The following is a 115,343-nucleotide window of genomic DNA, read 5'->3' as shown; positions in this document are numbered from 1 at the left end:
TCTCGGCGCCGATGTGGCTCTACCAGATCTGGGCTTTCATCATGCCCGGGCTGAAGAAGCGCGAGAAGCGCTATGCGCTGAGCTTCCTGGCCGTCTCCGTGCCGCTGTTCCTGGGCGGCATCTGGCTGGCCTATGTGGTGCTGCCGCGGGCCATCCGCTTCTTCTTCACGCTGAACCCCGAGGGCACGTCGAACATCATCGCCCCGGACGTGTACTTCACCTTCGTCATCCACCTCTTCCTGGCCTTCGGCGTGGCGATGATCCTCCCGGTCGTGCTGGTCGGGGTGAACATGATGGGCCTGGTCAGCGGCAAGCGGGTGCTGCAGAGCTGGCGCGGCACGGTGATGCTCATCGCGCTGATGTCGGCGCTGGCCGCGCCCGGCGGCGACGCGGTGTCGATGTTCTTCATCGCCGGGCCGCTGGTGGTCCTCTTCGCCGTGGCCATCGTGCTCTGCCTGATCAACGACAAGCGCCGGGCGCGTCGCGACCAGGAGCGGGAGCAGGCCAACGAGGCACTCATCGACGACCCCGGCGAGGTCTGACCTGACCCGCCGACACCGGGGATGACTCCGCGGCTCGGGTGGGAATATGACCGCATTCCCACCCGAGCCGCGGAGTCATCCGTGCGGCGGGCTCAGCTGCGGGCGGCCTGCTGCGCGCGCAGCCCGCGCAGCAGGTGGTCCTGCTCCTCGCGCAGGATGCGGCGCAGCGCCGCCGGGGCCTGCGGATGCTCCGCCAGCCAGGCCGCGACCTGCCGGGCCGTGGGATGCTCCTCGGGCTGCTGGCCCTCGGCCAGATCCCGGGCTCCGGGGAAGAGCCCGGAGACCACCCGGGTGGCCTGGCCCTGGCTCATCCGCCGCCAGACGTCCTCCAGCGCGGCGAAGTACGTCGCGTCGTGGACCTCGATCAGCGACGGCGGGCCGCAGCAGAAGCCGTCGACAGTGGCGGTGAGGTGGTCGTTGGACAGCTCCTCGCCGTCCTCGTCGATCCCGCTGATAGCCTGCTCCAGCGCGTTCTCCTTGACCACTGCGTGCGGGCGGGCGGACAGCGCCAGTCGGTGGGCGACGCGGCCGCGAGCCGTGGTGCGGGACTCCAGCTCGGCGTCCAGCTGCGCGGCCTCGGTGCGCCCGTGGACCGTCAGCGCCTGCAGGAAGGCCCAGCGCAGCTCCTCGTCGACCTCCAGGCCCTCGATCCCGCGGCCGACGGCGTCGCCGTCGAGCAGCGCGGCCAGCAGGTCCAGCTGCGCGTCCGTCCGCCGGGAGACCGTCGCCAGCGTGCGCGCGGCGGCGCGCTGGCGGTCGCCCCCGGCCTCCTCGGCCAGATGGCCGGCGAGCCGGTCGGCGAAGCGGGCCTGCAGAGCCTCGCGCTCCTCGGCCGGGACATAGGCCTGCAGTGCCCGGTCGGCCTGACGCAGCAGGCTCTGGACCACGCCGACCTCGGTGATCTGCAGGCCGAGCTCCATGACCGCCTCGACGAAGCGGCGGGCGGGCAGCTCGCCGTCGCGGACCATCGACCACAGTGCCGCCCACACCGTCGCCCGGGCCAGCGGGTCGGCCACCGGGTGGGTGAGCACGGCGGCGGTGGACTCGGCGTCGAGCCGCAGCTTCGCGTAGGTCAGGTCGTCCTCGTTGGGCAGCAGCAGCCGCGGGGTGCCCTCGGCCGGCAGCTGCAGATCCTCGACGACGACGCGCCCGGCCGGGTCCTCGGGGGACAGCCGGACGTCGGCGACGTCGGCGCGGCGCAGCTCTCCGGAGTCCGCATCGAGGGCATGGACGGCGCAGCGGATGCGGTGCGGCCGGGAGACCGGCCGCTCAGTGGCCGGATCGAGGCCGGTCTGGGTCACCAGCACGTGCCGCTGCGGCGTGCCGGAGCCTTCGACGTCGGCGGCCAGCTCCGGCACGCCGGCGGTCTGCAGCCAGGCCTGCGCCCACCGGCCCATGTCCTCGCCCGAGACTTCCTCGAGCACCGCCAGGAAGTCCTGCAGCGTGGCGTTGCCGAAGGCATGCCGCGAGAAGTACCGGCGGGCGGCGGTGCGGAAGGCCTCGCGGCCGACGGTGGCGGCCAGCTGCTTGAGCACGCTGGCGCCCTTGGCGTAGGTGATGCCGTCGAAGTTCTGGTCGGCGGCCTCCAGATCGGCGATGTCGGCGACGATCGGATGGGTGGTCGGCAGCTGGTCCTGCACGTAGGCCCAGGCCTTCCGGCCGTTGGCGAAGGAGATCCATGAGGTGGTGAAGCCGGTGGCCTCGTCGACCGCCAGCGCGCCCATGTAGTCGGCGAAGGACTCCTTGAGCCAGAGGTCGTCCCACCACTGCGGGGTGACCAGGTCGCCGAACCACATGTGGGCCATCTCGTGCATCAGCGTGTTCGCCCGCGTCTCGTGCTGGGCGTCGGTGGCGGCGGTGTCGAAGACATGCTTCTCGGTGAAGGTCACCAGGCCCGGATTCTCCATGGCGCCGAGGTTGTACTCGGGGACGAAGGCCTGGTCATAGGCGCCCCAGGGGTAGGGGTGGGCGAACTCGGCGTGGAAGAAGTCCAGACCGCGGCGGGTGAGGTCGAAGAGCTCCTCGGCGTCGAGGTGCTCGGCCAGCGAGGCCCGGCAGAGCAGCGCCAGGGGGATGTCGAACTCCTCGCCGTCGGCGACGCCGCCGCGCCAGGTCGACTCGACGCAGTGGTACGGGCCGGCCAGCAGCGCGGTGATGTAGCTGGACATCACCGGGGTCTCGGCGAACTCGACGCGGACCAGCCCGGCGTCGAGGCCTCGTGCGGCGCCCTCGACCGGGGTGCGCGAGACGGCGGCGCCGTTGGAGCGCAGCTGCCAGGTGTCCGGGCCGGTGATGCTGATCCGGAAGCGGGTCTTCAGATCCGGCTGCTCGAAGACCGGGAAGACGCGGCGGGAGTCGGCCGGCTCGTACTGGGTGTAGAGGTAGACCTGCCCGTCGGTCGGGTCGACGAAGCGGTGCAGCCCCTCGCCGGAGCGCGAGTAGACCGAGGTGGTGTGCAGTTCGACCTCGTTCTGCTCCTGCAGCCGCGGCAGGCGGATGCGGGCGGCGCCGGCGTGCTCGGCGACGTCGAGCGTCTCGCCGTTGAGCACCACCGACTCGACCGAGGACCCCAGGTAGTCCAGGAAGGTCTCGGCGCCGGGCGTCGAGGAGGTGAAGGAGATCCGGGTGCGCACCGGGTAGGTGGTCTGCCCCGCGGCGGCGGCGTCGCGCAGGTCGACGTCGACGGTGCAGGAGGTGACCTGCAGGTGTCCGGCACGGGCGGCGGCCTCCTCGCGGGTGAGGTTCTCGACGTCGGACCGGTCGACGGCCGGCGCCGGCGCCGGAGAGGACGAGGGGACGGGGTATGCGGACGATGTCATGGGCATGCCTCTCATTCAAGCCCTCCGCCGGCCCGCCCGCAACGCGGAAGCCGTCAGTCGCAGGTGTCGCAGAGTCCGGAGAGCGGCAGCTCGATGAAGCAGCTCGGGCACAGCCCGTGCCGCAGGCGGGAGCTCTGTCCGGCCGGCGCGGCGCTCGGGGCCGCCGGCTCGGGGGAGGGCCCCTCGACGTGTCCGGCATGCTCGGCGGACGGCGGCGCGGCGTCGACCGCCTCGGAGGGGGCCGCGGAGCCCAGGCCTGCGACGGCGTCATGGGCCGGGCGGCTCCGCGACGTCGGGGGCGAGGACGTCGTCGGGGAGGGCGGGTCGTCGGCAGTCGGGTCGATCGTCGGGTCGGGAGACTGGGGCTCTTCGTCTCGCATCGGGCTCTCACCACCGGGGAACGTTCGTCGTCCTCGTCCTCAGGATAGGACCGGGGTCCCGCCGCGGACCAGGAGTCCGGGCCGGCGGCGGGCCCCCGCCCCGGGGAGCCGGCCGCCGGCCGCGACTCGGCCGGTCAGCGCCGACGCAGCGTCTTCTCGTCGACCGGAGCGTCCCCGGAGGCGCGCCGGCGGCGGTGGTACTCGGCCGCCTCGGCCTGCCGCTCGGCCTCGGCGCCGGAGGCGACCTCCATGCGCAGGTGGTCGGCGGTGTAGCCGAAGGACTCGGCGATCTGCCGCGCGTAGGGGCGCACCCGCGCCAGCAGCCGGTTGAGATACGGCGTCAGCGTCCGCGCCCGCTGGGCGGAGATCCGCCCGTGGAGCAGATGCCAGTCCAGGTGCTGCTCGATCGTCGACAGCGCATGGATGTCGCGCAGCCAGGTCAGCACCGTCCGGGTGTCCTCGTGCTCGACAGTCTCCAGCACCTCGGTGAAGGACTCCCAGAGCAGCAGGTCGGCGTGCGCGGACGCGGCGGCGATGATCTCGTGCTGGTGCTCGTTGAACGCCTCGGCCTTCTCCGCCGGTCCGAGCTTGGCGGTGCTGCGCAGCGCGGAGGCGACGTCGGCGACCATCTGCCGCACTCGGTCGGAGAGCAGGCTGCGCTGCACCTCGGTCTGCTTGAACCAGTTGGCGCTGCGCCGCTCGTCGCCGGTGTCCTGCACGTTCTGCAGCGCCCGGCGCAGACCGAAGCGGTGCAGCACCGTCGACTGCGCCTGGGAGACCACATAGCGCGAGAGGGCCCCGACGTCGGCCTGGCGGAACTCGGCGGCGTAGTCGCTGAGCAGCCGTTTGGCCACCAGCTGCAGCAGCACATTGTTGTCGCCCTCGAAGGTCGCATAGACGTCGAGGTCGGCGCGCAGCGTCGCGAAGCGGTTCTCGGCCATGAAACCGGCGCCGCCGCAGGCCTCGCGGGCCTCCTGCAGAGTGTCCAGCGCGTGCCAGGTCGCCGTCGGCTTCAGCGCGGCGGCCAGCGTCTCCAGCTCCTGGCGGTTCTCGTCGGAGTCGTCGGCGCCGGAGAAGACGTCGTCGAGCTTGGTCAGCAGCTTCTCATGGGCGAACCCGGCGGCCACTGTGGTGGCCAGCTTCGGGATCAGCCGCCGCTGATGCAGCTGGTAGTCCATCAGCACCTCCTCCTCCGTGGTGGAGGAGGCGTGGAACTGCCGCCGCTGCTCGCCGTAGGTGATCGCGCCCTGCAGCGCGATCTTCGAGGCGGCGATGGAGGCGCCGGTCAGCGAGACACGGCCCTGCACCAGCGTGCCCAGCATGGTGAAGAAGCGCCGGCCCGGACTCTCGATGGGGGAGCTGTAGGTGCCGTCGGCGGCGACGGCGCCGTAGCGGTCCAGCAGGTCGACGCGCGGCACCCGGACGCGGTCGAAGCTCAGCCGGCCGTTGTCGACGCCGTTCAGCCCGCCCTTCTCGCCGTCGTCGGAGATGGTGACCCCCTCGCGCGCCGAGCCGTCGTCCTCGCGGATCCGACAGTAGAAGCAGTGCACCCCGTGGTTCACGCCGTTCGTGATCAGCTGCGCGAAGACCACCGCGTCGCGGCCGTGGACGGCGGCGTTGCCCAGGTATCGCTTGGTGGCGCCGGTGAACGGCGTGTGCAGGACGAACTCCTCGGACTCCGGGTCGTACTCGGCGGTGGTGCCGATGGAGGCGACGTCGGAGCCGTGGCCGATCTCGGTCATCGCGAAGGCCCCAGGGACCCGCAGGTCGACGATGGGCGGCAGCAGGCGCCGGTGGTGCTCCTCGGTGCCCAGGTGCATCACTGCCGCGCCGAAGAGCCCCCACTGCACCCCGGCCTTGATCTGCAGCGAGGGATCGGCGACGACGAGCTCCTCGAAGGCGGCGATGTTCGCCCCGTGGGCGTCCTGGCCGCCGTACTCGCGCGGGAAGGCACGCTGGACCGCACCCTCCTCGACGAGTCCGGCGAGCTGGGCGAAGACGCGCTCGCGGTGCTCGGCGGTGGACAGCCCCCCGACGCGGTGGAACCGCGGGTCGGCGGCGACGGCGCGGGCCTCGCGGCGGGTCTCGGCCCAGCGTCCCAGCAGCAGCTCCTGCAGCACGGCGCCGTCCGGAGCGGGGCGGCTTCCGGCGTCGTCGGCGGTGTCGGCGGTGCGTGCGGCGCCTGCAGCGCCGGCAGTGCCTGCGGCGGCATCGCGGGCGGCGGTCGGGCGGGCGGTCTGGCTCATGGTGCGCTCCTCTGATGTGCTGATCCGGCGGGCCGGTCCTCGGCCTGGTCCACGCCCCGTGCGGCCGATCGCCGGAGGGGCTGACCAGGGCGGGCGACGGCGTCCTGCCCGCGCCCCGGGCCGCGGGCGGTCGACGCCGGCGGGTGTCCGGGTGACAGTGACAGTCACCACAGGTAGTCTAAGATACTGATCAGTAATAAATCCATGTCCCGACTGCTCGCCACCCCCCCCCGAGCCAGAGGAGAGTGCCGCATGCACACCGTCGACGCCCCCCGAGACGCCGTGATCATCGGGGGCAATCGGATCCCCTTCGCCCGCGCCCATAAGGCGTATGCGGGCGCGTCCACCCAGGACATGCTGACCTCGGCGCTGAACGGGCTCGTCGCCCGCTTCGCCCTGCAGGGCGAGCAGCTCGGCGCCGTCGCCGGCGGGGCGGTGCTGAAGCACCCGAAGAACTTCAACCTCGTCCGCGAGTCGCTGCTGGGCACCCCGCTGGATCCGCGGACCCCCGCCCACGACGTGCAGATGGCCTGCGCCACCGGCATGGAGGCCATCGGATCGCTGGCCGACAAGATCCGGCTGGGCCGCATAGACTCGGCCGTCGGCGGGGGAGTGGACTCGATCTCCGACGCGCCGCTGGTGGTCAGCGACGCGCTGCGCGGCATCCTGATGGAGGCCAACCGGGCCAAGACCGCCGGCCAGCGGCTCAAGGCGCTGGCGAGGATCCGTCCGGGCCACCTCGCCCCGCAGGCGCCGGGCGTGGACGAGCCGCGCACCGGCATGTCGATGGGCGAGCACATGGCCGTCACCGCCCACCAGTGGGGGATCACCCGGACCGAGCAGGACGAGCTGGCCCTGGCCAGCCACCAGAACCTGGCCGCCGCCTGGGACCGCGGATTCTTCGACGACCTCGTCACCCCGTTCCGTCGCGTCGCGAAGGACGACAATCTGCGCCCCGACTCGACGCTGGAGAAGCTCGCGACGCTCTCGCCGGTCTTCGGCAGGGACCTCGGCGAGGAGGCGACGATGACGGCGGCGAACTCCACCGCGCTGACCGACGGCGCGGCGACGGTGCTGCTGGGCAGCGAGGAGTTCGCCGAGTCCCGCGACCTGCCGCAGCTGGCGACCTTCGTCGACCACGAGCTCGCCGCCACCGACTTCGTCGACGGCGCCGAGGGGCTGCTCATGGCGCCCACGCGGGCGGCCGCGCGGATGCTCACCCGCCACGGGCTGACCTTCGACGACTTCGAGTACGTCGAGATCCACGAGGCCTTCGCCTCCACAGTGCTGGCCCAGATGAAGGCCTGGGAGGACGCGGAGTACTGCCGCGAGCACCTCGGCCTCGACGGCGCGCTGGGCCGCATCGACCGCAGCCGGCTCAACGTCGACGGCTCGTCGCTGGCCGCCGGCCACCCGTTCGCGGCCACCGGCGGGCGCATCGTGGCCTCGCTGGCCAAGCGGCTGCACGGCAAGCCGGGGAAGCTGGGCTTCATCTCGGTCTGCGCCGCCGGCGGCCAGGGCATCACCGCGATCCTGGAAGGACGGTGAGCCGACGATGATCCAGCGGAGCCCGCAGTCTCGGCCGGCGGCGCAGCCGCGGCCGACCGACACCTACACCGCCCTGGTCAACACGGAGCTCGGCCGGCGCATCGGCCGCGCGCTGGGCCTGCCGCGTCCGGCGCCGCTGCGCCGGCACACGCCGGGGGCGGCGCTCGCCGACGGCCCGGTGCTGGTGCTCGGCGAGACCTCCGGCGCCGAGGACATCGCCCAGCTGCTGCTGCGCTGGGGGCTGGACGTGCGCCGGCACATCGGCGACGAGGAGCGGCTGTCCGGCGTCGTGGCCTGCTTCGACGCCGTCTCGGCGCCGGGGGACCTGCAGGAGACGGTGCTGCGCCTGGCCGACGTCCAGCGGCAGATCGCTCCGTCGGGCCGGGTGATCACCGTGCTGCGCGATCCCCAGGACGCGCGCGACCCCTCGGTGCGCGCGGCCCGCCGCGCCGTCGAAGGACTGACCCGCTCGCTCGGCCGCGAGATGCGCGCCGGAGCCACGGCCAACGGCGTGGTGCTGCAGGAGTCGCTGGACGCGGCGGCGCCGGGCGTGGCCGGAGTGCTGCGCTTCCTGCTCTCCGGGCGCTCGGCCTTCGTCTCCGGGCAGTTCCTCTCCGTGGACAGCGTCAACGGCACGCTGCCCGAGGACTGGGACCGCCCGCTGGCCGGCCAGGTCGCCGTCGTCACCGGCGCGGCCCGGGGGATCGGGGCGGCCATCGCCCGCACCCTGCGCCGCGACGGCGCACAGGTGATCGCCGTCGACGTCCCGGCCGCCGGCGAGGCTCTGGCGGCCGTGGCGAACGAGGTCGGCGGCACGGCGCTGCAGCTGGACATCACCGCCGAGGACGCCGGCGACCGGATCCTCGAGCATGCCGAGCAGCGGCACGGCCGGCTCGACGTCGTGATCCACAACGCCGGCATCACTCGGGACAAGCTGCTGGCCCACATGGACGCCTCGCGGTGGAGCTCGGTGATCGCGGTGAACCTCGAGGCCCAGCTGCGCATCAATCGTCGCCTGCTGGCCTCCGAGCTGTTCTCGCACGCGCCGCGGATCGTCTCGCTGGCCTCGACCTCGGGGATCGCGGGCAATCGAGGGCAGACCAACTATGCGGCCTCGAAGGCCGGCGTGATGGGCATGGTCGCCGCCTCGGCGCCCGAGCTCGAGTCCCGGCACGGCACGATCAACGCGGTGGCCCCGGGCTTCATCGAGACCGAGATGACCGCGAAGATGCCGATGGTCGCCCGCGAAGTCGCCCGTCGGCTGAATTCGCTCAGCCAGGGCGGGCTGCCCGAGGACGTCGCAGAGACGGTGGCCTTCCTGGCCTCGCCGGCCGCCGGCGGCACCAGCGGGATGACGCTGCGCGTCTGCGGCCAGAACCTGATCGGCGCCTGAGGAGGTCCCCGATGTCCGAGACGTTCTCACCGGCACCCGTCGTCGCCGACCTCCGCCGGATCGAGATGCCGTCGCTGGCCGGCCTCTATGCCCGCGCCGCCGCCGACGCCGCCGGCCGGGCGGTGCGCGGCTCCGGCGAAGTGGGTGCACTGCCCGACCAGGCGCTCGCGGCCCGCTCCGCCGGGGCGACGACGGCGACGACGGAGGCCTACCGGCGGCTCGTCGGCGGCGAGGCCTTCGACGGCGTGCACCGCTGGTCGCTGCCCTCGGCGCTGGTCCACGTGCTGGGCTTCCCGGTGCAGGTGGCGCTGATGGCCGACCGTCGGTTCCCGCTGCCGCTGATGGGGCTGGTCCACCTGTCCAACGCCGTCGAGCATCGGCGGCCGATCGGCGTCGAGCAGCCGCTGCAGATCCGTGCACGGGCGGAGAATCTGCGCGAGCACCGACGGGGTGTGCAGGTCGACATCGTCACCGAGGTGCTGCGGGAGCAGGCCGATCCCGCGGCTCCGGCGGAGCAGGACGTGCTCTGGACCGGGACCTCGACCTACCTCGCCCGCGGGCTGCGGCTGCCGGACGAGCCGGCGGCCGGATCGTCCGAGGAATCGGGCCGGCGGGACGGCGACGCCGTCGCCCTGCCGCCGCGGACGGCGTCGTGGAGGTTCGGCGCCGATGCCGGGCGCTCCTGGGCGGCCGTCTCGGGGGACTGCAATCCGATCCATCTCTCGGCGCTCACCGCGAAGGCGCTGGGCATGCCGAGCGCCATCGCCCACGGGATGCACGCCGCCGCGAAGATGCTCGAGGGGCGCGAGCCGCAGGAGGCCGGGCACCGCTGGCGCATCACCTTCGAGGCGCCGATCCGGCTGCCGGCGCAGGTCGCCGTCGCCGCCGAGGACCTGGGCGCCGGGCGGACGCGGATCACCGGCTGGGACGCGCGCCGCCGTCGTCGGCACTTCCACGGCGAGCTGCAGCTGCCCGAGCACGACTGACGCCCGCGCTCCGCAGCCCGCGGCTTGCGGCGTGTGCCGTGTGCCGTGTGCCGGAGCGATGACTCGGCGGAAAGTGCGGGAACGCCGATGCATTCCCACAGTTGCCGCCGAGTCATCGCCGCGGGGGAGGGCGGCAGGACCGGCGCGGGAGGTTCCTCGTAGGATGGGGAGCATGGCAGCAGCGCAGCGCGGGTCCTCCCGCCGATCCTCCGGCTCCGCCGGCGTCGACTTCCGCACCGTCGAGCCGGCGCCGCTGATGCTGCTCAAGGGGCCCGAGGACTACGCGGCGACCCGGGCGACGGACCGCGTCAAGGAGCAGCTGCGCGTCCAGCACCCGGATCTGGAGTACACCCGGCTGGACGTCAGCTCCGCGGCCTCCGGCGCGCTGGCCACGCTGGCCTCGCCCTCGCTGTTCGGCGAGGCCCGCCTCATCCTCGCCGAGGATCTGGCCCAGACCTCGGACGCCTTTCTGCAGGAGGCGCTGTCCTACCTCGACGAGGTCGCCGACGACGTCACGCTGGTCTTCCGCCACACCGGTGGAAACCGGGGCAAGAAGCTCCTGGATGTCCTGGCGAAGCGCGCCGTCGTCGTCGACTGCTCGGCGGCGAAGACCGACGCCGACAAGCTGGACTTCCTGCGCCGCGAGTTCCGCGCCGCCGGACGGGAGATCCAGCCCGACGCCGCCCGCGCGCTGGTCGCCGCGGCCGGCTCCTCGCTCTCCGATCTCGGCGGGGCGTGCCGTCAGCTCATCCGGGACATCGACGGCGAGGTCACCGAGGAGCACGTCGACCGGTACCACGGCGGGCGCGTCGAGGCCACGGCCTTCAAAGTCGCCGACGCCGCCTTCGAGGGACGCGGCGCCGACGCCGTGCGCCTCTACCGCCACGCCATCTCCACCGGCGTCTCGCCCATCGCGGTCACCGCCGCGCTGGCCCGCAAGGGGCGGCAGATCGCCGCGCTGGTCGACCATCGCGGCAGCCCCGACGCGCTGGCCTCCACGCTGGGCGCCGCGCCCTGGCAGCTGCGCCAGGCGCAGGACACCGCGCGCCGCTGGCAGTCCGCACGGGCCGGAGCGGCGGTGGAGGCGATCGCCCGGGCCGACGCCGAGGCGAAGGGGGCCTCGCGCACTCCGGAGTATGCCGTCGAGCATGCGCTGGCCGTCGTCGCCGCCGGCGTGGGGCGCTGACTCGGAGCGCCTCCCCGCCGCCCGCCGGGTCCTACCGTCCGGTCTCTGGTAACATGGCGACGCAGTGCTCACGGCCCGTCATGGGCCGGCACCCCCTGCGGCAGAGATCCCTCTGCGCGGTTCGAGGTCCCTCTGCCTGACGAGCCGCGTGATCGCCATGGCCCCCCACGCCACTCAGTCTGTCTTCTGCCGCCACGCAGGGATGCAGCCCTCACGTACGCAGTGAACCCCAGACAGGAAGACATCACGTGGCTAACATCAAGTCTCAGAAGAAGCGCGTCCTCACCAACGAGAAGGCCCGCCAGCGCAACCAGGCCGTCAAGTCGGACCTGAAGACCTCGATCAAGAAGGTCCGGAAGGCCGTCTCCGCCGGCGACAAGGACACGGCGCTCGCCGCGCAGCGCGTCGCGGCCCGCAAGCTGGACAAGGCCGCCTCCAAGCGCGTCATCCACAAGAACCAGGCCGCCAACCGCAAGGCCGGCCTGGCCGCGAAGGTGAACTCCCTCTGATCGGTCCGCACTGACCGCGGGCCCGCCGCGGCGCGATGCGAACCTCCGCCCGCCGCCCGACGGCGGGCCACCCGAAGGCCCCCGCGCAGCTCGTTGCGCCGGGGCCTTCGGCATACCCGCGCGCGGATCCATGGAAGAATGGATCCGTCCGCCCGCCCCGACGCCCAGAGAAGGATGTCCGACACGTGTCACCGAAGGCCCGCACCCCGCAGGTGCCCGCTGCGACGGATCCGAGCCTCATCCGGAACTTCTGCATCATCGCGCACATCGACCACGGCAAGTCCACGCTGGCCGACCGCATGCTCCAGCTCACCGGCGTCGTCCAGCCGCGGGAGATGAAGGACCAGTACCTGGATCGGATGGACATCGAGCGGGAGCGCGGCATCACGATCAAGTCCCAGGCGGTGCGGATGCCCTGGGAGTTCGAGGACGAGACCTTCGCCTTCCACATGATCGACACGCCCGGGCACGTGGACTTCTCCTACGAGGTCTCCCGCTCGCTGGACGCCTGTGAGGGCGCGGTGCTGCTCGTCGACGCCGCCCAGGGCATCGAGGCGCAGACGCTGGCCAACCTCTACCTGGCCATGGAGCACGACCTGGTGATCATCCCGGTGCTCAACAAGATCGACCTGCCCGCGGCGGAGCCGGACAAGTACGCCGAGGAGATCGCGCATCTGATCGGCGGCGACCCCGACGATGTGCTGCGCGTCTCCGGCAAGACCGGCGCGGGCGTCGAGGAGCTGCTGGACCGGCTGGTCGTCGAGGTCCCGGCGCCCACCGGCGACGCCGACGCGCCGGCCCGGGCGATGATCTTCGACTCCGTCTACGACACCTACCGCGGCGTGGTGACCTTCGTCCGCGTCGTCGACGGCCATCTGTCCCGGCGGGAGCAGATCCGGATGATGTCCACCGACGCGACCCACTCGCTGCTGGAGATCGGCGTCTCGCAGCCGGAGCCGCAGGCCACCGAAGGGCTCGGCGTCGGCGAAGTCGGCTACCTGATCACCGGAGTGAAGGACGTCCGCCAGTCCAAGGTCGGCGACACCGTCACCGCCCGGGATCGCCCGGCCGCCGAGCGGATCGGCGGCTACCAGGAGCCGCGGCCGATGGTCTTCTCCGGGCTCTTCCCGATCGACGGCTCCGAGTTCCCGGTGCTGCGCGAGGCGCTGGAGAAGCTGCAGCTCAACGACGCCGCGCTGAGCTTCGAGCCGGAGACTTCGGCGGCGCTGGGCTTCGGCTTCCGCGTCGGCTTCCTCGGCCTGCTCCACCTGGAGATCACCCGGCAGCGCCTCGAGGCCGAATACGACCTGGACCTGATCTCCACCGCGCCGAACGTGATCTACCACGTCACCACCGAGGACGGCGAGCTCCACGAGGTCACCAACCCCAGCGAGTTCCCCGACGGCAAGCCGACCGAGATCCGCGAGCCCATCGTCGACGCCACCGTCATCGTCCCCGCCGAGTACGTCGGCCCGGTCATGGAGCTCTGCCAGTCGCGGCGCGGCACCATGCAGGGGATGGACTACCTCTCCGAGGAGCGGGTCGAGCTGCGCTACACGCTGCCGCTGGCGGAGATCGTCTTCGACTTCTTCGACCAGCTGAAGTCGCGCACCAAGGGCTATGCCTCGCTCAACTGGCAGGGGACCGGCGACCAGGCGGCCGACCTGGTCAAGGTCGACATCCTGCTGCAGGGCGACAAGGTCGACGCGTTCTCGGCGATCACCCACCGCGACCACGCCTACTCCTACGGCGTGAAGATGGCCAAGCGGCTCAAAGACCTGATCCCGCGCCAGCAGTTCGAGGTCCCGGTCCAGGCCGCCGTCGGCTCGCGCATCATCGCCCGCGAGACCATCCGTGCGATCCGCAAGGACGTGCTCTCGAAGTGCTACGGCGGCGACATCTCGCGCAAGCGCAAGCTGCTGGAGAAGCAGAAGGAGGGCAAGAAGCGGATGAAGACCGTCGGCACCGTCGACGTCCCGCAGGAGGCCTTCATCGCCGCGCTGTCCTCCGACGAGGACGGCGAGGGCAAGGACTGACCCGGTGCCGGCCGCCCTGCCGCCCGGCGACCCCGTCCCGAGCGACGGATCCCCGCCGCCCGCCGTCCGCGCGGCCCTGCCCGCCCGCGCCGACCGACCGCTGGGACTCTACGTCCACATCCCGTTCTGCTCGGTCCGCTGCGGGTACTGCGACTTCAACACCTACACCGCCGCGGATCTCGGCGAGGGCGCCTCGCGGGAGAGCTACCCGGACACGCTGATCGCCGAGCTGGAGTTCGCCGCCGGCGTCCTCGACGCCGCCGCGGCGCCCGCCCGCCGGCTGTCGACGGTGTTCTTCGGCGGCGGCACCCCGACGCTGCTGCCCGCCGAGGAGCTCGCCCGCATCCTGACCCGCGCCCGGGAGCTCTTCGGCTTCGTCGAGGGTGCGGAGGTCACCACGGAGGCCAACCCGGACACGCTCGACGACGCCGCGGCGGCCACGCTGGCCGCGGCCGGCTTCACCCGGGTGAGCATCGGGATGCAGTCGGCGGTGCCGCATGTGCTGGCCACGCTGGACCGCACCCATGACCCGGCCAACGTCTCGCGCGCGGTCGCGGCGGTCCGCGGCGCCGGCATGGAGGTCAGCCTGGACCTCATCTACGGCACTCCCGGCGAGAGCCTCGCCGACTGGGAGACGAGCCTGCGCGAGGCCGTGGCGATGGATCCCGACCACCTCTCGGCGTACTCGCTGATCATCGAAGAAGGCACCGCCATGGCCGCGCAGATCCGGCGCGGGCGGCTCGCCGACGTCGACGGCGACGACCACGCCGACAAGTACCTGCTGGCCGACCGGATCCTCGCCGAGGCGGGCTACTCCTGGTACGAGGTGTCGAACTTCTCCCGCGGGCCGGGGATGCGGTCGCGGCACAATCTGCACTATTGGCAGGACACCGACTGGTGGGGCGCCGGCCCCGGAGCGCATTCGCATCTGGCCGGCCTGCGCTGGTGGAACGTGAAGCATCCCGCGGCCTACGCGCAGCGGCTGGCCGCCGGCATCAGCCCGGGCCACGGCCGTGAAGTGCTCGACGCCGAGGCGGTCGCCCTGGAGCATCTGATGCTCCGGCTGCGCATCGCCGAGGGGCTGGATCTCGCCGCGCACGCCGCGCTGGAGGCCGCCGAGCCGATCACCGCGGAGACCACCTCCCGGCTCGTCGCCGAGGGGCTGGTGGAGGAGGAGCCGCTGGTGCCGGATGCGGAGCATCCCGCCGGCCGGCTGGTGCTGACCCTGCAGGGCCGGCTGCTGGCCGACGCGGTCACTCGCCGGCTGGCGGACTGATCGCGGCGGATCAGTGCACCAGGCGCAGGTTCAGCCGATAGCGGTAGGGACGGCCCTTGTTGCACTCGATGCCGGCGATGAGTCCGGCCAGCGTCATCACGACCCAGAGCAGCACCGCCGCCAGTCCGAAGATCCAGCCGATCAGCGGCAGCAGCGCCAGCATGTAGGCGGCCAGCAGAAGCACGGTCAGCGGCAGCGTGAAGTTCAGCGCCTCCTTCGACTCCTGGGCCACGAACGGCCCGCGGTCGCGGAAGACCAGATAGATCACCAGCGACGGCAGGCAGCCCATCAGCCCGCCGAAGTGCGCGAGCGTCGCCCAGCGCCGGTCCTCGGCGGGGGTCAGCGGCAGGGCGGCCGGCGAGGAGCCCTGCAGATGCTCGGAGGCGCGGGAGCGCTCGGGACGCTCGGCGGAACTGTCCGGCTGTGACACGGCACCTCAGCTCTCTTCACGTGCACTCGGGTCGGCGGTCTGTCGCGGGCGCGTCGCCGCCGCGGAGACGGACGGCGAACAGTGCCCTGGCGCGCATTCTAGCCGCCGCGCCTGGATGCGCGCCGACATCCGCGGCGCCGCGTCGAGGCGTGTCGGCTCCGGCCGGACGGTCTCAGGCGGTCTGGGGCAGTCACAGGCAGCCGCGGGACGGGCCGTTCAGCCCTGCGGCTCGGCGGTGACGAAGTCGATGAGCTCCTCCACCCGTCCGAGCAGCGCGGGCTCCAGGTCGGTGTAGCTGCCCACAGTGCCGAGGATGCGCTTCCAGCCGTGGGCGACGTCGCGCTGGGAGGCGTGCGGCCAGCCCAGCGCGCGCAGCGTGCCGATCTTGATGTCGACGTCGCGCGGGATGTCCGGCCAGCGATCCAGCCCGAGCAGCTGCGGCTTCACCGCCTGCCAGACGTCGACGTACGGATGGCCGAGGACCAGCACGTTGTCGCGCGCGCCGGAGAGCGCCATGGCCTCGGCGGCGATCCGCGTCTCCTTCGATCCGGAGACCAGGTGGTCCAGCAGCACGCCCACGCGGCGACCGGGGCCGGGGGCGAACTCGCGCAGCGCGCCGACCAGGTCGTCGGCGCCGTGCAGCGGCTCGACGACGACGCCCTCCAGGCGGAGGTCCTCGCCCCAGACCTTCTCGACCAGCTCGGCGTCATGCGTGCCCTCGACCCAGATGCGCGAGGCGCGGGCGACGCGGGCGGCGGCGCCGTCGACGGCCACTGAGCCCGAAGCGGTCCGCCGGGGGGCGGCCGGGGCGCTCGTCCGCGGCGTCGGGGCGACCAGCCGCACCGGTTCGCCGTCGACCAGGAAGCCGTGGCCCAGCGGGAAGGCCCGGGCGCGTCCGCGCCGGTCCTCGAGACTCACCACCTGCACGCCGCCGGCGGCCTCGACGCCGACGACGGCGCCGACCCAGCCGCTCTCGGCCTCCTCGACCACTGTTCCCGGGTCCGCCGGCACGTCGTCGATCTCGCGCTGCTGGGCGCGGCGGCGGGCGGCGAGGTCCGTGGGGCCCCAGGCGGACCAGTCGGCGGAGAATCCAGCGGATGTCACAGTCTGCAGACCTTAGCAAGGCCGCGTTCGCCCAGGGAGGAGGCGCGCTGTGGGGAGGCGAACAGCCGGGGCGAGACGATAGAATCAGCACCTGCCCGCGGAGAGTGCCAGCCGTCGGGCGCCCGAGGCGCGCCCCGCCCGCGCACGGAGAGTGCCCGAGACCGCACCGGCCACGCCCCGGCCCGCCGGGGCATCCCGGACCACCCAGCCCCGCCCACGAGGAGGACCGAGCAGCAATGTCGGACACGCGACGACTGCAGGTGCTGCGCGCCATCGTGGAGGACTATGTCCACAGCCACGAGCCCGTCGGCTCCAAGGCCCTGGTGGACCGGCACAATCTGGAGGTCTCGCCGGCGACGATCCGCAACGACATGGCGCATCTGGAGGCCGACGGGCTCATCGAGGCCCCGCACACCTCCGCCGGCCGCATCCCCACCGACCGGGGCTATCGGCTCTTCGTCGACCGGATCTCCGAGATCCGGCCGCTCAGTCCCGCCGAGCAGCGGGCGATGGACGCCCTGGTCGAGGCCGCCGACGACTACGAGGCCATGCTGGAGCAGACGGTGCGCCTGCTGGCGATGCTGACCAATCAGGTCGCGGTGCTGCAGCATCCGCAGCACAGCACCGCGCGGATCCGCCATGTCGAGGTGCTCTCCATGGGCCGGCAGAAGGTGCTGGTCGTGGTGATCCTCTCCTCCGGCAAGGTCGAGCAGCGGATGGTCACGCTGGCCGAGGGCCTCGAGGAGGAGTCGCTGCACGTCATCGGACGTCGGCTCGTCTCGCAGCTGCACAACCGATCGGCGACGGCGCTGCCGCTGCCGGTGGACCGGCTCATCGGCTCGGTGGAGCCGTTGCTGCAGCCGGCCATGGCGGTGGTCGCGCAGACAGTGGCCGCGATCCTGGAGTCCGGACGGGTGGATCGCATCATCATGGCGGGCACTGCTAACCTCGCCAGGTCCGACCAGGACCTCGGGCCCTCGCTCGGACCGGTCCTGGAGGCCCTCGAGGAGCAGGTGGTGCTGCTGCGCCTGCTGGAGGAGATGAAGCAGGACGAGCGCGGTCTCTCGGTGCGCATCGGCCACGAGACCAGCCACGACTCGCTCGCCGGAACTGCGGTGGTCGCCGCGGAATACGGCGCCGACGACGGCGCCCAGCTGGGCGTCGTCGGACCCACGCGCATGGACTACGGCTCGACGATGTCGGCGGTGCGCGCGATGGCACGCTATCTTTCCCGAATCCTGTCTGAAGGGTGAACAGTGACTGACTACTACGAGGCGCTCGGCGTCGACCGCGACGCGTCGACGGAGGAGATCAAGAAGGCGTACCGGAAGCAGGCCCGCAAGCTGCATCCGGACGTGAACCCCTCGGAGGAGGCTGCGGAGAAGTTCAAGGTCCTCGGCCGCGCCTACGAGGTGCTCTCCGACGAGGAGAGGCGGCGGAACTACGACGCCACCGGCGACGAGAACGGCCGCGGCGGCCCGTCCTTCGGCGGGGGAGGCTTCGGCGGCGGCTTCGGCGGCTTCGGCGACATCTTCGAGACCTTCTTCGGCGGCGGGGGAGGCGGCCCGGCCTCGCGCACCCGGCGCGGCCAGGATTCGCTGATCCGCGTGCGCATCGACCTGCAGGACGCGGCCTTCGGCACGACCAAGGAGGTCGAGGTCGAGACGGCGGTGACCTGCTCAGTCTGCGACGGCACCTGCACGCGCGAGGGCTCGACGCCGACCACCTGCTCCGACTGCGGCGGCCACGGCCAGATCCAGCGGCCGATGCGCTCGATCCTGGGCACTGTGCTGCAGACTGAGACCTGCGCCCGCTGCTCCGGCTTCGGCTCGATCATCGAGGACCCCTGCCAGGAGTGCGACGGCCAGGGCCGGGTGCGCGAGCGGCGCACGCTGAAGGTCAAGATCCCCGCCGGCGTGGACAAGGGCAACCGGATCCACCTGGCCGGCGAGGGCGAGGCCGGTCTGGCCGGGGGCCCCTCCGGCGACCTCTACATCGAGGTCGACGTGCGCGCGCACGAGGTCTTCACCCGCCGCGGCAACGATCTGCACGCCACCGTCACCGTGCCGATGACCGCCGCGGCGCTGGGCACCACGGTCAGCCTGGACACCTTCGACGGCGAGGAGCAGATCGAGGTGAAGCCGGGCACGCAGTCCGGCGAGGTCTTCACCCTCCGCGACCGCGGCGTGCAGCACCTGCGCGGCGGCGGACGCGGGGCGCTGAAGGTCCACCTGAAGGTCGAGACCCCGCAGAAGCTCAGCGACCGGCAGAAGGAGCTGCTCCGCGAGCTCGCCGAGGAGCGCGACGAGGAGGCCGGCGAGTCCACCACCGAGCACCGCGGCGTCTTCACCAAGCTCCGCGAGGCCTGGGACAGTCTGTGACCGCTCCGCTGTTCCACCTGGCCCCGGGGGCGCTGGACGCCGTCGAGGTCGGGGCCCGGGTGCTGGTCGACGGCGCCGAGGGCCACCACGCGGCCACCGTGATGCGACTGGCTCCGGGGGAGGAGATCGTCCTCTCGGACACCCGCGACCGCCGGGCCGCGGGCGTGGTGGCCGCGACCGGCTCGGGCGAGCTGACTGTGGAGGTCCGCCGCGTCGACGTCGAGCCGCGTCCGGTCCCGCAGCTGGTGCTGGTCCAGGCGCTGGCCAAGGACCGGCGCGACGTGCAGGCGATCGAGTCGGCCACCGAGCTCGGCGTCGAGCGGATCGTGCCGTGGAGCGCCGAGCGTTCGGTGGCCCGCTGGAAGCCCGGCCGCGAGGCGAAGAAGCATGCTGAGTGGGTCTCCACCGTGCGCACGGCGGCCAAGCAGACCCGCCGGACCGCGATCCCGGAGGTCGAGGCGCTGCACTCCACCGCCCAGCTCGCCGAGCGCATCGCATCCTCGGCGGACCTCGCCGCCGTGGTGCTCCACGAGACCGAGGAGCACACGCTCGCCGAGGCGCTGGCCTCCCTCGGGCTGCCGCCGGCGGGCGCCGCCGGGGGCACGGCGGGCGGGTACGGCGCGGACGGCACGACGCCGCAGACGCTGCTGCTGCTCGTGGGACCGGAGGGCGGCATCTCGGAGGCCGAGATCTCCCGGCTGGCCGAGGCCGGGGCCGGGCCGGCGCGCCTGGGCCCGACGGTGCTGCGCTCGTCGACCGCCGGGCCGGCCGCGCTGACGGCGGTGCAGGTGCTGCTGGGACGCTGGGACCGCCCCGGCGCCGACGGCCAGTAGACTGGCGGCGATGACAGAGACACCGCAGACTCCGCCCGAGGCGACCTCCGGGCTGGCCAAGGGGGCCGCCTCGGCCCCGGTGGGCAGCATCGAGCGCACTGTGCACTTCGCCGACCCCGACATCATGTTCCGCGCGCTGGGCCCGCAGGACCTGGCGGTGCGCATCCTGCAGGGCATCAGCCCGGCCAGCTCGATCGGCGTGCGCGACCAGCGGCTGACCGCCGCCGGTCCGGCGCGCGAGGTCGAGCAGATCGTCGAGATCCTGACGCAGCTCAAGACGCTGGCGGTCTCGGGGACGACGGCCACCGAGGAGCTCATCGAGCGGGTGGCCACCATGGTCCGGGCCGACCAGGCCGCCGACTCCGCGCGGATGGTCAGCACCGATGTGCTCTCCCACCGCGGTCGGACCATCCGCCCCAAGACCGCCAACCAGCAGGCCTACGTGGAGGACATCGACACCTCCACCGTGGTCTTCGGCATCGGGCCGGCCGGCACCGGCAAGACCTATCTGGCCATGGCCAAGGCCGTCCGGGCCCTGCAGGCCGGGGAGATCAATCGGATCATCCTGACCCGCCCGGCCGTCGAGGCCGGCGAGCGGCTGGGCTTCCTCCCGGGCAGCCTCAACGACAAGATCGATCCGTACCTGCGTCCGCTCTACGACGCGCTGCACGACATGCTCGACGCCGAGTCGATCCCGCATCTGATGGAGTCGGGGATCATTGAGGTCGCTCCGCTGGCCTATATGCGCGGTCGTACGCTCAACGATTCTTTCATCATCCTCGACGAGGCGCAGAACACCACCGCCGAGCAGATGAAGATGTTCCTGACCCGGCTGGGCTTCAACTCCAAGATCGTGGTCACCGGCGATATCACCCAGGTCGACCTGCCCGGAGGCACCGACTCCGGGCTGCGCACGGTGCTGGACATCCTCGCCGACGTCGAGGATGTGACGATCACCCGGCTGACCTCCGACGACGTCGTCCGCCACCAGCTGGTCGGGCGCATCGTCGACGCTTACGAGGCGCATCAGGACCGGCAGCAGCGCCGCTCCGCCGGGGCGGGGGAGTCGCGATGACCGACGCCGCCGAGACTTCCGGCGTCGTCGTGGAGGACGTCTCCGGCTCCGACCGCGTCGCGGCCGGGTCCCCGGAGATGCTCCGCCGGCTCGCCGCCCACGTGCTGGAGCGCCTCCACCTGGGCGCCGCCGTCGAGGTCGTGATCACGCTGATCGACGACGAGCAGATGACCGCCCTGCACGAGGACTGGCTGGATCTGCCCGGCACCACCGACGTGATGAGCTTCCCGATGGACGAGCTGCGCGCCGGCACGGTGGAGGAGCCCGTCGTCGCAGGGACGCTCGGCGACGTGGTGATCAGCCCCGAGGTCGCCACGCGTCAGGCCGCCGAGGCCGGCCACGGCACCGACGACGAGCTCGCTCTGCTGGCCGTGCACGGGATGCTGCATCTGCTCGGCCACGACCACGCCGAGGAGGAGGAGCGGCGGCGGATGTTCGCCCTGCAGACCGAGCTTCTGAGCGGCTTCCTCGGCCGCCCGGCCCCGACGCCGACCACCGGAACTCACGCATGAGCGAGGGATCCCTGGGCGACGGGCCGATGCTGCCGATGGGGCTGCTGGTGCTCGCCGCGCTCTGCGCGCTGGCCGCCGTCGTGCTGTCCACGGCGGAGTCCGCGTTCATGCGGCTGAGCCGCCGCGAGGCCGAGGAGGCCGCGCAGAAGCACGGCTCGAGCGCGGTGGCCCGCATCCTGGACGACCCGGTCCCGCACACTGTCGCGCTGCAGCTCTGGCGCTGGCTCGGGGCGGCGGTCGCCGTGCTGCTGGTGACTCTGGCGGCCGTACGGCTCGCCGGCGGACTGCTGGCCGGAGGCCTCGCCGCGGCCGGCCTGCTGGTGCTGGGCGGGATCGGGCTCGCCACGCTCTCGCCGCGCCGGGTGGGCCGACAGCACCACCTGCTGGTCGCCGCGCACACCGCGCGGCTGGTGCGCGGGCTGCGCACGGTGCTGGGCCCCGTCCCGAGGCTGCTCATCGCCGGGGGCACGCGACTGGTGCCCGGCACCGGCGGCCCGGACCAGGGCTTCTTCGACGACGAGGAGCTGCGCGATGCCGTGGTGCGCGCGTCGGAGGGCGACGTCATCGAGGACGCCGAGGCCGAGCTGATCCAGTCGGTCTTCGACCTCTCGGAGACCCGGGTGCGCGCGGTGATGGTCCCGCGCCCCGACATCGTCTCGGTCTCCGCGACGGCGACGCTGGGGGAGGTGATGTCGATCTTCCTGCGTTCCGGCTGCTCCCGGGCGCCCGTCATCGAGGGCTCGGCGGATGCGGTGACCGGCATGATCTATCTGAAGGACGTCGCCTTCCTGGAGCACCGGCTGCACGCCGGGGAGCCGCCGGCGGCCTTCGCCGAGCGGGACCCCGCGGGCATCGTCGCCGCCGAGGTCCAGCGCGAGGCGCGCTTCGTGCCCGAGTCCCAGCGCGTCTCGGCGCTGCTGCCCGAGCTGCAGCGCGAGTCCACGCATGTCGCCGTGGTCGCCGACGAGTACGGCGGGACCGCCGGGCTGGTGACGCTGGAGGACCTCATCGAGGAGATCGTCGGCGACATCGTCGACGAGTACGACGTCGAGACCGCCGACGTCGAGGAGCTCGGCGACGGGCGGCGCCGGCTCTCGGCCCGGATGAGCGTCGACGACTTCGCCGCGCTCCACGGGATCGACCTCGACGACGAGGAGGACGTCGACACTGTCGGCGGTCTGCTCGCCAAGGCGCTGGGGCAGGTGCCGATCGTCGGCTCCGAGGCCGAGATCCGCGGCGTGCTGGTGCGCGCCGACGGACTCTCCGGCCGGCGGAACCGCATCAGCCATGTGCTCGCCGTCCCGGCCCCCTCCGGAGAGAAGCGTGAGACCATGGAGCGTCCGTCCGATGCCGACGCCGACGGCCGCAGCACCGACGAGCCCCGCACCGACGAGCAGCAGGAGCAGCAGTGAGCGATCCCCAGAGCGATCCCCGGACCGTGCGCTTCGCCGAGCACGATGAGAACCATCGTGCCGGCTTCGCCAGCTTCGTCGGGCGGCCGAACGCCGGCAAGTCCACGCTGACCAACGCGCTGGTCGGCGAGAAGGTCGCGATCACCTCGTCGAAGCCGCAGACGACCCGCCACACCGTCCGCGGGATCGTCCATCGCGAGGACTCCCAGCTGGTGCTGGTCGACACCCCGGGGCTGCACCGCCCGCGGACGCTGCTCGGCCAGCGGCTCAACGATCTGGTGATCGAGACCCTCTCCGAAGTCGACGTCATCGGCTTCTGCCTGCCGGCGGACGAGGCGATCGGCCCCGGCGACCGGTTCATCGCCGAGCAGCTGACCAAGGTGCCGCACCAGCCGGTGGTGGCCCTGGTCACCAAGACCGACCGGGTGGCCCGCGATGCGCTGGCCGAGCAGCTGATGGCCGTCGAGGCGCTGGGCCGCGAGCGGCTGGCCGGGCGGGGCCGTCAGGACGACGGCTTCGACGCGATCATCCCGGTCTCCGCGACGGCCGACGACCAGGTCGAGGTGGTCGCCGACGAGCTGGTCGGACGGCTGCCGCTCTCGCCGCCGCTGTACCCGGAGGGCGATCTGACCGACGAGCCCGAGGCGGTCATGGTCGCCGAACTCGTCCGCGAGGCGGCGCTGGAGGACGTGCGCGACGAGCTCCCGCACTCCATCGCCGTCGTCGTCGACGAGATGGCCCCGCGCGAGGGCCGGCCGGAGGACCGGCCGCTGGTCGACGTCCACGCCAGCATCCACGTCGAGCGCGACTCGCAGAAGGCGATCATCATCGGCCGCGGCGGGCGCCGGCTGCAGGCGATCGGCACCGAGGCCCGCGAATCCATCGCGAAGCTGCTGGGCACCCCGGTCTACCTGGACCTGCATGTCAAAGTCACCAAGGATTGGCAGCGCGACGCGAAGAAGCTCGGCAAGCTGGGCTTCTGAACGATCCGAGGCGTCGGCCGATCGTCGCACGCGGTCCACACTCTGGACGCGTCGGCCGGCATGTGCCGCCGCCGTCGAGGGCATGCTACGTTGTGTGCCGTGCAGCACTTCAGCGTTCCGACGCCTCGACTAGAGCTTCTCCGCCGCAGCGGGGAAGAGCTGTCGCGCGCACCGCTCCCGGCGGTCGTCGCGGCATCCTGAGGCCGGTCCCCGTTGCGGAGTCCCCGCGCCGCCGGTGAGGCGGCGCGCCCCGGCTCAGTCCGACGACCCGCACCCGACGACCCGAGGACGTGATCCCGTGCGCCAGCTCCAGAAACCCTCTCCCATGCCGTTCCACCGGTACCTGCCCTTCGAGGAGCAGATCACCGTCGAGCTGCCCGACCGCACCTGGCCGGGCCGGACCATCACCCGGGCCCCGCGCTGGTGCGCCGTCGACCTGCGCGACGGCAACCAGGCGCTCATCGACCCGATGTCCGCGGAGCGCAAGCACCGGATGTTCGACCTGCTGGTCGAGATGGGCTACAAGGAGATCGAGGTCGGCTTCCCGGCGGCCTCGCAGACCGACTTCGACTTCGTCCGCCAGCTCATCGAGGGCGACAAGATCCCCGACGACGTCTACATCCAAGTGCTCACGCAGGCCCGCGAGCACCTCATCGAGCGTACCTTCGCCGCGCTGCAGGGCGCGCCGCGGGCGATCGTGCATCTGTACAACTCCACCTCGGTGCTGCAGCGCGAGGTCGTCTTCGGCCTCGACCAGGACGGCATCGCCGACATCGCCGCCCAGGGCGCCCGGCTCTGCCTGAAGCATCAGGAGCAGATGCTGGCCGGCTCCGCCGTCGACACCGAGATCGTCTACCAGTACTCGCCGGAGTCCTTCACCGGCACCGAGCTGGACTTCGCCGCCCGCATCTCCGACGAGGTGGTCGACATCCTGGGCGGCACTCCGGAGCAGAAGGTCATCGTCAACCTGCCGGCGACGGTGGAGATGGCCACGCCCGACGTCTACGCGGACTCCATCGAGTGGATGCACCGGAACCTGCGCAACCGGGAGTCGATCATCCTCTCGCTGCATCCGCACAACGACCGCGGCACCGGCGTCGCCGCCGCCGAGCTGGGCTACATGGCCGGTGCAGACCGCATCGAGGGCTGCCTCTTCGGCAACGGAGAGCGTACCGGCAACGTCGACCTGATCACCCTCGGGATGAACCTGTTCAGCCAGGGCGTGGACCCGCAGATCGACTTCCGCGACATGGCCCGCATCCGGCGGATCGCCGAGCACTGCAACCAGATGCCGGTGGAGGAGCGGTCGCCCTACGCCGGCGATCTCGTCTTCACCGCCTTCTCCGGCTCCCACCAGGACGCCATCAAGAAGGGCTTCGACCACCTCGAGCGTCGTGCGGCGGAGCAGGGCGTCGCCGTCGCCGACACCACCTGGGCGGTGCCGTATCTGCCGATCGACCCGAAGGACATCGGGCGCAGCTATGAGGCCGTCATCCGGGTCAACTCGCAGTCGGGCAAGGGCGGCGTGGCCTACCTGCTCAACAGCGACCACGGCATCGACCTGCCCCGCCGGGCGCAGGTGGAGTTCTCCGCCGTGGTCCAGCATCGCGCCGACGACGGCGGCGGCGAGGTCTCCGGCGACGAGATCTGGCAGATCTTCCGCGACGAGTACCTGCCGGTGGACAGCGCCTCGCATCAGTGGGGCTACTACCGGCTGGGCCAGGTGCAGACGGCCTCCACCGCCGACGGCGGCTTCTCCATGGAGGTCGAGCTCGAGGCCGGCGGGTCCCGGACGACGGAGCATGCCGAGGGCAACGGTCCGGTGGCCTCGCTGCTGGCGATCCTGGCCCGCGACGGCGTCGACGTCCGCGTGCTGGACTACAGCGAGCACGCGATGAGCCAGGGCGGCGACGCCCAGGCGGCGGCCTTCGTCGAATGCGCCATCGGCGAGCGGGTGCTCTGGGGCGTGGGCATCGACCACAACACCACCACCGCCTCGCTGAAGGCCGTGGTCTCGGCGGTCAATCGCGCCGTCCGCAGCATCGAGCACCCGGAGGACGCCGCCGGCTGAGCCCTTCCGCCCCGCGCGCTCCGTCGTCCCGGAGGCCGCGCCGGCCGCAGCGCGGCCTCCGGGACGGGGAGCGGGGCGAGGGAGGCGGGCGGATGCGGGCGGAGTCGGGAGTAGACTGGGGCGGTGTCCGGATCGACCTTCGCCTCGCGCAGCTATCGGGACGCCGCCGTCGTGCTGCGCACCCAGCAGCTCGGCGAGGCAGACCGCATCATCACCCTGCTCACCCGCGGCAACGGGCTGGTGCGCGCCGTCGCCAAGGGTGTGCGGCGGACGTCGTCGAAGTTCGGCGCCACCCTCGAACCCTTCATGGTCGCCGACGTGCAGCTCGTCCACGGCCGGAGCCTGGACCTGATCACCCAGGCCGTCTCGCGCGGGACCTACGGCTCGCAGATCGTCGCCGACTACGACAAGTACCGGGCGGCGGCCATCATGGCCGAGGCGGCCGAGCGACTCACCGACGCCGACGCCGACGGCACCGCAGCGCAGTTCGCCCTGCTCCACGGGGCTCTCTCGGCGCTGGCCCGCTCGGTGCATCCGCCGGACCTGGTGCTGCACTCCCATCTGCTGCGGGCGATGGGCCTGGCCGGATGGGGGATCTCCTGGGAGGCCTGCGCCTCCTGCGGGCGTCCCGGCCCGCAGGAGAGCTTCCACCCGGCGTGGGGCGGCCCGCTGTGCGGCGACTGCCGCGCCCCGGGGGCGCTGAGCACCTCCCGGACCGTCGTCGAGCTGCTGGCGGCGCTGCAGGCCGGCGACTGGGAGAGCACCCGGGCCGTCGACGCGACGAGCCGCCACGACGCCGGCGAGGTCGTCGTCGCCCATCTGCAGCACCATCTGGAGCGCCGGCTCGTCTCGCTGGGCTGAACACCTCGCTGGGCTGAACACCTCGCTGAGCTGAAGATCTCTGCGGGCTCGGGCCTCGCCGGGCTGACGCGTCGCTGTGCCCGCCGGCCGCGGACACGCGCCATAATGGTCGCCATGGCATCATCCTCGACCGTCCGCAGCTATGCGGACCCGTGGCCGCACGCCGACGGCGCGACGCCGCCGCGGCTCCCCGCCGAGCTGATCCCCGGCCACGTCGCGATCGTCATGGACGGCAACGGCCGCTGGGCAAACCAGCGCGGACTGCCGCGGACCGAGGGCCACCGGGCCGGCGAGCAGGCGCTGATGGAGGTGATCGCCGGCGCTGTGGAGGCCGGTGTGTCGCATGTCAGCGTCTTCGGCTTCTCCACCGAGAACTGGAAGCGCTCTCCGCAGGAGGTCCGCTTCCTGATGGGCTATTCGCGGGACGTGATCCGGCACCAGGCCCAGGTGCTGCACTCCTGGGGAGTGCGCGTGCGCTGGAACGGCCGGCGCCCGCGGCTGTGGAAGTCGGTGATCCGCGAGCTCGAGGCGGCCGAGGAGCTGACCAAGGACAACGACCGCTGCACGCTGACGATGTGCGTCAACTACGGCGGCCGGGCCGAGATCACCGACGCGGCCCGGGAGATCGCCCGCAAGGCCGCCGACGGCCGGCTGGACCCCGAGCGGATCCGCGAGTCCACGCTGGCCGCGCATCTCGACGAGCCCGACCTGCCCGACGTCGACCTCTTCCTGCGCAGCTCTGGCGAGCAGCGGATCTCCAACTTCCTGCTCTGGCAGTCGGCCTACGCCGAGATGGTCTTCCTCGACGTGCTCTGGCCGGACGTCGATCGCACCACGCTGTGGCGCGCGCTGGACATCTACGCCCGCCGCGACCGCCGCTACGGCGGCGCCGTGGATCAGGTGCCCGGGGCCTCCTCGCCGCAGGAGGGGGAGTCGACACAGGGGACGTCGGCGTCCTCCGGCGGCGCCGCTGGCGCCGGCGCCTCCGGGCCGTAGGCGCTCAGCCAGCGCAGCATCGCGTCCAGCGCCGTCCGGCGGACCGGCGCCCGCGAGGCGAAGACGTCGTGCAGCGCCCCCTCGATCCGCGTCACGGTGACCTGCGGACCGAGCCGGACGGCGCGGCGGGCCAGCACCTCGACGTCGAGCACGGCGTCGGAGGTGGTCAGCTCCTCGCTCCAGCGTCGCTGGTAGCGGGTCTTCTCGGAGAGCAGGACCAGCACCGGCACGGTGATGTCCAGGCCCGCGGCCACCGCCCGGTGTCCGGCGACGACGGCGCGCATCCACCCCGGCGCCATCGGGAACGACTTCCGCGGGCGCCAGCGCGGATGCAGCCGCCATTCGCCGCGCGCCTCGACGGAGAGCGAGCGCCAATAGTGGTCCAGCCGGGGGAGCGAGAGCGGCCGGTCGGGATCCAGACGGGTCAGCGGGGCCGCCAGCGCCTCGACCGCGGTGCGCGCCGGGGCGTCGCCGGGCATCTCCAGCCAGGGGCTGTTGAGCACCAGGGCCGAGGTGCGGCCGGGGTGCCGGTGGCTCCACAGTGCGACGACGAGCCCGCCGGTGGAGTGCGCGTGGATCACCGGTGTCGGAGCCCCGGGGTTCTCCTCGGCGATGATCGCCAGCGCCGCGTCGAGCTCCTCGTCGTACCGGGCCAGGTCGTCGACGTAACCCGGGGTCTGCCAGGGGCGCAGGCTGCGGCCGTAGCGCCGCAGGTCCAGGGCGTAGAAGCGCCGTCCCGCCGCACTGAGCCGGCGGGCCAGGGGCAGGTTGTAGAAGTAGTCCGACCAGCCGTGCACGTGCAGCACCGGGGCGGCGGCCACGGCGGCGGCGTCGTGCCGGGAACCCGGAGCGCGGCCCGGCTCCTCGTCCAGCCGCACCAGCGTGGCCGCGGCCGGACCGGCGCCGTCGTCGGCCAGCGGCAGCGTCCGGCGGGAGCAGCCGTCCAGCACGTCGGAGACCCACGCGCCCGGCGGGGTGTCGTCGAGCAGGGCGTCGTCGAGCGCGGAGGCCGCGGCGCGGCGGCAGGGGTCGTCGGCGGAGACGTCCATGACGGCATGCTATCGGGCCGCCCGTCGGAGGATGCCGGACGACGCGGGGGCGGTGTCGACGGCCCCGGCACTGCGGACGCTTAGGATGGTGCCATGCCGACAGCGCGCCCCACCTCCTCCCGCGCGGACGCCCGCTCCGCGGCTCCGCTCTATTCGCGGCTCTTCCGCACCGTCCTGTCCCGGATGGATCCCGAGGACGCCCACCGGCTGGTGGTCGCCGGGCTGCGGCTGGCGGACCGTCTCGGCGCCTCGGCCGCCCTCGCGCGGCTCACCCGGCCCGCGCCGAGTCTGCGGACCCGGGCGCTGGGCCGCGAATGGCCCTCTCCCTTCGGCCTGGCCGCCGGCTTCGACAAGGGGGCCGCGGCGGTGCTCCCGCTGGCGGCGCTGGGCTTCGGCCACATCGAGATCGGCACGGTCACGGCCCAGGCCCAGCCGGGGAACCCGCGACCGCGGTTGGCGCGGCTGGTCGCCGATCGCGCGCTGATCAACCGCATGGGCTTCAACAACGACGGCGCGGTCGAGGTGCGGAGCCGGCTGCAGGCGATGCGCCGGCGCGCCGAGCGGCTGCGCGCGGCCGGACGCCATGTGCCGGTCATCGGAGTGAACATCGGCAAGACCAAGGCCACGCCGCTGGAGGAGGCGGTGGAGGACTACCGATTCTCCGCGCGCCAGCTCGCGCCCTGGGCGGACTACCTGGTCGTCAACGTCTCCTCGCCCAACACCCCGGGTCTGCGGCAGCTGCAGGACATCGAGTCGCTGCGGCCGCTGCTGCAGGCGGTGCGCGAGGCCGCCGACGCGGCAACGGAGGAAGCGGCCGGGGCCCGGGCGCCGCTGCTGGTGAAGATCGCCCCCGACCTCGCCGACGCCGACGTCGACGCCGTGGCGGATCTGGTCGCGGACCTGGGGCTCGACGGCGTGATCGCCACCAACACCACGATCTCCCGCGACGGGCTGCACACCTCCGCCGCGCAGGTGGAGGACGCCGGCGCAGGCGGGCTGAGCGGTCCGGTGCTGGCCGCCCGCGCCGAGGAGGTGCTGGTCCGCCTGCGTCGGCGGCTGCCGGCGCAGGCCGCCGTGATCTCCGTCGGCGGCGTGGTCGACGCCGCCGACGTCGACCGTCGTCTGCAGCTGGGCGCAGACCTGGTGCAGGGCTACAGCGCCTTCATCTACGAGGGGCCGCTGTGGGTCCGGAGGATCAACCGCGGGCTGGCCGCCCGGCGCGTCAGCTCGGGTGCTCGCCGCGCTTGACCTGCGGCTTCGGCAGGCGCAGCCGGCGGATCTGCAGCGTGCGCATGATCGCGTAGAAGCGGATGCCGCGCTCGGGCTCCCCGAACTTCTCCGCCACGCGGCGGCGTGCGGCGCGGGCGACGAAGAAGGCCTCGACGAGGACCACCAGCACCATCGCCCAGAGCACGCCGGACATCAGCATGCGCAGCTGCTCGGCGACGATCAGCGAGATGAACAGGAAGACGATCACCACGACGAGCATCCACTCGGCGATGCCGGTGCGCGCGTCGACCCAGTCGCGCACGAAGCGGCGCTGGGCCCCGCGGTCGCGCTCGGGCAGATAGCGCTCGTCGCCGGTCTCCATCGCCTCGCGCTGCTTGGCGCGCAGCTCGCGCATCTTCTCGCGCTGGGCCTGCTTGGCCGCCTGCTTCTCCGCGCGGCTGCCGGCGACGAGCGGCTGCTTCCGCGCCGCCACCTGGTCGCGGCGCTTCGGGGTCGGGTGGCCCTTGGGTTGGGGCTTCCGGGGCGCGTCGGCGCCGTCGTCGGCCGGCGCGGCGTCGTGACCGGCGGCGTCGGCGTCGCGGTCCCGGGCATGCTGGTCGGTCTGCGTCTTCTGTCGTCTGAACACCCCGCCAGTGTAGCGGGAATGAACCGGGGCGCCGTCGGGTTGGTACGGTGAAGAGGACGGGCATGCGAGGTGTCCGACGCCTCGGGCGGTCCGGCCTCTCCCGGTCGATCCGTCCGTCCGCATCGTCCGGACCAGCACTGACCAGTGCTGCGCCGATCGCCGGGCTCCGGCGAGGGCCGGGGCCGATCGGCATGACCAGCACTGACGTTCCTCACGAGAGAGGTGCACGCGATGAGCACGCCCACCCAGGAAGTTGCAGAGACCCCCGGCGCGGTCGAGGGCCGCCCCGTCCACCAGGTCGAGCTGACCGACGCGGCCGCCGAGAAGGTCGGCTCGCTGCTGGAGCAGGAGGGCCGCCAGGACCTGCGCCTGCGCGTCGCCGTGCAGCCCGGCGGCTGCTCGGGCCTGATCTACCAGCTGTACTTCGACGAGCGGGTGCTCGACGGCGACGCGCTGCGTTCCTTCCAGGGGGTGGAGGTCATCGTCGACAAGATGAGCACCCCCTACCTCGAGGGCGCGACCATCGACTTCGAGGACTCGATCTCCAAGCAGGGCTTCACGATCGACAACCCCAACGCCGGAGGCTCCTGCGCCTGCGGCGATTCGTTCCACTGATCATCCGCTGATCTGCGGAGGGAGCGGGCGGGAGATCCTTCCCACATCCGCACGCTGCTGAGGCTCCGTCCGACCGGCCGTCACCGAGGTGGCGCGCCGGACGGGCGGAGCCTCAGTGCGTCCGGCCCCTGTCCCGCCGCGCCGCGGCGCGGCGGTCGGGTGACGTCGGCGCCCGAGGCGGCCGCCGTCGATCCAGGTCACCCGGGCTCCTCCGCGGATCACACCGTGTCACAGCGGACCGCCGGGGGCGGCGAACTACTACAGTTGGTAGTAATCTTGTGGTCGAAGCGTCCAAGGTCGTTCCGTGCCGCGGCTCGCCGGGTGCTGCCGAGCACCCGCCCGGGTCGACGGCCCTGCCCCGCCGAGGCGGGGGAGGGGCGGCCCCATCACGTGTCGAGCACGTTCGCACACCGAGGAAGAGGAAGGGCCGTCTGTGAGTTCGGAGAGACGAACCGGCAGCCGAGGCCAGCGCGCAGTGAAGGGCATCGCACTGGCCAGCGCGGCGGCACTGGTGCTGACGGGCTGTTCGGAGCAGGTCCAGCGCGGCTGGCTGCCCGGAAGCCGGGAGACCACCAGCAATACTGCTGAACTGACTGATCTGTGGGTCAACTCCTGGATTGCCGCTCTGGCGGTGGGTCTGCTGACCTGGGGCCTCATGCTGTGGTGCATGGTGGCCTATCGTCGCCGCAAGGGCGATTCCGGCTACCCCCGCCAGCTGGCGTACAACATCCCGCTGGAGATCATGTACACGATCGTGCCGCTGGTCATGGTCGGGGTGCTCTTCTTCTACACCGACCAGGTGCAGCGCTCGGTCGACTCGGACGAGGAGGAGCCCTCGCTCGTCGTCGACGTCCGCGGCAAGCAGTGGTCCTGGGACTTCAACTATGAGTACGACGGCGAGCAGCGCTACTCGGTCGGCGTCCAGGGCCAGCTCGACGGCGAGTCGGGCGCGCAGGAGGACCTGCCCACGCTCTACCTGCCGGTCGACGAGCCGGTGGAGTTCCAGCTGAACTCCCGCGACGTCGTCCACTCGTTCTGGATCCCGGCGTTCCTGCAGAAGCGGGACATGGTGCCCGGCCGCACCAATGAGATCCACCTGACCCCGCAGGAGGTCGGCAGCTTCGACGGCAAGTGCGCCGAGCTCTGCGGCGAGTACCACTCGGAGATGCTGTTCAACGTGGAGGTCGTCGAGGAGGACGAGTTCCGCGAGTACCTCGAGACCCTGCCCGAGGGCCACCTCGGCGACGAGTACGATCGCAACACCAACCGTCACGACGACGTGACCGCGACCGAGGGGGACTGAGCGTGGCGACCTACGAATACAGCGCCGACGACGCGCGCGAGATCGCGCCGGTCGTCCCGCGCTCCAAGGGTCAGATCGTCGTCAGCTGGCTGTCGACGACGGACCACAAGATCATCGGGTACATGTACCTGATCGCCTCCTTCCTCTTCTTCTGCATCGGCGGCGTCATGGCGCTGCTGATCCGCGCCGAGCTCTTCGAGCCGGGCATGCAGCTGCTGGAGACGAAGGAGCAGTACAACCAGCTGTTCACCATGCACGGCACGGTGATGCTGCTGATGTTCGCGACGCCGCTGTTCGCCGGCTTCGCCAATGTGGTGATGCCGCTGCAGATCGGCGCCCCCGACGTCTCCTTCCCGCGGCTGAACGCGCTGGCCTTCTGGTTCTTCCTGTTCGGCTCGCTGATCGCCGTCGCGGGCTTCCTGACCCCGCAGGGCGCGGCGTCCTTCGGCTGGTTCGCCTATGCGCCGCTGGCCGACACCACGTATTCGCCGGGAGTGGGCGGAGACCTGTGGGTCTTCGGCCTGGCGCTCTCCGGCTTCGGGACGATCATGGGCGGCGTCAACTTCATCACCACGATCATCTCGATGCGTGCGCCGGGCATGACCATGTGGCGCATGCCGATCTTCACCTGGAACACGCTGATCACCGCGATCCTGATCCTGATGGCCTTCCCGCCGCTGGCCGCGGCGCTGTTCGGCCTGGGCCTGGACCGGCGCTTCGGCGGCCACATCTTCGACCCGGAGTCCGGCGGGGCCATCCTGTGGCAGCACCTCTTCTGGTTCTTCGGACACCCTGAGGTCTACATCATCGCGCTGCCGTTCTTCGGCATCATCTCCGAGATCCTGCCGGTGTTCAGCCGCAAGCCGATCTTCGGCTACAAGGGTCTGGTCTACGCGACCATCAGCATCGCCGCCCTCTCGGTGACGGTGTGGGCCCACCACATGTACGTCACCGGTGCGGTCATGCTGCCCTTCTTCGCCCTGATGACGATGCTCATCGCCGTGCCGACCGGCGTGAAGTTCTTCAACTGGATCGGCACCATGTGGCGCGGCTCGATCACCTTCGAGACGCCGATGCTGTGGAGCCTCGGCTTCCTGGTGACCTTCCTGTTCGGCGGACTGACCGGTATCATCCTCGCCGCCCCGCCGCTGGACTTCCACCTCTCGGACAGCTACTTCGTCGTCGCCCACTTCCACTACGTGGTCTTCGGCACCGTGGTCTTCGCGATGTTCGCCGGCTTCTACTTCTGGTGGCCGAAGTGGACGGGCAAGATGCTCAACGAGCGGCTCGGCAAGATCAACTTCTGGATGCTCTTCGTCGGCTTCCACGGCACCTTCATGATCCAGCACTGGCTCGGCGTGATGGGCATGCCGCGGCGCTACGCCGACTACATGCCCGAGGACGGGTTCACCGCGATGAATCAGTTCTCCTCGGTCTTCGCCATGATCCTGGGCGCCTCGCTGATCCCGTTCTTCTGGAACGTCTGGGTCACGCACCGGAAGGGCAAGAAGGTCCTCGTCGACGACCCCTGGGGCTTCGGCGCCTCGCTCGAGTGGGCGACCTCCTGCCCGCCGCCGCGCCACAACTTCTACTCGCTGCCGCGCATCCGCTCGGAGCGCCCGGCCCTGGACCTGCACCACCCGGAGCTCTCCGACCGGCACAGTGAGCGGTCCCCGGCCGGCGCGGTGTTCGGCCCGGCCGATCAGAAAGACAAGGAAGGCATCTGATGAAGATCAACGCGACTCTCTTCGGCTCGCTGGGCGTCTTCGTCCTGGTGATCGCCTTCATCTACGGCTTCGTGACCGGCTTCGAGGAGCTGGCGGGATTCCCGCTGCTGCTGCTCACCGCCGGGCTGGGCTTCATGCTGTGGTTCTACCTGCGGCTGACGGCCAAGCACCACCACGTGATGGACGGCGACAACCCCGAGGGCGAGATCCACGAGCAGGCCGGGGTCTACGGAGACTTCGCCCCGTGGAGCTGGTGGCCGCTGGGGCTGGGCTTCTCCAGCGCCATGGTGTTCTTCGGCATGGCCATCGGCTGGTGGTTCTTCTTCCTCGGCTCCATCCCGGCGCTGTTCTTCGTCACCGGCTGGGTGATGGAGTACAACCGCAAGCGCTACGCGCACTGAGCCGCGGCGCGGCACGCGTCCGGCAGGACGCATCTCACACGACGGCGGGCCCGTCGCGGACACGCTCCGCGGCGGGCCCGCCGTCGTGTGCACGCTAGAATCGTGCCCATGAGCATCCGCCCCATCACCATCCACGGCGAGCCGGTGCTGCATCGTCGTGCCGCCGAGGTCAGCGTCGTCGACGAGGAGATCCGCACCCTCGTCGAGGACATGTACGAGACCATGGACGCCGCCCACGGCGTGGGCCTGGCCGCCCCGCAGGTGGGGGTGGGGCTGCGTCTCTTCACCTACACGTATCCGCCGGCCGGCCCCGGGCTGCCCGCCCGCGGGGTGTTCATCAATCCGCGGCTGCGGCTGATCGGCCGCGTCTCGCAGGAGGAGCCCGACCGCGACGAGGAGAGCGAGGGCTGCCTCTCGGTCCCCAGCTACGGCTTCCCGCTGAAGCGCAGCCACCACGTGGAGATCAGCGGGCTGGACGCCGACGGCGAGCCGGTGGCCTTTGAGGCCACCGGCTGGTTCGCGCGGATCCTGCAGCACGAGTACGACCACCTCGACGGCCGGCTCTACGTCGACCGGCTGAACTCCCGCTGGTCGCGGCGCTGGAAGAAGGCGCTGAAGCGCGAGGGATGGACAGTTCCGGGCCACACCTGGACGCCGGGCGTCGACCGGGATCCCTTCGGCCACGACGACCCTGATGAGGCCGACGAGGCCGAGGACGCGCCCCGCGGCGCCGTCGTCGGCCCGCGCGAGGCCGACTGACGCGCCGGCGATCTCCAGGCGGCGTCAGGGCCGTCTCGGGCGCAGGGTCAGGCGCGGCCGGAGGTCGTGTAGTCCACCCAGCGGCGCAGGACCTCGGCGGCGGCGCCGTCGTCGATCGCGGCGGCCGCCCGGGCCATGTTGGTCTGTATCCGCTCGGGCAGCGGGGCGGCGTGGTCCTCGTCGAGGGCGGTGAGACCCGCGGCGGCGTTGAGCAGCACCGCCTCGCGCACCGGGCCGGGCTCGCCGGCTAGGACCGAGCGCACCAGTGCGGCGTTCTGCGCGCCGTCGCCGCCGGCCAGCGCCTCCACCGGCCGCCGGGCCAGCCCGAACTGCTCCGGAACGATCTCGTGGTGGGTCACCTCGCCGTCGCGGACCTCCCACAGGTCGGTGGCCGTGGAGGTGGTGATCTTGTCGCGTCCGTCGCGGCCGCGGAAGACCATCCCGCGGGTGCCGCGGGCGGCCAGCACCTCGGCCATCCGCGGGGCGAGGCGTTCGTGGGCGCAGCCCAGCGCCTGGGCCGTGACCCGGGCGGGATTGGTCAGCGGTCCGAGGAAGTTGAAGATGGTGCGCACGCCCAGCTGGCGACGCACCGGGCCGACATGGCGCATGGCCGGGTGGACCGATCCGGCGAAGAGGAACGTGATGCCGACCTCGTCGACGGCGCCGGCGATGGTCTCGGCGGCGGGGGAGAGGTCGACGCCCAGCGCCTCGATCACGTCGGCGGCGCCGGCGGTGGTCGACGCTCCTCGATTGCCGTGCTTGACCACCCGTGCTCCGGCCCCGACGGCCACCAGCGAGGACATCGTCGAGATGTTCACCGTGCCGAGGCGGTCGCCGCCGGTGCCCACGATGTCCAGCGTCGGACTGGGCACCGGCACCGGAACGGCCTTGTCGAGCATCGTGGCGCTGAGGCCCACGAGCTCCTCTGCGGTCTCGCCCTTGGCGCGCATGGCGATGAGGAAGGCCGCGACCTCGCTGTCGGCGAGCTCGCCGCTCATCAGGCGATCCATCGCCCAGGCGGCCGTCGCGGTGCTGAGGTCGCGGTCGGCGAGCAGCGTCTCGAGCAGCTCGGGCCAGCCGCCCGGCAGTCGGGCGGGACTCGAGGCGGACGACTCGTCGGGGCGCGGGGTGGTCTCGGCTGCGTCACTCACGACGCCAGGATATCCCGCAGCGGCGCGGCCGGCTCTCCCCGTGTCGCCGCCGGGCGGGGTGCTGCTCCCGGGCGGGACCCGTCGCGGACCCCCGCGGAGGCCCCGTCCGGGCCCTCCGCCCGCCCCGTTGTTCGACACATCGTAGAAATTTCGGTCACATTCGCGACGCCGGTCGATGCCGCGCTCCGCGATGCTGGCGGGGGATCGGCCTGCTGACGTGGAATCGAAGGCCCGCCACGCGCCGGCGAGAGATGGCGAATACCGCCGCATTCAGGCCATAATGTCTTCGTGACGACTGCAACCCAAGCCCCCAATGTCCCGGCGCGCACTCTGCCCAACCGGCCGAACATGGTCTCTGTGGGCACCATCGTCTGGCTCACCAGCGAGCTGATGTTCTTCGCCGGCCTGTTCGCGATGTTCTTCACGCTTCGGTCCTCGCAGGCCGAGATGTGGTCCGAGTACAGCGCGCAGCTCGACCTGCGGCTCGCGACGCTGATCACCGTGATCCTGGTGGCCAGCTCGGTGACCGCGCAGTTCGGCGTGTTCGCCGCCGAGCGCCATCAGCCCCGCCGCACCGGGTCGCTGCTGAACGTCAAGGGCTGGGGGATGGTCGAGTGGTACATCCTGTCGTTCCTCATGGGCGCGGTCTTCATCGCCGGTCAGACCTTCGAGTTCGCCGAGCTGGTCCACCACGGGGTGACGATCCAGACGAACTCCTTCGGCTCCGCCTTCTACATCACCACCGGCTTCCACGGTCTGCACGTGATCGGCGGGCTTGTCGCGTTCTGCTATGTGATCGCCCGGGCCTACTTCAGCGTGAAGTTCACCCATAAGGAGGCCAGCGCGGCGGTCGTCATCTCGTACTACTGGCACTTCGTCGACGTCGTGTGGATCGCCCTGTTCGGCGTCGTCTACATCCTGCCGACCGTCATCTAGCACGCACCCGCAGCGACGGCGCCGGCAGGCGACCGACACCCGTCCACTCGACTCGCGCTCCGCGGGCGGAGCGCAGGTCCCGCACCGAGAAGTTAGGACACGGCACGTGAAGGCACTCTCACAGAAGCGTCGCCACCCGTTCGCCGGCGTGGCACTGCTCCTCCTGGGTCTGTTGATGACCGGAGGCCTGTATGCCGCCGCCACCACGATCAACGAGGCGCAGGCCAGCAGCGAGGCGCAGGAGTACTCGGCCTCGGACATCGACGAGGGGGAGAAGCTCTTCGCGGCCAACTGCGCGAGCTGCCACGGGATCAACGCCGAGGGGACCGAGGACGCTCCCTCGTTGATCGGCGTTGGCGCGGCCTCGGTGGACTTCCAGGTCGGCACCGGCCGCATGCCCATGCAGATGCAGGGCCCGCAGGCGCAGCGCAAGCCGGCCCAGTTCAACGACGAGCAGACCCAGCAGCTGGCCGCCTATGTGGCCTCGCTGGGCGCCGGCCCGTCGGTGCCCGGGGAGGACCTCCTCGACGCCGAGGAGGGCGACGCCACCCGGGGCGGCGAGCTGTTCCGCATCAACTGCGCGATGTGCCACAACGCTGCGGCGGCCGGCGGTGCGCTCACCGAGGGGAAGTTCGCCCCCTCGCTGCACGGCGTCGAGGAGAAGCACATCTACGAGGCCATGCTCGTCGGCCCGCAGAACATGCCGGTCTTCAACGACGCCAACATCCCGCCGGAGGACAAGCAGGACATCATCGCCTTCCTGAAGACCTACGAGTCGCAGGGCACGCCCGGCGGCTTCGCGCTCGGCTCGCTCGGGCCGGTGTCGGAGGGGCTGTTCGTCTGGAGCGGCGGCCTGGCGCTGCTCATCGGCGCCATGGTCTGGCTGACCTCCCGGTCGTCCTGATCCCCGCCCGGCGGTGAGCATCAGCACCGCGCACACGCACCGAAGCACACGATCACTCAAGCAAAGGACGAGAACCATATGGGCGAGCACGGTAACGGCGACCCGAGGGAATCGGGCGCCGTCATCAATGCCGGTGACGGGGAGTCGGGGCAGTACGCCATCGACGACCCCGGACTGCCCCCGCACCGCCCGCGGCTGGCAGACGAGGACGAGAACACCGCCAAGCGCTCCGAGCGCCAGGTCGCGGTGCTCTTCCTCGTCTCGATCATCGGCACCGTGATCTTCTTCATCGGCTACTTCGTCGTCGGCCACACCGCCGATCTCCACGAGGTGCGGCTGCAGAACACGCTGCTCGGCGTCGGCGTGGCCTTCGCCATGCTCGGCATCGGGCTCGGCGTGGTGCACTGGGCGAAGACGCTGATGCCCGACCACGAGCTGGTCGAGGCCCGCAAGCCGCTGCGCACCGAGGACCAGCGGCAGGAGGCCGAGCAGATCGTCGGGGACGTGCTGGAGGAGTCCGGGATCAAGCGTCGTCCGCTGATCCGCAACACCCTCATCGGCGCGGCCGTGCTGGCCCCGCTGCCCGCCGTCGTGCTCTTCCGCGACCTCGACCTCTCCGAGGACTTCGGCCCGGAGCGCATGCGTCACACCATCTGGGACGAGGGCGTCCGTCTGGTCCGCGACCCCACCGGCACTCCGGTGCGCGCGGCCGATCTGACGGTGGGCTCGGCGATGCACATCGTGCCGGAGACGCTGCTGGACATCACCGACCACGGGGAGAAGCTCGCCGAGAAGGCCAAGTCCGTGGTGCTGCTGATCCGCATGGACCCCGAGGAGATCGAGACGGTCTCGGAGGGCCGTGAGGACTGGACCTACGAGGGCATCATCGCCGCCTCGAAGGTCTGCACCCACGTCGGCTGCCCGGTGGCGCTCTACGAGCGGCACACCCACCATCTGCTGTGCCCCTGCCACCAGTCGACCTTCGACGCCGCCAACGAGTTCGAGGTGATCTTCGGCCCCGCGGGCCGTCCGCTGCCGCAGCTGCCGATCGCCGTCGACGACGAGGGCTTCCTCGTGGCGCGCAGCGACTTCACCGAACCCGTCGGCCCGAGCTACTGGGAGCGTGGCAACGCATGAGCACACAGGCATCCGACTCCACGGCGGCCGGACCGGCGGCCTTCCAGCCGGAGACCCGCACGGGTCGCATCGCCGACTACGTCGACCAGCGCGTGGGCGGCACGAACATGGTCCGTGAGTTCGGGCGGAAGATCTTCCCGGACCACTGGACGTTCATGTTCGGCGAGGTGGCGCTGTACAGCTTCGTCATCCTGATCATCTCCGGCATCTTCCTGACCTTCTGGTTCGACCCGTCCATGGCGACGGTCGAGTACGAGGGCAAGTACGCTCCGATGAACGGCATGGAGATGTCGGCGGCCTACGCGTCGTCGCTGGACCTCTCCTTCGATGTGCGCGGCGGGCTGTTCATGCGCCAGATCCATCACTGGGCCGCGCTGGTCTTCGTGATGGCGATGTCGGTGCACATGCTCCGGGTGTTCTTCACCGGCGCCTTCCGCAAGCCGCGCGAGCTCAACTGGGTCGTCGGCTGCGCGCTGCTGCTCCTGGGCCTGGGGGCCGGCTTCACTGGCTACTCGCTGCCCGACGAGGTGCTCTCCGGCAACGGTCTGCGCATCATCGACGGCATCCTGAAGGCCCTGCCGGTGGTCGGCACCTACATGTCCTTCTTCCTCTTCGGCGGCGAGTTCCCCGGCGAGGCGGTCATCCCGCGGCTCTACGTGCTGCACATCCTGATCATCCCCGGGATCATCCTGGCCCTGGTGGTCGTCCACCTGTTCATGGTCGTGCTGCACAAGCACACGCAGTACCCCGGCCCGGGCCGCACCGAGCGCAACGTGGTGGGCTACCCGGTCGGCCCGGTCTATGCGGCCAAGGCCGGCGGCTTCTTCTTCATCGTCTTCGGCATCCTGGCGCTGATCGCGGGCACCTTCCAGATCAACGCGCTGTGGAACTACGGGCCGTACGATCCCTCGCCGGTGCAGGCCGGCGCGCAGCCGGACTGGTACATCGGTCCCTTCGAGGGCGTGCTGCGCATGATGCCCGGGTGGATCGGGGACATCCCGCTGGAGTTCGTGATCCCGACGCCGTGGGGCGGCAACACCGTCGCCACCCCGGTGCTGGTCCCGCTGATCCCGGTCGGCATCCTGTTCGCCGGGATGTTCGTCTGGCCCTGGATCGAGGCCTGGATCAGCGGCGACAAGCGCGATCACCACATCCTAGACCGTCCGCGCAACGCCCCGGCCCGGACCGCCTTCGGCACGGCGACGGTGACCTTCTACTGCATCCTGTGGGGGATGGGCGCGAACGACCTCATCGCCACGCATTTCGACCTCTCGCTGAACGACATCACCTACTGGTCGCGGGTGCTGATCTTCGTCGGTCCGGTGTTCGCGTTCATCGTCACCAAGCGGATCTGCCTGGCGCTGCAGCGCAAGGACCGCGAGACGGTGCTCCACGGCCACGAGGCCGGCGTCATCGAGATGAAGCCGCACGGCGAGTTCACCGAGCGACACCGGCGGCCGGACGACTACGAGCTCTACACGCTGGTGGCCTTCGAGTCGCCGGAGCCCTCGGGCCCGGTGCCGAATGCGAAGGGCCGGATCACCCGCCTCGAGAAGCTGCGGGCGGGGCTGAACCGCTGGTTCTACGAGGACCGGGTGGCCCCGGTGTCCCGCCAGGAGTACCTGGAAGCGCTGGAGCACGACCACCACGACGGTCATGACGACGGCGGTCTCGAGGCTCGCGAGCAGCAGCAGATCGGCTCCGGCCACCACTGATCGACCGGTGCTGATCCGCCGCCGGCGGATGCACGAACGGGCCCGGTCCCTCCACGGAGGGGCCGGGCCCGTTCGTCGTCTGTGTCCGGGGAGCGGGCGGGGAACGGCCGCCGGGGCCGGTCAGCGTCGACGCCTCCGGGCGCTCAGCGCTGTCCGCGCACGATCGCTCGCAGCCGCTCCAGCCGCTCGGCGACGGCGCGTTCCTGGCCGTTGCCGCTGGGCTGGTAATAGTCGACGCCGACGAGCTCGTCGGGCGGGTACTGCTGCGGCACCACATGGTGCGGCCCGTCATGGGCGTAGGAGTACTCCGCCCCGTGCCCCATGCGTGCCGCGCCGGCGTAGTGGGCGTCGCGCAGGTGGGGCGGCACGGCGCCGGTCCGTCCGGCCTTCACATCGGCGATGGCGGCGTCGAGCGCCTGATAGGAGGCGTTGGACTTCGGCGCGGTGGCGATGTGCACCGTCGCCTCGGCGAGCAGGATGCGCGCCTCGGGCATGCCGATGAGCTGCACGGACTGGGCGGCGGCCACGGCCGTCTGCAGGGCCGTGGGGTCGGCCATCCCGACCTCCTCGCCGGCGGCGATCACCAGGCGCCGGGCGAGGAAGCGGGGGTCCTCGCCGGCGACGATCATCCGCGCCAGCCAGTGCAGCGCGGCATCGGGATCGGAGCCGCGCAGCGACTTGATGAATGCCGAGATGATGTCATAGTGCTGATCGCCGTCGCGGTCATAGCGCTGCACGGCATGGTCCATCGCCTGCTCGGCGTCGGCGGCGGTGATCACCCCGGCGCCCTCGGCGTCGTCCTGGCGACCTGCGGCGACGGCGGCGGCGGCCTCCAGCGTGGTGAGCACCCGCCGGGCGTCGCCGCCGGACATCCGCAGGATGTGGCCGCGGGCGTCGTCGTCGAGCGTCAGCGTGCGGTCCAGCCCGCGCGGCTCGGTCAGCGCACGGTCGAGGAGTCCGCCGAGGTCCTGCTCGGTCAGCGGCTGCAGGGTGAGCATCAGCGAGCGGGAGAGCAGCGGGGAGATGATCGAGAAGGACGGATTCTCCGTGGTCGCGGCGACCAGGATGATCCAGCCGTTCTCCACTCCGGGCAGCAGGGCGTCCTGCTGGGCCTTGTTGAAGCGGTGGATCTCGTCGAGGAAGAGCACTGTGGTCACCCCGCGCAGGTCCCGGTCCTCCAGAGCCTGGTCCATGACCTTGCGGACGTCCCTCACGCCGGCGCGGATCGCCGAGAGCTCGACGAAGCGCCGTGTGTCGCCGCGGGCGATGACGTGGGCGATAGTGGTCTTGCCGGTGCCGGGCGGGCCGTAGAGGATGACTGACGCCGGGCCCGCCGGGCCTCGCGAACCCTCGGCGAGCACGCGCAGCGGCGAACCGGCGTCGAGCAGATGCTGCTGGCCGACGATCTCGTCCAGCGACCGGGGCCGCATGCGCACGGCCAGCGGCGTGTGACGTCCGGTGCCGGAGGCCCCGCCCCCGCCGTCGTCGGACTGTGCGCTGGAGAACAGGTCCCCGCCGAGCTGATCGGTCACCGTCGCCTCCTCGCCGCCGTCGTCGTCCGGATCCGCCCCGACTCTATCGCGCCGGAACCGGCCGCCGCGCCTCGGGGCGGCGCCGAACAGCGCTGAGCGGCACTGCGCAGCACTGGGCAGCACTGGGCGACACCGGGCGACACCGGGCGACACCGGGCGGCCCTCGGCGGGACGTGCCAGACTAGGGGCATGCGTGCTGTCATCCAACGCGTCTCCCGCGCCCACGTCCGGCTGACCGGCGACGACGACCCCGGGGCGACGGCGAGCGGCTTCGACGGCGAGGGCTTGGTCGTGCTGCTCGGCGTCACCCATCAGGACACCGCCGAAGAGGCCGAGCTGCTGGCCGACAAGATCGTCGGGCTGCGGATCCTGGCGGGGGAGCGCTCCTGCGCCCAGGCCGCGGCTCCGCTGCTGGTGGTCAGCCAGTTCACCCTGCACGCCGACGTCCGCCGGGGTCGTCGGCCCTCGTGGAGCCGGGCGGCCCCGGGGCCGGTCAGCGAGCCGCTCTACGAGTCCTTCGTCTCCGCGCTGCGGCGGCTCGGCGCACGGGTGCACACCGGCAACTTCGGCGCGGACATGGAGGTCGAGCTGGTCAACGACGGGCCGGTGACGCTCGTCGTCGACACCGACGAGCTGAGCGGCCCGCGGCGGGGCGGCGCCTGACGGCGTTCCGCCGCCGGGCGCCGCCGCGCCTCAGGACTCGTCGACCGGCTGCTTCGCCGCGCCCTGGGTGCCCTCGCCCGGTGCCGGCTCGGGCGTCGCGTCCACGCCGGCCTCCTGGCGCTGCTGGGTCGTGATCGGCGCCGGAGCGGCGGTCAGCGGGTCGAAGCCGCCGCCGGACTTGGGGAAGGCGATGACCTCGCGGATCGACTCCTCGCCGGCCAGCAGGGCGACCACGCGGTCCCAGCCGAAGGCGATGCCGCCGTGCGGCGGGGCGCCGAACTGGAAGGCGTCGAGCAGGAAGCCGAACTTCTCGCGGGCCTCCTCCTCGCCGATGCCCATGACCTCGAAGATCCGCTCCTGCACGTCCTGCCGGTGCACACGCAGCGAGCCGCCGGCGATCTCGTTGCCGTTGCAGACCAGGTCGTAGGCGTTCGCCAGCGCGGCGCCGGGGTCGACGTCGAAGGAGTCGGCGAACTCCGGCTTCGGCGCGGTGAAGGCGTGGTGGACGGCAGTCCAGGCGCCCGAGCCCACGGCGACGTCGCCGGCGGCGGTGGCCTCGTCGGCCGGCTCGAACATCGGCGCGTCGACCACCCAGACGAAGGACCAGGCGGCGTGGTCGATCAGCCCGACCGTCTCGGCGATCTCCACGCGGGCCGCGCCCAGCAGCCCGCGGGAGGCGGTGACCTCGCCGGCGCCGAAGAAGATGCAGTCGCCGGGGTTCGCGCCCACGGCCTCGGCGAGGCCGGCCTTCTCGGACTCGGAGATGTTCTTCGCCACCGGGCCGGAGAGCTCGCCGTCCTCGCCGACGAGCACATAGGCCAGGCCCTTGGCTCCGCGCTGCTTGGCCCACTCCTGCCAGGCGTCCAGCGTCCGCCGCGGCTGGGAGGCTCCGCCGGGCATGACCACCGCACCCACGTAGGGGGACTGGAAGACCCGGAACGGGGTCTCGGCGAAGTACTCGGTCAGCTCGGTGAGCTCCAGCCCGAAGCGCAGGTCCGGCTTGTCGGTGCCGTAGCGCGCCATCGCCTCGCGATAGGTGATGTGCGGGATGGGCGTGTCGATCTCCACGTCGATCAGCGCCCAGAGCCGACGGATCAGCTCCTCGGACCAGCCGATGACGTCCTCCTGGTCGACGAAGCTGGCCTCGATGTCCAGCTGGGTGAACTCCGGCTGCCGGTCGGCGCGGAAGTCCTCGTCGCGGTAGCAGCGCGCGATCTGGTAGTAGCGCTCGAAGCCGCCGACCTGCAGCAGCTGCTTGAACAGCTGCGGCGACTGCGGCAGCGCGTACCAGGAGCCCGGCGCCAGGCGGGCCGGCACCAGGAAGTCGCGGGCGCCCTCCGGCGTCGAGCGGGTCAGCGTCGGCGTCTCGATCTCGGTGAACCGCTCGGCGTGCAGCAGCTCGCGGGCGACCCGGTTCGCCTCCGAGCGCAGCCGCAGCGCCTTCTGCGGGCCCTCGCGGCGCAGGTCCAGGTAGCGGTGGCGCAGCCGCGCCTCCTCGCCGACCTCCTGGTGGGCGTCCATCTGGAAGGGCAGCGGGTCGGCGGCGTTCAGCACCGTCACCGTGGAGGCGATGACCTCGACCTCGCCGGAGGCCAGCGCGGGGTTCTCATTGCCCGCGGGTCGGCGCTCGACGGTGCCGGTGACCTGCAGGACGAACTCGTTGCGCAGCGCGGCGAAGTCCTCCTCCTCGCGGACGACGACCTGCACCACGCCGGAGGCGTCGCGCAGATCGAGGAAGGCCACGCCGCCGTGGTCGCGGCGACGGGCCACCCAGCCCACCAGGGTCACGGTCTCGGAGATGTGTGCGGCGTTCACGTCGCCGTTGTGCAGTGTGCGGAGCACGTCGTCCTTCCTTCAGGCCCTCCGTCGGTCGCGGAGCGGGCCGGTCGCATCGGCTGGTCGGAGCCCGGATCGGCTCAGCTCTCCCGGGGGAGCGGTCGTCCGGATGATTCTGTCACTGGCGGGCCGGCGGGAGCGCGGGCGGCCGCCCGCGGCGCCGCGGAGGGCGACTCCGCGGTCACTCAGCGGTCACTCGACCGGCACCACGCGCGGGGCGGCGGCCTCGAGCGGCGGAGCCCAGGTCTGCGGGTCGGCGGGAGCCTGCTCGCCGGAGCGGATGTCCTTGACCTCGTGGTTCCCCTCGGCGTCGGTGAACCAGACGAAGGGGATGCCGCGTCGGTCGGCGTGGCGGATCTGTTTGCCGAACTTCTCCGCGGTCAGCGCGACCTCGACGGCGATGCCGCGGGCGCGCAGCTGATCGGCCACGTCCTGGGCCGCACCCCAGTCCTCGTCGGTGCGCAGGGTCATGTAGACCGCGCTTGGCACCGAGCGGGTGGCGGTGACGTCCTTCAGGATCTGCGAGACCAGCCGGGTGACCCCGATGGAGAGGCCGACGCCGGGGAAGGTCCGCTTCCCCGTCGAAGCCAGCGACTCGTAGCGCCCGCCCGAGCAGATCGAGCCCAGCCCCTCGCGGCCGACCAGCACCGTCTCGCAGACCGTGCCGGTGTAGTAGTCCAGTCCGCGCGCGATGGACAGATCGGCGACGACGCGGCCGGGGACCCGGCGCTCCAGCTCGCCGACGACCTCGGTCAGCTCGGTCAGGCCCTCTTCCAGCAGCTCGTGCTCGCCGCCCAGTGCGCGGACCTGCTCGACGAAGGAGGTGTCCTCGGTGCGGATCTGGGCGAGCTTCAGCGCCTTGGCGGCCTGCTCCTCGGTGGCGCCGGCGGTCTCGGCGAGCTCGGCGGCGACCTTCTCCGGGCCGATCTTCTCCAGCTTGTCGATCGCCCGCAGCACGGCGGCGGTGTCCTCCAGGCCGATGGAGCGGTAGAAGCCCTCGGAGAGCTTGCGGTTGTTCAGCCGCAGCCGGAAGTCGCCGAGGGGCAGACGCTCCAGGGCGCGGGCCATGACGACGACCATCTCGACGTCGCTGCGGAAGGGCAGCGCGCCGTCGCCGACGATGTCGATGTCGGCCTGGGTGAATTCGCGGTAGCGGCCCTCCTGCGGCCGCTCGCCGCGCCAGACCTTCTGCATCTGGTACCGGCGGAAGGGGAAGGCCAGGTGTCCGGCGTTCTCCACCACGTAGCGGGCGAAGGGCACGGTCAGGTCGAAGTGGAGCGCCAGCCGGGCGTCTCCGGCAGAGGCTTCGTCGTCCTGCAGCCGGGAGATCCCGTAGATCTCCTTGTCGATCTCGCCCTTCTGCAGCAGCGTGTCGATGGTCTCGACCGCGCGCGCCTCCACGGAGGCGAACCCATGGGCCTCGAAGACCTCCCGCAGCGTGTCGAGCACATGCAGCTCCACGAGGCGCTCGTCGGGAAGCCACTCGGTGAAGCCGGAGAGGGAGGTCGAACGTGCCATGGAGGGTGCGCGCTCCTCGTGATCGTGGGGTGATGCGGGCAGTGCGGCGCGGCGTCGGCGCGGCGCCGGGACGAGCCCGGACCGCGGGTCCGGGGCCGCAGGACATCATACCGGCCGTCGGCGGCGTGCGGTGAGCCGGACGCCGGCCTGCCCCGGCCGGGCCGATGCGGCTGAGGCGCAGCTCACCGTCGACGAGTCCGGGCCGGTAGGCTGGTGGACATGAGTCCCGCAGTGAAACCCGGTCACCACGAGACGTCGGCGGAGCAGGCGCGTCAGCTCGCCCGCGTCGACGACGAAGGACACGTCTACGCCCTCGCCGCCGGACAGCCCCAGCGACGGTCGGACGAGGCGGCAGGCCCCGCGGCCGACGCCGAGCGGACGGCCGACGGCGACGGAGACGGCGCGCCCGACTCCTCAGCCGCCTCGTCGTCCGAGAGCTCCGCGAGCTCTCCGGACTATGTGGGGCAGTACCCCGAGGCGACCGCCGACGAGGCGCTGCTGTACTTCGCCCGGAAGTTCGACGACCTCTACGACCGGGCGCTGCTGCTGAAGGCCCGGGTGGAGTCCGCCGCCGACGGCGCCAGACCGCTGCGCGAGAGCATGCAGGCGCTGCGCCGCGAGCTCGAGTCGGGGCCGTGGGTCGGCGACGTCGCCGCACTGGGCGGCGTGCTCGACGAGATCGCCGCCGGCGTGGACGGGCTCGCCGCGCAGGAGACGGCCGAGGCCGAGGCCGCAGTGGACGCCCACCTGGCCGTGCGCGAGGAGATCGTCGCCGAGGCCGAGCGGCTGGCCGCCGCCGACCCGGACCAGCAGCACTGGAAGACCGCCCAGCAGCGCATGCAGGAGCTCTTCGACGCCTGGAAGGCCGAACAGAAGAAGCCGCCGCGGGTCACCAAGGCCCAGGAGGACCCCTACTGGAAGCGGTTCCGCGCGGCCCGCAGCACGTTCGACAAGAACCGTCGGGCCTTCTTCAGCCGACGCGACCAGCACCACGCCGAGGTCAAGCAGACCAAGGAGGAGCTGATCGCCCGGGCCGAGGAGCTGCAGCACAGCACCGACTTCGGCCCCACGACGAAGGCCTTCCACCGGCTCATGGATGACTGGAAGGCGGTCGGCCGCGGGGCGCGGAAGACCGACGACGCCCAGTGGGCGCGGTTCCGCGCGGCGCAGGACGTCTTCTTCGCCGCCCGCGAGCAGGCCAACGCCGAGACCGATGCGCAGTACGCGCAGAACCTGGCGGCCAAGGAGCAGATCCTCGCCGAGCTCGAGGAACTGATGCCCTTCACCAAGCCCGACCAGGTCCGGGAGCAGTACCACGCGCTGCTCGAGCGGTGGGACGAGGCCGGCCGCGTGCCGCGCGGCGACGTCAAGCGCATGGAAGGTGCGGTGAAGCGGATCCAGGATGCCTTCCGCGAGGCCGAGGATGCGCAGTGGCGGCAGGCGGACCCGGAGACCCGGGCACGGCAGGACTCGATGCTCGCGCAGCTCGATGAGACCATCGGCGAGCTCGAGGAGTCGCTGGCGGCGGCTCGCGAGCACGGCGAGGAACGACGCATCAAGGAGGCCGAGGAGGCGCTCGAGGCCCGGCGCAGCTGGCGGCGGATGCTCGCCGGCGAGTGAGGCCGTCCGCCGGCGGGCGCGCCGTCGTCGGCTCCGGGCCCGGTCGTCGACTCCGGACGCCGAGCGCGGCGACACGCCCGCCGCACGTCCCGAAGCGGTCCGCGCCCCGCTGATCACGGATGGATTACGATAGGCGACGAGCATTCCGGCCGGACCGGCCGGCGGGTGCGCGGGCCACGTTCCGGACCGCCCGTGCGGCGACTCCGTCGCGACGCGGCACCGGCGTCCGACGACGGACCGGCGCCCGCCAGCCCTTCGACGACCAGTGAGGACCCCCGCGTGAGCGATGACCAGCCGCCCGAGCACGGGTCGCGGCGGCGGCGAGCCGAGCAGAGCCCGCCGCCCCCGGGCAGCGACGCATCGGACGGGGGCGAACCGGACTCGGCGGAGTCGCTCGCCCAGTCCGCCGAGACTCCCGCGGAGGTGCCCATCGGCACGGCGGCCGCCGGCCCGCCGTCGCCCGCGACGGCGGGCACCGTCTCGCTGGACGCCGTGCTCTCTCAGGACCCGGCGGAGCCCGCGAGCGATCCCGAGCGCGGGCCGGAGGGCGAGACGGACGACGACGCCGGCCCCGGGGCCTCGGAGGATCCGCAGGACCGGGACCCCTCCGAGGCCCCGCTCGACGCCCGGCTGCTGGGAGCCGACGAGCACATCGAGCACGATGCCGAGGGCACTCCGGTGCTCATCAGCTCGTCCGACTACGGCCGCGGCTACCAGACGGTGACCCCGCTGGCCGGCGCGCCGGGGCGCCGCATCCTCGACAAGCGGCGCCAGCGTCGTCGGCGGCGCAACATCACGCTGGTCTCGGTGCTGGCCGGACTGGTGGCGCTGATGGTGGTCCTGGCTGTGGTCTTCCGGACCGTCTTCGGCGGCGTCTTCAGCGAGCCCGAGGACTACGACGCCGTCGCCGGCGGACCCGTGACCTTCACCGTCGAGCGCGGCGACGGCTGGGGAGCGGTGGCCCACGAGCTGGCCTCCGAGGGCATCGTCGCCAGCGCCGAGGCCTTCGACCAGGCGCTGCAGGACGCCGAGGAGATCGGCACGCTGCAGGTGGGCGACTATGAGATGAACGAGCAGATGCCAGCCGAGGACGCCGTCGGCGTGCTCTCGGCCGAGCAGGAGAGCCAGCTCTACGTGGCGCTGAGCTCCGGCACCCGCCTCGACGCCGCCTACGACGCGATCGCCGAGGCCACCGAGTACTCCGCCGACGAGCTCCGGGACGCCGCCGAGGACCCGACGGAGTTCGGACTGCCCGAGCAGGCCGAGAGCCTGGAGGGCTATCTGGCCGCCGGCGAGCATCGATTCCCCGTCGACGCCGGTGCGGCCGAGATCCTGCAGCAGATGGTCGACGAGACGCTGGGCAGGCTCGAAGACGCGGGCGTGACGGATCCGGCCGAGCAGTACGAGGCGGTGACCAAGGCCTCGCTGCTCACCGCCGAGGCGCAGCCGGACGACTACCGCACCGTCGCCGGGATCATCGAGAACCGGCTGCAGCCGGACAACTCGGAGACCGACGGATACCTGCAGATCGACTCGACGGCGAACTACGGGCTCGAGCAGCGCGATCTGCATCTGAGTCGCGATGAGCTGGACGACCCGGAGAACGAGTACAGCACCCACGCCCACCGCGGCCTGCCGCCCGGACCGATCGAGGCGGTCACGAAGGACGCGATCGAGGCGGTGGCCGACCCGGAGGACAACGACTACTACTACTGGGTGACCACGAACATCGCCACCGGCGAGACCAAGTTCGCCGAGACCTACTCGGAGCATCAGGAGTACGTGGACGAGTACGACGCGTACTGCGAGGAGAACCCGGACATCTGCGGCGACGGCGACGCGCCCAACACCGAGACGCGCAACGAGTGAACCCCATGACCGACGGACCGGACCGAGCCGGAGGCGCCGTCGCCGCGGACGGCGCCGCGGAGGCGACGCCGATCGCCCGCGCGGCGGTGCTGGGCAGCCCCATCGGCCACTCCCTCTCGCCGGCGCTGCACGGCGCGGCCTACGCCCATCTGGGGCTGGCGGCGGAGTACACCCGCCGGGAGGTCGACGTCGACGGCCTGCAGGCCTTCCTGGCCGCCGCCGACGCCGATCCGTCGGGGCCGCCCTGGCTGGGCTGGTCGGTGACCATGCCGCTGAAGGCCGCCATGGTCGAGCATATGGACGCCGTCTCGGACCGGGTGCGCCGACTCGGGGTGCTGAACACCGTCGTCCACCGGGACGGTCGGCGCCGCGGGGAGAACACCGACGTCGACGGCATCGTCGCCGCGCTGCGCGAGGCCCGCCCGGAGGGACTCCGACCGGCCGCCGGCGGAGTGTCCGAAGCTCCCTTCGCCCTCGTCGGCGCCGGGGCGACGGCGGCGGCGACGCTGGCCGCCGCCGCGGAGCTGGGCTTCGTCGACGTCCGCTGCCACGCCCGGGCGCCGGAGCGCGCCGAGACTCTGCGCCCGGTGGCCGAGACGCTGGGGCTGCGGCTGCTCACCCTGCCGCTGGAGGACCTGGTGGACGACCTCTCCGGCCGGGGCGCGCATCCGACTCCGGCCGCCGTGGTCTCCACGCTGCCGCCGTCCGCCGCCGACGGACTCGCCGAGCAGCTCGCCGCCCCCTCGGCGGGGCGCGGGGCGGCTGGCGAAGGCGGCGCGCCGCGCACCGCCGAGGTGCCGCTGCTCGACGTCGCCTACGATCCCTGGCCCTCGCGGCTGGCCACGGCCTGGGAGTCTCGCGGCGGCGTCGTGGTCAGCGGACTGTCGATGCTGCTGCACCAGGCCGTCGCCCAGGTCGACCTGTTCACCGCCGCGACGCCGCGTCCGGCGGCGGAGGAGCCGCCGGAGAGTCGGGCGGCGATGGTCGCGGCGATGCGCGCGGCCGTCGACCTGCCCGGCTGACGCGCGGCGGCGCGGACCGCGTCCACGATGCGGGACCGGCCCGCCCGCCCCCTCGGCGCGGGACCTCGACATGGCATGATGGAGCCATGTTGCGTTGGCTGACCTCCGGAGAATCGCACGGCCGCTCCCTCGTCGGGATCCTCGAGGGCCTCCCGGCCGGAGTCCCCGTCTCGACTGAGGACGTGCAGGCCGCGCTGGCCCGCCGGCGGCTGGGATACGGTCGCGGCGCCCGGATGAAGTTCGAGCAGGACCAGGTCAGCCTGCTGGCCGGCGTCCGCCACGGACTGACCCTCGGCGCGCCGGTGACCATCGAGGTCGGCAACACCGAGTGGCCCAAGTGGGAGAAGGTCATGGCCCCGGATCCGGTCGACCCCGCCGAGCTCGAGGGCCTGGCCCGGAATGCGCCGCTGACCCGTCCGCGACCGGGCCACGCCGACTACACCGGCATGCAGAAGTACGGCTTCTCCGAGGCTCGGCCGGTGCTCGAGCGCGCCTCCGCCCGCGAGACGGCCACGCGCGTCGCGCTGGGCACGCTGGCTCAGCAGTTCCTCGCCCAGCTGGACATCACTACGGTCTCGCACACCACCGCCGTCGGCCCGGTGGAGGTGCCCGAGGACGTCGAGACGCCCTCGGCCGCCGACGTCGAGCGGCTCGACGCCGACCCGCTGCGCTGCACTGATCCGGCGACCTCCGAGCGGATGGTGGCCGAGGTGGACGACGCGCACAAGGCCGGCGAGACGCTCGGCGGCTCCGTGGAGGTCGTCGTCGACGGCCTGCCGCCGGGGCTGGGCTCCTACGTGCACTGGGACCGCCGGCTGGACTCCCGGCTGGCCGGTGCGCTCATGGGCATCCAGGCGATCAAGGGCGTCGAGCTCGGCGACGGCTTCCGCACCACGCGGCGTCGCGGCTCGGCCGCCCACGACGAGATCGAGCCCGACGGCGAGGACGTCCGGCGCAGCAGCAACCGTGCGGGCGGCGTCGAGGGCGGCATGAGCATCGGCACTCCGCTGCGCGTGCGGGCCGGCATGAAGCCCATCGCCACTGTGCCGAAGTCGCTGCGCACGGTAGACACCGCGACCGGAGAGGCCGCCACCGCCCACCACCAGCGCTCGGACGTCTGCGCGGTGCCGGCCGCCGGCGTCGTCGCCGAGGCCATGGTCGCGCTGGTGATCGCCCAGGCGGTGCTGGAGAAGTTCGGCGGAGACTCGGTCGCCGAGGTGCGCCGCAACCTGGAGGGCTATAAGCAGAACCTGCCGCGGCTGGGCGAGCAGCCCGGCGTCGCCGGCGCGGACGGGGACCCGCTGCAGGCTCCGGCGGCGATGCAGGACGAGTGAGCATGGACGGGGGTGTCAGGGTGTCCACAAGCGAGGTCCCCGTCCCGGAGCCGCATCAGGGTGAGCCGCGCAGCATCGTGCTGATCGGCCCGATGGGCTCGGGCAAGTCCACCGTCGGCGCGGCGCTGGCCCGTCGGCTGGCGCGGCCGCACGTCGACAGCGACCATTTCTTCGTCGCGCGCCACGGGCCGATCGCCGACTTCTTCCGCGGCCATGGCGAACAGGCCTTCCGCGCCGAGGAGGAGCGGCTCGTCGCCGAGCTCCTCGACGCGCCGCGCCCGTCGGTGATCAGCCTGGGCGGGGGCTCGGTGCTCTCGTCCGCCACGCGCGAGCGGCTGCGTCCGCATCTGGTGGTGATGCTGGACCTGACGGTGGAGCAGGCGCTGCCGCGGCTGGGCGACGGCTCCTCCCGTCCGATGCTCGGCGGGGATCCGGCGGCCCGGTGGGCCGAGACCTACGCCGCCCGCGAGCTGCTCTACCGGCAGAGCGCCGACGTCGTGCTCGACCCGGCCGATGGGACGATCGAGCAGAGAGTCGATACCATCGTTGCGCAGCTGGACCGCGGCCGACGAGCCCGGTCCGACGACTGAGCGTCCCACCCCGTCAGGAGAAGACCAGACTCGATGAACGACCAGGCCGATCCCGCACCCGAGCCCGATCAGCGCCCGCAGGGCGAGGAGACGGGCGCCGAGCAGACCTCCGCGCCCGCCGGCGAGGCGCCGGAGCCGACGACGATCACCGTCGGCGACGGCGGCGGATCGGGCGGCCAGGCGCTGGGCTACGACGTCGTGGTCGGCAACGGGCTGCTCGCGCGGCTGCCGGAGATGATCGGCACGCAGCCCGAGCGGGTGCTGGTGATCCATCCGCGCGCGCTGCGGGCGACCGGCGACGTCGTCCGCGAGGATCTGGAGAACGCCGGCTACAAGGCCGTCGTCGCCGAGATCCCCGACGCCGAGGAGGGCAAGCACATCCAGGTCGCGGCCTTCTGCTGGCAGGTGCTGGGGCAGAACGACTTCACCCGCTCCGACGCAGTGGTCTCCGTGGGCGGGGGAGCGGTGACCGACGTCGCCGGCTTCGTCGCCGCCACCTGGCTGCGCGGCGTGCGGGTGGTGCACATGCCGACCACGCTGCTGGGCATGGTCGACGCCGCCGTCGGCGGCAAGACCGGCATCAACACCGCCGAGGGCAAGAACCTGGTGGGCTCCTTCCACCAGCCGGCCGGCGTGCTGGCGGATCTGGACACGCTGCTGACCCTGCCGCGCAATGAGCTGGTGGCCGGGCTCGCCGAAGTGGTCAAATGCGGGTTCATCTCCGACGAGCGGATCCTGGAGATCATCGAGGAGCATCCGGAGCAGGCGCAGAATCCGCATTCGGCGCAGCTGCGCGAGCTCATCGAGCGGGCCATCGCGGTCAAGGCCGCCGTCGTCGGCCGGGATCCGAAGGAGGCCGGCCTGCGAGAGGCGCTGAACTACGGCCACACGCTGGCCCACGCGATCGAGCTCGCCGAGCGTTACCAGTGGCGGCACGGCGCGGCGGTGTCGGTCGGGCTCGTCTACGCCGCCGAGCTGGCGCGCAGCCTGGGCCGTCTGGACGACGCCGCCGCCGATCGGCACCGGTCGGTGCTGCAGCTGCTGGGCCTGCCGACGACCTACCGCGACGACCGCTGGAACCAGCTGCTCGAGGGCATCCGCCGGGACAAGAAGAACCGCGGCGACCAGCTGCGCTTCGTGCTGCTCTCCGCCCAGGGACAGCCGGCCACTGTCGAGATCCCCGACGCGTCGATCCTCTACGCCACCTACCAGGAGATCGCCGAGCCGGAGACGGCCGGTCCGGTGAGCCTGTAGAATCGACTGTCGGCGTCCGCCGGGGCCGCCCCGTCGCGTCGTCGCAGGACGCGCGCGGTGCGCCGACCGAGCACGCCGACGCCGACGACACGCCGTCGGCGTCGCGACCATGACCACGCGATACGAGCACGCGAAGAAGGGCAGTCTGTGGCCTCCTCCAACGACATCAAGAACGGAGCCGTCCTCGAGCTGGACGGCCAGCTCTGGACCACGCTGGAGTTCCAGCACGTCAAGCCCGGCAAGGGCGGCGCGTTCATCCGCACCAAGCTGAAGAACGTCACCTCCGGCAAGGTCGTGGACCGCACGTTCAACGCCGGGGCGAAGGTCGACTTCGCCGTGGTGGACCGTTCGAACTACCAGTTCCTCTACGTCGACGGCGACGAGTACGTCTTCATGGACCTGCGGGACTTCGACCAGATCGGCGTGCCGGCCGGGGTCGTCGGCGACGCGGCGAACTTCCTGATGGAGAACCAGGAGGTCACCGTCGCACTGCACGAGGGCACTCCGCTCTACATCGAGATGCCGCCGTCGGTGGTCATGGAGATCACATACACCGAGCCCGGCCTGCAGGGCGATCGCTCCTCGGGGGCGACCAAGTCGGCCACCGTGGAGACCGGCCACGAGGTGCAGGTCCCGCTGTTCGTCGAGCAGGGCACCCGCATCAAGATCGACACGCGGAACTCGGAGTACCTCGGCCGCGTCACCGACTGAGGCGCCGGCCGCCGCGGACGACGACGGCGGGCACGACTGACGACACGAGCGACGAGACGACGGACCCCAGGACGGACGAGGAACAGTGGCCAAACGAAGCAAAGCGCGCCGGCGGGCGCTGGAGATCCTCTTCGAGGCCGAGCAGCGCGGCGGCGATCCGCTCGAGGTGCTGCGGCGGCGCCGTGAGAGGGACGACATGGTCGTCAACGACTACACCGTGACTCTGGTGCAGGGCGTCGCGGAGGAGCAGGAGCGCCTCGACGAGCTCATCTCCACCTATGCCCGCGGCTGGACGTTGGACCGCATGCCGCGGGTGGACGTGATGGCCCTGCGCCTCGGCGCCTGGGAGCTGCTCAGCAACGACGAGATCCCCGACGGCGTCGCCGTCTCCGAGGCCGTCGCCCTGGTGCGGGAGATGTCCACCGACGAGTCCCCGACCTTCGTCAACGGTCTGCTCGGCCGGCTCCAGCAGCTCAAGCCCACGCTGGAGTGAGCCGCCGATCCCGTCCGGGCGTCTCCGCCGACCATGACGCGCGGCGCGCGCGGTCGGCGGCGACGCGCTAGGATGGAATCCGGCGCCGGCTCTCCGACGGCGACGGCGCCGACAACTGCACATCGAGCTCCCCGGCGACCTGCCGGGGGAGCCGTCTCCTTTAAAGATCGTCCCGTGAGGCGAGGAAGGAGCCCCTGGTGGCACAGACCCCGGAGACCTCCCAGGTCATGTCCGCGTCCGATCTGGACCGGGCACTGACCCGCATCGCGCACGAGATCGTCGAGTCCCATCGCGGGGTCGAGGGTCTGGTGCTGCTCGGCATCCCGCGCCGCGGGGTGCCGCTGGCACGCCGCCTCGGCGAGCGGCTGGCGCGCATCGACCCCGGGTTCTCGCCCGAGGACGCCGTCGGGTCGCTGGACATCACGCTGCACCGCGACGATCTGCGCACCGCCGCGGCCCGCACCCCGGAGCCCACTCGGGTGCCGAGCACCGGCGTCGACGGCACCACTGTGGTGCTCGTCGACGACGTGCTCTACTCGGGCCGCACCGTCCGCGCGGCGCTCGACGCGCTCTCCGCGCTGGGCCGTCCCGCCACTGTGCGACTGGCCGTCATGGTCGACCGCGGCCACCGCGAGCTGCCCATCCGCGCCGACCACGTCGGCAAGAATCTGCCCACCTCCCGCGACGAGCGGGTCTCGGTGGTGCTGTCGGCCGTCGACGAGGTCGCCGCCGAGGACGAGGGCGTGCTCATCGAGAGAGGGCGGGCATGAAGCATCTGCTCTCCACCGCCTCGCTGGCGCACGCCGACGCCTCGGCCATCCTGGACACAGCCGAGGAGATGTCGGCGGTGTCCACCCGCGAGGTCAAGAAGCTCCCCACGCTGCGCGGCCGCACTGTGGTCACGCTCTTCCACGAGGACTCCACGCGCACCCGCGTCTCCTTCGAGGCCGCGGCCAAGCGCCTCTCCGCGGATGTGATGAACTTCTCGGCCAAGGGTTCCTCGGTCTCCAAGGGCGAATCGCTGAAGGACACCGTCCAGACGCTGGAGGCTCTGGGCGCCGACGCCGTGGTGATGCGCCACGCCGCGGCCGGAGCGGCCCATCAGCTCGCCGCCGCCGACTGGACCGACTGTGCCGTGGTCAACGCCGGCGACGGCACCCACGAGCATCCCACCCAGGCGCTGCTGGACGCACTGACCCTGCGCCGCGGACGCGCCGCGGCCGCCGGAGTGGACCCGCGCGGCACCGATCTGGCCGGCATGCGGGTGCTGATCGTCGGCGACATCCTGCACTCCCGGGTGGCCCGCTCCAACGTCTGGCTGCTGCACACTCTCGGCGCCGAGGTCCACCTGGCCGCGCCGCCGACGCTGCTGCCGGTCGGCGTCGAGCACTGGCCGGCCGCCGTGCACTATGACGTCGACGTCGCGCTGGCCGCCGAGCCGGATGCGGTGATGATGCTGCGCGTGCAGGCCGAGCGGATGGGCGGGGCCTTCTTCCCCAGCGCCGGCGAGTACACGCGCCGCTGGGGGCTCACCGACGAGCGGCTCGCCGTCGTCGAACGCCTTCCGGGCCCGGCCCGCGACGGCTCCGGGGCGATGATCCTGCACCCCGGGCCGATGAACCGCGGCGTGGAGATCTCCTCCGCCGCGGCCGACTCGCCGCTGAACCGGGTGCTCGACCAGGTCTCGCACGGCGTCTCGGTCCGGATGGCGGTGCTGCATCTGCTGCTCAGCGGCGACCGCGGCCCCGACCGGGCCGCGGAGGCCGCCTCGCCCGCCGCCGATCCCTCCACGGACAGGAGCCGCCCATGAGCACCATCTCCCAGCCGCCGCACTTCGCCGCGCCGAGCGCCGAGGAGGCGACCGCGCCGGTGCTGATCCGCGGCGCCCGGCCGTACGGCGACGAGCCCACCGACCTGCTGCTGCGCGCCGGCCGCATCGCGGCCCTCGGCGCGCAGGCGGCCGCGACGGCCGCGGAGCTGGCCGAGGACGGGACGCCGGTGCTGACCGTCGAGGCCGCCGGCCAGATCGCCCTGCCCGGCCTGGTCGACCTGCACACCCATCTGCGCGAACCCGGCCGGGAGGACGCCGAGACCGTCGAGACCGGCAGCCGGGCGGCCGCCCTGGGCGGCTTCACCGCCGTGCACGCGATGGCCAACTCGACCCCGGCCGCCGACTCCGCCGGCGTCGTCGAGCAGGTCCACCGTCTCGGCCGCGAGGCCGGCTGGACCCGCGTGCAGCCGGTCGGGGCGGTCAGCGTCGGACTGGCCGGCGAGCGGCTGGCCGAGCTCGGCGCGATGGCAGAGTCCTCGGCGGCGGTGCGGATGTTCTCCGACGACGGGATGTGCGTCCACGACCCGGTGCTGATGCGTCGGGCGCTGGAGTACGTCAAGGCCGTCGACGGCTTCGTCGCCCAGCACGCCCAGGAGCCGCGGCTGACCGCCGGAGCGCAGATGCACGAGGGCGCCGTCTCCGCGGAGCTGGGCATGCCGGGCTGGCCGGCGGTCGCCGAGGAGTCGATCATCGCCCGCGACGTGCTGCTGGCCGAGCACGTCGGCTCCCGGCTGCACGTCTGCCACGTCTCCACCCGCGGCTCGGTGGAGATCATCCGCTGGGCGAAGTCCCGCGGCGTCGACGTCACCGCCGAGGTGACCCCGCACCACCTGCTGCTGACCGACGAGCAGGTGCGCAGCTTCGACCCGGTCTACAAGGTCAACCCGCCGCTGCGCACCGCCGAGGACGTCGAGGCGCTGCGCGCCGCGCTGGCCGACGGGACGATCGACGTCGTCGGCACCGACCATGCCCCGCACCCCGACCAGGCCAAGGAGTGCGAGTGGGTCGACGCGGCGATGGGCATGACGGGGCTGGAGACCGCCCTGCCGGTGCTGATCGCCACGATGATCGAGACCGGGGCCATGGACTGGCGACGCCTGGCCGAGGCGACGTCGGCACGTCCGGCGCAGATCCACCGCCACGCGCATCTGGGTCGGCCGATCGCCGTCGGCGAGACCGCCGACCTGGTGCTCGTCGACCCGGCGGAGCGGCGCACCGTGCGGCCGGAGGAGCACGCGACGAAGGGGCGGAACTCGCCGTACGCGGGCCGGGAGCTGCCCGGCCGGGTGCGGGCCACCTTCCTGGAGGGTCACCCGGTGGTCCTCGACGGTGCGCTGGCGACTTCGCGGACCGGACGGACCGCGGACCGGACGGTCGCGCCATGACGCCGACCTACCTGCTCTGGTTCGCCGGAGCGGCCGTCGTCGTCGCCCTGCTCGTGCTGCTGCTCGGGCTGGGCTGGCGAGCCCGACGACGACGGCAGCGGCACCTGCCCGCGCCCGCGGCGCTGCCCGAGGAGCTCGTCCGCGCGGAGCCGCTGGCCGCCGGAGAGGGCATGGTCATCGGCACCGTCGACGCCGCCGACCCGCTGGACCGGGTGGCCGTCCACGGACTCGGCATCCGCACCGACGGACGGCTGGAGGTCCACGAGTCCGGCGTCGCCGTCTTCCGGGCGGGCGCGCCGAACCATCTCATTCCGCGGGAGGACCTCACCCACGCGCGCACCGATCGCGGCGTCGTCGGTAGATTCGTCGAACGCGACGGAGCGCTGATCGTCGGCTGGCGGCTCGGCGACCAGCGGGTCGAGACCGCCTTCCGCGCCCGTCACGCCGATGCCCATCGCACGCTGCTCGAGGCGCTGCACCGCCTGACCCCGACCACCGACGCCACGCTCGAGGAGCCGGCGTCGACCGATCCTGAGGAGCGACAGTACCCATGAACACCTTCGAGCCGGCCCTCCTCGTCCTCGAGGACGGCACCGTCGAGGAGGGGACCGCCTACGGCGCCCGCGGCACGCGGCTGGGCGAGGCGGTCTTCTCCACCGGCATGACCGGATACCAGGAGACGCTGACCGACCCCTCCTACGCGCGGCAGATCGTGGTCCAGACGGCCCCGCACATCGGCAACACCGGGATCAACGACGAGGACCCCGAGTCCCGTCGCATCTGGGTCGCCGGCTACGTCGTCCGCGACGCCGCCCGGCGGCCGTCGAACTGGCGCAGCCGCCGCACGCTGGAGGAGGAGCTGATCGCCCAGGACATCGTCGGCATCCAGGGCGTGGACACCCGCGCGATCACCCGGCACCTGCGCGACGCCGGGGCGATGCGCGCCGGGATCTTCTCCGGCGCCGACTCCGAGCGGCCGACCGCCGAGCTGCTCGAGGCCGTGCGCGGCCAGGAGCCGATGGCCGGGACCCGGCTGGCCGAGGAGGTCAGCGTCTCCGAGCCCTACGTCGTCGAGCCCGCCGACCACGGCTTCGCCGGCGAGCCGCTCGCCGCCGTCGCCGCGATCGACCTGGGCATCAAGACGATGACTCCGGTGCGGCTGGCCGAGCGGGGACTGCGCGTCACCGTGCTGCCGGCGACGACGAGCTTCGCCGAGCTGCAGGCGCTGCGCCCCGACGGCGTCTTCCTCTCCAACGGGCCCGGCGACCCGGCGACGGCGGCCGCGCAGATCGGCCTGCTGCGCGAGGTGCTCGCCGCGCGGATCCCGTTCTTCGGCATCTGCTTCGGCAACCAGATCCTCGGTCGGGCGCTGGGCTTCGGCACCTATAAGCTGCCCTTCGGCCATCGCGGGATCAACCAGCCGGTGATGGACCACGCCACCGGCACTGTGGAGATCACCGCGCAGAACCACGGATTCGCCGTCGACGCGCCCATCGGGCAGGTCGTCACCGCTCCCGAGGAGCGCTTCGGCCGGGTCGAGGTCAGCCACTCCAGCCTCAACGACGACGTCGTCGAGGGCCTGCGCTGCCTGGACGTGCCGGCCTTCTCCGTCCAGTACCACCCCGAGGCCGCCGCGGGTCCGCACGACTCCGCCTACCTCTTCGACCGCTTCGTCGAGCTGATGACCGGCGCCGACGCCACGACCACAGGAGGAGACACCACCCATGCCTAAGCGCACCGATCTGCACTCGGTCCTGGTCATCGGCTCGGGGCCGATCGTCATCGGCCAGGCCGCCGAGTTCGACTACTCCGGCACCCAGGCGCTGCGGGTGCTCAAGGAGGAGGGCATCCGCGTCGTCCTGGTCAACTCCAACCCGGCGACGATCATGACCGACCCGGAGTTCGCCGACGCGACCTACGTCGAGCCCATCAGTCCGGAGGTGGTCGCCAAGATCATCGCCCAGGAGAAGCCCGACGCGGTGCTGCCCACCCTGGGCGGGCAGACTGCGCTGAACACCGCCATCGCCCTGGACAAGCAGGGCGTGCTCGCCGAGCACGGAGTGGAGCTGATCGGCGCGAACATCGACGCCATCGAGCTCGGCGAGGACCGCGAGAAGTTCAAGGGCGTCGTCGAGCGCTCCGGCGCGGAGTCGGCCCGCTCGCGGATCGTCAACTCCATGGACGAGGCGCTGGCCGCCGCCGAGGACCTCGGCTATCCGATGGTCGTGCGCCCGTCGTTCACCATGGGCGGGCTCGGCTCGGGGCTGGCCCACGACGAGGAGGACCTGCGGCGCATCGCCGGCGCCGGTCTGCACTACAGCCCCACCTCGGAGGTGCTCCTGGAGGAGTCCATCCTGGGGTGGAAGGAATATGAGCTGGAGATGATGCGCGACGCCAACGACAACGTCGTGGTCGTCTGCTCCATCGAGAACCTCGACCCGGTCGGCGTGCACACCGGCGACTCGATCACCGTCGCGCCGGCGATGACGCTCACCGACCGCGAGTACCAGAAGATGCGCGACGTCGCGATCAACGTCATCCGCGAGGTCGGCGTGGACACCGGCGGCTGCAACATCCAGTTCGCCGTCGACCCGGCCACCGGCCGTGTGGTGGTCATCGAGATGAATCCGCGGGTCTCGCGCTCCTCGGCGCTGGCCTCGAAGGCCACCGGCTTCGCGATCGCGAAGATCGCGACCAAGCTGGCGGTGGGCTACACCCTCGACGAGATCCCCAACGACATCACGCAGAAGACTCCGGCGAGCTTCGAGCCGACGCTGGACTACGTGGTGGTCAAGGTCCCGCGCTTCGCCTTCGAGAAGTTCCCCGCCGCCGACCCGACGCTGACGACGACGATGAAGTCCGTCGGCGAGGCGATGTCCATCGGCCGCAGCTTCACCGAGGCGATGCAGAAGGCCCTGCGGTCGCTGGAGCAGCGCGACAGCGAGTTCGCCTTCCCGCAGCTGACCGGTGAGGAGATCGAGGAGCTGCTGGCCGGCATGGCGACGCCGACCACCGAGCGCCTCCACCAGGTCCAGCAGGCGATGCACGCCGGCGCGGCCCTGGAGCGCGTGCAGGAGATCACCGGCATCGATCCCTGGTATCTGGACCAGCTGCAGCTGATCAACGAGACCGCCGCGGCGCTGCGCGCGGCGGGCGAGCTCACCCCCGCGCTGCTGCGGACGGCCAAGCGCCACGGCTTCTCCGACGAGCAGATCGGGGCGCTGCGGCACATGACGCCGGCCGTGGTCCGCGGCGTGCGCCATGCGCTGGGGATCCGCCCGGTCTACAAGACGGTGGACACCTGTGCCGCCGAGTTCGAAGCCTTCACGCCCTATCACTACTCGGCCTATGACCGTGAGGACGAGATCGCCTCCCACGACAAGCCCTCGGTGATCATCCTGGGCTCGGGGCCGAACCGCATCGGGCAGGGGATCGAGTTCGACTACTCCTGCGTCCACGCGACGATGGCGCTGCGCGAGGCCGGGTACGAGACGGTCATGATCAACTGCAACCCGGAGACGGTCTCGACCGACTACGACACCTCCGACCGGCTCTACTTCGAGCCGCTGACCCTGGAGGACGTCCTGGAGGTCATCGCCGCCGAGGAGCGCACCGGGGGAGTCCTCGGCGTCTACGTCCAGCTCGGCGGCCAGACGCCGCTGAAGCTCGCCCAGCAGCTCGCCGACGCCGGCGTGACCATCCTGGGCACCTCGCCGGAGGCCATCGACCTGGCCGAGGAGCGTGGCGAATTCGACCAGGTGCTGCGCCGCGGCGGGCTGATCGCGCCGAAGAACGGCACGGCGGTCAGCTTCTCCGACGCGAAGCGCGAAGCCGAGGAGATCGGCTACCCGGTGCTGGTCCGGCCCTCCTACGTGCTGGGCGGCCGCGGCATGGAGATCGTCTACGACGAGGCCGGCCTGGAGCGCTACATCAGCAACGCCACCGAGGTCTCCGCCGAGCACCCGGTGCTGGTCGACCGCTTCCTGGAGGATGCGATCGAGGTCGACGTCGACGCGCTGTTCGACGGCGAGGAGCTCTACCTCGGCGGCGTGATGGAGCACATCGAGGAGGCCGGCATCCACTCCGGCGACTCGGCCTGCGCGCTGCCGCCGATCACCCTGGGCCCCGACGTCGTCGAGCGGGTCCGGCAGGCCACCGACGTCATCGCCCGCGGCGTGGGCGTGCGCGGGCTGATCAACATCCAGTTCGCCGTCGCCTCCGACGTGCTGCACGTCATCGAGGCCAACCCGCGGGCCTCGCGGACGGTGCCCTTCGTCTCCAAGGCCACCGGTGTGGCGCTGTCCAAGGCCGCGGCACTGATCGGCACCGGCGTCTCGATCGCCGAGCTGCGCGCCGGCTCCGGCCACGCGAGCGCCGGGGCGCTGCCGGCGACCGGCGACGGCTCCCAGCTGCCTCCGGGCGCGGCCGTGGCGGTCAAGGAGGCCGTGCTGCCCTTCAGCCGCTTCCGTACCCCCGAAGGGCGCGTGGTCGACTCGCTGCTCGGCCCGGAGATGCGCTCCACCGGCGAGGTCATGGGCATCGACAAGCACTTCGACACCGCCTTCGCGAAGTCCCAGCTGGCGGGCAACAACCCGCTGCCCACCGGCGGCCGGGTGTTCGTCTCGGTGGCCAACCGCGACAAGCGGGGGGTGATCATGCCGGTCAAGCGTCTCGTCGACCTGGGCTTCGAGATCGTCTCCACCGGCGGCACCGCCGATGTGCTGCGGCGCAACGGCGTCGAGACCGAGGTGGTCGACAAGATCGCCGACGTCGACGGCGGCCGCACGGTGCTCGACCTGGTCGAGGGCGGCGAGATCTCGCTGATCGTCAACACGCCCTCCGGCGGCGACGCCCGCAGCGACGGCTACGAGATCCGCGCGGCGGCCACCTCGGTGGGCACGCCGGTGATCACCACCGTCGCGGAGTTCGGTGCCGCGGTGCAGGCCATCGAGGCGCTGGGCCGGTTCAGCTGGTCGGTGACCTCGCTGCAGGACCACCACGCGCGTCTGGCGAGCCTGGGATGAGCGGCGGCGACCGGCTCAGCTTCGGCGACCGGCTCGCCGCGGCGATGACCGCCTCCGGCCGGCTCTGCGTGGGCATCGACCCGCATGCCGAGCTGCTGGCCTCCTGGGGACTGGCCGACGACGCCGAGGGGCTGCGCGCCTTCGGCGAGCGGGTGGTCGCGGCCGCGGCCGGCGTCGTCGGGGTGGTCAAGCCGCAGGTGGCGTTCTTCGAGCGGCACGGCCCGGCCGGGATGCAGGCGCTGGCCGAGGTTCAGCGCAGCGCCCGGCAGGCCGGCCTGCTGGTGATCGCCGACGCCAAGCGCGGCGACATCGGCTCGACGATGGCCGGCTACGCGGAGGCCTGGCTGGACCCGGCCGCTCCGCTGGCCGCCGATGCGCTGACCGTCAGCCCGTACCTCGGCGTCGGCGCGCTGGCCCCGGCGGTGCAGGCCGCCCGGACCCACGGCGCCGGGCTGTTCGTCCTCGGGCTGACCTCGAACCCCGAGGGGCAGGACGTGCAGCTCGCCCGGTCGGCCGCCGGGGCGACGGTGGCCGGCGAGATCGCCGCTCGAGTGGCGGAGCTCAACGCCGCGGGGGGCCGGCCCGCCGGACAGGAGCCCGCGCCGGCGCCGCTGGGCGATCTCGGCCTGGTCGTCGGCGCGACCACCGCACCCCTGGCCGCCGAGCACGGGATCGACCTGACCGCCGGACGACCGCCGCTGCTGGCGCCCGGCTACGGAGCCCAGGGCGCCGACGTCGCGGCGATGCGCGCCGGCTTCGGCGACGCCTGGGAGCGTCAGGTGCTGGTGAACGCCTCGCGCGGGATCCTGCGCGCCGGGCCCGCGGAGCGCGACCTGGTCGCGGCGATGGAGGCCGCGCGTGAGGACCTTGACGGCTGACGGACCTGGGTTCGGTGCCCGGACCTGGGGAAAGACGGATCTGGGCGAGGAGAATCCCTCGTCGCTGATCTATTGCCCCGGGCGACGGAACAGGGCTAGATTCGTCGACATGAGTTGGATGGCGTGAGGGAGGCTGCGAGCAGCAGGAGCACCCCGGGCGCCTCGTCATGAGGAGAATCACGTGGCCCTGCGAGAACTGAGCAAGGAAGAACGCGACGTCGCACGTCAGAAGGCCCTGGCGGCGCGCATCGAGCGCGCCGAGCTGAAGGAGGCCTTCGGGGAGGGACGCGTCAGCTTCGACGACGTGCTGAACAAGGCCGAGCGCTCCGAGGCGGTGGCCCGGCTGAAGACGGTCGAGCTGCTGGAGGCGCTGCCGGGCATCGGCAAGGTGACCGCGGCGAAGACCCTGGAAGACCTGGGCATCTCGGAGAACCGCCGCATCGGCGGGCTCGGCGTGAAGCAGCGCACCGCGCTGGCGCGCCACCTGGCCCAGCTCTGACCGACCGGCCGTCCCGCCGGAGGCCTCGAGCCTCCGACGGTGTGCGGACCGCCGGGGGAGCGGGTCCGACCGGAGCCCGGGGAGGGGCGTGTGCCGGATGCTGGGGAGGTCCGGCGGGCACGGCGCGGCGAGCAGGCGGTACGATGGTCTGCGATCCCGCCCGTCGACGCGCTCGAGAAGGAGCATCCTGTGAGCCGACCCCAGGTCACCGTGCTGGCCGGTCCCACATCCGTGGGCAAGTCCACGATGAGCCGGCACATCCGCGAGAACCACCCGGAGGTGACCTTCTCGGTCTCGGCCACCACCCGGGCGCCCCGGCCCGGAGAGGTCGACGGCGTCGACTACCACTTCCTCAGTCCGGAGGAATTCGACCGGCTCATCGAGGCCGACGAGCTGCTCGAATGGGCCACCGTCCACGGCGCGCATCGGTACGGCACGCTGCGCTCGACGGTGCAGGAGGGGCTCGACGCCGGCCGCAGCGTGCTGCTGGAGATCGATCTGCAGGGCGCGCGCCAGGTCAGGCGCACGATGCCCGACGCGCAGTTCGTCTTCCTCACCCCGCCCTCCTGGGAGGAGATGGTGAGTCGCCTCACCGGACGGGGCACCGAGTCCGAGGAGGAACAGCGTCGACGGCTGGAAACCGCTAGGATGGAGCTCGCGGCGGAATCGGAGTTCGACGTCACCGTGGTGAACGACGAGCTCGAGCGCGCCGCCGCCGAACTTCTCTCCCTCATGGGCTTCGACCTGGACTCGCACCCCGCCGAGCCGGGCGCGGAGCCGTCGACGGATCGCCCGTGACATCGTCCGAAGCGCCGTCCGACACGTCATCCGACACAGCACCCGAGACCCGAAGGACACCCCCGCAGTGACTGAGCAGCTCGAAGGCATCATCAACCCGTCGATCGACTCCCTGGTGCAGAAGACCGACTCCAAATACGCCCTGGTGCTCTTCGCCGCGAAGCGCGCCCGGCAGATCAACGCCTACTACGCCCAGCTGCACGAGGGCCTGTTCGAGTACGTGGGCCCGCTGGTGGACACCAAGCTGAACGAGAAGCCGCTGTCCATCGCGCTGCGAGAGATCAACGAGGACCTGCTGGTCAACCACCCGGCCAGCAACCCGGCCTCCTGATCCGCGGCGAGGCACGGCACGCCAGCATGCGCATCGTCCTGGGAGTCAGCGGAGGCATCGCCGCCTATAAGGCCGTCCATCTGCTGCGCCTGCTCCGCGAGGAGGGCCACCAGGTCGACGTCGTGCCGACGCGCGCCGCGCTGGAGTTCGTGGGCCGCCCCACCTGGGAGGCCATCAGCGGCCGCGCAGTGACCACCGACGTCTTCGAGTCGGTCGACGAGGTCCGCCATGTCCGGCTGGGCCAGCAGGCCGATCTGGTCGTCGTCGCCCCGGCGACGGCGGATCTGCTCGCCCGCGCCCGGGCCGGCACCGCCGACGATCTGCTGACTTCGACGCTGCTGGCGACCGAGGCGCCGACAGTGCTGGTGCCGGCGATGCACACCGAGATGTGGCGGCACCCGGCCACTGTCGACAACGTCGCGGTGCTGCGCGACCGTGGCGTCGACGTCGTCGAGCCGGCCTCCGGGCGGCTGACCGGCGCCGACACCGGACCCGGACGGCTGCCCGAGCCGGAGGAGATCCACGCGCATCTGCGCCGGCTGCTCGACGGCGACGCCGTCGGTTCCCGCCCGGCGGACGGGCCGGCCGTGGCGTCCTCGGGCGCCGGGCCGCTGGCCGGCCGCCGCGTGGTGGTCACCGCCGGCGGCACCCGCGAGGCGCTGGACCCGGTGCGCTACCTGGGCAACCGCTCCTCGGGCCGGCAGGGCGTCGCGCTGGCCGAGGCCGCGCTGGCCGCCGGCGCCGAGGTGCATCTGGTCGCCGGCATCGTCGAGACCGAGCTGCCGGCGGCAGGACCCCGGCTGAGCCTCGAGCACGTCGAATCGGCCCGCGAGCTGCAGCAGGCCGTCGCCGCGCAGGCGCCGAGCGCCGACGTGCTGCTGATGGCCGCCGCCGTCGCCGACTTCCGTCCGGCCGACTACGCCGCGGCGAAGATCAAGAAGACCGACGACGTCGACGCCCCGACGATCACCCTGACCCGCAACCCCGACATCCTCGCCGAGACGGTGCGCGCCCGCCCCGCCCGCGGCGGGCCGACGGTGATCGTCGGCTTCGCCGCCGAGACCGGCGACGACGACACCGATCCGCTGGAGCTGGCGCAGACCAAGCTGCTGCGCAAGGGCTGCGAGCTGCTGGTGCTCAACCGCGTCGGCGAGGGACTGGTGTTCGGCCGGGACAGCACCGAGATCCACGTGCTGGCCTCCTTCGGCGTCCAGGGCGTGCTCGGCGACGTCGAGCCGGCCCATGTCGTCGGCACGAAACGGGAGGCCGCCGACGCCGTCGTCGATCGCGCGGCGCGGCTGCTGGTCGCCGCCGGCGGCCGTTTCTGAGTGTGACGCCGACCGGCCCGCCCAGCGGGTCGGGGAGTAGGATGTGGCAGTGACTTCGAGCAACCGCGCAGCAACCCAGTCGGCGCAGGAGCGCGCCCTCCGCCTGTTCACCTCCGAGTCGGTGACCATCGGGCACCCGGACAAGATCTGCGACCAGATCTCCGACGCGGTCCTCGACGCCATGCTCACCGTCGATCCCGACTCGCGCGTCGCCGTCGAGACGCTGACCACCACCGGCCTGGTCCATGTGGCCGGCGAGGTCACCACCTCCGGCTACGTGGAGATCCCGCAGATCGTGCGCCAGACGCTGCTGGACATCGGCTACGACTCCTCGGCCAACGGCTTCGACGGCGCCCGCTGCGGCGTCTCGGTCAGCATCGGTCAGCAGTCCCCGGACATCTCCGCCGGCGTGTTCAACTCGCTGGAGGCCCGCTCGGGCGCCCGCGACCCGCGCGACGCCCAGGGGGCCGGCGACCAGGGCATCATGTTCGGCTACGCCACCAACGAGACCGACACCTACATGCCGACCTCGATCGCGCTGGCGCACCGGCTCTCCGCGCGGCTGACCGAGGTGCGGCAGAACGGGCAGCTGGAGTTCCTCCGCCCCGACGGCAAGACGCAGGTGACCATCGGCTTCGACGGCGCCCGCCCAGTGACGCTGGACACAGTGGTCGTCTCCTCGCAGCACGCCGAGGAGACCACCCAGGCGGAGCTGCAGGCCGCGCTGAACGAGCAGGTCATCGCCCCGGTGGTGGAGTCCTCCGGGCTGGACGTCTCCGGCACCGACACGATCATCAACCCCTCCGGGCCCTTCGTCGTCGGCGGTCCCGTCGGCGACGCCGGGCTGACCGGCCGGAAGATCATCGTCGACACCTACGGCGGCTTCGCCCGTCACGGCGGCGGTGCCTTCTCCGGCAAGGATCCGTCGAAGGTGGACCGTTCGGCCGCCTACGCGATGCGCTGGGCGGCGAAGAACGTCGTCGCCGCCGGGCTGGCCGACCGTGCCGAGATCCAGGTCGCCTACGCCATCGGCCGGGCCCGTCCGGTCGGGGTCTACGTGGAGACCTTCGGCACCGAGCACGTCGATCCGGAGCTGATCGCCCGGGCGGTCGACGAGGTCTTCGACCTGCGGCCGCTGGGCATCATCGAGGATCTGGACCTCAAGCGGCCGATCTACCGGCAGTCGGCGCGCAACGGCCACTTCGGCCACGACGGCGACACCTTCCCGTGGGAGCGCCTGGACCGGGTGGACGAGCTGACGTCCTTCGTCGGCGCCTGAGGGGCGCCGGTGCGCGGCGTGGACGGCAGGGACGCTGACGGGCCGGACTCCGGCCCGGCGTCGGAGACGGCGGGCGACGCCGGCGAGGCGCGGCAGGAGTCCGCACCGCGCCAGCCGGCGCTGCTGGACAGCCTCGCGCCGCCGCCGGCGCCGAGCCTGCCCGCCGGGGCGGCGACGCAGCAGCCCATCGCCCGCGTGCTGCTCGACTCGGGCGTGCCGCATCTGGACCGGCCCTTCGACTATGTCGTCCCGGCCGACCGCGACGAGAAAGTCGTGCCCGGCTGTCGGGTGAAGGTCCGCTTCTCCGGCCGGGAGATGCTCGGCCACGTCGTCGAGCGCCTGGAGGCCGCCGGCACCTCCTCGCGGCTGGCGCTGATCCATAAAGTCGTCTCCTCGACGCCGGTGCTCGCCCCGCAGATCCTGCAGCTGGCCGAGCAGGTCGCCGCCCGCGGCGCCGGAGTGGCCTCCGACGTGCTGCGCGCGGCGGTGCCGCCGCGGGTCGCCCGGGTGGAGAAGGAGTTCGAGGGCCTCGTCCCGCCCGAGGAGTCGCTGCGGGCCGAGGCGCCGGGACCGCGCAGAGCCGCCCTGGCGCTGACCTCCTACGGGCCGCAGAGCTGGGTGGAGATGATCGTCAGTGCGGTGCGCGAGGCGCTGGAGCCCGACGAGGGCGCGGACGGCGGGCGAGAGATCAGGGGAGACGCCGTCGTCGTGCTGCCCGACCAGCGCGACGTCGACCGCGCCGCCACGCGGCTGGAGGAGGTCTTCGGCGCCGAGGACGTCGCCCGGCTGACCGCCGACGTCGGCCCGACCCCGCGCTATCGTGCCTTCCTGCGGCTGCGGATGGGCCAGGCCCGGATCGCAGTGGGCACCCGCTCGGCGATCTTCGCCCCGGTGGCCGCCCCGCGGCTGATCGTCGTCCTCGACGACGACGACCCCTCCCACGCCGAGCCGCGCGCGCCGTACCATCACGTCCGCGAGACCGCGCTGCTGCGCACTGTGCAGACGGGGGCCTCACTGCTGTTCCTCTCCACCGCCCGCAGCCTGGAGGTCCAGCGGCTGGTGGATCTGGGCTGGCTGACCGAGACCGCCCCGGAAAGGCAGCTGCGCCGCGAGGCGACGCCGCTGGTGATGGCCAACGCCGACTCCTACCAGCAGGAGCACGACCCCTCGGCCCAGCGCGCCCGGATGCCCGCGGCCGCCTATCGCACCGCCCGCGAAGCCCTGGAGCACGGGCCGGTGCTGGTCCAGGTCGGCCGGGCCGGCTTCATCCCGGCGGTGCTCTGCGAACGCTGCCGCAGCCGGCAACAGTGCCCCAGCTGCCACGGGCCGCTGACCATCCCGGCCCACCACGGCCAGTCCCGCACGCTGCGGTGCCGCTGGTGCGGGCTGCACCACCGGGACCACCGGTGCACGGTCTGCGGCCACGGCGCCTTCCGCGCCGGCTCGCGCGGCGCCGACCGCACCGCCCACGAGCTGGGCCGGGCCTTCGCCGGGGTGCCGGTGGTCTCCTCGACCGGCGACCACCCGGTGGAGTCGGTCTCCGCGCAGGCCGCCCTGGTGGTCTCCACTCCGGGCGTGGAGCCGGTGGCCGAGGACGGCTACGCCGCGGCGCTGCTGCTCGACGGCGACGCCCAGCTCACCCGCGAGGGCCTGGACGTGCCGCGCCGGGTGCTGGCCCGCTGGTTCCGTGCGGCCTCGCTGGTGCGTCCGCGGCGCGAGGCCGCCCGCGGCGAGGGGACGGTGGTGGTCACCGCCGGCGCCGAGGAGCTCACCGCCGCGCTGGTGCGCTGGGATCCGGTCGGCTGGGCGCGGCGCGAGCTGGCCCGCCGTCGTGAGCTGGGCCTGCCGCCGGCGCGCCGGATGCTCTCGCTGACCGGCGAGGCGCAGGAGACCGAGCAGCTGATCGGCCAGCTGCAGCTGCCCGAGGGGCTGGCCTGGATCGGCCCGGCGCCGGTGGACGAGGACCGGCAGCGCTGGCTGCTGTTCTTCAGCTATGCCCAGGCCGAGGAGGTCGTCGGGGAGATCCGCCGGGTGCGCCGGACGCACAGCGCCCACCGTGAAGGGCGCGGGGTGCGGATCGCCGTCGACGACGTCGACGCGCTGCAGTTCTGAGAGCTCTGCGTCCGTGCACGTCGGCGGGCCGATCCTGTCGCTGGGCTGGGCGGTGTCGTCGGGCCATGGCCCGACGACACCGCACAGCCCAGCGATGAGTCGCCGTGGAGGCGGGTGACACGACCAGGTCACCGTCGCGGCCCGGTCAGAACACCCCGGCGTCGAGGTCGGCGAGGAAGCGACCGATGGCCCGGGCGGCCGGGGCGGGCTTCTCGTAGTGGACCAGGTGCCCGACGCCGCTCAGCACCTCCAGCCGCGCCTGCGGCAGCGCCTCGCGCAGCCGCCGTCGGCCCTCGGCGGTGCTGAGCTGGTCCCGGGCCGCGCCGATCAGCAGCACCGGCAGGTCCAGCTGGTCGGCGAACTCGCCGACAGTGTGCCGGCTGGAGGCCCGGTAGGCCTCGTCGACGGTGTGCCGGTCGGAGAAGCCGCTGAAGTGCCGCCGGTGCTGGTCGCGGACGTAGGCGGCGATCTGCGCGTCGCGGCTGGTGAGCATCGTCAGGTTCGTCAGTTCGATGATCGGCCGGCAGCGCAGCAGTCTCAGCGCCCCGGGTTCGGGCACCGCCCGGGCGGCGGCGTAGAAGGCCTCCACGCCCAGCGCGCCGGGCAGCAGCGAACCGGTGAAGATGTCGTCGCTGATCGGGCAGATCAGCACCAGCGACGCCCAGCTGCGCGACGTGCGCGCGGCATGGGCGGCGACGACCAGCGAGCCGAAGGAATGCCCGGCCAGCACGTCGTCGGTGCCCAGCCCCAGGGCCGCGGCCAGCCCTTCGACGACGGCGGCGTAGGTGTCCAGGTCGTGGCGCGCCCCGGGGACCGGGGCGGTCTCGCCGAAGCCGGGCAGATCCGGGACGAGCACCTCGTGGTCGGCCAGCGCGTCGGCCAGCAGCGCCATGCCGTGGTGGTCGCCGCGGAAGCCGTGGATGAGCAGCAGACGGCGAGTGGGGGAGCCGTCGGAGGAGCCCGCCGTCGGCGCGGCGTGCCGCCAGACGCGGACCGGGTGGTCGCGTCCGCCGACGTCGACGGTCACCGTCGCCGACTCGCCGGTCCGCGGCGGGGCGCCGGTCCAGGGAGTGTCGCCGTCGTCGGCGTCGGAAGCGGGCATCGCGGAGCGGTGGTCTGTCACCGTGCCAGGCTAGCGCGGCGGGCCCGGTGACGGCCTCAGAGTCGGCACCGCGCCGTCGTGCGCGTCCCGTTAGACTGGGTCGGGTCGGCGCGCGGCCCTCCCGCGCCGCCTGCCCCTGACCACGCCACTCGACCACGAGGTGCCCCACACGTGAGCAATGCGAGCGATTCCGCGGCGACGCCGGCCGCGCCGTCCGGCCAGCACGAGCAGCAGCACGACCAGTACGACGTCGCCGCGATCGAAGCTCGCTGGCTGCCGTACTGGGAGCAGGAGGGCACCTTCGTCGCCGCCGAGGACGACGAGCGCGAACGCAAGTACGTGCTGGACATGTTCCCGTACCCCTCCGGCGACCTGCACATGGGCCACGCGGAGGCCTTCGCCATCGGCGACGTCCCGGCCCGCTACGCCCGGCTGCGCGGCTACAACGTGCTGCACCCGATCGGCTGGGACTCCTTCGGGCTGCCGGCGGAGAACGCCGCGATCAAGAACGACGCGCATCCGGCCGAGTGGACCTACCGCAACATCGACACGCAGGCGTCCTCCTTCAAGCGCTATGCGATCTCGGCGGACTGGACCCGCCGGCTGCACACCTCCGACGAGGCCTACTACCGCTGGACGCAGTGGCTGTTCCTGCAGTTCCATCAGCGCGGGCTGGCCTACCGGAAGGACTCGCCGGTCAACTGGTGCCCGAAGGACCAGACGGTGCTGGCCAACGAGCAGGTCGTCGACGGCGCCTGCGAGCGTTGCGGCACCGAAGTGACGAAGAAGTCGCTGAACCAGTGGTACTTCGCGATCACCGAGTACGCCGACCGGCTGCTCGACGACATGGACCAGCTCTCCGGCCGCTGGCCGGAGCGAGTGCTGGCGATGCAGCGCAACTGGATCGGCCGCTCCACCGGCGCCTCCGTGCGCTACACCATCGAGCCGGCCGCCGACGGCGCCGACGTCGAGCCGGTGGAGGTCTTCACCACCCGGCCCGACACGCTCTACGGGGTGACCTTCATGGTGGTCGCCGCCGACGCCGAGCTGGCCGAGCAGCTGGTCACCGACCAGCACCGCGGCGAGCTCGAGGCCTACCGCGAGCAGCTGGGCTCGGTCTCCGACATCGAGCGGCAGTCCGCCGAGCGCGAGCGCACCGGCGTCTTCCTCGGCCGGCACGCGATCCACCCGCTGACCGGCGAGCGGCTGCCGGTCTGGGCCTCGGACTATGTGCTGGCCGACTACGGCACCGGCGCGGTGATGGGCGTGCCCGCCCACGACCAGCGCGACCTGGAGTTCGCCCGCGCGATGGGCCTCGACGTGCGCGTCGTCGTCGACACCGGAGAGGACGACCCCGTCGAGACCGGCGTGGCCACCGCCGGCGAGGGCGCCGCGATCAACTCCCCGGCCTGGGAGGGGCGGGACAAGGCCGCCGCCATCGAGCGGGCGGTCGAGGTGCTGGCCGAACAGCATGTCGGCGAGGCGACGGTGAACTACCGGCTGCGCGACTGGCTGCTCTCCCGGCAGCGCTTCTGGGGCGCACCGATCCCGATCGTCCACTGCGAGACCTGCGGCGAGGTCCCGGTCCCGGAGGACCAGCTGCCGGTGCAGCTGCCCGACGACCTGCGCGGCGAGCAGCTCTCCCCGAAGGGCCGCAGCCCGCTGGCCGCCGCCGAGTCCTGGGTGCGCACCAGCTGCCCGTCCTGCGGCGGTGCGGCCGAGCGCGACACCGACACGATGGACACCTTCGTCGACTCCTCCTGGTACTTCCTGCGCTTCCTGAGCCCGCACGACGACTCGCAGGTCTTCGACGTCGAGGCCGCGAAGCGCTGGATGCCGGTGGACCAGTACGTCGGCGGCGTCGAGCACGCGATCCTGCACCTGCTCTACGCGCGCTTCTTCACCAAGGTCATCCACGATCTGGGGCTGATCGACTTCGACGAGCCGTTCAGCGCGCTGATGAACCAGGGGCAGGTGCTCAACGGCGGCCGGGCGATGAGCAAGTCGCTGGGCAACGGCGTCGACCTGGGCGAGCAGCTCGACGCCTACGGCGTCGACGCGGTGCGGCTGACCATGGTCTTCGCCTCGCCGCCGGAGGACGACGTCGACTGGGCCGACGTCTCGCCGTCGGGCTCGGCGAAGTTCCTGGCCCGTGCCTGGCGACTGGCCCAGGACGTGAGCAGCGCCGTCGGCGTCGACCCGGCCGACGGCGTGGCCGGGCTGCGGGCGACGACGCATCGCACCGTCGCCGAGGTCGAGCAGCTGGTCGAGGCGCAGAAGTTCAACGTGATCATCGCCCGGCTGATGGAGCTGGTCAACGCGATCCGCAAGGAGATCGACGCCGGCGCCGGCGGGGCGGACCCGGCGGTGCGCGAGGCGACCGAGATCACCGCGCAGATCCTCTCGCTGGTGTCTCCGTACACTGCCGAGGACATGTGGGCGGTCCTGGGCCGCGAGCCCTCGGTGGCGAACTCGAGCTGGCCGGTCGTCGAGGAGACGCTGCTGGTCGACGACACCGTCACCGCCGTGGTGCAGGTCAAGGGCAAGCTGCGCGACAAGCTCGCGGTCCCGGCCGACATCTCCGCCGAGGACCTGGAGGCCAAGGCCTTGGCGCTGCCCAAGATCCAGAAGTACGTCGACGAGGGCGGCGGGGTCCGCAAGGTCATCGTCCGCGAGCCGAAGCTCGTCAACGTGGTGACCGGCTGATCGGGCGGTTCGACGAGGAGGCGGCCATGGACGTCGAGCAGCGGCTGCACGCCTGGGGCGACTCCTGGCGCGGCCGTCTGCGGACCGGACGGCGTGCGGCGGGTCTGCGCGCCGGACTGCGCCGACGCCGGCCGCGCGTCGCCGTGGTCACCGACTCCTCGGCGGCGCTGCCGCCGCATGCGCTGGGGCCGCTGGCCGAGGTGATCACCGTGGTGCCGATCCCGGTGATGATCGGCGAGCAGATCCATTCGGAGTCCGGCGAGGAGCTGGCCCGGGAGCTGCCGCTGGCGCTGGCCCAGGGCAGCCGGGTGGTCACCTCGCGGCCGTCGCCGGGACGGCTGGCCGAGGCCTATGCGGAGCTGGCCCGGCGGGGCGTCGAGCACATCGTCTCCGTGCATCTCTCCGCCGAGCTGTCCGGCACCGTCGAGGCCGCCCGGCTGGCCGCCGAGCAGGTCGACGTCGCCGTCGAGGTCGTCGACTCCCGGCAGACGGGGATGACCATGGGCCATGCGGTCCTGGAGGCGGCAGTGTGCGCGCTGCTGGGCGGCACGGCGGCGGAGACCGCCGAAGCGGCCCGGAAGACGGCAGAGGCGAGCACAGCGCTCTTCGTGGTGCCCAACCTGGAACAGCTGCGCCGCGGCGGTCGGATCACTGCGCTGAGCGGGCTGCTGGGCACGCTGCTCTCGGTGCGGCCGCTGCTGGCGCTGCGCGACGGGGCGATCCAGCTCGAGGAGCGCTCGCGCAGCCTCGAGAAGGCCGTGGAGCGGCTGACCGCCCGGGCGGTCGAGGAGGCCGCGGTCCGGGCCCCGGCGCGGATCGCCGTCCACGGCTTCGGCAACGCCGAGCAGGCCCTGGAGCTGGCCGAGGCCCTCGACGAGCATTCCGCGGCGCCGGTGCCGGTGGTCGACGTCCCGCCCTCGCTGGCGGCGCATCTGGGCCTCGGCGTCCTCGGGATCTGCCTGAGCCCGCTCGACGGCTCCGCCGGCCCCGCGGGTCCTTCCGCCCCGGCGCGCGCGACTCCTGCACAGGAGGGCTCGGCGGACTGAGGACACGCCGTGGCCTCCACAGCCGCGGCCGATCGGCTCGGCCCGGGCTCGCCGAGTCTCTAGCCTCGGCGGCATGGACGACCAGGGGCTCTTCGACGACGACCCCGTGCTCTCCCGACGGGAGCGACTGCGCGCCCGGCGCGAGGCCGCTCACCGGGCGCCGACGCGCGTGGGTCTGCGCTTCACCGCCGCGGCGACGGTGGTGGTCGGGCTGCTGGTCTGGCTGGCGGTCTCCTGGCTGACCGGCAGCCCCTCGGCCTCGGAGCAGCCGCCCGAGGATCCCACGCTGCGCGCCGAGCCCGGCCCGGGCGGAGGAAGCGGCTCGGGAACCGGCTCGGAAGCCGGCGGCGAGGCGACGCCCGACGCCGGGGAGGCGACCGCGAGCGATCCGGAGTCCGCCGACGCCACGAGGAAGGACCCGCCGCCGGGCTCCGAGCCTCCCGAGATCTCGGCAACGGCAGAGACCTCTGCGGCGATCGTCGTGCACGTCGCCGGCGCCGTCGTCGAACCCGGGGTGGTGGAGCTTCCGCCCGGCTCCCGCGTCCGCGACGCTGTGAAGGCCGCCGGCGGACTGACGAAGGAAGCCGCCGCCGAGGGCGTCAACCTGGCCGCCGAGGCCGTCGACGGCGGCTATCTGCGTGTGCCCACGCTCGAGGAGCTGGAGTCCGGCGAGACGGCGGGCGGACCGGCCGCCCCGGGCGGAGGCGCTGGGCCGAGCGGCGGATCCGGAGGAGGTGCGGACGGAACCGAGGACGCCGGGCCGGTCGACCTGAACCGGGCCGACGCGGAGACGCTGCAGGGACTCACCGGGATCGGGCCGGCGCTGGCCGAGCGGATCCTCGAGCACCGGGAGACGGCCGGGCCCTTCGAATCGCTGGAGGACCTGGCGGGAGTGCGCGGCATCGGTCCCGCCACGCTGGAGGACCTCGAGGGCCAGGTGACCTGGTGAGCCCGCGACCGCTGGATCTGCGGCTGCTGCCGGCGGCCGCGGGGACCTGGGCGGCCGCCGCGGCGGCCGTGCATCTCGACGCCGCGGGCGCGCTGGCGATGGGGCTGGTGCTGCTGGGCGGAGCCGTCCTGCTGGGCGTGCTGCTGGCGGCCGTGCTGCGTCTGCTCTCCGACGGCGGGCAGTCGCGACGCCTGCGGCAGGCGGCGGTGCATCTGGTGCTGGCCTGCAGCCTGGCAGGCGCCGCGACGCTGACCGCGGGGCTGGAGCTCTCCGCGCATCAGGAGAGCGGATGGGACCGGGTCGTCGAGGAGCGGGCGCCGCAGCAGCTCACCCTGCGGGCGGTATCCGATCCGCGGCGGATCGCCGAGGCCGGACCCGACGGCACGCCCCGGGCGATCGTCGGGGTCGAGGTGCTCACCCGACGAGAGGCCGGGCAGCGGCGCGAGGTCGAAGCCTCGGCGGTGCTGCTGCTCGAGGCCGAGGCGGCGGGGACGATCCGTCACGGCGAACGCCTGCGCGGGCTGCTGCAGTCGACGCCGACTGAGCCCGGAGACCGAGCGACGGCGCTGCTCACGCTTTTCGGCGAGCCGGTCGACCAGCTGCCGCCCGACGACTGGACGCGCGTCTGGAGGGTCGTGGAGTCCATGCGGACCGCCACGTCGGAGGCGGCGGAGTCTGCGCCGGGGGAGGCCCCGCAGCTGCTGCCGGGGATGGTCCTCGGAGATCGCTCGCAGCAGTCCGAGGAGCTGACCACGGCGATGCAGCAGGCGGGGCTGAGCCACCTGACCGCAGTCAGCGGGGCGAACTGTGCGCTGGTCCTGGGCGCAGTGGTGGCCGGGCTGCGGCTGCTGCGCCTGCCGCGCTGGTGCTCGCCGCCGGCGGCAGTGGTCACGCTGGCCGCCTTCGTGCTGCTCGTCCACCCCGAGCCGAGCGTGATACGGGCGGCGGTGATGGGCGGGATCGGAGCGCTGGCGCTCTTCGCCGGCCGCGGGCGAGCGGCCTTCCCGCTGCTCTGCGTCTGCGTGATCACCCTGCTGGTGGTCGACCCGTGGTTCGCCATGGAGCCGGCCTTCGCGCTCTCGGCGGCCGCGACGGCCGGGATCGTGCTCATGGGCACGCCCCTGCAGCGGCTGCTGGAGACGGTGATGCCGCGCTGGGCGGCCTCCGTGCTGGCGCTGGCATGTGCGGCCCAGCTCTTCGTCACCCCGCTGCTGGTTCCGCTGGCCGAGGGGATGAGCCTCTATGCGATCCCGGCCAATGTGCTCGCCGCGCCGCTGGTTCCGCTGGTCACTGTGCCGGGGACCGCCGCGGCGGTGCTGGCCGCCTGGCTGCCGGGCCTCGCCGAGGCGATGCTGTGGTGCTGCGGCATCCCTGCGGCGCTGATCGCCGCCGTCGGTCGCGAGGCCGCCGACCTTCCGCAGGCCATGGTCGACTGGCCCGACGGCGGCGCCGGAGCGGTCCTCGGCATGCTCTATATCCTGGCCGCGCTGGCCCTGGTCCGTTCCCTGGTCCTCCGGCGTCTGAGCCGGTCGGGGGCCGGGGTCCTCGCCGCCGGGGCGGCGGCGCTGCTCGCGCTGGTGATGCCGGTGCAGGCGCTGCCGGGCCTCTCCGGGCTGCTGGCGCCGACCCCGGTGGGCTCGGGACCCGGCGAGGACTGGCGGATCGCCCAGTGCGACGTCGGCCAGGGAGACATGCTCGTGGTGCGCAGCGGGGACGAGGAGGCGATCGTCGTCGACGCCGGGCCCGCTCCGGACCCGGCCGACGCGTGTCTCGACACGCTGGGGGTCGACCAGGTGCGGGTGCTGTTCCTCTCCCATGAGCATCAGGACCATGTCGGAGGCGTCGACGGCGTGGCCGAGGGCCGTGAGGTGCGGGAGGTCCTGCACGGCGGCAGTCGCAGGTGGGACGCCGCCGCCGAGCTGGGGCTCGACGGCGTCCCGGTGCACCGGGCGGAGCCGGGCGTCTCCGGACGTGTCGCCGGCCGGATGCCCGTGGAGTGGCGCGTGGTCCATGCCGCGGCCGAGGCGGCGACGCCGAACGACGCCTCGGCGGCGGTGCACTTCGCGGTGTCGTCCGGCGGCGCGCCGTCGTCCTCGAGGGACGGCGGCGACCGCACAGTCGATGTGCTGACGCAGGGGGACCTGGAGGCCGCCGAGACCCGGGAGGCGCTGGACGCCGGCAGGCTGCCGGAGGACATCGATCTGTTGAAGGTCTCGCACCATGGGGCGCGCGACGGCGGCACGGCGCTGATCTCCCGACGCCGCCCCGAAGTCGCGGTGATCTCCGTCGGCGAGGAGAACGACTACGGGCACCCGGCCGAGGTGACGCTGCAGGCGCTGCAGGCGGCGGGGACGACGGTCTACCGCACCGACGAGCACGGGCTGATCGCGTTCTCCCTCGACGACGGCGTGCTGCGGGTGCGGACGGGCGGCTGAGCGCATCCCTCGGTCGGGTCGCGGAGGACGGAGCGGGCAGGCGCAGGGGCCGGAGACGACAGAAGGGGCGGGAGCCGACGGTGTCCGTCGTCTCCCGCCCCTTCCAGGCGGTCGCGGTCCGCGCAGGCGGACCGAGCCGGGTGCGGCGGCGTCAGCCGCCGCGGATCAGGTCGTTCAGGCGACCGGCAGCTTCAGCTCGTCGCCGACGAAGATGACGTTCGGGTCCTCGATCTGGTCCGCGTTGGCGTTCCACAGGTCGCGCCAGTTCTCGATGCCGTGCTCGGCGGCGATCTTGGCCAGCGTGTCGCCGGACTCGACCTGGTGGGTCTCACCGGAGACCTCGACCTCGGCCGACTGGGCGGCGGACTGCTGCTCGGCCTGCTGCTGAGCCTGAGCCTGGGCCTGAGCCTCAGCCTCGGCCTGGGCCTGAGCCTCGGCCTGGGCCTGCTGCTCGGCCTGGGCCTGCTGCTCGGCCTCAGCCTCGGCCTGGGCCTGGGCCTGGGCCTGCTGCTCGGCCTCAGCCTGGGCCTGAGCCTCGGCCTCAGCCTGGGCCTGAGCCTCGGCCTGACGCTGGGCCTCCAGCTCCGCGTCGGTCGGGCCCTGGTCGGCCGGCTCGGGCTCGGGCTCCGGTGCGGGTGCCGGGTCGCCGGAGAGGCCCAGCTTCGCGGAGCAGGCCGGCCAGGCACCCCAGCCCTGCATGGACTGCAGCTTCTCGGCCCGCTGGATCTGCTCAGCCTTGGAGGCCTCGTGCGGCATGCCCGAGCCGCCGACTGCGGCCCAGGAGGACGGGGTGAACTGCAGTCCACCGTAGAAGCCGTTGCCGGAGTTGATGCTCCAGTCGCCGCCGGACTCGCACTGAGCCAGCTGGTCCCAGACGGAGGCGTTGGCGGCCGGGGCGGTCGCGGCGACGCCGACGCCCGCCAGGGTCGCGGCGGCCATTCCGCCGCCGACGATCTTCTTGAAAGTCTGCTTGGTCTGCATTGGCAGTTCGCTCCGAAGTCCCCACACTCGGACCCTCCCGGGCCGTCGTCATGCCACCGTCCGCCTTCTTTCACATGTATTGCGGTCATGGTCACCGGAGCCGGCAGTGTGGACGGTGTCAGGGGGCCTGCCGGCACCTGTGCTTCTGCGAGGTCGGCCCGGAACGGGAGGAGCTGAAGCCGGAGACCGGTGCTGCCACCAGCTGCGCCTCAGATCACGCCGACATCACAGAAGATGTCCGCAAACCAGTAAAAGGTCTCAGAACGGTTGCGTCAACTCGCTCCATGAGCGTGTCGAACATCCAGATCGGCGCCATGACGGGGATCGAGGGGCGTTATCGTCCTGTGATCAAGTTTTCTGTGAACATCATGTGAGCGGGGTGCCGTCCCGACCGAGGCGTCGTCGCTCCAGGTCAGGAGATCGCGGGCGGGTGCTGCCCGACCATCGACCGCAGGGTGTGACACTCAGCACACCCCACGTCCATCCGGCGTTCGCCTGCTCGTCACCTGCTCGTCGTGCCCTGCTTGACCACGGGCGGTATTCAGGTCACGCTCAGGTCACGACATGCTCGAAGCGGCGGCGCCGAGGGCCGAGGCGGGCCTCGGGACGACGATGGGGCCCATGCTTCCGATCGAAAGCATGGACCCCACGTACCATCCGGGTGAGCGACGGGATTCGAACCCGCGACCCTCGCGACCACAACGCGATGCTCTACCTGCTGAGCTACGCCCACCACGACTGCGACCTGCGCCGCACCCGTGCTCTCCGAACGCCCCGGTGAACCCCGGGGGTCGTCGAACAGCAGATGACAGTCTACACATATCCGTCCGACGATGAGACATCGAGACCCGCCCGGAGCGGGTGTGACGTCCCTCTCACCGGCGTCGAGCGGGCGTCACGCCTGGCGGAAGACCGTCGCCCGGTAGTGCCGCAGCTCCTCGATCGAGTCCCGGATGTCGCCCAGCGCGCGGTGGTTGCCGGTCTTCTCCGGCGCGTCCTCGCGGGCCTGCGGGTGCCAGCGCGAGGCCAGCTCCTTGATCGTGGAGACGTCGATGATCCGGTAGTGCAGATGGTCGACCAGTTCCGGCATGGCCAGGCGCAGGAAGGCCTTGTCCGCGTGGACCGAGTTGCCGGCCAGGGGGGCGACCCCGGCCTCCGGGACCCAGGTGCGCACATAGTCGAGCACGCGGCGCTGAGCCTCCTCGACGGTCATGCCGGAGTCCAGCTCATCCAACAGGCCCGAGGAGCGATGCATCCGCCGCACGAAGTCGCCCATCGCCTCCAGCGCGCCGTCGTCGGGGCGGATCACGACGTCGACGCCGTCACCGAGGATGTTCAGCTCGGTGTCGGTCACCAGGGCGGCCACCTCGAGCAGCACGTCGGAGTCGGGATCGAGTCCGGTCATCTCGCAGTCGATCCAGACCATGCGCCCGGACCAGTCGCCGGCGGCGCTGGAGCCGGACGGCCGGGCGCCGGGAGCCGCTCCGGAGGCGGTCTCGGTCGTCGCGGCGGTCGTCGCAGGGGGAGTCGTCTCTGAAGAAGTCACGGGCAGAGTCTATCGAGGAGACGGAGCCTGCGGCACGGCGTCGGTCACGGTATCGGGCGCAGCGTCCGGCACTGTGACCGACTCTGCGTCGCCGAACGTCGCCGGCCGTCCCGGAGCGCCGGCTCGAGCCCCGCCAGCACGCGGATCCGCGCCCGCACGGCGCCCCGGCGTCGTGCGGCCCCGGTGGTATCTTCGGGGGGATGACCGAGCAGGCCGCCGCCGACGATCCCGCTTCCCGGACGCCGAGACCCGGCGGTCGGTTCCGCGAGATGCTCTCCCGCATCCAGGAGTTCGGTCGCACCGAGCACCGCCCGCGCAGTCCCCGCGGACCCCTCGTGGAGGGGGTGCTGGGCTCGCTGCTGGTGCTGCTGGGCTCCTTCGGCGTCGGCTGGCTGGTCTCGATCTCGGCGGCCGCGCGGCTGGACTGGGTGATCCTGCTGCGCACCGAGCCGGCCGGGGTGATCGCCTCGACGGCGGCGCTCACCCTGGGCTGCTGGGTGATGTTCCGCGCCTGGCTGCGCCTCGGTCGAGCGTTGGAGGGCTTCGGCGGGAAGAGCCTGCGCACGGTCACGCTGGCCGCGGCGCTCTGGTCGCTGCCCCAGCTGGTCTCCGCCCCGATCTTCTCCCGCGACGTCTTCGCCTATCTGGGCCAGGGGAGGCTGGTGCTCGCCGGCCGCGACCCCTACGAGAGCGGCGTCTCCTCGGTGGCGAACTGGTTCCAGCTGGGAACCGACGTCCTCTGGGCGGAGTCCGAGACGCCCTACGGCCCGATCTTCCTCTGGCTGGAGGCCGGGGTGATGCGGCTGACCGGCGACGACGTCGACCTGGCCATCCTGCTCTTTCGGGCCGCCTGCGTGCTCGGCGTCGTGCTGATCATGGTCTGCGTGCCGCCGCTGGCCCGGATGCACGGCGTCGACCCGGGGCGCGCCCAGTGGATCACCGTCGCGAACCCGCTGCTGATCGTCAGCTTCATCTCCTCGGCGCATAATGACGCGCTGATGGTCGGCCTCGCCCTCGCCGGGATCTGGGCCGCCGCCCTCGGCCGCGGCGTCGTCGCCACGCTGCTGGTGGTGCTCTCGATCGGGATCAAGCCCATCACCATGGTGCTGCTGCCCTTCATCGGACTGCTCTGGGCCGGTCCGGGCGCCTCCTGGCCGCGACGTCTGAGGTATTGGGCGATGACCGCCGCACTGGCCGCCGTGGTGCTCGTCGCCGTCGGGTTCGTGCAGGGCTCGGGCTTCGGCTGGGTGAGCGTGCTGGCCGGAACCGGCACCGGCAGCGTGTTCTGGTCGCCGATCGGCATCCTCGACACGGCGCTGAGCACGCTGCTGGACTCGCTGGGTCTGACCTCGTACTGGACGCTGGACACGCTGAAGCTCCTCGGCCGGCTGATCTCGGTGGCGATCGTGATCGTGCTGATGGTCCGCGGCTCGGAGCAGCACATCGTCCAGCGGATGATGTGGGCGCTGACCGCGCTGGTGGTGCTCTCGCCGATCATCCAGCCCTGGTACCTGCTGTGGCTGCTGCCGCTGTTCGCCGTCACCGGCATCCGCGGCGACTGGCAGTTCAAATGGGTCGTCTTCACCGTGGCCTTCTTCCTGGCCTTCGGCGCGATGGACCAGCTCTCGATCTGGAACTTCCTGCAGATGGAGGGCCGGATGGCGGCATTGTCGCTGGCCATCTCCTGGACCTGCATCGCCTGGATGGCGCTCGTCGACCGCGGCACCCGCTGGGTGCTGTTCCAGGGGTGGCGCACCCGCGGGCCGACGGCGCGGCACGCGGCGGATCCGACGACGGCGCGGCGGCCGGGGCGGCACGAGCGTTCCGGGAGCAGCGGGGATGCGCATGCGTGAGTCCCGTCTCGGCCGCTTCGTGGTGGCTCTGCGCGAGCTGCTCGGCCGTCTGCCGGTGACGTCCTGGCTGATCGGCGGCGAGGAGGCGGCGGTCTCGCACACGCTGCGCCAGGGGCTGCTGGCCGCGCTGCTGATCATGGTCGGCTCCTGGGGCGTGGGCTGGCTGCCCATCACCCCGGACTCGCTGCTGGCGACCAGCCCGCTGCTGCTGCCGCTGCGCACCACGACTGGCGGGGTGGTCACCTGCACAGTGCTGCTGGTGCTGGGCACGCTGCTGCTGGTGCGCTCCTGGCTGCGCCTGTCGCGCCGGGTGGGCGGCTGGACTGCGGAGGCCACTGCGACAGTGCGCACGGCGGTGTGGATGTGGTCGGCGCCGCTGCTGCTGACGCTGCCGATCATCTCCCGCGACGTCTATTCCTATCTGGCCCAGGGGCGGGTGCTGCAGAGCGGGATGAACCCCTACGAGACCGGGGTCTCGGAGCTGCCCGGCTGGTTCATGGAGGGCGCCGACGGCGTCTGGGCGCAGTCGCCCTCGCCCTACGGGCCGCTGTTCCTCCTCATCGCACGGGGCATCTGGGTCCTCTCCGGCGGGGTCCCGGAGATCGGCATCCTGTGCTTCCGGCTGCTCAGCCTGGCCGGAGTGCTGCTGATGGTCCGCGTCATCCCGCGGCTGGCCCGCGCGATGGGCTCGCAGCCGGCCTGGGCGCTGTGGCTGTGCCTGCTGAATCCGCTGAGCCTGCTGGTGCTGCTGCCGGCGGCGCACAACGACGCGCCGATGCTGGGACTGGTCCTGCTGGGCCTGTGGTGGTGTCTGCGCCGCCGGCGGCTGGCGGCCGTCGTGGTGCTCACCGCCGCCGTGGCGATCAAACCCATCGCCGTGGTCGTGCTGCCCTTCGCGATGCTGCTGACGTTGGATCGCACCGACTCCTACGCGCTGCGGCTGCGCGAGTGGCTCGTCGCCGGAGCGGTGGCGGTGCTGCTGCTGCTGGCGGCCGGCCAAGCCCTCGGCGTCGGGCTGGGCTGGGTGACTGCGGCGCTGACCGCCGGGTCGGCGATCACCCAGGCGGCACCGGTGGGGCTGCTCGGCGGCGCCGTCGGCTGGGTCGTCGCCGAGGCCGGCGGTCCCGAGGCCGACGTCGTCGCCTCGGCGGTCCATCTGGGCTTCCGCGTGCTCTCGGTGCTGCTGGTCGCAGTGATGCTGCTGCGGCCGCGGCTGGGCAATCCGGTGCTCTGGGCGGGCTACGCCGTCGCCCTGGTGGTGGCCTGCTCGTCGATCATCCAGCCCTGGTACCTGCTGTGGGTGCTCCCGCTGGTCGCCGTCGTCCACGTCCACCGGGGGCGGCTGCTGATGCTGGTGACGCTGGTGCTCACCGGAGTGGTGCTGGTCTCGCTGGTCGGACAGCTCTCGGTGGCCCAGTGGATCGACACGGCCACAGTGCAGAGCATCGCCGTGCTCGTCGCGCTGGCCTACCTGGCCTTCCTGGTGCTCATCGACCCCGGCACCGGCGAGCATTTCGACCTCTCCCGCCCCGCCCAGCGATGGAACCTCGCCGAGGGTTGGACCTCGGTGCGCGCCCCGACGATCCGCAGGCGCTCCTGGTCGAGGCGGGAGCTGGTGCCCGACACGATGCCCGACACGGTGCCCGACCTCGGGAGCAGCTCCGGAACCGGTGCCGGAGCCGATGCCGGGACCGCCCGAGGGTCGCCCGCCGACGGGCCGAGAGATCCCGCCGACCGCCCCCGCCCCGCCGACCGCCCCAGCCCGGAGGACCCCAGGTGAGACGACCGTCGCAGCACTCCGCCGACCATCCCGCCGACCATCCCGCCGACTATTCTGCCGATCAGCCTGCCGAGCGCCCCGCCGAGGACCGCCGGAAGGATTCCGCCCGCCCGACCGGGCCGGGCCGGCTGCACCTGCCGACAGGCCCGCGCCTGCTGGCGCTGCTGCTGGCCGCGACCGTCGTCGGCGCAGTGCTCTCGGTGCTGGCGGTGCAATGGTGCCGGATCAACGGTTGGGCCAGCCCCGACCAGCACGTGCACATGTGCTACTCCGACTTCTCGCTGCTGTTCACCGAGCGCGGGCTCGCCGCGGGCGTCTTCCCGTTCCTCGATCCGGCTCCCGAGGGGCAGGTGATGGAGTACCCCGTGCTCCTCGGCCTGGTCGCCGGAGCACTGGCCTCGCTGGTACCGGGCACCGGCGAGGGCGCGGATCGGGTGCTGGCCTTCTACGACCTCAACCACGCCGCCGTCGTGCTCTGCTGGCTCGGCACTGTGCTGGCCACCGCCGCCTCGGCCGGACGCCGGCGCGGCGACGCGCTGCTGGTCGCTCTGGCCCCGGGGATCATCCTGACGCTGTCGGTGAACTGGGACATGTGGGCGGTGTTCCTGGGGGCGTTGGCGCTGCTGCTCTTCGGCCGCTCGCGGCCGGTCTGGGCCGGGGTGCTGCTGGGCCTGGGCACGGCGATGAAGCTGTATCCGCTGTTCTTCCTCGGCGCGATCCTGGTGCTGTGCCTGCGCAGCGGGCGGCTGCGCTCGCTGGCGGCGGTCGTCGGCGGCGCCGCGGGCACCTGGCTGGTGGTCAACCTGCCGTTCATGCTCACCGCCTTCGACCAGTGGGCGACCTTCTACCGGTTCTCCTCCGACCGCGAGGTCTCGTTCTCCTCGATGTGGCTGGCCTTCACCTGGCTGCCGCTGGACGGGCAGGGCTTCTCGCTGCTGTCCAACGGGCTGTTCCTGCTCTGCTGCCTGGGCATCGCCTGGCTGGCCCTGGCCGCGCCGACGCGTCCGCGCCTCGCGCAGCTGTGCTTCCTGATCGTCGCCTGCTTCATCCTGCTGGGCAAGGTCTATTCGCCGCAGTTCGTGATGTGGCTGATCCCGCTGGCGGTGCTCGCCCGGCCGAAGCTGCGCGGGCTGGCCGTCTGGCAGGCCGTCGAAGTCTTCCACTGGGCGGCGGTGTGGCTGATGAGCGCGAAGATCACTTCCGGCGGGGAGTTCGGCGCCGGCCATCACCTCATCGAGGTCGCCTACGGACTGGGCATCGTGCTGCACATGGCGGCGGTGATCCATCTGGTGGTCCAGGTGGTCCGTGAGATCCTGGACCCGCAGCGCGACGTCGTCCGCGTCGGCGAGCCGCCGGTGTTCGACCCGCTGGCCGGCACCACCGCCGGCCGCGACGACCGATTCACGCTGCCGGGACGGGGAGCGCCGCTGCGCGCGAGGCTGCGCTGGTGAGCATGCCCGGACACGCGCCGACGGCGGAGAGGGAGGCGAGGCGAGCATGTGCGGCCGCTACGTGATGGCCCTGCGGGCCGGCGACCTGGTCGACGCGCTCTCGGCCGCCGGGCTCGACGAGGTCGAGGTCCCGGCGACGACGGCGATCCAGCAGTCCTGGAACATCGCTCCGACGGCGACAGTGCCGATCCTCGTCGAGCGGCTCGTCGAAGCGGCCGACGGCGCGGAGTCCTCCGCCGCGTCCTCCGCGGAGGGCGCGGAGCCCTCGGCGTCGCCGGCCGGGGCGAGGCGCCGCGAGATCCACTCGGCCCGCTGGGGACTGCTGCCGCGCTGGGCCGAGTCGGCGGCGTTCAGCGCCAAGACCTTCAACGCCCGCTCGGAGACGGCGGCGAGCAAACCCAGCTTCCGGTCGGCGGTGCGTCGCCGCCGCTGCGCCGTGCCGGCCCAGGGCTACTACGAGTGGCGGGCCGCCGTCGACGAGGCCACCGGCAGGACGGTCCGCACCCCGCACTACATCCGTCCGGCCGACGGCTCGGTGCTGCTCTTCGCCGGGCTCTACGAATGGTGGCAGGACCCCGAGCTGGCCGCCGCCGGCGCCGACTCCTGGGTGCTGTCGACGACGATCCTCACCGGCCCCTCGTACGAGCCGGGACCCGGCGATACGACCAGCGATGGAGACGAGACGCTGCAGACGCTGGCTGATCTGCATGATCGCCTCCCGCTGGCCCTGGACGTCGAGACCGCCGCGGACTGGATCCGCCCGGGCGAGCGCGACCGCGACGAGGCCGCCGGGCAGCTGGAGCGGCTGCAGGCGGCGGCGCTCGACGTCGCCCGCGGCTTCGCGATCGACGAGGTCGACCGGGCGGTGGGCAACGTCCGCAATGATTCCCCGGAGCTGACGCGGCCGATCGAGGGTCTGTTCTAACATCGTCAGATGCTCTCGATGCTGACGACGATCGCGCCGATGTTCATCGTGCTCGCCGTCGGATTCCTGGCGGGCTTCGCCGCCCGCTTCCGTCAGGCCCAGTCCGGGCTGAACGCCTTCGTCTTCTACTTCGGGCTGCCCTCCTTCGTCTTCTCTGCGGTGCTGGCCGCCCCGCCGGCGCAGGGCGTGCCGGCCGCGGCGATCCCGCTCGCCGCCGGCGTGACGCTGCTGCTCTCAGTGCTGACCTATGCCGCGACGCGGACGATGGGAGCGCGGGCGGCCTCCGGCGCCGCCCCGACGTCGTTGGCGGCGACCTTCGGCAACGTGGGCTACTTCGGCATGCCCATCACGCTCAGCACCGTCGGCCCGGAGGCCGCACTGGCCGCCGGCGTGCTGCACCTGACACACAACATGATCTACATGACCGGCTACCCGGTGGTGCGCACTGTCGCGACCGGAGCGACGGGACCGGCGGGCTTCCGCGCCGCCTGGCGCCGTCGGCTCTGGCCGATCGTGCGCAAGGCGGTGCTGCTGAACCCGGTCGCGCTGTCCATGGCCGCGGCGCTGGCCGTGGTGCTCACTCCGCTGGCGGTGCCGGAGGTGTTCTCCGAGAGTGTCGCGATGGTCGGCGACACGGCGGTGCCGGTGGCGCTGTTCGCCGTCGGGCTGGCCATGCATCCGGCGCTGGAGGGCGTGCGCTCCGGAGGAGTCCCCAAGCGCGCCATCACGCTGGGCACTGCAGTGAAGATCCTCGTGCTGCCGCTGGCCACCTGGCTGGCGGTGCTGCCGCTGGCCGATCACCTCGGACCCGTCTGGGCCGCGGCACTGGTGCTGATGGCCGCGATGCCCTCGTCGACGACGGTCTTCGTCTTCTCCGAGGAGTACGACGGCGACGGGCGGCTGGCGGCGGCGATCCTGGTCGCCGGCACGCTGGCCTCGATCCTCACGATTCCGCTGGCGGCCGAGTTCCTGCTGCCCTGAGGGCGCCGTCGCCCCGCGGGCCGGACGAGGCCCTCACCGGCGGTCGCCGCGCTGACTGGCGGCCCGGGCCTCCCGCACGGCGCGCAGCGGCCCGTCGGCGGCGCGTTCGCCGATGAGCCGGTGTGTGGCGGTGTCCGGATGCAGCGCATCGGGCAGCGGGTGGGTCCGCGCATCCTCGGCGCCGTAGAGCGTCGGCCCCTCGACCAGGTGCAGATGCGGATCCTCGGCGGCGCGGTCGGCGGCGATGCGGGCCAGCTCCTCGCGGATGATCGTCAGCGTCAGCCGGCCGGCGGCCACCTGGGCCGGATCGCCGGTCGCCCGGGCGAGGGACCGCGGCCCGCCGCCGTCGTCGACCTCCTCGATCTCCACCGGGCCGGGGGTGTGCTCGTGGATTCCGCACCAGATCGGGGTCATCAGCAGCAGCGGCGTCTCCGGGTGCCCGTCGCGGATCGTGTCGAGGAACCCATGGACGGCCGGGGCGAAGCTGCGCAGCCGGAAGGTGTCACCGTTGACGATGTTGATGCCCAGCTTCACCGAGAGCAGATCGGCCTCCAGATCCCGGATGGTCCGGGCGGTGTACTGGTCCATCATCGCCTGGCCGGCGAAGCCCAGATTCACCAGATCCAGTCCGGCGGAGCGTGCGGCGACGGCGGGCCAGGCATGCGCGGCCCCGACGGCGACGGCGCCGTGGCTGATCGAGCTGCCGTGGTGGACCCAGCGCGGACCCGTCTGGGCGGCCGGGGCCACCGGGGCGTCTCCGTGCACCGCGATCAGCTCCGTCGGCTCCTCAGCGGGCAGCCAGATCTCGACGAGCCGCTCGCCGCCGGGCAGCCGCCCGCCCGGGCAGGCCGCGGCGACGTCGACGAGGCAGTCACCGTCAGCAGCCGGGACGCCCGGATCCGCGGCCGGTTCTGCGACCGGCTGGGCGAGCAGCTCGCCGTCGACGAGGACGTCATAGACCTGGGAGGGGCGCAGCGGATCATCATGGACTGTCCGGTCCAGCGGGACCACCTGCAGCAGCAGCCGGTCCGCGGCGGTGCGCATCCGCAGCCGCACGCCCGAGGGAGCGGCGACGACGGCGGCCATGCCCTCGTCATGGATCTGTCGGCGGGCACGCCCGGGCAGCCGCCACGGACGCAGCCCGCGCTCGCCGGCGGTCAGCTCGACTGCTCCGTGGACGAGCTCGGAGGTGACGGGCGTGCTCCGCAGAGAGGTGTGGTCGACCACAACGCGCATACGTGCCACTCTACTGCGGCTGCGGTCCGGCCGTGGCGCGTGCCGGTTTCAGGGTCGGCTCGCCGTGCGGCCCCGCAGTCTCTGCACACCCAGGGCGAGGACCAGCCGCCAGTGCAGGTCATCCACGGCGCATCGCCCGCCCCAGGGCCTGCAGGCCGGCGGCGACGGCCCCGGCGACCAGACCGAGCGCGACGCCGGTGAACAGGCTCGAGATGACGGCCGCTCCGCGGGTGATGAACGCATGGGCGGCGGGCGGGAGGTTCTCCAGCCGTCCGCCGAGCTGCGGCGTCCCGCTGTCGAAGGCCTGCTCCCACAACAGCTGGTGGCCGAGCGCGAGCAGCACTCCATAGACCGCCCCGACCGCCAGCAGGCTCAGCAGCGGCCGGGGTGCGCGGCGCAGCAGGACGACGAGCACCCAGATCACCGGCGGCAGCACTGCCAGCAGGGCGTTGAGCGGAGACCCGGGCGGGACGAGGGCGAGATCGTGGGTGATCACCCGCGGCACGGCCAGCAGCGCGAGCAGCAGCACGGTGTGCCACCGGAGCCCGGGCGAGGATGCGGCGGCGTCGGGAGGGCATGAGGACGAGGACGGTTCTGCGGACTGTCGGTCTGATGTCATGCCTCCACCGTCCCGTGGGCGGGGACACCGGTGGATCCGCCCACGAGCGACGGCCGCGATCGCCTGCGGGCGACGGCGGGGCGGCACCGACTTCGCCCGCAGGCGATCCCGCCGCGGGGATCCGCGGCCTAGACTCGCCGTCATGGGCACCGGGAGAAGACTGCGACCGAAGGCTCCGAACGTCGTCGACGCTCTACTCGGCCTGCTCGTCGTCGTCGCGGTGGCCGTCATGATCACCGCCGATCAGGCCGGAGAGCGCCCGCCGGAGGTCACGGCCTATCTCTGGGCCCTCGGGCTCGGCGCCCTGATGCTGCTGCGCCGCACCCGACCGCTCGTGGTGCTGTGGCTGACGGTGCTGGGGATCTTCGCCTACTACGCGGCCGGCTACCCGGTGATCGGCCTGTCCGTGCCGGCCTTCGCCGCACTGTTCTCCGCCGCCGAGCGTCGCGGTCCGCGCTCGCCGGCGCTCGCCGCCGTCGTGCTGCTGGTGGTCAGCTACGCCGTCCGGCTGCTGCAGGGCCAGGATCCCGCGCGTATCCTCGGCTACGAGGCGGTGGGGCACGTGGCACTGATGGCCGCCGCCGTCACCCTGGGCGATGCCCTGCGGATCCGACGGAAGCTGGAGCGCAGCAGCCAGGAGCTCCTCGAGGCCACGGTCGCGGCCGAACGCAGTCGCGCGCGACAGGCTGTCGCAGAGGAACGCTCGTCGATCGCCCGCGAGCTGCATGATTCGCTGGGCCATCAGCTGACGGTGATCGCGATGCACGCCGAGATCGCCCGCGAGGCCGAGGAAGCGGCGGGCTCCGGCCCGTCCCGCGTGGTCGACCAGCCGCATGCGGCGCTGGAGGTCATCGGGAAGACCTCACGGTCGATGCTCGAGGAGCTGCGCACCACGGTCCGACAGCTGCGTCGCGCCGGCCCCGAAGGCCGAACCGATGGAGGGGGCACCATGACCATCCTCTCCCGGTCGGGAGTGCATGAGGAGGACGCCGGGCTGCCCGACGTCGACGAGTCTCGCGCCTCCCGGATGCCGCCCACGGTGGCCGGACTGCGTGAGACGGTCATTCCGCAGCTGCCGCTGACGGTGGAGCTGGATGTGTTCCTCGACACCGAGCTGCCCTCCGCCGTGGAGTCCGCCGTCCACCGGATCGTCCAGGAGGCGCTGACCAACGTGGTGCGCCATTCCCGCGCCGGGTCGGCGCAGGTCGGGATCGCCGCCGACGCCGAAGGGCTGCACGTGGCGATCTCCGATGGGGGACCGGCACGCCTGCCGCAGGACTCGGCCCGCTCGGCCGGGACAGGGGTCGCCGGCATGCGGGAGCGCGCCCAGTCGCTGGGCGGACGACTGGAGGCGGGGCCGACGGAGGACGGCTCGGGATCCGGGTGGCGCGTGGACGCTTGGATACCGTCGGACGGACAGGAGGAACGATGAGCATCCGTGTGCTGATCGTCGACGATCAGGATCTCGTCCGCGCCGGGCTGCGGACTCTGCTGAGCGGCGGCCCGAGGGAGGAGGGCGAGCCCCTGGACGTCGTCGGCGAGGCGCTCGACGGCGACGACGCGCTGCGCCGGGTCGAGCGCCTGCGGCCCGAGGTGGTGCTGATGGACCTGCGCATGCCCGGCCTCGACGGGATCGCGGCGACCCGGGCTATCTGCGCTCGGGAGGACCTCGCCGACGTCCGGGTGGTGGTGCTGACGACCTTCGACGACGACGCCGACATCCTCGCCGCCGTCCGGGCCGGAGCCGCGGGATATCTGCTGAAGGACACCCCGGCCGCCCGGCTGCGCGAGGGGGTGCGCACCGCCGCGTCCGGCGGCAATCTCCTCTCGCCGATGATCGCGCGCCGACTGATGGAGCATCTGGCCGACGGCCCGCCCGGAGACGACCCGGACGACCAGGACGGAGGCGAGGGCGAAGGCGCCGGCGGGGACGACGGCGAGCAGGCCGGTCCGTCGGCGGACCTCTCGCTGCTGACCGGCCGCGAGATCGAGGTGCTCGCCGAAGTCGCCCGCGGCCGGAGCAACGCCGAAGCCGGCGCCGCGCTGAACCTGAGCCCGGAGACCGCGCGCACCTACGTCAGCCGCATGCTCCACAAGCTGGGCGCCCGGGACCGCACCGAGCTGGCCATCCTCGCCCGACGGGCCGGACTGCATCGTCGAGAGCATCGCGGACACCGGCGCCGCCGCTGACCCTCGGCACCGAGGCCCGGCCGCGTTCTCCGGACGTTAACCTCCAGGCTCCATGCTGTCGGCCCGTGAGCGACGCACACGACCCCGACGACGCGGCCCCCGCCCGGCCGGAGCGGCACAGCATCTCTGCACACTTCGAGGACAGCAGCCCGGGCCGCACCCTGGAGGTGCTGCTGGTGTTCCTGCGCCTGGGCCTGACCTCCTTCGGCGGCCCTGTGGCGCATCTGGCCTACTTCCGCGAGGCCTTCGTGATCCGCCGGGGCTGGATCTCCGAGCGTGCCTATGCCGACCTCGTCGCGCTGTGCCAGTTCCTCCCGGGACCGGCCTCCAGCCAGGTCGGCATGGCCCTGGGGCTGCAGCGGGCGGGATTCCGCGGCATGCTCGCCGCCTGGGCGGCCTTCACCCTGCCCTCGGCGGTGCTGCTGCTCGCCGTCGCCCAGGGCGTCGCGCTCGCCGGCGACCTCTCGGAGGCCGGATGGGTGTCCGGGCTGAAGGCCGCCGCCGTCGCCGTGGTCGCCCATGCGGTGCTCGGCATGGCCCGGGCCCACGCCCCGGATCCGCGCCGAGCGACGATCGCCGCGGCCGGGATGATCCTGGTGCTGCTGATCCCGCATCCGGCGGTCCAGGTCGGCGTCATCGTCCTCGCCGCGCTCGCCGGACTGCTCCTGCTGCCCGACGACGAGGCCCCGGCCGGGGACCAGGACGCCTTCGCCGTGCGCATCCGCCGCCGCGTCGCCGTCGCCGCCCTGGCGGCCTTCGGGCTGCTGCTGGTCGGGCTGCCCGTGCTCGCCGCCGCACTCGCCGGCAGCGTCGCCGGTCCGGCGGCGACGCTGGTCGACCTCTTCTACCGCGCCGGCGCACTGGTCTTCGGCGGCGGCCACGTGGTGCTGCCGCTGCTGCAGGGCGAGACGGTGGGCACCGGCCTGGTGGACCAGGAGGTCTTCCTCGCCGGCTACAGCGCCGCGCAGGCGGTCCCCGGTCCGCTGTTCACCGTCTCCTCCTTCCTCGGCGCCTCGGCCACCAGCGGCCCGAGCGGCGTGCTGGGCGCGACGATCGCGCTGCTGGCGATCTTCCTGCCGGCCGGACTGCTGGTCGTCGGCACGCTGCCCTTCTGGGAGGCGCTGCGCGGCGCCCCGCGGGTGCGTCGGGCGCTGCGCGGAGTGAACGCCGGAGTGGTGGGCCTGCTCGCCGCCGCACTGTACACCCCGGTGTTCACCGCCGGCGTGCTGGCCGCGGGAACAGGGGCGCTGGTGGTCGCCGTGGCCGGCTTCGTCGCCCTCTCGGCCTGGCGTGCTCCGGCCTGGGCGGTCGTCCTCGCGGCGGGGCTGCTGGGCTGGGCGGTGCTCTGATCGCCGGCGTGACCGGCTACACTCGTCGTCCGGCACGGGGTGCCTGCGCGGCGAGCGGCCCGCGGGCTGAGAGCACACCCGTCGAACCTGCACCTGCCAGCACATGCGAAGGGATGCCAGCATCATGACGCCTGCCGACGCGCCGACGACGACAGCACCGCACACCGGACCCGTCCGCGAGATCCCCAATCTGCTCTCGGTGGCCGGGACAGACCCCACCGGCGGCGCCGGCATCCACGCGGATCTGAAATCCTTCGCCGCCCACCGGACCTACGGGATGGCCGCAGTGACGGCTCTGGTCGCGCAGAACACCAGCGGAGTGCGTGCGATCCACGTGCCCGAGGCCGAATTCCTCGCCGCGCAGCTGGCCTCGGTCACCGACGACGTCGCCGTCGACGGGGTGAAGATCGGGATGCTGGGCACCGTCGAGGTGATCGACACGGTCGCCGCGTGGTGGGACGGGCTGTGGACCGGCCGTGCCGAACGTCCGGCGCTGGTGCTGGACCCGGTCATGATCGCCACCTCCGGGGACCGGCTGCTCGACGCCGAGGCCGAGTCCGCGCTCCTCGCGTTCCTCTGCCGGGCGGATCTGATCACGCCGAACGTGCCCGAGCTGGCCCTGCTGGCCGGCCGGGAGCCGGCCGGCGACGCCGAGACGCTGATCGCCCAGGCGCGCGTCGTCGCCGACGCCCACGGGGTGAAGGTGCTGGCCAAGGGCGGGCATCTGGCCGCCGGCGACGTCGTCGACGTCCTCGTCCACCCGGCCGTCGACGGCGTCCGGCCGCCGGAGCATCGCGCCGCCGGGCCGCGGGTGGAGACCACCAGCACCCACGGCACCGGCTGCTCGGTCTCCGCGGCGCTGGCCGCCCTGCGCGCCCGCGGGCTGAGCTGGGAGGAGGCCGTCGACGAGGTCAAGGTCTGGATGACCGAGGCGCTGCGCGACGCGGAGCGGCTCGACGTCGGCATGGGCCACGGCCCGATCCAGCACTTCGCCCAGCTCTGGCGCTGAGCCGCCCCTGCGCGGTGCCTGCGCCGCGGACTGGCGGCCGGCGGGTCAGTCGCCGGAGGACGAGGAGGCCTGAGCGGCGATGTCCTCCCACCGCCAGGCCTGCGAGGCGTCGGCCTCGGGGAACCAGCGGCCGCTGTCCGGGCGGTCCTGGGCGTCCGGCGTCGGACCGGTGGCGCCCTGCCCGGAGGTCGGCGCCTGCTCCTTCAGCGAGGTGACTCGGTCGCGGATCTCGGCCATCTGCCGGTCCAGAGCATCGGCCTTCTGCGCGGCGTCGTGGAGCTCCTCGAGGATCTCGTCGGGGACCTCGCCGTCGTAGGTGTAGTAGATCTTGTGCTCCAGCGAGGCCCAGAAGTCCATCGCGACAGTGCGGATCTGCACTTCCACGTAGACGAACTCGGTGCGGTTGGAGAGGAAGACCGGCACCTGCACGATCACGTGCAGACTCTTGTACCCGTTGGGCTTGGGCCGGTGGATGTAGTCCTTGACCTCGACGACGCGCAGATCCGGCTGGGAGCAGAGCATCTCGGCGACCCAGTAGGCGTCGGAGACGAAGGAACAGGTGATGCGGATGCCGGCGATGTCGCGGATCGCCCCGCGGATGCCCTCCAGCGTGGGCTCGCAGCCGTAGCGGTCGACCTTCTCCAGGATCCGGTCCAGGGACTTCAGCCGGTAGTTGACGTGCTCGATGGGGGAGTAGTCGCGCGTGTGCTCGAACTCCTCGCGGAGGACGTTGATCTTGGTCAGCACCTCGTCCATGCCGAACTTATAGTGCAGCTGGAACTCGGTGAGCTGGCGTCGGATGTCGATCATCCGCGGGACCGCGCCGGTGGATCCGTTCTTGCCGGCGTTGTCCTGCAGCTGGTTGAACAGCTGCTGGTAGGGGTCGCGGTCGTCGTCGCCGCGGCGCGCCAGCTGGGTGCCGGATCGCGCGTCGCCGTCGGCCTCGGATGCCGCCGGGGCCTCCGCGGAATGCGCGGCGGCGCGACCGTCGCGCGCGGTGGGGAACTCGGTCTCCATCGACGGTCCAGAGGACATCTCAGCTCCTTCGGCTCTGACGAGGCGACGACGTCGGTCGTCCGTCCGACAGCGGCAGGACCGCCCCTCGACGTCTTCGATATCCGACTCTAGTGCCGCACCCTGGACGGTGTCTGCATGTCAGCACCACGTCGGATTCAGCTCAGCGCGAGATCGTCCCGACGACGTCGGCGACCGGGGAGGGGAGCGGAGGCCGCAGGGCTCAGCAGGCCGCGGGGCTCAACCGGCGGCGGAGCCGGCCAGCAGATCGGCCGAGACCTGGTCGATGACCAGGTCGGTCACCAGCCCGGCGGCCAGCGCCGCGCGCAGCGCCGGCACCTTCTGCGGCCCGTTGACCACGCACACCCGCCGCGGGACCCCGCGCAGCGCATCGGGGCTCGGTCCCGAGCTGCGCCGGTTGAGCCCGATGTCCTCCCAGGATCCGTCGGCGCGCAGATACACGGTGCACACATCGCCGACCGCCCGCTCGGCGGTGAGTGCGTCGATGTCCTCGCGGCTGAGGTATCCGCCGGCATAGACCTGAGACGGCGCGCCCTGGCCGAAGGTGCCCACGCCGAAGACCGCGACTGTCGCCCGATGGTGAAGATCCAGCACGCGCAGCGTCGAGCGCTCCCGCCACAGCGCCTCCTTGGTCTCCTCGTAGTCGAAGAACGCCGGCACGGCGAAGACGTGCGCCCGCGCGTCGAAGGCTCGGGCGAAGTTCTCCACCACGCTCATCCCGGTGCCGAGCCCGACGCTGGTTCCCTCGGGCTGCGAGTTCACCGCCCCGTTGAGCTGGACGACCTCGACATTGCGCACCGGGCGCCGCGGCAGGCGCGTCACCACCGAAGTCATCGTCTGGCCCCAGGCGACGCCGATCACCGCATCCGGACGGACCAGGGCGTCGAGCACCTCGGCAGCCAGCACGGCGACGGCGTCGCGCCGCTGGGAGGGTTCGGTCTCGGGGGTGGAGGAGGCGACGTGGGCGGCGACCCCGTGGCGTTCGCTGATCAGGTGCTCCAGCGCGCTGGGGCGCTCGATGGGCGGATGCAGCGAGATCCGCACGATGCCCTGGTCGCGGGCCTCGGCGAGCAGCCGCGAGACCGTCGAGCGGGAGATGCCGAGTTCGCCGGCGATGGACTCCATCGTGCGATTCTCGGCATAGTACATCTGTGCAGCGTGGTACTCCGCCTTCTCGCGGAAGGATGTGCGCATGAGATCCAGTATCCCCCATCTAGTGCACGTTCGTGCACAGATGTTGAGAATATGGGCTCCAGGGCGTGAGATGGGGATCACGTAACACAGGCGTCCCGCAGAAAGGCCGATGACGTGAAGGCTGAACCCCTGAACCCGGAGGCGCGCACCCGTGCCCTGGACGAGTTCGCAGGCACGGTCGAGGGCGAACCCCTCGACGTGCTCGTGGTCGGAGGAGGGGTCGTGGGAGCGGCCGCGGCCTTCGACGCCGCCACCCGAGGGCTCCGCGTGGGGCTGGTCGAGGCCCAGGATCTGGGCCAGGGCACCTCCTCGCGCTCCTCCAAGCTGGTCCACGGCGGACTCCGCTACCTGCAGATGATGGACTTCAAGCTCGTCGCCGAGGCGCTGCGCGAGCGTGACCTGCTGCTGAAGCGCACCGCGCCGCATCTGGTCCGCTCGCTGCCCTTCGTCTTCCCCTTCAAGACCCCGCTGGTCGACCGGGCCTTCATCGGCTCGGGCGTCTCGCTCTATGACGCGATGTCGGTGCGGCCGGGGGAGAAGCGCGCCGTGCCCTTCCACAAGCACCTCTCGCGCAGCCGGCTGCGCCGGCGCTTCGCCGGACTCGACCATGACACCTTCGTCGGCGCCCTGGAGTACTTCGACGCCCAGGTCGACGACGCCCGTCTGGTCATGACGCTGGCGCGTTCGGCGCAGAGCCTCGGCGCCGCGGTGGCCACGCGCACCGCCGTCGAGTCCTACGTCCACGACGACGCCGCCGCAGCCGGCGCGGACACTGGCGAGTCGCCGGTCGTCGGCGCGCGGCTGAGGGACCTGGAGACCGGCCGGTCGCTGGAGGTCCGGGCGAAGGAGACGATCATCGCCGCCGGGGTGTGGACCGAGCAGCAGCAGGACGCCGCCGAGGCCGACGCCGGTCTGAAGGTCCTGGCCTCCAAGGGCATCCATATCACCGTGCCCAAGGACCGCATCGCCGCCGAGGACCACGTCGGCGTGATCAGCCAGACTGAGAAGTCGGTGCTCTTCCTCATCCCGCAGGAGGACTGCTGGGCGATCGGCACCACGGACACCGCTTGGCACGAGAACGTCGACGTGCCGGCCCCGACCAGCAGCGACATCGACTACGTGCTTGAGCACGCCAACGCCATCCTGCAGACCGACCTGACCCGTGAGGACATCATCGGGACCTGGGCCGGACTGCGCCCGCTGCTGCAGCCGGAGGAGAAGGGCGACGGCGGCGGCAGCGCCAAAGTCTCCCGCGAGCACACCGTCAAGCGCCTCGCCCCGGGGCTGACCGCCGTCGCCGGCGGCAAGCTGACCACCTATCGGGTGATGGCCGAGGACGCCGTCGACTTCGCCGCCCAGGATCGGTTCTCCCACCGGCAGAGCCTGACCGAGGTCATGCCGCTGCTCGGCGGCCAGGGCTTCGGCGAGTGGGCCGGGCGCGTCGAGGAGATCGCCGCCGAGCGCGGTCTGGACGTCGAGCGCGTCCGCCGGCTGCTGCGCCGCTACGGCAGCCTGCTGGGCGAGGTGCTGGCTCCGGCCGAGGAGCAGCCCGACCTCCTCGAGCCGCTGGAGCACGCCCCGGGCTACCTGCGGGCCGAGATCCGCTACGCCGCAGAGCAGGAGGGAGGTATGCATCTGGAAGACCTGTTCGAACGCCGCACGCGCATCGTCCACGAGGTCCGCGACCGCGGGCTCGGCGCCATGGACGAGGTGATCGCCCTCGTCGCCGGCCCGCTGGGCTGGGACGAGGAGCGTCAGGAGCATGAGCGTCGCTCCTGGACCAGCCACGTCGAGGCCCTGCTCGCCGCCGAGACCTCGGACAGCGATGCGGAGGCCGCCGCCCTGCTGGCCGACACGATCCCGGCCACCTGGGCGACATGGGGCTCCTGGGGAGCCTCCGAACCGACCGGACGGGCCGACTGACTCCTCAGTCCCGGGAGTCCGCGTCCGGCCCGGAGGGGTCGGACGCGGACCAGGCCGACATACCACGAGACGAAGGAGTCTGACCTGTGGGAACCATCTTCCTCTTCGAGATCATGGGCACCGCGACGCTCGTCCTGCTGGGCGCCGGAGTGGTGGCCAATGTGGTGCTGTCAGGCACCAAGGGCAACGGCGGCGGCTGGCTGCTGATCAACTTCGGCTGGGGGCTCGGCGTCTTCTGCGGCGTCTACGTCGCCTACGCCTCCGGCGCGCACATCAACCCCGCGGTGACCGTGGGGCTGCTGGCCTCCGGCGCGGAGGAGTACGCTCCGGGCGTCGCGGTGACTCTGCCGAACACCCTGGCCTACTTCGCCGCCGAGCTGATCGGCGCCTTCCTCGGCGCCGTCGTCGCCTGGCTGGCCTATAAGAAGCACTACGACGACGAGACCGACCCGGCGGCGATCCTGGGCACCTTCTCCACCGGCCCGGAGAAGCGCTCCTACGGCTGGAACACCGTCACCGAGATCATCGGCACCTATGTGCTGGTGCTGCTGGTGCTGATGATGGGCGAGACGCCCGCCGAGCTCGGGCCCCTGGCGGTGGCGCTGGTCGTCCTCGCCATCGGCGCCTCGCTCGGCGGACCGACCGGCTACGCGATCAACCCCGCCCGCGACCTCGGTCCGCGCCTGGCCCACGCGATCCTGCCCATCCGGCACAAGGGCTCCAGCGACTGGTCCTACGCCTGGGTCCCGATCGCCGGGCCGGTCGTCGGCGCGCTGCTGGCCGGCGCCTCCGTGCAGATCTTCCCGCTGCTCGGCGCCGGCGCGGCCTGAGCCCCTCCGGCCGGGCGGCGGTCGCCGGCGCGGCCGTCCGACATGACCGTCCACGACGCCACTCACCCCCGTCCACTCTCACCGACACGTCCGTGATCAGGAAGGAAGTCACCGATGACGACCCCGACAGGCACGAACCCCGAGAACGGCTCCTACGTCATGGCCATCGACCAGGGCACCACCTCGACCCGCGCAGTGGTCATCGACCACTCTGGGCAGCCGCTGGGCAGCGGCCAGAAGGAGCATGAGCAGATCCTGCCGCGCGCCGGCTGGGTCGAGCACGACGCCGAGGAGATCTGGCGCAACACCCGCGAGGTGGTCGGGCTGGCCCTGGCCGACGCCAACATCAACCGGCACAGCCTCGCCGCCGTGGGCATCACGAACCAGCGTGAGACCACTGTGGTCTGGGATCGGCACACCGGCGAGCCGATCCACAACGCGGTCGTCTGGCAGGACACCCGCACCCAGGAGATCTGCGACCGGCTCGCCGGCGACGCCGGCGCCGAGAAGTACAAGGACCGCACCGGCCTGCCGCTGGCCACCTACTTCGCCGGCCCGAAGGTCCGCTGGATCCTCGACGCCGTCGACGGCGCCCAGGAGCGCGCCGAGGCCGGCGACCTGCTCTTCGGCACGATGGACACCTGGCTGGTGTGGAACATGACCGGCGGGCCCGACGGCGGCCGGCACGTCACCGACGTCACCAACGCCTCGCGCACGCTGCTGATGAACATCGACACGCTCGACTGGAACGCCGAGATCTGCGCGGACATGGACATCCCGACGTCGATGCTCCCGGAGATCCGGTCCTCCTCCGAGGTCTACGGCCACGGCCACAAACAGGGGCTGCTGATCGACACGCCGATCACCGGCATCCTCGGCGACCAGCAGGCCGCGACCTTCGGCCAGGCCTGCTTCACTCCGGGCCAGGGCAAGAACACCTACGGCACCGGCAACTTCATGCTGATGAACACCGGCACCGAGGCGGTCCGCTCGGACAACGGGCTGCTGACCACGGTGGCGTACAAGCTCGGCGAGCAGGACACCGTCTACGCCCTGGAGGGCGCGGTGGCGGTCACCGGCTCGCTGATCCAGTGGCTGCGCGACAACCTGGGGCTGATCGCCAACGCCGCGGAGTCGGAGACCAAGGCGAAGAAGGTCGAGGACAACGGCGGCGCCTACGTGGTGCCGGCCTTCTCGGGACTCTTCGCGCCCTACTGGAAGCATGATGCCCGCGGCGTGCTGGTGGGGCTGACCCGCTATGTGAACCAGAACCACATCTGCCGCGCGGCCCTGGAGTCGGTGGCCTTCCAGTCGGCCGAGGTCGTCGGGGCGATGAACGACGACTCCGGCAAGGACCTCACCGAGCTGAAGGTCGACGGCGGCATGGTCGTCAACGAGACGCTCATGCAGTTCCAGGCCGACCTCCTCGGCGTCGACGTCGTCCGCCCGCAGGTCATCGAGACCACGGCGATGGGCGCAGCCTACGCGGCCGGCCTGGCGGTGGGCTTCTGGGCGAGCACCGACGACGTCGTGGCCAACTGGGCCGAGGACAAGCGCTGGAGCCCGCAGATCGACCGCGACGCCGCCGCGCGCAAGCTGCGGCTCTGGAAGAAGGCCGTCACCCGGGCCTTCGACTGGGTCGACGAGGACGTGGCGGCCGAAGCCGCCTCCTGAGGCTGCGGCCGCGGCGGCGACGCCCGGCCGGCACGAGCGTCCGACAGAACGAGCTCCGGGCGGCACGAGGCCCCGGCGGATCCGCTCCGCCGGGGCCTCGGCGCGTCCGGCGCGCTGCCGCCCACCGCGCGCCGAGCGGTGCCGGACGGTGCCGGGACGGGCGCATGACGTCGTCGGCGTCACATGGACGCGGAGGCTCGCCGGCGGTGCGGCAAAAGTCATATCATTACCGCGGGCGGCTCCCCGTCGGCGTCGACGATCCGGATATTCGGACGGCGCCGGGCCTCGGCCGAGTCCGCCCGAAGCCCGACGGCGTGCTCAGCCCGGCCTGCGGGACCGCCGACCTGCGGCGGTCCGCCGGCACGTCGTCAAGCCGGACGACGGAAGGCGAGAGATGATCATCCTGGCCCTGGAGGCGAGCACGACCTCCGCGAAGACGATGCTCTTCGACACTGAGACCCAGGAGGTCTCGGTGCGGACCCGCCGCTTCGTGATCGGCGGCGAGGACGCCTCCATCCGCGACGCGGAGAGCATCTTCACCCAGCTGGTCCAGCTCGGCGCCGAGGCGGCCGCGGGCCGGCGCGTCGACCGGGTCGCCCTCTCCGGGACCTGGCACGGGATGACGCTGCGCGAGCCGGACCTGAGCCCGATCACCGGGGTGCAGGAGTGGCCCTACACCGGAGCCCAGGACCTCTGCGCCCGGCTGCGCGCCGACGAGGACTTCACCCGTTGGTTCTACGAGCGCACCGGCTGCATGGTCAACGCCATCTACCCGGCCTTCAAGCTGATGCTGCTGCGCAGCCAGGGGATGGACGTGTCCGGCCGGCTGGCCATGGACCAGAACAGCTACACCTTCGCCCGACTGACCGGCCGTCGGTGGACCTCGCGGGCGCAGGCCTCCGGCACCGGCCTGCTCTCCACCGCCCACGACGACTGGGACGCCGACGTCCTCGCTCGCCTCGGCCTCGACGGCGTCGCACTGCCCGAGCTCGTCGACGCCGACGTCTCCGCCGAGCTGACCGCCGAGGCGGCCAGCCTGCTCGGCGTCGCCGCCGGCACGCCGGTGCAGATCCCCGGCCCCGACGGGGCGCTGAACCAGGTGGGCAGCGACGCCACCGCCGCCGGCGACATGACCTTCTCGATGGGCACCTCCGGGGCCCTGCGGCTGGCCGGCGTCGAACCGGCCCTCTCGCCGCGGATGAGCACCTGGGCCTACCGCTCGACCACCGGATGGCTCTCCGGCGCGGCAGCGTCGGGCTGCACCAACTGCGTCGACTGGGCCAAGGACCAGCTCTTCGGCGGCGGCATGACCTTCGAGACGCTGGAGCCCAAGCTCAGCGCCGTCGAACGGGACATGCCGCTGTTCATGCCCTTCCTCTTCGGAGAGCGCTGCCCCGGGTGGCAGGATCAGCGTCGCGGCGGCTTCCTCGAGCTGCATCCGCGGCACGGCCGGATGGACATGTACCAGGCGGTGCTGCACGGCGTCGTCTATTCGCTCTACCACTGCTATCGCGAGCTGGTGGCCCTCAACGGCGAGCCTCGCCGGATCATCCTCTCCGGCGGGGTGCTGTCCTCGCCCTTCTGGACGCAGCTGACCGCCGACGTCTTCGGCAGGGAGATGGAGCTCTCCGCGCTGCAGCACAGCTCCATCGCCGGGGCGGTGAAGACCGCGCTGCGCGCCGCGGGCCTCAGTCCGCGGCAGCCGGCGCTGACCGAGACCGACCGGGAGATCGTCGCTCCGGACTCGCGGCGCACCGCCTACCACGCGGGTGAGTTCGAGCGGTATCTGGACGCCTACGCCCGCACCATGCCCGGCCAGGACGTCCGCAGCCGGTACTGACCGCCCCAGGAGGAGGACCCGATGTCCGACACGCCCGCCGCCCCCGAGGAGTCCGCGACGACTCGTCGAGTGCTGATCACCCCCACCTCGCTGTGCCGCGACCCCGACGCCGCGCCGCTGCGCAGGCTGCGCGCGGCCGGCGTCGAGCCGGTGCTCAATCCGCACGGCCGGCCGCTGAGCGCCGAGGAGCTGGTCGAGCTGCTCGGTTCGCTGGCGCCGTCGTCGCCGGACGGCGGGGGAGTGCGCGGCCTCCTCGCCGGCCTCGACGACGTCACTGCCGAAGTCCTGGACGCCGCGCCCGCGCTGCAGGTGGTGGCTCGCTACGGCGTGGGCACCGACCGCGTCGACCTCGAGGCCGCGCGGCGGCGCGGCGTCCGGGTGACCAACGCCCCGGGCTCCAACGCGCAGGCGGTGGCCGAGCTCGCCGTCGGGCTGATGTTCGCCGTCGCCCGCGAGATCCCGCGACTCGACGCCGGAGTGCGGGCGGGCGGCTGGCCGCGCGGGGCCGGGCTGGAGCTCTCCGGTCGGACGCTGGGGCTGGTCGGCTTCGGGGCGATCGGACGCCGGGTGGCCGCCGCGGCCGCCGGGCTGGGCATGGAGGTGCTGGCCCACGACCCCGGACGGCCCGACGACGACATCGCCGCCGACGGGGCGACCCCCGTCGGACTGGACGAGCTCTGCCGCCGCAGCGGCGTGGTCAGCCTCCATGTGCCGCTGCTGGAGTCGACCCGACATCTGCTCGACGCGCGCCGGCTGGCGCTGCTGGGAGACGACGCGATCGTGATCAACACCGCCCGCGGGGGACTGCTGGACGAGCAGGCCGCGCGCGAGGCCCTGGACGCCGGCACGCTGCACGGCGTGGGGCTGGACGCCTACGCCGTCGAACCGCCGACGGAGTCGGTGCTGGTCGGACATGAGCGCACGGTGACCACTCCGCACGCCGGGGCGCACACTGCCGAGGCGGTGGAGCGGATGGGCACGATGGCCGTGGAGAACCTGCTCGCCGAGCTCGCCGGCCGGCCCGGGCCCGACCGCGTGGTCTGATCCGCCGGGGTCGGCCTGCTCGCGGTCACTCCGGCACGCTGCGCACCTCGTCGAGGATGGCCTCGACGTAGCCGCGCACATGCCGCTCGGCCGCGTCCGCATCACCGCGCACGATGGCCGCGGCGGCCTCGACGTGGTTGTGCAGCGCCTGGTGGACCGGCTCGGCCGGAGTCAGCCCCGCGGTGTGCCGGCCGGTGATGACCTCGGCGATGGGGCTCTGGATCGCGGTGAGCATCAGATTCCCGCCGGCCCGCAGCAGCACGTCGTGGAAGGCGATGTCGGCGGCGAGATACTCCTCGGAGTCGCCGTGGTGCTCGGCGCCGAGGCGGCGCAGCTCGTCGGCCAGCCGGCCGATCTCGGCGCGCTGGTCCTCCGAGGCGCGCAGCGCGGCCAGCCGCGCGGCGATCGGCTCGACGGCCAGGCGCAGCTCGGTCAGCGCCACGATCTGCCGGGCGCGGGCGGAACTGGTCAGCCGCCAGCGGATGAGCTCGGGGTCGAGCATGCTCCACCGGCTCATCGGGCTGACGGTGATCCCCACCCGCCGTTTGGAGCTGAGCATCGCTTTGGCCTCGAGCACGCGGACCGCCTCGCGCACCACAGTGCGCGAGACGCCGTACTCGGCCTCGAGATCGGCCAGCGTCAGCACTGTGCCGGGGACGAGCTCCCCGCCGGCGATGCGCCGACCCAGATGATCGAGGACGGAATCATGCGAGGCCTGGACCACGGGACCTTCTTCCTGTGCGGCGGACGGGGCAGGATGTGCGACATGCATCACGCCGCCTGCGGAGGGCGGCCTCCGGGCGGTGCGAGCCGCATCACGTGCGGACCTCCACCCTAGACGGCCGGAGACGCCGCCGTCACGACAGATATGACGTGTTTTTGCCAATGGTGTGATCTATGTGGCAAGCTCGCCGGGTCATGCGGTGTGAGGGAGCACACGCTCGCCGCACACCGTCCTGCTGATCATCGACGGAGATATCCATGGACGACTGGACACAGACTCTGGGCACCGCACCGCTGCTCGGCATCGCCGCCGCGGCCGTCGCGGTGATCCTCATCCTCATCATCCGCTTCCGGGTGCACGCCTTCATCACCCTGGTGGTGGTCTCGGCGCTCACCGCGATCGCCGCCGGCGTGCCCATGTCGGCGGTCTACGACACGATGTCCGAGGGCTTCGGCTCGACGTTGGCCTCCGTGGCGATCCTCGTCGCGCTCGGGGCGATGCTCGGGCGGCTCATCGAGCACTCCGGCGGGGCGAAGGCCCTCGCCGATCGTATGATCGACACCTTCGGCGAGAAGAGGGCCCCGTTCGCCCTCGGCGTCTCGGCACTCATCCTCGGCTTCCCGATGTTCTTCGACGCCGGGCTGGTCATGATGCTGCCGATCGTCTTCGCCGTCGCCCGACGGCTCTCCAGCCGGTCGGTGCTGCTCTACGCCATCCCGACCGCCGCGGCGTTCTCGGTGATGCACGTCTTCCTGCCCCCGCACCCCGGGCCGGTCAGTGCGACCGAGTTCTACGAGGCTAACCTCGGGCTGGTGCTGCTGGTCGGACTCGTCATCGCCTTCCCGCTCTGGTACGCCGCCGGTGCGGTCTGGGGGCGCGTGGCCGCCGCCCGCACCCCGCTGCCGGTGCCGACGCTCTTCGGCGCCGTCGACGACGACCAGCCGACGAACCCGCCGCGCGTCGGCACGGTGATCTCGCTGCTGCTGCTGCCGATGCTGCTGATCCTGATGAACACCGGGCTCAACGCGCTGGGCTCGATCGGCGCCGTCGACACCGACGCGACCTGGGCCGCGGCCCTCTCCTTCCTCGGCACCTCGGCGATGGCGCTGCTGATCGCCGTGATCGTGGCGACCTTCGTGCTCGGTCATCGCCGCGGCGAGGACGGCTCGGCGCTGGAGAAGCTGCTGGACTCCTCGCTGGGTCCGATCTGCTCCGTGGTGCTCATCACCGGCGCCGGCGGCATGTTCGGCGGCGTGCTGCAGGCCTCGGGCATCGGTGCCGCGCTGGAGGACTCGCTGGCGGACATCGGCCTGCCGGTGTTCATCGCCGCCTACCTGATCGCGGTCATCCTGCGCCTGGCGCAGGGCTCGGCGACCGTTGCGCTGGTCACCGCCGCAGGACTGGTCTCGCCGGCGGTCCTGGAGGGCGACTTCAACGCCCTGCAGGTCGCCTGCATCGTGCTGGTCACCGCGGCCGGCTCGGTCTTCGCCGGCCACGTCAACGACTCCGGCTTCTGGCTCGTCGGCCGGCTGCTGGACATGGACGTGAAGACCACGCTGAAGACCTGGACGGTGCAGCAGGCGCTGCAGTCGGTCATCGCCTTCGTGCTCGTCGGCATCATCTACCTGGCCGCTTCGGCCGTCTGAGGAGGAGACCATGGCAGCTGAGGATCCCCACGCCGCGTCCGGCCCCGGCGGGACCGAGGTCGAGGCCGTCGAGGCGCTCACCGCCGAGGACCCCGCGCGGCTGTTCTCGGTCGCCGGGAAGCTCGTGCTGGTCACCGGCTCCTCCCGCGGGCTGGGCCGCTCGCTGGCGCTGACCCTGGCCCGCGCCGGGGCCCAGGTGGTGTTGCACGGCCGCGACGCCGCGGCGCTGGACGAGGTGCGCTCGACCATCGTCGCCGCCGGCGGCGCCGAGCCGCTGAGCGTCAGCTTCGACGTCACCGACGCCGAGGCCTCGCGCACGGCGCTCGACGCGCTGGTCGCCGAGCACGGGGCGCCGGACATCCTGGTGAACAACGCCGGCCTGCAGCGGCGGGCGCCGATCCAGGAGTTCAGCACCGAGGACTGGGACGCGGTGGTCGCCTCCAACCTGGACGGCGTCTTCCACGTCTCGCGCCCGCTGCTGCCGGCGATGATCGCCCGCGGCTCGGGACGGATCGTGAACATCGCCTCAGTGCAGTCGCAGCTGGCCCGCGGCACGATCGCCCCGTACTCGGCCACCAAGGGAGCGGTCGTGCAGCTGACCAAGGGCATGGCCGCGGACCTGACCGCGCACGGCATCCAGGTCAACGCCCTGTCGCCGGGCTACTTCGCCACCGAGATGAATCGCGCCCTGGTCGAGGACGAGCAGTTCACCTCCTGGCTGACGGCACGGACCCCGGCCGGCCGTTGGGGCTCGTTCGCCGAGCTCGACGGGGCGCTGCTGTTCCTGTGCTCGCCGGCGTCGAGCTTCGTCTCGGGGCAGAACCTGGTCGTCGACGGCGGCATGACCGCCGTCGTCTGAGTCGAGGACCGTCCGCGGCCGCGCGCCGCGGACAGGAAGGAGGAGCGGCATGGACGCCGACACCGGCAGCGCGCCGACCACGATGCGGGCGCTGCTCATCGACGCCGCCGAGACCGTGGCGATCCGCGAGGTCCCCGCGCCGGAGCCCGGCCCCGGTCAGGTGCGGCTGCGCATCCGCCACGTGGGGATCTGCGGTTCGGATCTGCACTACTACGCCGACGGCGCGAACGGCGCCTTCGCCGTGCGCGAGCCGCTGGTCCCCGGCCACGAGCTCTCGGCGACGGTCGACCAGGACCCGGCCGGCCGCTGGGAGCCCGGCACTCCGGTGACAGTGCACCCGGCGCGGTTCGGGGACCGCGATGCGCGGTTCGCCGAGGCGCCGAACCTCTTCGCCGGCGGCTCGTATCTGGGCAGCGCCTCGACCTGGCCGCACACCCAGGGCGCGCTGAGCGAGCTGCTCGTCGTCGAGGCGGACATGCTCCGGGCTCTGCCCGCCGGGCTCTCGCCGCGCACGGCCGTGCTGGCGGAGCCGCTCGGTGTGGCGCTGCATGCGCTCACCCAGGCCCGCTCGGTCGGCGCGGCGCTCGACGGCGCGCGGGTGCTGGTCGCCGGCGCCGGGCCCATCGGACTGCTGGCGGTCGCCGCCGCGCGCGACGCCGGTGCCGTCGTCGACGCCTGCGACGTCCGCGAGGGCCCGCTGGAGCGGGCCCGGGCCCAGGGGGCCGAGCAGGTGCTGCGCGCCGATCGCGAGGCGCCCGAGGCCGGGGCCTACGACGTGGTGCTGGAGTGTTCGGCGGCGCCGTCGTCGATCTCCGCGGCGCTGCAGGCGGTGCGTCCGGCCGGCGTCGTCGTCCAGGTGGGCATGGTCCCGCCCGAGCGGCAGGAGATCGCGCTGGCGCCGCTGATCGCCCGGGAGGTCCGGCTGGTCGGGGCCTTCCGCTTCGTCGACGAGATCGACGACGCCGTGGAGCTGCTCGCCCGCCGGCCGCAGATCGGCGCGGTGATCACCCACGAGCTCGACCCGGAGCGGCCGGAGGAGCTCTTCGCCGCCGCGGGCGACTCCGAGTCCTCCGGCAAGGTCATCGCCTCCTGGCGCTGAGTCCGCCGCCGGGAGGTCATCGGAGCGCGCACGGACACGTCGCGGGCCGGTCGCAGCACAAGATGTTGCGGCCGGCCCGCAGTGCGTCGCCCACATGTGCTGGGCCGTGTCGTCGACACGGGGGCGACACGCCGAGCCCGGATGTTCCTCGGATCACCTCGGACGGGGGAGAGCGCCGCGTCCACAGCTGTGGACCGCCGGCGGCGGTCCCGACTGCTTCCGCATCAGGACGCCGATCGCTCTCTCCACAGCGGCTGTGCACCGAGCGGTGGAGGAACTACATGGGTGTGAGTACAGCATCTAGTGGTCGTTTCTCAACGCCGCCCCTAGATGTAGTATTGAGGCAGTGCTCCGGCACGAATGACCACACACGACGCCGCAGCCGTCGGAAGACCCGAGACAGGAGAGCCGCAATGTCCGTCACCGTCTACACCAAGCCGGCCTGCGTCCAGTGCAACGCCACCTACCGCGCCCTGGACAAGAACGGCGTGGAGTACACCAGCGTCGACGTCTCGCAGGACGCCGAGGCCCTCGAGCACGTCCGTGCGCTGGGCTACATGCAGGCCCCCGTCGTCGTCACCGAGGACGACCACTGGTCGGGCTTCCGCCCGGACAAGATCTCGGCGCTGGCCTCCGCGCAGAGCACCGCCTCCTCGGTCGCCTGAGCGTCGAGGCCGGCGAGACCCGCCGGGCGGCGAGCCGCATCCCGGACCCGCCCGTCGGACACGGGCGGGGGAGCGGCGACTCCTGCGCGCAGGACGCAGCCCCAGCACCCCGCAGCACTTCTCGAGAAGGACTCCCGTCGGCGATGATGAAGACCTCGGCCCGGCTGATCTACTTCTCCTCCGCGTCGAACAACACGCATCGCTTCGTGGAGAAGCTCGAGCAGCCCGCGGGCACCACGGCGCGGCTGCCGCTGCGCACCAAGGATGAGACCCTGCAGGCCACCGAGCCGTTCGTGCTGATCCTGCCGACCTACGGGGCGGCCGGAGGACGCGGCTCCGTGCCGAAGCAGGTCATCAAGTTCCTCAACGTGGAGTCCAACCGGAATCTGCTGCGCGGAGTCATCGGCGCGGGCAACACGAATTTCCACGACAGCTACTGCATCGCCGGCGACATCGTCGCCGCCAAATGCGGAGTGCCGCATCTGTACAGGTTCGAACTGATGGGCACCGACGAGGACGTCTCGACGGTGCACGAAGGATTGGAAGAGTTTTGGACACAGCAGTCAAGCCGCTGATCGAGAGCGACGCGGAGCAGGCCTCGCCCCAGGAGCCTCTGGCCAAGGAGGTGCCGCCGCAGTGGCAGGGCCTGAGCTACCACGAGCTCAACGCCATGCTGAACCTCTACAGCGACGACGGCCGGATCCAGTTCGAGGCCGACCAGCTGGCCGCCCGCCAGTACTTCCTGGACCACGTGAACACCAACACGGTGTTCTTCCACGACCTGGAGGAGAAGCTCGACCACCTGGTCGAGAACGACTACTACGAGGCCGAGACGCTCGACGCCTACGACCGGGAGTTCGTCAAGCGCCTCTTCCAGCGCGCCTACGCGAAGAAGTTCCGCTTCCCGACCTTCCTCGGGGCCTTCAAGTTCTACACCTCCTACGCGCTGAAGACCTTCGACGGCCAGCGCTATCTGGAGCGCTACGAGGACCGGGTCACCATGGTCGCGCTGCATCTGGCCCGCGGCGACGAGGACGTCGCAGTGCGCATCGTCGACGAGATCATGGCCGGACGCTTCCAGCCGGCGACGCCGACCTTCCTGAACTCCGGGAAGAAGCAGCGCGGCGAGCTGGTCTCCTGCTTCCTGCTGCGCGTCGAGGACAACATGGAGTCGATCGCCCGCGGCATCAACTCGGCGCTGCAGCTGTCCAAGCGCGGCGGCGGCGTCGCGCTGTCGCTGACGAACATCCGTGAGCACGGCGCGCCGATCAAGCAGATCCAGGACCAGTCCTCGGGCGTCATCCCGGTGATGAAGCTGCTGGAGGACTCCTTCTCCTACGCCAACCAGCTGGGCGCCCGCCAGGGCGCCGGGGCGGTGTACCTCAACGCCCACCACCCGGACATCCATCGCTTCCTGGACACCAAGCGGGAGAACGCCGACGAGAAGATCCGCATCAAGACGCTCTCGCTGGGCGTGGTGGTCCCGGACATCACCTTCGAGCTGGCCAAGCGGAACGAGGACATGTACCTGTTCTCGCCGTACGACGTCGAGCGCGTCTACGGCAAGGAGTTCACCGAGATCTCGGTGACCGAGAAGTACTACGAGATGGTCGACGACGCCCGGATCCGGAAGTCGAAGATCAACGCCCGCGAGTTCTTCCAGACGCTGGCCGAGATCCAGTTCGAGTCCGGCTACCCGTATGTGATGTTCGAGGACACGGTGAACCGGGCCAACCCGATCGACGGCCGGGTGACGATGTCGAACCTGTGCTCGGAGATCCTGCAGGTCTCGGAGCCCTCGCGCTACACCGACGACCTCGGCTACGAGGTCATCGGCAAGGACATCTCCTGCAACCTGGGGTCGCTGAACATCGCCAAGACGATGGACTCGCCGGACTTCGGGGTCACCATCGAGACGGCGATCCGCTCGCTGACGGCGGTCTCGGACATGTCGGACATCAACTCGGTGCCCTCGATCGCCGACGGCAACCGGCGGTCGCACGCCATCGGCCTGGGGCAGATGAACCTGCACGGCTACCTGGCGCGCGAGCGGGTGTTCTACGGTTCCGAGGAGGGCCTGGACTTCACCAACATCTACTTCTACACGGTGCTGTTCCACGCGCTGCGGGCCTCGAACACTCTGGCCCGGGAGAAGGGCGAGGTCTTCGACGGCTTCGAGCGCTCGGCCTACGCCTCGGGCGAGTTCTTCGACAAGTACACCGAGCAGGTGTGGGAGCCGAAGACCGACACGGTCCGCCGGCTCTTCGACCACATCCACATCCCGACCCAGGAGGACTGGCGCGAGCTGAAGGCCTCGGTCATGGAGCACGGGATCTACAACCAGAACCTGCAGGCCGTGCCGCCGACGGGCTCGATCTCCTACATCAACAACTCGACCTCCTCGATCCACCCGGTCGCCTCGCCGATCGAGATCCGCAAGGAGGGCAAGCTGGGGCGGGTGTACTACCCGGCGCCGTACCTGACCAACGACAACCTGGAGTACTACCAGGACGCGTACGAGATCGGGTACGAGAAGATCATCGACACCTACGCCGAGGCCACGCAGCACGTGGACCAGGGGCTGTCGCTGACGCTGTTCTTCAAGGACACCGCGTCCACGCGCGACATCAACAAGGCGCAGATCTACGCGTGGAAGAAGGGCATCAAGACCCTCTACTACATCCGGCTTCGCCAGCTGGCCCTGGAGGGCACCGAGGTCGAGGGCTGCGTCTCCTGCGCCCTGTGACCGGCTGACCCGCCGATCTCCCGACTGCCCGCACGGCCACGCACGAACTGTTTGAAAAGGAACGGCATCATGACCACTTCCCCGGAGGCGACGCACTCGTCCTCGCTGCTCGACCACGTCGAGGCCATCAACTGGAACCGGCTCGAGGACGAGAAGGACGGCGAGGTCTGGGACCGGCTGACCGGCAACTTCTGGCTGCCGGAGAAGATCCCGCTGTCCAACGACATCCAGTCCTGGAACACGCTGACCGCCGAGGAGAAGACCCTGACCATGCGGGTCTTCACCGGGCTGACCCTGCTCGACACCATCCAGGGCACCGTCGGCGCCGTCGCGCTGATCCCGCATGCGCTGACCCAGCACGAGGAGGCGGTCTACACCAACATCGCCTTCATGGAGTCGGTGCACGCGAAGTCCTACTCCTCGATCTTCTCCACGCTGTGCTCCACCAAGGAGATCGACGACGCCTTCCGCTGGTCCAAGGAGAACGCGAACCTGCAGCGCAAGGCGCAGATCGTCATGGACTACTACCACGGCGCCGACGGGCTGAAGAAGCGGGTGGCCTCCACCATCCTGGAGTCCTTCCTCTTCTACTCCGGCTTCTATCTGCCGATGCACTGGTCGGCCCACGCGAAGCTGACCAACACCGCCGACGTCATCCGGCTGATCATCCGCGACGAGGCCGTGCACGGCTACTACATCGGCTATAAGTACCAGCGCGCGCTGGAGGACGAGACCGAGGAGCGTCGGCAGGAGCTGAAGGACTACACCTACGACCTGCTCATGGAGCTCTACGAGAACGAGGTCCAGTACACCGCCGACCTCTACGACGGCGTGGGCATGACCGAGGACGTCAAGAAGTTCCTCCACTACAACGCCAACAAGGCGCTGATGAACCTCGGCTACGAGCCGATGTTCCCCAAGGAGGTCACCGACGTGAACCCGGCCATCCTCTCGGCGCTGAGTCCCAACGCCGACGAGAACCACGACTTCTTCTCCGGCTCGGGCTCCTCCTACGTCATCGGCAAGGCCGTCGAGACCGAGGACGAGGACTGGGACTTCTGAGCGGACGGAGGACGACGGATGGCTGAGCCGACGCCGGGAGTCGAGGCGCCGCCGACGCCGGAGCTCGCCGAGGGGACGTTCCGCTACCGTGCCCTCGGCGAGGGCCGGTACGTCTCGACGGTGCACGCCCAGGGCGCCTGGAACCCGCATGAGCAGCACATGGCACCGGTGACCGGGCTGCTCGTCCATGAGCTGGAGCAGTTCCGGCGGCGGGACGATCTGCGCCTGGCGCGGGTCAGCTTCGACATCCACGGGATCATCCACGCCGGCGAGTTCCAGGTCCGCACCCGGATGATCCGTCCGGGCCGGACCATCGAACTCGTCGAGGCCGAGCTGGTCGCGGGCGGGCGCACCGCCGTCGTCGCCCGCGGCTGGCGGATGCTCACCACCGACTCGCGCGCCGTCGCCGGCGTCGAGGACGAGCCGCTGGATCCGCCGGAGGCCCTGGAGCCGTTCGCGGGCTTGCAGGTCTGGCCCGGCGGATTCATCCGCTCGCTGGAGATCCGCACGCCGACCCGTCGCCGCCCGGGGCGAGGAGCGGCCTGGCTGCGCAGCGAGATCCCGCTGCTCGAGGACGCCGAGGTCTCGCAGCTGGCGCGGCTGGCCTCGCTGGCCGACACCGCCAACGGCATCGTGCCCCGGGTGGAGCCGGGCCCGGAGTCCTGGGCATATCCGAACCTCGACCTGCAGCTGCACCTGCATCGCGCCCCGGCCGGCGAGTGGCTCGGCGTCGACGTCCGGCAGACCTTCGGATCCGACGGCATCGGGCTGACCAGCACTGTGCTGCATGACGAGCACGGGCCCTTCGGCCGCTGCGAACAGATCCTCACGCTGCGAGCCCCGCGCGGCACGGCATGAGTGCGTCCCCTGTCGTCGCCGCCGCTGCGGACGCCGGGCCCGACCGCCGCGCCGACGCCGCGGGGGAGCGGACGCGGCTGCTGCTGCACCGGCCGTCCTCCTCACGGGGTGCGGCCGGCGACCTCGATGCGGCCATCGCCTGGCTGCAGGGCACCCGGAGCGGCGCCACGCCGCCGATGCTGCGCATCTACCGGCCGCGGCCGACAGTGGCCTTCGGCCAGCGCGACCGGCGGCTGCCCGGCCATGGCGCGGCCTCCGAGGCCTGCCGCCGTCTGGGCTTCGAGCCTCTGGTGCGCCGAGCCGGAGGACGGGCCGCGGCCTACCACCCCGGCTGTCTGGTGGTCGACCACATCGAACCGGACCGCGACCCGGTGGTGGAGTCCCGGACGCGCTTCTCCCGCTTCGGCGAGCTGCTCACCGAGGCGCTGGTCCGCTGCGGCGTCGACGCCCGCTCCGGCGAGATCCCCGACGAGTACTGCCCCGGAGAGCACTCCGTGCACGGCGTCGCCGGCGACCGGCGGGTCAAGCTGGTCGGCACCGCCCAGCGGGTCATCGGCACCGGCTGGCTGTTCTCCTCGGTGATCGTCGTCGAGGACGGTGGGGCGATCCGTCGGGTGCTCTCCGAGGTCTACGAGGCTCTCGGCCTGGACTGGGATCCGCTGACGGCCGGGGCGGCGGAGGACGTGCGCCCCGGGCTGGACGTCGACGCGGTCGAGGAGCAGCTGCTGGCGGTCTACCGCGAGCAGCATGAGCTCGTCGCCGGCGAGCCTCCGCCGCTGGACTGAACCGGGCCGAGCCGAACTGGTCGCGACGGATCCCGCTCGGCTCGGCTCAGGCTCGGCCAGGGTCAGGCCTGCTCCCGCCACTCGTCGAGGTGGGGCTTCTCGTCGCTGATCCGGGTGGTCGGTCCGTGGCCGGTGTGCACCCGGGTCTCCTCCGGCAGGTCGT

General features: G+C 72.2%; 96 protein-coding genes and 1 tRNA gene (1 of these 97 running past the window's edge). 77 read left to right on the top strand and 20 right to left on the bottom strand.

Translation table 11 applies throughout. The annotated features are described in order from the left end of the window. Positions 1-542, top strand: partial view of a twin-arginine translocase subunit TatC gene (gene tatC, locus GCL72_RS06125; RefSeq protein WP_153143827.1) — the 3' portion only. Its footprint begins 307 nt before the window's first position; only the last 542 of its 849 coding nucleotides appear in the window; the start codon falls outside the window, past its left edge; its stop codon occupies positions 540-542. A gap of 92 nt (positions 543-634) precedes the next feature. Here the strand turns inward: tatC and pepN are convergent, their stop codons facing one another. From pepN to GCL72_RS06110, 3 genes are all read right to left on the bottom strand, one after another. Continuing rightward, on the bottom strand, positions 635-3,361 hold the full coding sequence (pepN, locus tag GCL72_RS06120) for an aminopeptidase N (protein ID WP_153143826.1): 2,727 nt from the start codon (positions 3,359-3,361) through the stop codon (positions 635-637). A 53-nt stretch (positions 3,362-3,414) separates the two neighbouring features. Next, a complete protein-coding gene (locus GCL72_RS06115) occupies positions 3,415-3,741 on the bottom strand; it encodes a hypothetical protein (RefSeq protein WP_153143825.1) in 327 nt (108 codons plus the stop codon). A 134-nt stretch (positions 3,742-3,875) separates the two neighbouring features. After that, positions 3,876-5,987, bottom strand: coding sequence for an acyl-CoA dehydrogenase family protein (locus GCL72_RS06110; RefSeq protein ID WP_211364987.1), 2,112 nt, complete (start codon positions 5,985-5,987; stop codon positions 3,876-3,878). A gap of 252 nt (positions 5,988-6,239) precedes the next feature. On the opposite strand from GCL72_RS06110, the gene GCL72_RS06105 reads away from it, so the two are divergent. The 7 genes from GCL72_RS06105 (at position 6,240) to hemW (ending at position 14,921) form a co-directional block, all read left to right on the top strand. Further along, positions 6,240-7,535 carry an acetyl-CoA C-acetyltransferase gene (locus GCL72_RS06105; protein ID WP_153143824.1) on the top strand — a complete coding sequence of 432 codons (1,296 nt, stop codon included), beginning with the start codon at positions 6,240-6,242 and terminating at the stop codon, positions 7,533-7,535. Positions 7,536-7,542: 7 nt separating this feature from the next. Continuing rightward, positions 7,543-8,928, top strand: a complete 1,386-nt coding sequence (locus GCL72_RS06100; RefSeq protein WP_153143823.1) for a 3-oxoacyl-ACP reductase — start codon at positions 7,543-7,545, stop codon at positions 8,926-8,928. Between the two features lie 11 nt (positions 8,929-8,939). Beyond that, entirely contained in the window at positions 8,940-9,914 is a 975-nt protein-coding gene (locus GCL72_RS06095; protein WP_246161043.1) for a MaoC/PaaZ C-terminal domain-containing protein, read from the top strand. Between the two features lie 172 nt (positions 9,915-10,086). Beyond that, positions 10,087-11,100, top strand: a complete 1,014-nt coding sequence (gene holA, locus GCL72_RS06090; RefSeq protein WP_153143822.1) for a DNA polymerase III subunit delta — start codon at positions 10,087-10,089, stop codon at positions 11,098-11,100. 248 nt (positions 11,101-11,348) lie between these two features. Continuing rightward, positions 11,349-11,609: a 30S ribosomal protein S20 gene (gene rpsT / locus GCL72_RS06085; protein ID WP_153143821.1), complete on the top strand. Its 261-nt coding sequence runs from the start codon at positions 11,349-11,351 to the stop codon at positions 11,607-11,609. A gap of 185 nt (positions 11,610-11,794) precedes the next feature. Next, the gene (lepA, locus tag GCL72_RS06080; protein ID WP_153143820.1) at positions 11,795-13,645 is read left to right on the top strand and encodes a translation elongation factor 4; all 1,851 of its coding nucleotides are present in this window, start codon (positions 11,795-11,797) and stop codon (positions 13,643-13,645) included. A 4-nt stretch (positions 13,646-13,649) separates the two neighbouring features. Continuing rightward, complete coding sequence (gene hemW, locus GCL72_RS06075; RefSeq protein WP_153143819.1) at positions 13,650-14,921, top strand: radical SAM family heme chaperone HemW; 1,272 nt, start codon at positions 13,650-13,652, stop codon at positions 14,919-14,921. Positions 14,922-14,931: 10 nt separating this feature from the next. Here hemW and GCL72_RS06070 read toward each other — a convergent pair whose 3' ends face one another. Together GCL72_RS06070 and GCL72_RS06065 are read right to left on the bottom strand one after the other, a co-directional pair. Further along, on the bottom strand, positions 14,932-15,351 hold the full coding sequence (locus GCL72_RS06070; RefSeq protein ID WP_211364985.1) for a DUF4870 domain-containing protein: 420 nt from the start codon (positions 15,349-15,351) through the stop codon (positions 14,932-14,934). 216 nt (positions 15,352-15,567) lie between these two features. Next, complete coding sequence (locus tag GCL72_RS06065) at positions 15,568-16,455, bottom strand: DUF3097 family protein (protein WP_153143818.1); 888 nt, start codon at positions 16,453-16,455, stop codon at positions 15,568-15,570. Between the two features lie 236 nt (positions 16,456-16,691). On the opposite strand from GCL72_RS06065, the gene hrcA reads away from it, so the two are divergent. The 10 genes from hrcA (at position 16,692) to GCL72_RS06015 (ending at position 27,579) form a co-directional block, all read left to right on the top strand. Further along, positions 16,692-17,708, top strand: a complete 1,017-nt coding sequence (gene hrcA / locus GCL72_RS06060) for a heat-inducible transcriptional repressor HrcA (RefSeq protein WP_153143817.1) — start codon at positions 16,692-16,694, stop codon at positions 17,706-17,708. Between the two features lie 3 nt (positions 17,709-17,711). Beyond that, positions 17,712-18,836 (top strand): molecular chaperone DnaJ, encoded by a 1,125-nt coding sequence (gene dnaJ / locus GCL72_RS06055; protein WP_153143816.1) that lies wholly within the window; start codon positions 17,712-17,714, stop codon positions 18,834-18,836. After that, entirely contained in the window at positions 18,833-19,669 is an 837-nt protein-coding gene (locus tag GCL72_RS06050) for a 16S rRNA (uracil(1498)-N(3))-methyltransferase (protein WP_153143815.1), read from the top strand. Before dnaJ ends, GCL72_RS06050 begins: the two co-directional genes overlap by 4 nt. Positions 19,670-19,679: 10 nt before the next feature. Next, positions 19,680-20,744, top strand: a complete 1,065-nt coding sequence (locus tag GCL72_RS06045; RefSeq protein WP_153143814.1) for a PhoH family protein — start codon at positions 19,680-19,682, stop codon at positions 20,742-20,744. Between the two features lie 77 nt (positions 20,745-20,821). Further along, positions 20,822-21,256: an rRNA maturation RNase YbeY gene (gene ybeY / locus GCL72_RS06040; protein ID WP_246161064.1), complete on the top strand. Its 435-nt coding sequence runs from the start codon at positions 20,822-20,824 to the stop codon at positions 21,254-21,256. Further along, the gene (locus tag GCL72_RS06035) at positions 21,253-22,668 is read left to right on the top strand and encodes a hemolysin family protein (RefSeq protein ID WP_153143812.1); all 1,416 of its coding nucleotides are present in this window, start codon (positions 21,253-21,255) and stop codon (positions 22,666-22,668) included. The genes ybeY and GCL72_RS06035 overlap by 4 nt, the downstream gene beginning before the upstream one ends. Before the next feature lie 26 nt (positions 22,669-22,694). Next, positions 22,695-23,651 carry a GTPase Era gene (gene era, locus GCL72_RS06030; protein WP_153143963.1) on the top strand — a complete coding sequence of 319 codons (957 nt, stop codon included), beginning with the start codon at positions 22,695-22,697 and terminating at the stop codon, positions 23,649-23,651. Between the two features lie 298 nt (positions 23,652-23,949). Beyond that, complete coding sequence (leuA, locus tag GCL72_RS06025) at positions 23,950-25,722, top strand: 2-isopropylmalate synthase (protein ID WP_153143811.1); 1,773 nt, start codon at positions 23,950-23,952, stop codon at positions 25,720-25,722. 123 nt (positions 25,723-25,845) lie between these two features. Next, complete coding sequence (gene recO, locus GCL72_RS06020; protein WP_153143810.1) at positions 25,846-26,583, top strand: DNA repair protein RecO; 738 nt, start codon at positions 25,846-25,848, stop codon at positions 26,581-26,583. A 105-nt stretch (positions 26,584-26,688) separates the two neighbouring features. Continuing rightward, positions 26,689-27,579, top strand: coding sequence for an isoprenyl transferase (locus GCL72_RS06015; RefSeq protein ID WP_153143809.1), 891 nt, complete (start codon positions 26,689-26,691; stop codon positions 27,577-27,579). On the opposite strand, the gene GCL72_RS06010 is transcribed toward GCL72_RS06015, so the two are convergent. Next, positions 27,480-28,628: an alpha/beta hydrolase gene (locus GCL72_RS06010; protein ID WP_153143808.1), complete on the bottom strand. Its 1,149-nt coding sequence runs from the start codon at positions 28,626-28,628 to the stop codon at positions 27,480-27,482. The two genes, GCL72_RS06015 and GCL72_RS06010, sit on opposite strands and share 100 nt — an antisense overlap. A 93-nt stretch (positions 28,629-28,721) precedes the next feature. Between GCL72_RS06010 and GCL72_RS06005 the strand changes: the two genes are divergently transcribed. Continuing rightward, entirely contained in the window at positions 28,722-29,876 is a 1,155-nt protein-coding gene (locus GCL72_RS06005; protein WP_153143807.1) for a quinone-dependent dihydroorotate dehydrogenase, read from the top strand. On the opposite strand, the gene GCL72_RS06000 is transcribed toward GCL72_RS06005, so the two are convergent. Next, positions 29,851-30,483: a DUF3043 domain-containing protein gene (locus GCL72_RS06000; RefSeq protein ID WP_153143806.1), complete on the bottom strand. Its 633-nt coding sequence runs from the start codon at positions 30,481-30,483 to the stop codon at positions 29,851-29,853. The genes GCL72_RS06005 and GCL72_RS06000 overlap by 26 nt on opposite strands. A 231-nt stretch (positions 30,484-30,714) precedes the next feature. On the opposite strand from GCL72_RS06000, the gene GCL72_RS05995 reads away from it, so the two are divergent. From GCL72_RS05995 to def, 5 genes are all read left to right on the top strand, one after another. After that, positions 30,715-31,098, top strand: a complete 384-nt coding sequence (locus GCL72_RS05995) for a HesB/IscA family protein (protein ID WP_153143805.1) — start codon at positions 30,715-30,717, stop codon at positions 31,096-31,098. 433 nt (positions 31,099-31,531) lie between these two features. After that, positions 31,532-32,401 (top strand): aa3-type cytochrome oxidase subunit II, encoded by an 870-nt coding sequence (ctaC, locus tag GCL72_RS05990; RefSeq protein WP_153143804.1) that lies wholly within the window; start codon positions 31,532-31,534, stop codon positions 32,399-32,401. Positions 32,402-32,403: 2 nt separating this feature from the next. Further along, the gene (ctaD, locus tag GCL72_RS05985; protein ID WP_153143803.1) at positions 32,404-34,128 is read left to right on the top strand and encodes an aa3-type cytochrome oxidase subunit I; all 1,725 of its coding nucleotides are present in this window, start codon (positions 32,404-32,406) and stop codon (positions 34,126-34,128) included. Next, positions 34,128-34,529 (top strand): cytochrome c oxidase subunit 4, encoded by a 402-nt coding sequence (locus GCL72_RS05980; protein ID WP_153143802.1) that lies wholly within the window; start codon positions 34,128-34,130, stop codon positions 34,527-34,529. The genes ctaD and GCL72_RS05980 overlap by 1 nt, the downstream gene beginning before the upstream one ends. Before the next feature lie 108 nt (positions 34,530-34,637). Next, positions 34,638-35,288: a peptide deformylase gene (def, locus tag GCL72_RS05975; protein ID WP_153143801.1), complete on the top strand. Its 651-nt coding sequence runs from the start codon at positions 34,638-34,640 to the stop codon at positions 35,286-35,288. A gap of 47 nt (positions 35,289-35,335) precedes the next feature. Here the strand turns inward: def and trpD are convergent, their stop codons facing one another. Beyond that, positions 35,336-36,439, bottom strand: coding sequence for an anthranilate phosphoribosyltransferase (trpD, locus tag GCL72_RS05970; RefSeq protein WP_153143800.1), 1,104 nt, complete (start codon positions 36,437-36,439; stop codon positions 35,336-35,338). Positions 36,440-36,727: 288 nt separating this feature from the next. Between trpD and ctaE the strand changes: the two genes are divergently transcribed. The 4 genes from ctaE to qcrB all read left to right on the top strand — a co-directional run bounded on the left by ctaE (position 36,728) and on the right by qcrB (position 41,131). Further along, positions 36,728-37,375 (top strand): aa3-type cytochrome oxidase subunit III, encoded by a 648-nt coding sequence (ctaE, locus tag GCL72_RS05965; RefSeq protein WP_153143799.1) that lies wholly within the window; start codon positions 36,728-36,730, stop codon positions 37,373-37,375. A 106-nt stretch (positions 37,376-37,481) separates the two neighbouring features. Continuing rightward, positions 37,482-38,279: a cytochrome bc1 complex diheme cytochrome c subunit gene (gene qcrC / locus GCL72_RS05960; RefSeq protein WP_153143798.1), complete on the top strand. Its 798-nt coding sequence runs from the start codon at positions 37,482-37,484 to the stop codon at positions 38,277-38,279. A gap of 78 nt (positions 38,280-38,357) precedes the next feature. Then, positions 38,358-39,416 (top strand): cytochrome bc1 complex Rieske iron-sulfur subunit, encoded by a 1,059-nt coding sequence (gene qcrA, locus GCL72_RS05955; protein WP_153143797.1) that lies wholly within the window; start codon positions 38,358-38,360, stop codon positions 39,414-39,416. After that, the gene (gene qcrB, locus GCL72_RS05950; protein WP_153143796.1) at positions 39,413-41,131 is read left to right on the top strand and encodes a cytochrome bc1 complex cytochrome b subunit; all 1,719 of its coding nucleotides are present in this window, start codon (positions 39,413-39,415) and stop codon (positions 41,129-41,131) included. Before qcrA ends, qcrB begins: the two co-directional genes overlap by 4 nt. Positions 41,132-41,274: 143 nt before the next feature. On the opposite strand, the gene GCL72_RS05945 is transcribed toward qcrB, so the two are convergent. After that, a complete protein-coding gene (locus GCL72_RS05945; RefSeq protein ID WP_153143795.1) occupies positions 41,275-42,663 on the bottom strand; it encodes a replication-associated recombination protein A in 1,389 nt (462 codons plus the stop codon). A 189-nt stretch (positions 42,664-42,852) separates the two neighbouring features. Here GCL72_RS05945 and dtd point away from each other — a divergent pair, with 189 nt between their 5' ends. Then, entirely contained in the window at positions 42,853-43,326 is a 474-nt protein-coding gene (gene dtd / locus GCL72_RS05940) for a D-aminoacyl-tRNA deacylase (protein WP_153143794.1), read from the top strand. 30 nt (positions 43,327-43,356) lie between these two features. On the opposite strand, the gene aspS is transcribed toward dtd, so the two are convergent. Together aspS and hisS are read right to left on the bottom strand one after the other, a co-directional pair. Next, positions 43,357-45,168: an aspartate--tRNA ligase gene (gene aspS / locus GCL72_RS05935; protein WP_153143793.1), complete on the bottom strand. Its 1,812-nt coding sequence runs from the start codon at positions 45,166-45,168 to the stop codon at positions 43,357-43,359. Between the two features lie 186 nt (positions 45,169-45,354). Beyond that, positions 45,355-46,680 carry a histidine--tRNA ligase gene (hisS, locus tag GCL72_RS05930; protein WP_153143792.1) on the bottom strand — a complete coding sequence of 442 codons (1,326 nt, stop codon included), beginning with the start codon at positions 46,678-46,680 and terminating at the stop codon, positions 45,355-45,357. Between the two features lie 219 nt (positions 46,681-46,899). Here hisS and GCL72_RS05925 point away from each other — a divergent pair, with 219 nt between their 5' ends. The 21 genes from GCL72_RS05925 (at position 46,900) to GCL72_RS05825 (ending at position 71,038) form a co-directional block, all read left to right on the top strand. Further along, entirely contained in the window at positions 46,900-48,300 is a 1,401-nt protein-coding gene (locus GCL72_RS05925; RefSeq protein ID WP_153143791.1) for a DUF349 domain-containing protein, read from the top strand. A 279-nt stretch (positions 48,301-48,579) separates the two neighbouring features. Then, positions 48,580-50,169, top strand: a complete 1,590-nt coding sequence (locus GCL72_RS05920; protein WP_153143790.1) for an endolytic transglycosylase MltG — start codon at positions 48,580-48,582, stop codon at positions 50,167-50,169. 5 nt (positions 50,170-50,174) lie between these two features. Beyond that, positions 50,175-51,191, top strand: coding sequence for a shikimate dehydrogenase family protein (locus GCL72_RS05915; RefSeq protein ID WP_153143789.1), 1,017 nt, complete (start codon positions 50,175-50,177; stop codon positions 51,189-51,191). An 86-nt stretch (positions 51,192-51,277) separates the two neighbouring features. Beyond that, complete coding sequence (aroC, locus tag GCL72_RS05910) at positions 51,278-52,525, top strand: chorismate synthase (RefSeq protein ID WP_153143788.1); 1,248 nt, start codon at positions 51,278-51,280, stop codon at positions 52,523-52,525. 20 nt (positions 52,526-52,545) lie between these two features. Beyond that, positions 52,546-53,115, top strand: a complete 570-nt coding sequence (locus tag GCL72_RS09775) for a shikimate kinase (RefSeq protein ID WP_211364984.1) — start codon at positions 52,546-52,548, stop codon at positions 53,113-53,115. A 33-nt stretch (positions 53,116-53,148) separates the two neighbouring features. Continuing rightward, complete coding sequence (gene aroB / locus GCL72_RS05900; protein WP_153143786.1) at positions 53,149-54,369, top strand: 3-dehydroquinate synthase; 1,221 nt, start codon at positions 53,149-53,151, stop codon at positions 54,367-54,369. Positions 54,370-54,516: 147 nt separating this feature from the next. Continuing rightward, positions 54,517-55,080 carry an elongation factor P gene (gene efp / locus GCL72_RS05895; protein WP_153143785.1) on the top strand — a complete coding sequence of 188 codons (564 nt, stop codon included), beginning with the start codon at positions 54,517-54,519 and terminating at the stop codon, positions 55,078-55,080. Between the two features lie 85 nt (positions 55,081-55,165). Then, the gene (nusB, locus tag GCL72_RS05890; protein ID WP_153143784.1) at positions 55,166-55,573 is read left to right on the top strand and encodes a transcription antitermination factor NusB; all 408 of its coding nucleotides are present in this window, start codon (positions 55,166-55,168) and stop codon (positions 55,571-55,573) included. Positions 55,574-55,770: 197 nt separating this feature from the next. Then, the gene (gene pyrR / locus GCL72_RS05885) at positions 55,771-56,343 is read left to right on the top strand and encodes a bifunctional pyr operon transcriptional regulator/uracil phosphoribosyltransferase PyrR (protein ID WP_153143783.1); all 573 of its coding nucleotides are present in this window, start codon (positions 55,771-55,773) and stop codon (positions 56,341-56,343) included. Continuing rightward, positions 56,340-57,383 carry an aspartate carbamoyltransferase catalytic subunit gene (locus tag GCL72_RS05880; protein ID WP_153143782.1) on the top strand — a complete coding sequence of 348 codons (1,044 nt, stop codon included), beginning with the start codon at positions 56,340-56,342 and terminating at the stop codon, positions 57,381-57,383. The genes pyrR and GCL72_RS05880 overlap by 4 nt, the downstream gene beginning before the upstream one ends. Then, positions 57,380-58,789: a dihydroorotase gene (locus tag GCL72_RS05875; protein ID WP_211364983.1), complete on the top strand. Its 1,410-nt coding sequence runs from the start codon at positions 57,380-57,382 to the stop codon at positions 58,787-58,789. The genes GCL72_RS05880 and GCL72_RS05875 overlap by 4 nt, the downstream gene beginning before the upstream one ends. Beyond that, positions 58,786-59,343 (top strand): PH-like domain-containing protein, encoded by a 558-nt coding sequence (locus GCL72_RS05870; RefSeq protein ID WP_153143781.1) that lies wholly within the window; start codon positions 58,786-58,788, stop codon positions 59,341-59,343. The genes GCL72_RS05875 and GCL72_RS05870 overlap by 4 nt, the downstream gene beginning before the upstream one ends. Continuing rightward, entirely contained in the window at positions 59,340-60,521 is a 1,182-nt protein-coding gene (gene carA, locus GCL72_RS05865) for a glutamine-hydrolyzing carbamoyl-phosphate synthase small subunit (RefSeq protein WP_153143780.1), read from the top strand. The genes GCL72_RS05870 and carA overlap by 4 nt, the downstream gene beginning before the upstream one ends. Then, a complete protein-coding gene (carB, locus tag GCL72_RS05860; protein WP_153143779.1) occupies positions 60,514-63,813 on the top strand; it encodes a carbamoyl-phosphate synthase large subunit in 3,300 nt (1,099 codons plus the stop codon). Before carA ends, carB begins: the two co-directional genes overlap by 8 nt. Beyond that, a complete protein-coding gene (gene pyrF / locus GCL72_RS05855; protein ID WP_153143778.1) occupies positions 63,810-64,691 on the top strand; it encodes an orotidine-5'-phosphate decarboxylase in 882 nt (293 codons plus the stop codon). Before carB ends, pyrF begins: the two co-directional genes overlap by 4 nt. 181 nt (positions 64,692-64,872) lie before the next feature. After that, positions 64,873-65,190 carry an integration host factor, actinobacterial type gene (gene mihF, locus GCL72_RS05850; protein WP_153143777.1) on the top strand — a complete coding sequence of 106 codons (318 nt, stop codon included), beginning with the start codon at positions 64,873-64,875 and terminating at the stop codon, positions 65,188-65,190. A 189-nt stretch (positions 65,191-65,379) separates the two neighbouring features. After that, on the top strand, positions 65,380-65,988 hold the full coding sequence (gmk, locus tag GCL72_RS05845; protein WP_153143776.1) for a guanylate kinase: 609 nt from the start codon (positions 65,380-65,382) through the stop codon (positions 65,986-65,988). Positions 65,989-66,055: 67 nt separating this feature from the next. Next, entirely contained in the window at positions 66,056-66,319 is a 264-nt protein-coding gene (gene rpoZ / locus GCL72_RS05840) for a DNA-directed RNA polymerase subunit omega (RefSeq protein ID WP_153143775.1), read from the top strand. Positions 66,320-66,345: 26 nt separating this feature from the next. Continuing rightward, a complete protein-coding gene (gene coaBC, locus GCL72_RS05835) occupies positions 66,346-67,647 on the top strand; it encodes a bifunctional phosphopantothenoylcysteine decarboxylase/phosphopantothenate--cysteine ligase CoaBC (protein ID WP_153143774.1) in 1,302 nt (433 codons plus the stop codon). A gap of 49 nt (positions 67,648-67,696) precedes the next feature. Further along, entirely contained in the window at positions 67,697-68,926 is a 1,230-nt protein-coding gene (gene metK / locus GCL72_RS05830) for a methionine adenosyltransferase (RefSeq protein WP_153143773.1), read from the top strand. A gap of 18 nt (positions 68,927-68,944) precedes the next feature. After that, positions 68,945-71,038 carry a primosomal protein N' family DNA-binding protein gene (locus tag GCL72_RS05825; protein WP_246161041.1) on the top strand — a complete coding sequence of 698 codons (2,094 nt, stop codon included), beginning with the start codon at positions 68,945-68,947 and terminating at the stop codon, positions 71,036-71,038. Between the two features lie 145 nt (positions 71,039-71,183). On the opposite strand, the gene GCL72_RS05820 is transcribed toward GCL72_RS05825, so the two are convergent. Further along, on the bottom strand, positions 71,184-72,161 hold the full coding sequence (locus GCL72_RS05820) for an alpha/beta fold hydrolase (RefSeq protein WP_153143772.1): 978 nt from the start codon (positions 72,159-72,161) through the stop codon (positions 71,184-71,186). Between the two features lie 150 nt (positions 72,162-72,311). Between GCL72_RS05820 and leuS the strand changes: the two genes are divergently transcribed. The 4 genes from leuS (at position 72,312) to GCL72_RS05800 (ending at position 79,276) form a co-directional block, all read left to right on the top strand. Continuing rightward, positions 72,312-74,846 (top strand): leucine--tRNA ligase, encoded by a 2,535-nt coding sequence (gene leuS / locus GCL72_RS05815; protein ID WP_153143771.1) that lies wholly within the window; start codon positions 72,312-72,314, stop codon positions 74,844-74,846. 26 nt (positions 74,847-74,872) lie between these two features. Beyond that, positions 74,873-75,892 (top strand): DegV family protein, encoded by a 1,020-nt coding sequence (locus GCL72_RS05810; RefSeq protein ID WP_153143770.1) that lies wholly within the window; start codon positions 74,873-74,875, stop codon positions 75,890-75,892. A gap of 73 nt (positions 75,893-75,965) precedes the next feature. Then, positions 75,966-76,841, top strand: a complete 876-nt coding sequence (locus GCL72_RS09880) for a ComEA family DNA-binding protein (RefSeq protein WP_153143769.1) — start codon at positions 75,966-75,968, stop codon at positions 76,839-76,841. After that, on the top strand, positions 76,838-79,276 hold the full coding sequence (locus GCL72_RS05800; RefSeq protein WP_153143768.1) for a ComEC/Rec2 family competence protein: 2,439 nt from the start codon (positions 76,838-76,840) through the stop codon (positions 79,274-79,276). The genes GCL72_RS09880 and GCL72_RS05800 overlap by 4 nt, the downstream gene beginning before the upstream one ends. 174 nt (positions 79,277-79,450) lie before the next feature. Here GCL72_RS05800 and rpf read toward each other — a convergent pair whose 3' ends face one another. The 3 genes from rpf to orn form a co-directional block, all read right to left on the bottom strand. Continuing rightward, positions 79,451-80,257 carry a resuscitation-promoting factor Rpf gene (gene rpf / locus GCL72_RS09940; RefSeq protein ID WP_153143767.1) on the bottom strand — a complete coding sequence of 269 codons (807 nt, stop codon included), beginning with the start codon at positions 80,255-80,257 and terminating at the stop codon, positions 79,451-79,453. Between the two features lie 660 nt (positions 80,258-80,917). Then, positions 80,918-80,990: transfer RNA gene (locus GCL72_RS05790), tRNA-His, on the bottom strand. A 162-nt stretch (positions 80,991-81,152) separates the two neighbouring features. Next, positions 81,153-81,803, bottom strand: a complete 651-nt coding sequence (orn, locus tag GCL72_RS05785; protein ID WP_153143766.1) for an oligoribonuclease — start codon at positions 81,801-81,803, stop codon at positions 81,153-81,155. Positions 81,804-82,003: 200 nt separating this feature from the next. Here orn and mptB (GCL72_RS05780) point away from each other — a divergent pair, with 200 nt between their 5' ends. From mptB (GCL72_RS05780) to GCL72_RS05760, 5 genes are read left to right on the top strand one after another with little or no spacing between them, the layout of a single operon-like run. Then, positions 82,004-83,656, top strand: coding sequence for a polyprenol phosphomannose-dependent alpha 1,6 mannosyltransferase MptB (gene mptB / locus GCL72_RS05780; RefSeq protein ID WP_246161040.1), 1,653 nt, complete (start codon positions 82,004-82,006; stop codon positions 83,654-83,656). Further along, positions 83,649-85,436, top strand: a complete 1,788-nt coding sequence (mptB, locus tag GCL72_RS05775) for a polyprenol phosphomannose-dependent alpha 1,6 mannosyltransferase MptB (protein ID WP_153143765.1) — start codon at positions 83,649-83,651, stop codon at positions 85,434-85,436. The genes mptB (GCL72_RS05780) and mptB (GCL72_RS05775) overlap by 8 nt, the downstream gene beginning before the upstream one ends. Then, complete coding sequence (locus GCL72_RS05770; protein WP_153143764.1) at positions 85,433-86,887, top strand: glycosyltransferase family 87 protein; 1,455 nt, start codon at positions 85,433-85,435, stop codon at positions 86,885-86,887. The genes mptB (GCL72_RS05775) and GCL72_RS05770 overlap by 4 nt, the downstream gene beginning before the upstream one ends. A 46-nt stretch (positions 86,888-86,933) precedes the next feature. Next, positions 86,934-87,812: an SOS response-associated peptidase gene (locus GCL72_RS05765; protein WP_153143763.1), complete on the top strand. Its 879-nt coding sequence runs from the start codon at positions 86,934-86,936 to the stop codon at positions 87,810-87,812. Positions 87,813-87,821: 9 nt separating this feature from the next. Continuing rightward, on the top strand, positions 87,822-88,793 hold the full coding sequence (locus tag GCL72_RS05760; RefSeq protein ID WP_153143762.1) for an AEC family transporter: 972 nt from the start codon (positions 87,822-87,824) through the stop codon (positions 88,791-88,793). A 33-nt stretch (positions 88,794-88,826) separates the two neighbouring features. Here GCL72_RS05760 and GCL72_RS05755 read toward each other — a convergent pair whose 3' ends face one another. Further along, positions 88,827-90,029, bottom strand: a complete 1,203-nt coding sequence (locus tag GCL72_RS05755) for an SGNH/GDSL hydrolase family protein (RefSeq protein ID WP_153143761.1) — start codon at positions 90,027-90,029, stop codon at positions 88,827-88,829. A 118-nt stretch (positions 90,030-90,147) separates the two neighbouring features. Beyond that, positions 90,148-90,648: a hypothetical protein gene (locus tag GCL72_RS05750; protein ID WP_211364982.1), complete on the bottom strand. Its 501-nt coding sequence runs from the start codon at positions 90,646-90,648 to the stop codon at positions 90,148-90,150. A gap of 142 nt (positions 90,649-90,790) precedes the next feature. Between GCL72_RS05750 and GCL72_RS05745 the strand changes: the two genes are divergently transcribed. The 4 genes from GCL72_RS05745 (at position 90,791) to thiD (ending at position 95,196) form a co-directional block, all read left to right on the top strand. Beyond that, entirely contained in the window at positions 90,791-92,080 is a 1,290-nt protein-coding gene (locus GCL72_RS05745; protein ID WP_153143760.1) for a sensor histidine kinase, read from the top strand. Further along, positions 92,077-92,838, top strand: coding sequence for a response regulator transcription factor (locus GCL72_RS05740; RefSeq protein ID WP_153143759.1), 762 nt, complete (start codon positions 92,077-92,079; stop codon positions 92,836-92,838). Before GCL72_RS05745 ends, GCL72_RS05740 begins: the two co-directional genes overlap by 4 nt. A 122-nt stretch (positions 92,839-92,960) precedes the next feature. After that, positions 92,961-94,187, top strand: coding sequence for a chromate efflux transporter (chrA, locus tag GCL72_RS05735; RefSeq protein ID WP_425486764.1), 1,227 nt, complete (start codon positions 92,961-92,963; stop codon positions 94,185-94,187). A 124-nt stretch (positions 94,188-94,311) separates the two neighbouring features. Continuing rightward, on the top strand, positions 94,312-95,196 hold the full coding sequence (gene thiD / locus GCL72_RS05730) for a bifunctional hydroxymethylpyrimidine kinase/phosphomethylpyrimidine kinase (protein ID WP_153143758.1): 885 nt from the start codon (positions 94,312-94,314) through the stop codon (positions 95,194-95,196). A 45-nt stretch (positions 95,197-95,241) separates the two neighbouring features. Here the strand turns inward: thiD and GCL72_RS05725 are convergent, their stop codons facing one another. Beyond that, positions 95,242-96,231: a GTP pyrophosphokinase gene (locus GCL72_RS05725; RefSeq protein WP_246161039.1), complete on the bottom strand. Its 990-nt coding sequence runs from the start codon at positions 96,229-96,231 to the stop codon at positions 95,242-95,244. 219 nt (positions 96,232-96,450) lie between these two features. Continuing rightward, positions 96,451-97,425 (bottom strand): sugar-binding transcriptional regulator, encoded by a 975-nt coding sequence (locus GCL72_RS05720; RefSeq protein WP_153143757.1) that lies wholly within the window; start codon positions 97,423-97,425, stop codon positions 96,451-96,453. A 114-nt stretch (positions 97,426-97,539) separates the two neighbouring features. Between GCL72_RS05720 and GCL72_RS05715 the strand changes: the two genes are divergently transcribed. From GCL72_RS05715 to GCL72_RS05695, 5 genes are all read left to right on the top strand, one after another. After that, positions 97,540-99,348 carry a glycerol-3-phosphate dehydrogenase/oxidase gene (locus tag GCL72_RS05715; RefSeq protein ID WP_153143756.1) on the top strand — a complete coding sequence of 603 codons (1,809 nt, stop codon included), beginning with the start codon at positions 97,540-97,542 and terminating at the stop codon, positions 99,346-99,348. An 86-nt stretch (positions 99,349-99,434) separates the two neighbouring features. Then, a complete protein-coding gene (locus GCL72_RS05710; RefSeq protein ID WP_153143755.1) occupies positions 99,435-100,178 on the top strand; it encodes an MIP/aquaporin family protein in 744 nt (247 codons plus the stop codon). 114 nt (positions 100,179-100,292) lie between these two features. After that, a complete protein-coding gene (glpK, locus tag GCL72_RS05705) occupies positions 100,293-101,852 on the top strand; it encodes a glycerol kinase GlpK (RefSeq protein WP_153143754.1) in 1,560 nt (519 codons plus the stop codon). A gap of 394 nt (positions 101,853-102,246) precedes the next feature. Further along, positions 102,247-103,692 (top strand): gluconokinase, encoded by a 1,446-nt coding sequence (locus GCL72_RS05700; RefSeq protein ID WP_153143753.1) that lies wholly within the window; start codon positions 102,247-102,249, stop codon positions 103,690-103,692. Between the two features lie 21 nt (positions 103,693-103,713). Beyond that, positions 103,714-104,736 (top strand): phosphoglycerate dehydrogenase, encoded by a 1,023-nt coding sequence (locus tag GCL72_RS05695; protein ID WP_153143752.1) that lies wholly within the window; start codon positions 103,714-103,716, stop codon positions 104,734-104,736. Positions 104,737-104,761: 25 nt separating this feature from the next. On the opposite strand, the gene GCL72_RS05690 is transcribed toward GCL72_RS05695, so the two are convergent. Then, positions 104,762-105,460, bottom strand: coding sequence for a FadR/GntR family transcriptional regulator (locus GCL72_RS05690; RefSeq protein ID WP_153143751.1), 699 nt, complete (start codon positions 105,458-105,460; stop codon positions 104,762-104,764). A 257-nt stretch (positions 105,461-105,717) separates the two neighbouring features. Between GCL72_RS05690 and GCL72_RS05685 the strand changes: the two genes are divergently transcribed. From GCL72_RS05685 to GCL72_RS05645, 9 genes are all read left to right on the top strand, one after another. Further along, positions 105,718-107,106, top strand: coding sequence for a GntP family permease (locus GCL72_RS05685; protein ID WP_153143750.1), 1,389 nt, complete (start codon positions 105,718-105,720; stop codon positions 107,104-107,106). Between the two features lie 10 nt (positions 107,107-107,116). Then, positions 107,117-107,965: a glucose 1-dehydrogenase gene (locus tag GCL72_RS05680; RefSeq protein WP_246161038.1), complete on the top strand. Its 849-nt coding sequence runs from the start codon at positions 107,117-107,119 to the stop codon at positions 107,963-107,965. 82 nt (positions 107,966-108,047) lie between these two features. Next, the gene (locus GCL72_RS05675; RefSeq protein ID WP_425486763.1) at positions 108,048-109,064 is read left to right on the top strand and encodes a zinc-binding dehydrogenase; all 1,017 of its coding nucleotides are present in this window, start codon (positions 108,048-108,050) and stop codon (positions 109,062-109,064) included. 413 nt (positions 109,065-109,477) lie between these two features. Then, positions 109,478-109,729: a glutaredoxin-like protein NrdH gene (gene nrdH / locus GCL72_RS05670; protein WP_153143748.1), complete on the top strand. Its 252-nt coding sequence runs from the start codon at positions 109,478-109,480 to the stop codon at positions 109,727-109,729. 143 nt (positions 109,730-109,872) lie between these two features. Continuing rightward, positions 109,873-110,304, top strand: coding sequence for a class Ib ribonucleoside-diphosphate reductase assembly flavoprotein NrdI (gene nrdI, locus GCL72_RS05665; RefSeq protein WP_153143747.1), 432 nt, complete (start codon positions 109,873-109,875; stop codon positions 110,302-110,304). Positions 110,305-110,342: 38 nt separating this feature from the next. After that, positions 110,343-112,475 (top strand): class 1b ribonucleoside-diphosphate reductase subunit alpha, encoded by a 2,133-nt coding sequence (gene nrdE, locus GCL72_RS05660; RefSeq protein WP_153143956.1) that lies wholly within the window; start codon positions 110,343-110,345, stop codon positions 112,473-112,475. 69 nt (positions 112,476-112,544) lie between these two features. After that, entirely contained in the window at positions 112,545-113,537 is a 993-nt protein-coding gene (gene nrdF / locus GCL72_RS05655) for a class 1b ribonucleoside-diphosphate reductase subunit beta (RefSeq protein WP_153143746.1), read from the top strand. An 18-nt stretch (positions 113,538-113,555) separates the two neighbouring features. Next, complete coding sequence (locus GCL72_RS05650; protein WP_153143745.1) at positions 113,556-114,395, top strand: thioesterase family protein; 840 nt, start codon at positions 113,556-113,558, stop codon at positions 114,393-114,395. Continuing rightward, a complete protein-coding gene (locus GCL72_RS05645; protein ID WP_153143744.1) occupies positions 114,392-115,180 on the top strand; it encodes a lipoate--protein ligase family protein in 789 nt (262 codons plus the stop codon). Before GCL72_RS05650 ends, GCL72_RS05645 begins: the two co-directional genes overlap by 4 nt. Positions 115,181-115,343: the final 163 nt, after the last annotated feature.

It is taken from the genome of Nesterenkonia halophila (genome assembly GCF_009467795.1).
Lineage (GTDB): Bacteria > Actinomycetota > Actinomycetes > Actinomycetales > Micrococcaceae > Nesterenkonia > Nesterenkonia halobia.
The sequence above is the reverse complement of the archived record's forward strand: the minus strand, read 5'-3'. Positions and strand labels throughout refer to the sequence as shown.

Coding starts and splice junctions, on each gene's coding strand:
- pepN (WP_153143826.1), bottom strand. CDS start 3,361: ATGACATCGTCCGCATACCCCGTCCCCTCGTCCTCTCCGGCGCCGGCG.
- GCL72_RS06115 (WP_153143825.1), bottom strand. CDS start 3,741: ATGCGAGACGAAGAGCCCCAGTCTCCCGACCCGACGATCGACCCGACT.
- GCL72_RS06110 (WP_211364987.1), bottom strand. CDS start 5,987: ATGAGCCAGACCGCCCGCCCGACCGCCGCCCGCGATGCCGCCGCAGGC.
- GCL72_RS06105 (WP_153143824.1), top strand. CDS start 6,240: ATGCACACCGTCGACGCCCCCCGAGACGCCGTGATCATCGGGGGCAAT.
- GCL72_RS06100 (WP_153143823.1), top strand. CDS start 7,543: ATGATCCAGCGGAGCCCGCAGTCTCGGCCGGCGGCGCAGCCGCGGCCG.
- GCL72_RS06095 (WP_246161043.1), top strand. CDS start 8,940: ATGTCCGAGACGTTCTCACCGGCACCCGTCGTCGCCGACCTCCGCCGG.
- holA (WP_153143822.1), top strand. CDS start 10,087: ATGGCAGCAGCGCAGCGCGGGTCCTCCCGCCGATCCTCCGGCTCCGCC.
- hrcA (WP_153143817.1), top strand. CDS start 16,692: ATGTCGGACACGCGACGACTGCAGGTGCTGCGCGCCATCGTGGAGGAC.
- GCL72_RS06045 (WP_153143814.1), top strand. CDS start 19,680: ATGACAGAGACACCGCAGACTCCGCCCGAGGCGACCTCCGGGCTGGCC.
- ybeY (WP_246161064.1), top strand. CDS start 20,822: ATGCTCCGCCGGCTCGCCGCCCACGTGCTGGAGCGCCTCCACCTGGGC.
- GCL72_RS06035 (WP_153143812.1), top strand. CDS start 21,253: ATGAGCGAGGGATCCCTGGGCGACGGGCCGATGCTGCCGATGGGGCTG.
- GCL72_RS06015 (WP_153143809.1), top strand. CDS start 26,689: ATGGTCGCCATGGCATCATCCTCGACCGTCCGCAGCTATGCGGACCCG.
- GCL72_RS06010 (WP_153143808.1), bottom strand. CDS start 28,628: ATGGACGTCTCCGCCGACGACCCCTGCCGCCGCGCCGCGGCCTCCGCG.
- GCL72_RS06005 (WP_153143807.1), top strand. CDS start 28,722: ATGCCGACAGCGCGCCCCACCTCCTCCCGCGCGGACGCCCGCTCCGCG.
- GCL72_RS05995 (WP_153143805.1), top strand. CDS start 30,715: ATGAGCACGCCCACCCAGGAAGTTGCAGAGACCCCCGGCGCGGTCGAG.
- GCL72_RS05980 (WP_153143802.1), top strand. CDS start 34,128: ATGAAGATCAACGCGACTCTCTTCGGCTCGCTGGGCGTCTTCGTCCTG.
- def (WP_153143801.1), top strand. CDS start 34,638: ATGAGCATCCGCCCCATCACCATCCACGGCGAGCCGGTGCTGCATCGT.
- qcrA (WP_153143797.1), top strand. CDS start 38,358: ATGGGCGAGCACGGTAACGGCGACCCGAGGGAATCGGGCGCCGTCATC.
- qcrB (WP_153143796.1), top strand. CDS start 39,413: ATGAGCACACAGGCATCCGACTCCACGGCGGCCGGACCGGCGGCCTTC.
- dtd (WP_153143794.1), top strand. CDS start 42,853: ATGCGTGCTGTCATCCAACGCGTCTCCCGCGCCCACGTCCGGCTGACC.
- hisS (WP_153143792.1), bottom strand. CDS start 46,680: ATGGCACGTTCGACCTCCCTCTCCGGCTTCACCGAGTGGCTTCCCGAC.
- GCL72_RS05925 (WP_153143791.1), top strand. CDS start 46,900: ATGAGTCCCGCAGTGAAACCCGGTCACCACGAGACGTCGGCGGAGCAG.
- GCL72_RS05915 (WP_153143789.1), top strand. CDS start 50,175: ATGACCGACGGACCGGACCGAGCCGGAGGCGCCGTCGCCGCGGACGGC.
- aroC (WP_153143788.1), top strand. CDS start 51,278: ATGTTGCGTTGGCTGACCTCCGGAGAATCGCACGGCCGCTCCCTCGTC.
- aroB (WP_153143786.1), top strand. CDS start 53,149: ATGAACGACCAGGCCGATCCCGCACCCGAGCCCGATCAGCGCCCGCAG.
- GCL72_RS05880 (WP_153143782.1), top strand. CDS start 56,340: ATGAAGCATCTGCTCTCCACCGCCTCGCTGGCGCACGCCGACGCCTCG.
- GCL72_RS05875 (WP_211364983.1), top strand. CDS start 57,380: ATGAGCACCATCTCCCAGCCGCCGCACTTCGCCGCGCCGAGCGCCGAG.
- GCL72_RS05870 (WP_153143781.1), top strand. CDS start 58,786: ATGACGCCGACCTACCTGCTCTGGTTCGCCGGAGCGGCCGTCGTCGTC.
- carA (WP_153143780.1), top strand. CDS start 59,340: ATGAACACCTTCGAGCCGGCCCTCCTCGTCCTCGAGGACGGCACCGTC.
- carB (WP_153143779.1), top strand. CDS start 60,514: ATGCCTAAGCGCACCGATCTGCACTCGGTCCTGGTCATCGGCTCGGGG.
- pyrF (WP_153143778.1), top strand. CDS start 63,810: ATGAGCGGCGGCGACCGGCTCAGCTTCGGCGACCGGCTCGCCGCGGCG.
- coaBC (WP_153143774.1), top strand. CDS start 66,346: ATGCGCATCGTCCTGGGAGTCAGCGGAGGCATCGCCGCCTATAAGGCC.
- GCL72_RS05810 (WP_153143770.1), top strand. CDS start 74,873: ATGGACGTCGAGCAGCGGCTGCACGCCTGGGGCGACTCCTGGCGCGGC.
- GCL72_RS09880 (WP_153143769.1), top strand. CDS start 75,966: ATGGACGACCAGGGGCTCTTCGACGACGACCCCGTGCTCTCCCGACGG.
- rpf (WP_153143767.1), bottom strand. CDS start 80,257: ATGCAGACCAAGCAGACTTTCAAGAAGATCGTCGGCGGCGGAATGGCC.
- mptB (WP_246161040.1), top strand. CDS start 82,004: ATGACCGAGCAGGCCGCCGCCGACGATCCCGCTTCCCGGACGCCGAGA.
- mptB (WP_153143765.1), top strand. CDS start 83,649: ATGCGTGAGTCCCGTCTCGGCCGCTTCGTGGTGGCTCTGCGCGAGCTG.
- GCL72_RS05765 (WP_153143763.1), top strand. CDS start 86,934: ATGTGCGGCCGCTACGTGATGGCCCTGCGGGCCGGCGACCTGGTCGAC.
- GCL72_RS05760 (WP_153143762.1), top strand. CDS start 87,822: ATGCTCTCGATGCTGACGACGATCGCGCCGATGTTCATCGTGCTCGCC.
- GCL72_RS05755 (WP_153143761.1), bottom strand. CDS start 90,029: ATGCGCGTTGTGGTCGACCACACCTCTCTGCGGAGCACGCCCGTCACC.
- GCL72_RS05750 (WP_211364982.1), bottom strand. CDS start 90,648: ATGACATCAGACCGACAGTCCGCAGAACCGTCCTCGTCCTCATGCCCT.
- GCL72_RS05745 (WP_153143760.1), top strand. CDS start 90,791: ATGGGCACCGGGAGAAGACTGCGACCGAAGGCTCCGAACGTCGTCGAC.
- GCL72_RS05740 (WP_153143759.1), top strand. CDS start 92,077: ATGAGCATCCGTGTGCTGATCGTCGACGATCAGGATCTCGTCCGCGCC.
- thiD (WP_153143758.1), top strand. CDS start 94,312: ATGACGCCTGCCGACGCGCCGACGACGACAGCACCGCACACCGGACCC.
- GCL72_RS05725 (WP_246161039.1), bottom strand. CDS start 96,231: ATGTCCTCTGGACCGTCGATGGAGACCGAGTTCCCCACCGCGCGCGAC.
- GCL72_RS05720 (WP_153143757.1), bottom strand. CDS start 97,425: ATGCGCACATCCTTCCGCGAGAAGGCGGAGTACCACGCTGCACAGATG.
- glpK (WP_153143754.1), top strand. CDS start 100,293: ATGACGACCCCGACAGGCACGAACCCCGAGAACGGCTCCTACGTCATG.
- GCL72_RS05700 (WP_153143753.1), top strand. CDS start 102,247: ATGATCATCCTGGCCCTGGAGGCGAGCACGACCTCCGCGAAGACGATG.
- GCL72_RS05695 (WP_153143752.1), top strand. CDS start 103,714: ATGTCCGACACGCCCGCCGCCCCCGAGGAGTCCGCGACGACTCGTCGA.
- GCL72_RS05685 (WP_153143750.1), top strand. CDS start 105,718: ATGGACGACTGGACACAGACTCTGGGCACCGCACCGCTGCTCGGCATC.
- GCL72_RS05680 (WP_246161038.1), top strand. CDS start 107,117: ATGGCAGCTGAGGATCCCCACGCCGCGTCCGGCCCCGGCGGGACCGAG.
- GCL72_RS05675 (WP_425486763.1), top strand. CDS start 108,048: ATGCGGGCGCTGCTCATCGACGCCGCCGAGACCGTGGCGATCCGCGAG.
- nrdH (WP_153143748.1), top strand. CDS start 109,478: ATGTCCGTCACCGTCTACACCAAGCCGGCCTGCGTCCAGTGCAACGCC.
- nrdI (WP_153143747.1), top strand. CDS start 109,873: ATGATGAAGACCTCGGCCCGGCTGATCTACTTCTCCTCCGCGTCGAAC.
- nrdF (WP_153143746.1), top strand. CDS start 112,545: ATGACCACTTCCCCGGAGGCGACGCACTCGTCCTCGCTGCTCGACCAC.
- GCL72_RS05650 (WP_153143745.1), top strand. CDS start 113,556: ATGGCTGAGCCGACGCCGGGAGTCGAGGCGCCGCCGACGCCGGAGCTC.
- GCL72_RS05645 (WP_153143744.1), top strand. CDS start 114,392: ATGAGTGCGTCCCCTGTCGTCGCCGCCGCTGCGGACGCCGGGCCCGAC.